The sequence below is a fragment of the Lysinibacillus sp. AR18-8 genome (genome assembly GCF_001705465.1).
Lineage (GTDB): Bacteria > Bacillota > Bacilli > Bacillales_A > Planococcaceae > Lysinibacillus > Lysinibacillus capsici.
Window position 1 is genome coordinate 151,121 of the sequence record NZ_MDGU01000008.1, and the last position, 114,838, is coordinate 265,958.

Annotated in this window: 132 protein-coding genes, 2 riboswitches and 1 other annotated feature (1 of these 135 only partly in view); of the genes, 26 read left to right on the top strand and 106 right to left on the bottom strand. The window is 37.4% G+C overall.

Features of this window, described 5'->3' with window-relative positions; genetic code table 11:
- Positions 1-78: 78 nt before the first annotated feature.
- Positions 79-966 (bottom strand): helix-turn-helix domain-containing protein, encoded by an 888-nt coding sequence (locus BFM98_RS07340; RefSeq protein ID WP_066036956.1) that lies wholly within the window; start codon positions 964-966, stop codon positions 79-81.
- Between the two features lie 154 nt (positions 967-1,120).
- On the opposite strand from BFM98_RS07340, the gene BFM98_RS07345 reads away from it, so the two are divergent.
- The 5 genes from BFM98_RS07345 to BFM98_RS07360 all read left to right on the top strand — a co-directional run bounded on the left by BFM98_RS07345 (position 1,121) and on the right by BFM98_RS07360 (position 3,261).
- Positions 1,121-1,321 (top strand): helix-turn-helix domain-containing protein, encoded by a 201-nt coding sequence (locus BFM98_RS07345; RefSeq protein ID WP_066036957.1) that lies wholly within the window; start codon positions 1,121-1,123, stop codon positions 1,319-1,321.
- Positions 1,322-1,338: 17 nt separating this feature from the next.
- A complete protein-coding gene (locus BFM98_RS07350; protein WP_066036958.1) occupies positions 1,339-1,533 on the top strand; it encodes a hypothetical protein in 195 nt (64 codons plus the stop codon).
- A 349-nt stretch (positions 1,534-1,882) separates the two neighbouring features.
- Positions 1,883-2,488, top strand: a complete 606-nt coding sequence (locus BFM98_RS07355; RefSeq protein ID WP_066036959.1) for a DUF3862 domain-containing protein — start codon at positions 1,883-1,885, stop codon at positions 2,486-2,488.
- A gap of 131 nt (positions 2,489-2,619) precedes the next feature.
- Positions 2,620-2,769, top strand: coding sequence for a hypothetical protein (locus BFM98_RS23870; RefSeq protein WP_175400725.1), 150 nt, complete (start codon positions 2,620-2,622; stop codon positions 2,767-2,769).
- A 252-nt stretch (positions 2,770-3,021) separates the two neighbouring features.
- Entirely contained in the window at positions 3,022-3,261 is a 240-nt protein-coding gene (locus tag BFM98_RS07360; protein ID WP_066036960.1) for a DNA-binding protein, read from the top strand.
- Between the two features lie 106 nt (positions 3,262-3,367).
- Here BFM98_RS07360 and BFM98_RS07365 read toward each other — a convergent pair whose 3' ends face one another.
- The 30 genes from BFM98_RS07365 to BFM98_RS07510 all read right to left on the bottom strand — a co-directional run bounded on the left by BFM98_RS07365 (position 3,368) and on the right by BFM98_RS07510 (position 24,699).
- Positions 3,368-3,847 (bottom strand): hypothetical protein, encoded by a 480-nt coding sequence (locus BFM98_RS07365; protein ID WP_066036961.1) that lies wholly within the window; start codon positions 3,845-3,847, stop codon positions 3,368-3,370.
- A 489-nt stretch (positions 3,848-4,336) separates the two neighbouring features.
- A complete protein-coding gene (locus BFM98_RS07370) occupies positions 4,337-5,023 on the bottom strand; it encodes a M15 family metallopeptidase (RefSeq protein ID WP_066036962.1) in 687 nt (228 codons plus the stop codon).
- Positions 5,020-5,277 (bottom strand): phage holin, encoded by a 258-nt coding sequence (locus BFM98_RS07375; RefSeq protein WP_066036963.1) that lies wholly within the window; start codon positions 5,275-5,277, stop codon positions 5,020-5,022. The genes BFM98_RS07370 and BFM98_RS07375 overlap by 4 nt, the downstream gene beginning before the upstream one ends.
- 1 nt (position 5,278) lies before the next feature.
- Complete coding sequence (locus BFM98_RS07380) at positions 5,279-5,479, bottom strand: hemolysin XhlA family protein (protein WP_066036964.1); 201 nt, start codon at positions 5,477-5,479, stop codon at positions 5,279-5,281.
- A 64-nt stretch (positions 5,480-5,543) separates the two neighbouring features.
- Positions 5,544-5,702 (bottom strand): XkdX family protein, encoded by a 159-nt coding sequence (locus BFM98_RS07385; RefSeq protein ID WP_373565030.1) that lies wholly within the window; start codon positions 5,700-5,702, stop codon positions 5,544-5,546.
- Complete coding sequence (locus BFM98_RS07390; protein WP_083225298.1) at positions 5,699-5,920, bottom strand: XkdW family protein; 222 nt, start codon at positions 5,918-5,920, stop codon at positions 5,699-5,701. The genes BFM98_RS07385 and BFM98_RS07390 overlap by 4 nt, the downstream gene beginning before the upstream one ends.
- The gene (locus BFM98_RS07395) at positions 5,920-7,248 is read right to left on the bottom strand and encodes an Ig-like domain-containing protein (protein ID WP_175400726.1); all 1,329 of its coding nucleotides are present in this window, start codon (positions 7,246-7,248) and stop codon (positions 5,920-5,922) included. The genes BFM98_RS07390 and BFM98_RS07395 overlap by 1 nt, the downstream gene beginning before the upstream one ends.
- A 1,232-nt stretch (positions 7,249-8,480) precedes the next feature.
- Positions 8,481-9,125 (bottom strand): hypothetical protein, encoded by a 645-nt coding sequence (locus BFM98_RS07400; protein ID WP_066036966.1) that lies wholly within the window; start codon positions 9,123-9,125, stop codon positions 8,481-8,483.
- Positions 9,122-9,424, bottom strand: coding sequence for a hypothetical protein (locus BFM98_RS07405; RefSeq protein ID WP_066036967.1), 303 nt, complete (start codon positions 9,422-9,424; stop codon positions 9,122-9,124). Before BFM98_RS07405 ends, BFM98_RS07400 begins: the two co-directional genes overlap by 4 nt.
- Positions 9,418-10,119 carry a phage tail protein I gene (locus BFM98_RS07410; protein ID WP_066036968.1) on the bottom strand — a complete coding sequence of 234 codons (702 nt, stop codon included), beginning with the start codon at positions 10,117-10,119 and terminating at the stop codon, positions 9,418-9,420. The genes BFM98_RS07405 and BFM98_RS07410 overlap by 7 nt, the downstream gene beginning before the upstream one ends.
- A complete protein-coding gene (locus BFM98_RS07415) occupies positions 10,112-11,230 on the bottom strand; it encodes a baseplate assembly protein (RefSeq protein WP_066036969.1) in 1,119 nt (372 codons plus the stop codon). Before BFM98_RS07415 ends, BFM98_RS07410 begins: the two co-directional genes overlap by 8 nt.
- The gene (locus BFM98_RS07420) at positions 11,227-11,553 is read right to left on the bottom strand and encodes a GPW/gp25 family protein (protein ID WP_083225300.1); all 327 of its coding nucleotides are present in this window, start codon (positions 11,551-11,553) and stop codon (positions 11,227-11,229) included. Before BFM98_RS07420 ends, BFM98_RS07415 begins: the two co-directional genes overlap by 4 nt.
- Positions 11,550-11,939, bottom strand: coding sequence for a phage tail protein (locus tag BFM98_RS07425; protein WP_066036970.1), 390 nt, complete (start codon positions 11,937-11,939; stop codon positions 11,550-11,552). Before BFM98_RS07425 ends, BFM98_RS07420 begins: the two co-directional genes overlap by 4 nt.
- A 4-nt stretch (positions 11,940-11,943) precedes the next feature.
- Positions 11,944-12,486: a phage baseplate assembly protein V gene (locus BFM98_RS07430; protein ID WP_083225302.1), complete on the bottom strand. Its 543-nt coding sequence runs from the start codon at positions 12,484-12,486 to the stop codon at positions 11,944-11,946.
- On the bottom strand, positions 12,486-13,496 hold the full coding sequence (locus BFM98_RS07435; RefSeq protein WP_083225304.1) for a phage late control D family protein: 1,011 nt from the start codon (positions 13,494-13,496) through the stop codon (positions 12,486-12,488). Before BFM98_RS07435 ends, BFM98_RS07430 begins: the two co-directional genes overlap by 1 nt.
- Before the next feature lie 4 nt (positions 13,497-13,500).
- The gene (locus tag BFM98_RS07440; RefSeq protein ID WP_066036971.1) at positions 13,501-13,707 is read right to left on the bottom strand and encodes a tail protein X; all 207 of its coding nucleotides are present in this window, start codon (positions 13,705-13,707) and stop codon (positions 13,501-13,503) included.
- The gene (locus BFM98_RS07445) at positions 13,700-16,150 is read right to left on the bottom strand and encodes a phage tail tape measure protein (RefSeq protein WP_066036972.1); all 2,451 of its coding nucleotides are present in this window, start codon (positions 16,148-16,150) and stop codon (positions 13,700-13,702) included. Before BFM98_RS07445 ends, BFM98_RS07440 begins: the two co-directional genes overlap by 8 nt.
- A gap of 166 nt (positions 16,151-16,316) precedes the next feature.
- Complete coding sequence (locus BFM98_RS07450) at positions 16,317-16,655, bottom strand: phage tail assembly protein (protein WP_083225306.1); 339 nt, start codon at positions 16,653-16,655, stop codon at positions 16,317-16,319.
- Between the two features lie 14 nt (positions 16,656-16,669).
- Complete coding sequence (locus BFM98_RS07455; protein WP_066036973.1) at positions 16,670-17,188, bottom strand: phage major tail tube protein; 519 nt, start codon at positions 17,186-17,188, stop codon at positions 16,670-16,672.
- Between the two features lie 11 nt (positions 17,189-17,199).
- Positions 17,200-18,621: a phage tail sheath family protein gene (locus BFM98_RS07460; protein ID WP_066036974.1), complete on the bottom strand. Its 1,422-nt coding sequence runs from the start codon at positions 18,619-18,621 to the stop codon at positions 17,200-17,202.
- A complete protein-coding gene (locus BFM98_RS07465) occupies positions 18,621-19,025 on the bottom strand; it encodes a hypothetical protein (RefSeq protein ID WP_066036975.1) in 405 nt (134 codons plus the stop codon). The genes BFM98_RS07460 and BFM98_RS07465 overlap by 1 nt, the downstream gene beginning before the upstream one ends.
- Positions 19,015-19,515 carry a hypothetical protein gene (locus BFM98_RS07470; protein ID WP_066036976.1) on the bottom strand — a complete coding sequence of 167 codons (501 nt, stop codon included), beginning with the start codon at positions 19,513-19,515 and terminating at the stop codon, positions 19,015-19,017. Before BFM98_RS07470 ends, BFM98_RS07465 begins: the two co-directional genes overlap by 11 nt.
- Entirely contained in the window at positions 19,516-20,082 is a 567-nt protein-coding gene (locus BFM98_RS07475; RefSeq protein ID WP_083225309.1) for a phage tail protein, read from the bottom strand.
- Positions 20,079-20,393, bottom strand: coding sequence for a hypothetical protein (locus tag BFM98_RS07480; RefSeq protein WP_066036977.1), 315 nt, complete (start codon positions 20,391-20,393; stop codon positions 20,079-20,081). Before BFM98_RS07480 ends, BFM98_RS07475 begins: the two co-directional genes overlap by 4 nt.
- A complete protein-coding gene (locus BFM98_RS07485; protein WP_066036978.1) occupies positions 20,386-20,586 on the bottom strand; it encodes a hypothetical protein in 201 nt (66 codons plus the stop codon). The genes BFM98_RS07480 and BFM98_RS07485 overlap by 8 nt, the downstream gene beginning before the upstream one ends.
- 13 nt (positions 20,587-20,599) lie before the next feature.
- Positions 20,600-20,926: a DUF2190 family protein gene (locus tag BFM98_RS07490; protein ID WP_066036979.1), complete on the bottom strand. Its 327-nt coding sequence runs from the start codon at positions 20,924-20,926 to the stop codon at positions 20,600-20,602.
- A gap of 18 nt (positions 20,927-20,944) precedes the next feature.
- The gene (locus BFM98_RS07495; RefSeq protein WP_066036980.1) at positions 20,945-22,402 is read right to left on the bottom strand and encodes a phage major capsid protein; all 1,458 of its coding nucleotides are present in this window, start codon (positions 22,400-22,402) and stop codon (positions 20,945-20,947) included.
- Positions 22,402-23,001: an HK97 family phage prohead protease gene (locus BFM98_RS07500; protein WP_139111226.1), complete on the bottom strand. Its 600-nt coding sequence runs from the start codon at positions 22,999-23,001 to the stop codon at positions 22,402-22,404. Before BFM98_RS07500 ends, BFM98_RS07495 begins: the two co-directional genes overlap by 1 nt.
- A complete protein-coding gene (locus BFM98_RS07505) occupies positions 22,973-24,475 on the bottom strand; it encodes a phage portal protein (RefSeq protein ID WP_066036981.1) in 1,503 nt (500 codons plus the stop codon). The genes BFM98_RS07500 and BFM98_RS07505 overlap by 29 nt, the downstream gene beginning before the upstream one ends.
- Before the next feature lie 8 nt (positions 24,476-24,483).
- On the bottom strand, positions 24,484-24,699 hold the full coding sequence (locus BFM98_RS07510; protein WP_066036982.1) for a peptidylprolyl isomerase: 216 nt from the start codon (positions 24,697-24,699) through the stop codon (positions 24,484-24,486).
- Positions 24,700-24,756: 57 nt separating this feature from the next.
- On the opposite strand from BFM98_RS07510, the gene BFM98_RS07515 reads away from it, so the two are divergent.
- A complete protein-coding gene (locus tag BFM98_RS07515; RefSeq protein ID WP_066036983.1) occupies positions 24,757-24,987 on the top strand; it encodes a hypothetical protein in 231 nt (76 codons plus the stop codon).
- 36 nt (positions 24,988-25,023) lie between these two features.
- Here BFM98_RS07515 and BFM98_RS07520 read toward each other — a convergent pair whose 3' ends face one another.
- The 30 genes from BFM98_RS07520 to BFM98_RS07660 all read right to left on the bottom strand — a co-directional run bounded on the left by BFM98_RS07520 (position 25,024) and on the right by BFM98_RS07660 (position 41,784).
- Entirely contained in the window at positions 25,024-26,853 is a 1,830-nt protein-coding gene (locus BFM98_RS07520) for a phage terminase large subunit family protein (protein ID WP_066036984.1), read from the bottom strand.
- Positions 26,837-27,349: a hypothetical protein gene (locus tag BFM98_RS07525; protein ID WP_066036985.1), complete on the bottom strand. Its 513-nt coding sequence runs from the start codon at positions 27,347-27,349 to the stop codon at positions 26,837-26,839. The genes BFM98_RS07520 and BFM98_RS07525 overlap by 17 nt, the downstream gene beginning before the upstream one ends.
- Before the next feature lie 146 nt (positions 27,350-27,495).
- Positions 27,496-27,720 carry a hypothetical protein gene (locus BFM98_RS07530; RefSeq protein ID WP_139111223.1) on the bottom strand — a complete coding sequence of 75 codons (225 nt, stop codon included), beginning with the start codon at positions 27,718-27,720 and terminating at the stop codon, positions 27,496-27,498.
- 68 nt (positions 27,721-27,788) lie between these two features.
- Positions 27,789-28,373: a hypothetical protein gene (locus BFM98_RS07535; protein WP_139111224.1), complete on the bottom strand. Its 585-nt coding sequence runs from the start codon at positions 28,371-28,373 to the stop codon at positions 27,789-27,791.
- 148 nt (positions 28,374-28,521) lie between these two features.
- A complete protein-coding gene (locus BFM98_RS07540) occupies positions 28,522-28,971 on the bottom strand; it encodes a protein-export chaperone SecB (RefSeq protein WP_066036988.1) in 450 nt (149 codons plus the stop codon).
- 18 nt (positions 28,972-28,989) lie between these two features.
- Positions 28,990-29,658, bottom strand: a complete 669-nt coding sequence (locus tag BFM98_RS07545) for a hypothetical protein (RefSeq protein ID WP_066036989.1) — start codon at positions 29,656-29,658, stop codon at positions 28,990-28,992.
- Between the two features lie 620 nt (positions 29,659-30,278).
- Positions 30,279-30,719: an ArpU family phage packaging/lysis transcriptional regulator gene (locus BFM98_RS07550; protein ID WP_241740670.1), complete on the bottom strand. Its 441-nt coding sequence runs from the start codon at positions 30,717-30,719 to the stop codon at positions 30,279-30,281.
- 57 nt (positions 30,720-30,776) lie between these two features.
- Entirely contained in the window at positions 30,777-31,220 is a 444-nt protein-coding gene (locus tag BFM98_RS07555) for a hypothetical protein (RefSeq protein WP_066036991.1), read from the bottom strand.
- A complete protein-coding gene (locus tag BFM98_RS07560; protein ID WP_066036992.1) occupies positions 31,213-31,791 on the bottom strand; it encodes a hypothetical protein in 579 nt (192 codons plus the stop codon). Before BFM98_RS07560 ends, BFM98_RS07555 begins: the two co-directional genes overlap by 8 nt.
- Positions 31,792-31,812: 21 nt before the next feature.
- On the bottom strand, positions 31,813-32,166 hold the full coding sequence (locus tag BFM98_RS07565; protein ID WP_066037063.1) for a DUF7448 domain-containing protein: 354 nt from the start codon (positions 32,164-32,166) through the stop codon (positions 31,813-31,815).
- A 32-nt stretch (positions 32,167-32,198) separates the two neighbouring features.
- Positions 32,199-32,372: a DNA strand exchange inhibitor protein gene (locus BFM98_RS07570; protein ID WP_254660002.1), complete on the bottom strand. Its 174-nt coding sequence runs from the start codon at positions 32,370-32,372 to the stop codon at positions 32,199-32,201.
- Between the two features lie 37 nt (positions 32,373-32,409).
- The gene (locus tag BFM98_RS07575) at positions 32,410-33,693 is read right to left on the bottom strand and encodes a replicative DNA helicase (RefSeq protein ID WP_066036994.1); all 1,284 of its coding nucleotides are present in this window, start codon (positions 33,691-33,693) and stop codon (positions 32,410-32,412) included.
- Positions 33,671-34,042, bottom strand: coding sequence for a hypothetical protein (locus BFM98_RS07580; protein ID WP_066036995.1), 372 nt, complete (start codon positions 34,040-34,042; stop codon positions 33,671-33,673). The genes BFM98_RS07575 and BFM98_RS07580 overlap by 23 nt, the downstream gene beginning before the upstream one ends.
- Positions 34,009-34,446 carry a replication protein gene (locus BFM98_RS07585; RefSeq protein ID WP_066036996.1) on the bottom strand — a complete coding sequence of 146 codons (438 nt, stop codon included), beginning with the start codon at positions 34,444-34,446 and terminating at the stop codon, positions 34,009-34,011. The genes BFM98_RS07580 and BFM98_RS07585 overlap by 34 nt, the downstream gene beginning before the upstream one ends.
- A 15-nt stretch (positions 34,447-34,461) precedes the next feature.
- A complete protein-coding gene (locus BFM98_RS07590) occupies positions 34,462-34,686 on the bottom strand; it encodes a hypothetical protein (RefSeq protein ID WP_066036997.1) in 225 nt (74 codons plus the stop codon).
- Positions 34,686-35,429, bottom strand: a complete 744-nt coding sequence (locus tag BFM98_RS07595; RefSeq protein ID WP_066036998.1) for an MBL fold metallo-hydrolase — start codon at positions 35,427-35,429, stop codon at positions 34,686-34,688. Before BFM98_RS07595 ends, BFM98_RS07590 begins: the two co-directional genes overlap by 1 nt.
- A 15-nt stretch (positions 35,430-35,444) precedes the next feature.
- Complete coding sequence (locus tag BFM98_RS07600) at positions 35,445-35,645, bottom strand: hypothetical protein (protein WP_066036999.1); 201 nt, start codon at positions 35,643-35,645, stop codon at positions 35,445-35,447.
- A gap of 141 nt (positions 35,646-35,786) precedes the next feature.
- The gene (locus tag BFM98_RS07605) at positions 35,787-36,665 is read right to left on the bottom strand and encodes a RecT family recombinase (protein ID WP_066037000.1); all 879 of its coding nucleotides are present in this window, start codon (positions 36,663-36,665) and stop codon (positions 35,787-35,789) included.
- Positions 36,665-36,862, bottom strand: a complete 198-nt coding sequence (locus BFM98_RS07610) for a hypothetical protein (protein ID WP_066037001.1) — start codon at positions 36,860-36,862, stop codon at positions 36,665-36,667. The genes BFM98_RS07605 and BFM98_RS07610 overlap by 1 nt, the downstream gene beginning before the upstream one ends.
- 20 nt (positions 36,863-36,882) lie before the next feature.
- Positions 36,883-37,218 (bottom strand): hypothetical protein, encoded by a 336-nt coding sequence (locus BFM98_RS07615; RefSeq protein WP_066037002.1) that lies wholly within the window; start codon positions 37,216-37,218, stop codon positions 36,883-36,885.
- Complete coding sequence (locus tag BFM98_RS07620) at positions 37,219-38,733, bottom strand: AAA family ATPase (protein ID WP_066037003.1); 1,515 nt, start codon at positions 38,731-38,733, stop codon at positions 37,219-37,221.
- A gap of 51 nt (positions 38,734-38,784) precedes the next feature.
- A complete protein-coding gene (locus tag BFM98_RS07625; protein ID WP_066037004.1) occupies positions 38,785-39,558 on the bottom strand; it encodes a hypothetical protein in 774 nt (257 codons plus the stop codon).
- A 143-nt stretch (positions 39,559-39,701) separates the two neighbouring features.
- The gene (locus BFM98_RS07630; protein ID WP_066037005.1) at positions 39,702-39,971 is read right to left on the bottom strand and encodes a transition state genes transcriptional regulator AbrB; all 270 of its coding nucleotides are present in this window, start codon (positions 39,969-39,971) and stop codon (positions 39,702-39,704) included.
- A 141-nt stretch (positions 39,972-40,112) separates the two neighbouring features.
- The gene (locus tag BFM98_RS07635; RefSeq protein WP_066037006.1) at positions 40,113-40,379 is read right to left on the bottom strand and encodes a hypothetical protein; all 267 of its coding nucleotides are present in this window, start codon (positions 40,377-40,379) and stop codon (positions 40,113-40,115) included.
- A gap of 16 nt (positions 40,380-40,395) precedes the next feature.
- Positions 40,396-40,602: an IDEAL domain-containing protein gene (locus BFM98_RS07640; protein WP_066037007.1), complete on the bottom strand. Its 207-nt coding sequence runs from the start codon at positions 40,600-40,602 to the stop codon at positions 40,396-40,398.
- Positions 40,603-40,613: 11 nt separating this feature from the next.
- Complete coding sequence (locus tag BFM98_RS07645; RefSeq protein ID WP_066037008.1) at positions 40,614-40,874, bottom strand: hypothetical protein; 261 nt, start codon at positions 40,872-40,874, stop codon at positions 40,614-40,616.
- Positions 40,871-41,029 (bottom strand): hypothetical protein, encoded by a 159-nt coding sequence (locus tag BFM98_RS23875; RefSeq protein WP_175400727.1) that lies wholly within the window; start codon positions 41,027-41,029, stop codon positions 40,871-40,873. Before BFM98_RS23875 ends, BFM98_RS07645 begins: the two co-directional genes overlap by 4 nt.
- Positions 41,030-41,260, bottom strand: coding sequence for a DUF6877 family protein (locus tag BFM98_RS07650; RefSeq protein ID WP_368664807.1), 231 nt, complete (start codon positions 41,258-41,260; stop codon positions 41,030-41,032).
- A complete protein-coding gene (locus BFM98_RS07655; protein ID WP_066037009.1) occupies positions 41,261-41,587 on the bottom strand; it encodes a DUF771 domain-containing protein in 327 nt (108 codons plus the stop codon). It lies immediately after the preceding gene.
- Between the two features lie 14 nt (positions 41,588-41,601).
- Positions 41,602-41,784: a helix-turn-helix domain-containing protein gene (locus tag BFM98_RS07660; RefSeq protein ID WP_066037010.1), complete on the bottom strand. Its 183-nt coding sequence runs from the start codon at positions 41,782-41,784 to the stop codon at positions 41,602-41,604.
- A gap of 381 nt (positions 41,785-42,165) precedes the next feature.
- On the opposite strand from BFM98_RS07660, the gene BFM98_RS07665 reads away from it, so the two are divergent.
- The 5 genes from BFM98_RS07665 (at position 42,166) to trpB (ending at position 46,306) form a co-directional block, all read left to right on the top strand.
- The gene (locus tag BFM98_RS07665) at positions 42,166-42,594 is read left to right on the top strand and encodes a helix-turn-helix domain-containing protein (protein WP_066037011.1); all 429 of its coding nucleotides are present in this window, start codon (positions 42,166-42,168) and stop codon (positions 42,592-42,594) included.
- A 14-nt stretch (positions 42,595-42,608) separates the two neighbouring features.
- On the top strand, positions 42,609-43,067 hold the full coding sequence (locus BFM98_RS07670) for an ImmA/IrrE family metallo-endopeptidase (protein WP_066037012.1): 459 nt from the start codon (positions 42,609-42,611) through the stop codon (positions 43,065-43,067).
- Positions 43,068-43,111: 44 nt separating this feature from the next.
- Positions 43,112-44,218 (top strand): tyrosine-type recombinase/integrase, encoded by a 1,107-nt coding sequence (locus tag BFM98_RS07675; protein ID WP_066037013.1) that lies wholly within the window; start codon positions 43,112-43,114, stop codon positions 44,216-44,218.
- Positions 44,219-44,282: 64 nt separating this feature from the next.
- A riboswitch (PreQ1 riboswitch) is annotated at positions 44,283-44,327 on the top strand.
- 6 nt (positions 44,328-44,333) lie between these two features.
- On the top strand, positions 44,334-44,816 hold the full coding sequence (locus BFM98_RS07680) for a QueT transporter family protein (RefSeq protein WP_048393417.1): 483 nt from the start codon (positions 44,334-44,336) through the stop codon (positions 44,814-44,816).
- Positions 44,817-44,884: 68 nt separating this feature from the next.
- Positions 44,885-45,084: a binding site (T-box leader), on the top strand.
- A gap of 58 nt (positions 45,085-45,142) precedes the next feature.
- Positions 45,143-46,306, top strand: a complete 1,164-nt coding sequence (trpB, locus tag BFM98_RS07685) for a tryptophan synthase subunit beta (protein WP_066037014.1) — start codon at positions 45,143-45,145, stop codon at positions 46,304-46,306.
- A gap of 43 nt (positions 46,307-46,349) precedes the next feature.
- Here trpB and BFM98_RS07690 read toward each other — a convergent pair whose 3' ends face one another.
- From BFM98_RS07690 to BFM98_RS07700, 3 genes are all read right to left on the bottom strand, one after another.
- Positions 46,350-47,969, bottom strand: coding sequence for a long-chain fatty acid--CoA ligase (locus BFM98_RS07690; RefSeq protein WP_066037065.1), 1,620 nt, complete (start codon positions 47,967-47,969; stop codon positions 46,350-46,352).
- A 188-nt stretch (positions 47,970-48,157) separates the two neighbouring features.
- Positions 48,158-49,111: an L-threonine 3-dehydrogenase gene (locus BFM98_RS07695; protein WP_004225462.1), complete on the bottom strand. Its 954-nt coding sequence runs from the start codon at positions 49,109-49,111 to the stop codon at positions 48,158-48,160.
- A gap of 351 nt (positions 49,112-49,462) precedes the next feature.
- Positions 49,463-51,133: a methyl-accepting chemotaxis protein gene (locus BFM98_RS07700; protein WP_066037015.1), complete on the bottom strand. Its 1,671-nt coding sequence runs from the start codon at positions 51,131-51,133 to the stop codon at positions 49,463-49,465.
- 234 nt (positions 51,134-51,367) lie between these two features.
- On the opposite strand from BFM98_RS07700, the gene BFM98_RS07705 reads away from it, so the two are divergent.
- Complete coding sequence (locus BFM98_RS07705) at positions 51,368-52,543, top strand: FtsW/RodA/SpoVE family cell cycle protein (RefSeq protein WP_254660008.1); 1,176 nt, start codon at positions 51,368-51,370, stop codon at positions 52,541-52,543.
- 57 nt (positions 52,544-52,600) lie between these two features.
- Here BFM98_RS07705 and BFM98_RS07710 read toward each other — a convergent pair whose 3' ends face one another.
- From BFM98_RS07710 to BFM98_RS07775, 14 genes are all read right to left on the bottom strand, one after another.
- Positions 52,601-53,572 (bottom strand): N-acetylglucosamine kinase, encoded by a 972-nt coding sequence (locus BFM98_RS07710; protein ID WP_254660004.1) that lies wholly within the window; start codon positions 53,570-53,572, stop codon positions 52,601-52,603.
- A gap of 21 nt (positions 53,573-53,593) precedes the next feature.
- A complete protein-coding gene (locus BFM98_RS07715) occupies positions 53,594-54,595 on the bottom strand; it encodes an asparaginase (RefSeq protein ID WP_066037018.1) in 1,002 nt (333 codons plus the stop codon).
- 18 nt (positions 54,596-54,613) lie between these two features.
- A complete protein-coding gene (locus BFM98_RS07720; protein ID WP_054549117.1) occupies positions 54,614-55,765 on the bottom strand; it encodes an ROK family transcriptional regulator in 1,152 nt (383 codons plus the stop codon).
- A 14-nt stretch (positions 55,766-55,779) separates the two neighbouring features.
- Complete coding sequence (locus tag BFM98_RS07725) at positions 55,780-56,661, bottom strand: sugar phosphate isomerase/epimerase family protein (protein ID WP_066037019.1); 882 nt, start codon at positions 56,659-56,661, stop codon at positions 55,780-55,782.
- A 1-nt stretch (position 56,662) separates the two neighbouring features.
- Positions 56,663-57,721 (bottom strand): Gfo/Idh/MocA family protein, encoded by a 1,059-nt coding sequence (locus BFM98_RS07730; protein ID WP_066037020.1) that lies wholly within the window; start codon positions 57,719-57,721, stop codon positions 56,663-56,665.
- A gap of 13 nt (positions 57,722-57,734) precedes the next feature.
- Positions 57,735-58,613, bottom strand: a complete 879-nt coding sequence (locus tag BFM98_RS07735; protein WP_066037021.1) for a sugar phosphate isomerase/epimerase family protein — start codon at positions 58,611-58,613, stop codon at positions 57,735-57,737.
- Between the two features lie 18 nt (positions 58,614-58,631).
- Complete coding sequence (locus BFM98_RS07740) at positions 58,632-59,597, bottom strand: ABC transporter ATP-binding protein (RefSeq protein WP_048393399.1); 966 nt, start codon at positions 59,595-59,597, stop codon at positions 58,632-58,634.
- Positions 59,590-60,582 (bottom strand): ABC transporter ATP-binding protein, encoded by a 993-nt coding sequence (locus BFM98_RS07745; RefSeq protein WP_066037022.1) that lies wholly within the window; start codon positions 60,580-60,582, stop codon positions 59,590-59,592. The genes BFM98_RS07740 and BFM98_RS07745 overlap by 8 nt, the downstream gene beginning before the upstream one ends.
- 11 nt (positions 60,583-60,593) lie before the next feature.
- The gene (locus BFM98_RS07750) at positions 60,594-61,490 is read right to left on the bottom strand and encodes an ABC transporter permease (RefSeq protein ID WP_066037023.1); all 897 of its coding nucleotides are present in this window, start codon (positions 61,488-61,490) and stop codon (positions 60,594-60,596) included.
- Between the two features lie 13 nt (positions 61,491-61,503).
- Positions 61,504-62,427, bottom strand: a complete 924-nt coding sequence (gene nikB, locus BFM98_RS07755) for a nickel ABC transporter permease (protein ID WP_054549113.1) — start codon at positions 62,425-62,427, stop codon at positions 61,504-61,506.
- A gap of 66 nt (positions 62,428-62,493) precedes the next feature.
- Complete coding sequence (locus BFM98_RS07760) at positions 62,494-64,077, bottom strand: glutathione ABC transporter substrate-binding protein (protein WP_066037024.1); 1,584 nt, start codon at positions 64,075-64,077, stop codon at positions 62,494-62,496.
- Positions 64,078-64,559: 482 nt separating this feature from the next.
- On the bottom strand, positions 64,560-65,912 hold the full coding sequence (locus BFM98_RS07765; RefSeq protein ID WP_066037025.1) for an aspartate aminotransferase family protein: 1,353 nt from the start codon (positions 65,910-65,912) through the stop codon (positions 64,560-64,562).
- Between the two features lie 24 nt (positions 65,913-65,936).
- Positions 65,937-67,466, bottom strand: coding sequence for a CoA-acylating methylmalonate-semialdehyde dehydrogenase (locus BFM98_RS07770; RefSeq protein WP_066037026.1), 1,530 nt, complete (start codon positions 67,464-67,466; stop codon positions 65,937-65,939).
- A gap of 23 nt (positions 67,467-67,489) precedes the next feature.
- Entirely contained in the window at positions 67,490-68,902 is a 1,413-nt protein-coding gene (locus tag BFM98_RS07775; RefSeq protein WP_048393384.1) for an amino acid permease, read from the bottom strand.
- Between the two features lie 233 nt (positions 68,903-69,135).
- On the opposite strand from BFM98_RS07775, the gene BFM98_RS07780 reads away from it, so the two are divergent.
- The gene (locus tag BFM98_RS07780) at positions 69,136-70,704 is read left to right on the top strand and encodes a PucR family transcriptional regulator (RefSeq protein ID WP_066037027.1); all 1,569 of its coding nucleotides are present in this window, start codon (positions 69,136-69,138) and stop codon (positions 70,702-70,704) included.
- A 52-nt stretch (positions 70,705-70,756) separates the two neighbouring features.
- On the opposite strand, the gene BFM98_RS07785 is transcribed toward BFM98_RS07780, so the two are convergent.
- Complete coding sequence (locus BFM98_RS07785; protein ID WP_048393380.1) at positions 70,757-71,551, bottom strand: carbon-nitrogen family hydrolase; 795 nt, start codon at positions 71,549-71,551, stop codon at positions 70,757-70,759.
- Positions 71,552-71,647: 96 nt separating this feature from the next.
- Between BFM98_RS07785 and BFM98_RS07795 the strand changes: the two genes are divergently transcribed.
- Positions 71,648-72,817: a pyridoxal phosphate-dependent aminotransferase gene (locus BFM98_RS07795; protein ID WP_066037028.1), complete on the top strand. Its 1,170-nt coding sequence runs from the start codon at positions 71,648-71,650 to the stop codon at positions 72,815-72,817.
- A 42-nt stretch (positions 72,818-72,859) separates the two neighbouring features.
- Here BFM98_RS07795 and BFM98_RS07800 read toward each other — a convergent pair whose 3' ends face one another.
- Positions 72,860-73,363, bottom strand: a complete 504-nt coding sequence (locus tag BFM98_RS07800; protein ID WP_048393374.1) for a PPC domain-containing DNA-binding protein — start codon at positions 73,361-73,363, stop codon at positions 72,860-72,862.
- Between the two features lie 122 nt (positions 73,364-73,485).
- Positions 73,486-73,589, top strand: a riboswitch (SAM riboswitch).
- A gap of 88 nt (positions 73,590-73,677) precedes the next feature.
- On the opposite strand from BFM98_RS07800, the gene BFM98_RS07805 reads away from it, so the two are divergent.
- The 6 genes from BFM98_RS07805 (at position 73,678) to BFM98_RS07830 (ending at position 79,466) form a co-directional block, all read left to right on the top strand.
- On the top strand, positions 73,678-74,508 hold the full coding sequence (locus BFM98_RS07805; protein ID WP_066037029.1) for a MetQ/NlpA family ABC transporter substrate-binding protein: 831 nt from the start codon (positions 73,678-73,680) through the stop codon (positions 74,506-74,508).
- Positions 74,509-74,615: 107 nt separating this feature from the next.
- On the top strand, positions 74,616-75,641 hold the full coding sequence (locus BFM98_RS07810) for a methionine ABC transporter ATP-binding protein (RefSeq protein WP_066037030.1): 1,026 nt from the start codon (positions 74,616-74,618) through the stop codon (positions 75,639-75,641).
- Complete coding sequence (locus tag BFM98_RS07815; protein WP_066037031.1) at positions 75,634-76,305, top strand: methionine ABC transporter permease; 672 nt, start codon at positions 75,634-75,636, stop codon at positions 76,303-76,305. The genes BFM98_RS07810 and BFM98_RS07815 overlap by 8 nt, the downstream gene beginning before the upstream one ends.
- Before the next feature lie 13 nt (positions 76,306-76,318).
- Positions 76,319-77,098 (top strand): enoyl-CoA hydratase/isomerase family protein, encoded by a 780-nt coding sequence (locus BFM98_RS07820; RefSeq protein WP_048393368.1) that lies wholly within the window; start codon positions 76,319-76,321, stop codon positions 77,096-77,098.
- Between the two features lie 14 nt (positions 77,099-77,112).
- Positions 77,113-78,273, top strand: coding sequence for an alpha-hydroxy acid oxidase (locus BFM98_RS07825; protein ID WP_066037032.1), 1,161 nt, complete (start codon positions 77,113-77,115; stop codon positions 78,271-78,273).
- On the top strand, positions 78,270-79,466 hold the full coding sequence (locus BFM98_RS07830; RefSeq protein ID WP_066037033.1) for a CaiB/BaiF CoA transferase family protein: 1,197 nt from the start codon (positions 78,270-78,272) through the stop codon (positions 79,464-79,466). The genes BFM98_RS07825 and BFM98_RS07830 overlap by 4 nt, the downstream gene beginning before the upstream one ends.
- 110 nt (positions 79,467-79,576) lie before the next feature.
- On the opposite strand, the gene BFM98_RS07835 is transcribed toward BFM98_RS07830, so the two are convergent.
- The 19 genes from BFM98_RS07835 to BFM98_RS07925 all read right to left on the bottom strand — a co-directional run bounded on the left by BFM98_RS07835 (position 79,577) and on the right by BFM98_RS07925 (position 98,883).
- Positions 79,577-80,776: a glycine C-acetyltransferase gene (locus BFM98_RS07835; protein WP_016992223.1), complete on the bottom strand. Its 1,200-nt coding sequence runs from the start codon at positions 80,774-80,776 to the stop codon at positions 79,577-79,579.
- 58 nt (positions 80,777-80,834) lie between these two features.
- Complete coding sequence (locus tag BFM98_RS07840; protein ID WP_048393360.1) at positions 80,835-81,911, bottom strand: nucleotide kinase; 1,077 nt, start codon at positions 81,909-81,911, stop codon at positions 80,835-80,837.
- A gap of 101 nt (positions 81,912-82,012) precedes the next feature.
- Positions 82,013-82,648, bottom strand: a complete 636-nt coding sequence (locus tag BFM98_RS07845; RefSeq protein WP_066037034.1) for a YczE/YyaS/YitT family protein — start codon at positions 82,646-82,648, stop codon at positions 82,013-82,015.
- A gap of 119 nt (positions 82,649-82,767) precedes the next feature.
- Positions 82,768-83,262 carry a Cys-tRNA(Pro) deacylase gene (gene ybaK, locus BFM98_RS07850; RefSeq protein WP_066037035.1) on the bottom strand — a complete coding sequence of 165 codons (495 nt, stop codon included), beginning with the start codon at positions 83,260-83,262 and terminating at the stop codon, positions 82,768-82,770.
- A gap of 24 nt (positions 83,263-83,286) precedes the next feature.
- The gene (locus BFM98_RS07855; protein WP_254660005.1) at positions 83,287-83,994 is read right to left on the bottom strand and encodes a hypothetical protein; all 708 of its coding nucleotides are present in this window, start codon (positions 83,992-83,994) and stop codon (positions 83,287-83,289) included.
- Between the two features lie 343 nt (positions 83,995-84,337).
- The gene (locus BFM98_RS07860) at positions 84,338-84,991 is read right to left on the bottom strand and encodes a VanZ family protein (RefSeq protein WP_066037036.1); all 654 of its coding nucleotides are present in this window, start codon (positions 84,989-84,991) and stop codon (positions 84,338-84,340) included.
- A gap of 45 nt (positions 84,992-85,036) precedes the next feature.
- Positions 85,037-86,575 carry an acyl-CoA carboxylase subunit beta gene (locus tag BFM98_RS07865; protein ID WP_004225528.1) on the bottom strand — a complete coding sequence of 513 codons (1,539 nt, stop codon included), beginning with the start codon at positions 86,573-86,575 and terminating at the stop codon, positions 85,037-85,039.
- A 53-nt stretch (positions 86,576-86,628) separates the two neighbouring features.
- The gene (locus BFM98_RS07870; protein WP_066037037.1) at positions 86,629-87,411 is read right to left on the bottom strand and encodes an enoyl-CoA hydratase; all 783 of its coding nucleotides are present in this window, start codon (positions 87,409-87,411) and stop codon (positions 86,629-86,631) included.
- Positions 87,408-88,325, bottom strand: a complete 918-nt coding sequence (locus BFM98_RS07875; RefSeq protein ID WP_066037038.1) for a hydroxymethylglutaryl-CoA lyase — start codon at positions 88,323-88,325, stop codon at positions 87,408-87,410. The genes BFM98_RS07870 and BFM98_RS07875 overlap by 4 nt, the downstream gene beginning before the upstream one ends.
- A 14-nt stretch (positions 88,326-88,339) precedes the next feature.
- The gene (locus tag BFM98_RS07880) at positions 88,340-88,552 is read right to left on the bottom strand and encodes an acetyl-CoA carboxylase biotin carboxyl carrier protein subunit (RefSeq protein ID WP_004225532.1); all 213 of its coding nucleotides are present in this window, start codon (positions 88,550-88,552) and stop codon (positions 88,340-88,342) included.
- 67 nt (positions 88,553-88,619) lie between these two features.
- Entirely contained in the window at positions 88,620-89,978 is a 1,359-nt protein-coding gene (locus tag BFM98_RS07885) for an acetyl-CoA carboxylase biotin carboxylase subunit (RefSeq protein ID WP_066037039.1), read from the bottom strand.
- Positions 89,979-89,993: 15 nt separating this feature from the next.
- Entirely contained in the window at positions 89,994-91,628 is a 1,635-nt protein-coding gene (locus BFM98_RS07890) for an AMP-binding protein (protein WP_066037040.1), read from the bottom strand.
- Between the two features lie 43 nt (positions 91,629-91,671).
- Positions 91,672-92,814 (bottom strand): acyl-CoA dehydrogenase, encoded by a 1,143-nt coding sequence (locus BFM98_RS07895; protein ID WP_036078132.1) that lies wholly within the window; start codon positions 92,812-92,814, stop codon positions 91,672-91,674.
- Positions 92,815-92,934: 120 nt separating this feature from the next.
- Entirely contained in the window at positions 92,935-93,552 is a 618-nt protein-coding gene (locus tag BFM98_RS07900) for a TetR/AcrR family transcriptional regulator (protein ID WP_036078131.1), read from the bottom strand.
- A 305-nt stretch (positions 93,553-93,857) separates the two neighbouring features.
- A complete protein-coding gene (locus tag BFM98_RS07905; protein ID WP_004225538.1) occupies positions 93,858-94,910 on the bottom strand; it encodes a YkvI family membrane protein in 1,053 nt (350 codons plus the stop codon).
- A 38-nt stretch (positions 94,911-94,948) separates the two neighbouring features.
- Positions 94,949-96,055, bottom strand: a complete 1,107-nt coding sequence (menC, locus tag BFM98_RS07910) for an o-succinylbenzoate synthase (RefSeq protein ID WP_066037041.1) — start codon at positions 96,053-96,055, stop codon at positions 94,949-94,951.
- 1 nt (position 96,056) lies between these two features.
- Positions 96,057-96,869, bottom strand: coding sequence for a GNAT family N-acetyltransferase (locus BFM98_RS07915; RefSeq protein ID WP_048393343.1), 813 nt, complete (start codon positions 96,867-96,869; stop codon positions 96,057-96,059).
- A gap of 23 nt (positions 96,870-96,892) precedes the next feature.
- Entirely contained in the window at positions 96,893-98,008 is a 1,116-nt protein-coding gene (locus BFM98_RS07920) for a M20 peptidase aminoacylase family protein (protein ID WP_066037042.1), read from the bottom strand.
- Between the two features lie 5 nt (positions 98,009-98,013).
- Positions 98,014-98,883, bottom strand: a complete 870-nt coding sequence (locus BFM98_RS07925; protein WP_004225544.1) for a MurR/RpiR family transcriptional regulator — start codon at positions 98,881-98,883, stop codon at positions 98,014-98,016.
- A gap of 234 nt (positions 98,884-99,117) precedes the next feature.
- On the opposite strand from BFM98_RS07925, the gene BFM98_RS07930 reads away from it, so the two are divergent.
- Positions 99,118-101,307, top strand: coding sequence for a DNA topoisomerase III (locus tag BFM98_RS07930; protein WP_066037043.1), 2,190 nt, complete (start codon positions 99,118-99,120; stop codon positions 101,305-101,307).
- 235 nt (positions 101,308-101,542) lie between these two features.
- On the opposite strand, the gene BFM98_RS07935 is transcribed toward BFM98_RS07930, so the two are convergent.
- The 5 genes from BFM98_RS07935 to BFM98_RS07955 all read right to left on the bottom strand — a co-directional run bounded on the left by BFM98_RS07935 (position 101,543) and on the right by BFM98_RS07955 (position 108,932).
- Complete coding sequence (locus BFM98_RS07935) at positions 101,543-102,613, bottom strand: glycosyltransferase family 2 protein (protein ID WP_066037044.1); 1,071 nt, start codon at positions 102,611-102,613, stop codon at positions 101,543-101,545.
- Positions 102,614-102,769: 156 nt separating this feature from the next.
- Positions 102,770-103,522 carry a hypothetical protein gene (locus BFM98_RS07940; protein WP_066037045.1) on the bottom strand — a complete coding sequence of 251 codons (753 nt, stop codon included), beginning with the start codon at positions 103,520-103,522 and terminating at the stop codon, positions 102,770-102,772.
- A gap of 1 nt (position 103,523) precedes the next feature.
- Positions 103,524-107,306, bottom strand: a complete 3,783-nt coding sequence (locus tag BFM98_RS07945) for a DEAD/DEAH box helicase (protein WP_066037046.1) — start codon at positions 107,304-107,306, stop codon at positions 103,524-103,526.
- 112 nt (positions 107,307-107,418) lie between these two features.
- Positions 107,419-107,973 carry an NADPH-dependent FMN reductase gene (locus BFM98_RS07950; RefSeq protein WP_026023374.1) on the bottom strand — a complete coding sequence of 185 codons (555 nt, stop codon included), beginning with the start codon at positions 107,971-107,973 and terminating at the stop codon, positions 107,419-107,421.
- A 128-nt stretch (positions 107,974-108,101) separates the two neighbouring features.
- On the bottom strand, positions 108,102-108,932 hold the full coding sequence (locus BFM98_RS07955; RefSeq protein ID WP_066037047.1) for an oxidoreductase: 831 nt from the start codon (positions 108,930-108,932) through the stop codon (positions 108,102-108,104).
- A gap of 317 nt (positions 108,933-109,249) precedes the next feature.
- Here BFM98_RS07955 and BFM98_RS07960 point away from each other — a divergent pair, with 317 nt between their 5' ends.
- The 5 genes from BFM98_RS07960 to BFM98_RS07980 all read left to right on the top strand — a co-directional run bounded on the left by BFM98_RS07960 (position 109,250) and on the right by BFM98_RS07980 (position 113,591).
- Positions 109,250-110,296, top strand: coding sequence for a PseG/SpsG family protein (locus BFM98_RS07960; protein WP_066037048.1), 1,047 nt, complete (start codon positions 109,250-109,252; stop codon positions 110,294-110,296).
- A gap of 192 nt (positions 110,297-110,488) precedes the next feature.
- Positions 110,489-110,674, top strand: coding sequence for an SE1832 family protein (locus BFM98_RS07965; RefSeq protein ID WP_004225556.1), 186 nt, complete (start codon positions 110,489-110,491; stop codon positions 110,672-110,674).
- A gap of 34 nt (positions 110,675-110,708) precedes the next feature.
- On the top strand, positions 110,709-112,280 hold the full coding sequence (locus tag BFM98_RS07970) for an ABC-F family ATP-binding cassette domain-containing protein (protein ID WP_048393326.1): 1,572 nt from the start codon (positions 110,709-110,711) through the stop codon (positions 112,278-112,280).
- Between the two features lie 436 nt (positions 112,281-112,716).
- A complete protein-coding gene (spx, locus tag BFM98_RS07975) occupies positions 112,717-113,121 on the top strand; it encodes a transcriptional regulator Spx (RefSeq protein ID WP_004225558.1) in 405 nt (134 codons plus the stop codon).
- 23 nt (positions 113,122-113,144) lie between these two features.
- The gene (locus tag BFM98_RS07980) at positions 113,145-113,591 is read left to right on the top strand and encodes a MarR family winged helix-turn-helix transcriptional regulator (RefSeq protein ID WP_009371643.1); all 447 of its coding nucleotides are present in this window, start codon (positions 113,145-113,147) and stop codon (positions 113,589-113,591) included.
- Positions 113,592-113,697: 106 nt separating this feature from the next.
- On the opposite strand, the gene BFM98_RS07985 is transcribed toward BFM98_RS07980, so the two are convergent.
- Positions 113,698-114,246: an RNA polymerase sigma factor gene (locus tag BFM98_RS07985; protein WP_036078118.1), complete on the bottom strand. Its 549-nt coding sequence runs from the start codon at positions 114,244-114,246 to the stop codon at positions 113,698-113,700.
- A 293-nt stretch (positions 114,247-114,539) separates the two neighbouring features.
- Positions 114,540-114,838: the 3' end of a LuxR C-terminal-related transcriptional regulator gene (locus tag BFM98_RS07990; RefSeq protein WP_066037049.1), read on the bottom strand. 832 nt of this gene lie beyond the right edge of the window; only the last 299 of its 1,131 coding nucleotides appear in the window; its start codon lies beyond the right edge, outside the window — the gene reads right to left on this strand; its stop codon occupies positions 114,540-114,542.

Consider the following 114,838-nt stretch of genomic DNA (forward strand, 5'->3'; position numbering starts at 1 on the left):
ATCTATTTAATGAGCTTGATCTCTTGAAAATTGATTAAAAAGTCCATGGCCAATTATGAGCTACAATTATTTCCCCTTTCACCATTCAAGCCAGTTTTCTAAATTTGGTCTACTACATATTTCTGAACGATTATCACGCTCATTCAGCCAGTTATAAAAAGGTACTGGACGCTCTCTATCTGCTGTTTCTTCTATCTTTGATGATTTACTAAGCTTCATGCTTGAACGCTCTACAGCCTTGTTATACGCTCCTGCAAACACAGCTCTTAATGTGCTTGTGACTGTTAAAATACCCTCTTTAATATCCATAGCAATTTTAAATAGCACGTTCTTAGCTTTTATAAATTCATCCACAGAATTTACTTGTGAAGCCATTACAACCTTGTGCAATTCATCTTTCAAATTGTCAGCTAATGGCAAGCTATTCATAAAGTCAAATAGCATCACCTGGTACTCATTCATGTATTCCTTATGAGCCTCTTTTTCAGCGTGAGCATTATTATATATTTCTTGTAAAGTGCTTGTTTTAAAAGATAAATGATTAAAAGATTTAGATGATTGGTTTTCAGATTGTTGCGCTTCAACCTTACTCTCACAAGGCTTTTCATCATTTTCACGCTCGGACATTGACGGTGAGACATTGTAAGGCAAAATAATGTAGATGCTTGCTCCTTGTCCACCTTTGCTTTTAACAGTCGTTTCTTTCTTGATGATTCCTAATGATTCCAATTTTGAAATTGCTCGATAAACTGTCTTGGTGCTGATCTCCAATGCTGCAGCAATAGTGACAGCTTTCAAATGGCAGGCTCCTGGATGCTCCAATGCATGACTAGCAAGCTTGAAAACGATGGCACGTTCTGATTCTGTTAAGTCGTAGTAATGAGCCGCAATGTGGTCCTCAACAGCTGTGTCCATGTCTGCTACTGATTCAAATGTTTTATATGTTGATAAGTATTCAAATGCCATCGTTTTCACCTCACTATCATAAAATATCGATATATCGTTATATAAATATTAATATCGACATATCGATATGTCAATATAATTGAATATAATATTTCTCAAATAGCGATATGGTGTTATAATGGGATTATGATTTTAACTGATAGGTGGTGGAAAAATGATTGAGGTAAAATTAAAGAAAATCATTGATGAACGTGGGATTTCTCAAAAGCAATTAGCTGAAATGACTTCTATTAGACCAAATGCAATTAGCGAAATTGTAAACAATCAACGTAGCACCATTAACCGCGAACAACTTGCAATAATATGTAAAGCCCTTGAAATAATTGATATGAACGAAATACTTGAACTGAAATAATCTGTGGGGTGATGGGGATGGAATTAAACGAGTTGGTAACAAAAATCTCGAATATACAAAAGAAGGCACTGAGAGATGCTCTTAAAGCGAAGTTAAATGAAGGTTATACAATTGATGAATTGTATGTATCCTTTGATACAAAGACGACTAGAAATAAAGATGGCATTAAAGCAGTCGTGACATATGAAATAAAAGAGAAAACAGATAACTAATCAAGGTTGTCTGTTTTTTGTATTTATATATTCTCTAAATACCTATAGGATGGTGATAACGTGGAGAAAAAACGATGCTATAATTGCAAAGCTATATATAGTGATTCAACTACGAAATGTCGATTATGCGGGAGTGAAAATTTCGTTAAAAAAATAAATGATCAAAGTAAAACTATTCAATGTTCACTATGTTGTTCACCCGTTCCAATTAAGAACGGGAAAGGTTATTGTGTTTATTGCGATGATGAAGTATACGATAACAGATAACTAACATTGGTTGTCTGTTTTTTTATATGTACATTTGTCTGCTTATTCCCTAAAATGGAAATAAAGAGGGAGGAATTTACAAATGAAAAAAATAGTATTTAGTGCAGCGTTAGTATTAAGTCTTGGACTAGCAGGTTGTGGAGAAACTACTACAAAGGATGAGTCAACAAAAGATGAAAAACCAGTTGCTGAAACTTCTACTGATTCTAAGCAAGAGACATCAGCACCAGCTACTAAAGAAGATGGCAAATTAACTGAGGAAAAGTTCAAACAAATTAAAGATGGCATGACGTATGAAGAAGTAGTAAAAATTGTTGGTGCTGAAGGTAAAATAATGTCTGAAACGGGATCAGCTGGTGAACCTCACCACACAGTTATGTATGAATTTGAAACTGATGGTGTCATGGCATCTTCTACTATGATGTTCCAAGGTGGCAAACTAATCAACAAATCTCAATTTGGTGTGGAGACATCAGATATTGAAATTACTCTTGAGCAATTTAACAAGTTAGAAAATGGCATGACTAAAGAACAGGTATTTGAGATTCTTGGTGGTGAAGGTGCGGTTGTATCTGAATCTGGTGATGTAGTTATGTATAGCTACAATGGTAAATCATTAGGTGGAAATGCATCTTTAATGTTCCAGGGCGGAAAATTGATGAACAAAACTCAATTAGGATTAGAATAAAAATAAAGCCACTCATTTGAGTGGTTTTTTATTGAAAATTTTTAGCATAATAGGGGAATAAATCAATAATATCTATTTACTTTATTAAATAGGTATAGTATAATAAAAGTATAGAAAGGAGGTGAACAAGAGTGGATGAATTTGAAAAAGTCCTTGCAACAGTAGCACTAGTCGCAACAGCTTTTAAAGCTTTCACATCAGGCTTGAAAGACATTTACGACATGGTGCAAGGGACAAAGAAAAAGCGACGCCCTCCCGCAAAGAAGAAACGTCGCAAATAAGCTATGAAGGAGGTTAGCGCCTCCTTCTCAATCAAATTATAACACATCCACTTTCATGTATGAAAAAAATGCTTAAAAGATTTGGTTATGCAAATGTTGCTTTAATATTAGCCAGCACAGTCATAATACTCACATACGTTGATTTTCAAAATCCTTCAACATTAGATTATGTATTAATTACACTGTATGGATTCACAATTTTAATTCACATCATAAGACTAATTCTATTTATGATAAAAGCGAGGTAGTTAAATGGAGTACAAATTTGAATCAACTGAGGAACTACTTGAATTCTTAAATGAAGAATTGTTATCTGCAGCTGAAGCAATTGAAATTTTAGATATATCCAAAGTACGTCTTGGAAAATTAGTTAAAGACGGAAAGTTAATAGCTGTTAAAGAGCAGCCTAAAATGTTTTTAAAAAGCATGATATTAGAGAAAAAAGAAGAACTTGAATTACTCAGAAAAAAGTACAGACCGTATGATGAATAAACAAAAAATGCCCAGGTACTCACTGTTAAAATGAGCGCCTGGGCTTTCCTAAAAACCAACGTTAAATTATAAACTATAAATTTATAATAGATATTATTTTTCTTAATTAACTAACAAAAAAAGTAGTTTCCCAGTCTCCAATCCAATTAATTTTGCTTGAATCAGAGAAAACTTTCAATAAAACTCTATAACGCCCAGGACCATAATTATTAAAATTTAAACTATGTACCTTAGATGTAAATGTTCCAGATTTCCCGGAATCAGGAGTTTGAGTCCATTCAGTACCATTATTTTTAAGAATGTTTACTTCATAATAGACTGTAGCACCTGTACCAGATCTTTCTGCGTTTACATAAATTCTTTCAGTATTATTAAATGTATCTTTACTAGTAGAAACCCGTGCTTTTATTCCCCCTTTAGTCTGCCAACCTGAACCTGAAACTGATGCTACAACTGGATTATTTAAAAATGTATTATTTACACCTGATTCATTTAAAACTGACGCATTTGCCTTTTCTGTTGGAAATAAACCAAGACTTGTTATTGATAATATAGCTGACATTGTAAGTACTTTAAATTTTTTCATAATTATTAAGCTCCTTTAATTAGCATTTAGCTCCATATATTTCCTACATTACTCATTAAATTTTTGTCGAAACTCTTTCTAAAAAACTGTAAACGATTATGTAGTAAAATCAATATTCTTTAATAATAATATTTTCACATTACTTGTTATAACAAATTTAATTTCCCTCGAGTCACATTAATCCTATCATTACCAATATACCCATTTCAATGGAAAAATTACGCCACTTTTTTGGCGCGATTAATGACTTAGTTTTGACGGTTTAATTATAGTTTTTAACAAATCACGCCAAATCACGCCAAATTAACCGCCATTTTTTGGCGTCTTTTTATTTAACAGATATAACTAAAGTAATGTTTTTTGAATTTCAAACTAAACTCTTGAAATATTTTATTAAGATTGTTTTTTCAACTTAAAAAATATTTATCAAAATGTAATTTTTATTTCTTTTTTAAAGCCTATTACCAATTAAGGTAACAGGCTTCGCTGTTAAGCACTACGTTGAGCAATGATAATCTTCAATCCTTCAAAATCACCACTTGTCATGCTTCCATTATCGAATTTCTCCAACCAAGATTTATCGACCAATTTTTTATCAACTGATTGTTTAATATAATCACGCACTGCATTTTCAGTTGTTGGATTTGTAAATTTCATAACATCATCATCCTTTTCTTTTGGTTTATCTTCAACAAATAGTTGTACTTTTAATTTGCTATTAGATGGAACAATTACTTGTCCTTCCAACTTGTATCCTTTTGGCATCTTCCATGATGTAGGAATCTCGAAATGTGGGGCATCATATTGTCCAGCAGGCCAATATCCACCCCATGTGATCCCTAACCGTTTGGCGATTACACCAACCTTCGACAATGTAGATTTATCATATAGATCGCGAGGTGGAGCTACGGCAATATCCCATGCTCTACGTGATGTGTGATTACTTAATAACGTCCAAGTAACTTTATATAATTTATTTCCTGCATCATCAAAAAGCCTTGTACGCCCTTGCTCATGTAAATAATTTTGCCGTGCTTGGCTGCGATAAGTCTCTGTTATAAAAATGTCCACAATTCCAGCTTTGTAACATTCCTGGAACAATAGGCGACATGCAGTTTGAGCAGCTGCAGTTAATTCGCTTAAATCTCTGCATGTTTGAGTTACGCTTGCACTCATTTATCATCATCCTTTCGGCTGTATCTCATCGCTTTCTCACTATCATTTAGCCCTGGTGTTGTTGGATCACTCACGACACCAAATAAAACTAATAAAGCAAGCACAGTGTTAAAAATATCTGTTACTTGCTCATTGTAAATCGTAGTATCAAAGCCAAATAAAGCCGCAATTTGTTGAATTAATAACAGTAACAATGAGAATGCTCCCACTAAAAATGGCTTATGATGTAAACGTACTTTCCAGTTAATTTTCATATTAAATCATTCCTCCTTTTATAATAAAGGTCAACATTGCTCCCACTAGTCCACCAATAACTAATCTTAAAATCCAAGTTGTATTATCTTTGATTCCACCAATATCTTCTCTAATTTCCCTGATATTTGATTCAGCTACGGCTAAGCGAGTTTTCACATCAGTCATATCATGTTCTAACTTCCCAATACGTTGTTCATCCATTAGTTCACCTCGGAAATCAATATAAAAGCCCTTCACAAGACTGTGAAAGGCATAATAAATAACGCTAAGCCTCTGCTTGCGTCTCGAAATCTTGCCCCGTAATTTCTTTGTATTGTTTAGGTGTAATTTCTCCAAAAGGATTAGCATCTGTTTTAACTGCTAATCGTAATTGTGCTGCAGTCACCCATTTATACATAAAAGCGATTTGCCAAAATTGCATCATGAAACACCCCCTTTCAATGCCATTACTTCTAGCTTTAACTGTGTAACTGTTTCACCAAGACTATTTATAAGAAGATCCTTTTGAATGCCCTTAATCTTCTCCTGGGCCAACTGTTCACCAAGTGACGATACTTGTTCATCTATTCTCAGTCCAGTTCCAACCTTTACAGGCTGACCCATAGAGCCATCAGATTCACGTTGTTTATATTCTAAAGCCATTATTCAACCGCCCCCGATATTAGATGGATTTTGTGATTTACCATTACATCTGACCGTGTTGTAGAGATTTTCAAAATGATGTTGTCTTTCGGCTCTGTCGTCTCAAAATAAAAAGTATCTTCAACGATGCCGTTTGTAGGCATAGGAGCCGTATTATTGGCCGTTAGCGTTTCATACTGCTCTTGCTCCCCTACTAACGTCATAGATAACTCAACTGTTAGATCCATGTCCTCGTCACGTTCAATGAACAATAAAACGCCCTTTGCGGATCCAGCAGGAGGTGTAATCTTGTACCTCGCCACAGCATGCAAAATAGGCGTTTTCACTTCATTTTTCTTTAGTTTTATTGTCTTGCTTGTCTTAGCGCCATAGTTATCAATTACTTCAATAACAATGGTATTTTCACCTACTACAAGTTCAGCGAGTGATACATCAAACTCCCAAGCGCCGCCTGGTCCGTTATAGATTTCTACAGGGTTGTTAGCATTTACTTTTTTGGTTACTTTAACATTCGCGTTTGCGTCTGGATCAGATGAAGTACCACTGATTTTAAATTTGTCTGTATCGACAACTCCTGAAGGGACAACAGCGTCAACAGATAGTAAAGGAGCTCGGTTAGGCACGACATAAAATGTACGTTCAATAGTAGCTGACTGGCCGTTTTCACTATCTACTGCCCAAACCTTCAACGTGTGGGCTACACCCTCCGCTAATGTGCCAGTGAGGACCATTTCACCATCAAACAGCTTGCCATCCTTGAATGTTAGCTGCTTGGATAGTGTTATTTGCGTTTGACTGGCATTAATTGCTAAGACTTTTCTTTGTTCACCGTTAATTTGATAGAAAACTGTTACTGATTGGTCTTTATCTGCATCGTAGGCATCGCCTGTGAGGTTTATTGTGTCGTTTTCATACAATGTCTGATTGTCAGAAGGTGATATTAGGGTAACCGATGGCGCTTTGTTGATACTTAATGTCCCTCTAAACATCGGACGAGGTGCATTAGAAGCCCCGCTGATGTTTTGTATATATAGTGTGGCGGGCGGGTTTTGCAATGTTACCGAAAACGTAGGGTCATAAACTACGAAAGGCACTGTTAGGTTGTCTATACTAGATGTGGCGACAAATTCACCTTGTGTCCAACTATCACCGCCGTTACTACTGTAAAAACTTGCAATGTCGTTATAACTATCACTTTGTATGATGGCGCTTGTAGACACCGCAACAACAAGTTTATTAGAGGCGTCTACCGAAATAGTTGCATCGTGGCTATGTTTACCACCTACGGAATTGGTTAGATATTTAATTCCGCCCCAAGTAACGCCCACGTTAACACTACGGCTGTATACCACGTTGTATGTCGAATTGCTAGCGCTGGTATAGACGCTACAAACGGCATGTAAAACCCCGTTTTTGTCTACTGCTAACGATAGTTTGCCTAGCGGTAAACTGTGAGCAAACACTTCGTAATTTACAGATGAACCATTACTGCTATTGATAACATGAGAATATATGGTATAAGTGCCAATTGACTGATTGTAATGTTGACTTAATGCAATCGGAACACCATTTCTTACTACCAGATCAACGTATGAGTAGTTAGTTGTACTTGCGTTCAACTGAGTTGTATTTGCAGCGCCGTCCCACGTACTACCGCCATTGGTACTCTTGGTATAACGTAAATTCCACGAGTTTGGATACGTCGTTGTTTTAGCTACCCACAGTAGGTGGATTGCACCGTTTAAAGGGTCTGTAGCAATAGACACCGAATTGACGCCCGTTTGCCCTGAAGGTGTAAGATTTATGACAGGCTGTACGGCGTTTTGGACGGTTGCGGCATCAAATTTCACGACCCCAGTCATGCCGCCACTAGTCGCCACAGCTGTATACACGTTTGTACCATGACTAGCTATCGCGAAGTGTGCTGTCCAGCCCCCGTTGTTATAGCATAGTTGTGACCACGTAGTCCCACCGTCTTTAGATACATACCAATAAACTGTTGATAGTGACTTATTCGCGGCAACCATAACAAGCCACCCGTTGCTTAGTCGTGTGACTTTTCTGCCGCCTGTGTTTTCGTATGTGATTGCGGACGTCGTTATCGTTCCAGGCTCACCAACCACTTCAGCGCCTCTAACGTACCAATAACCGTCTGTATGACGTCCGTTGGCGGGATATGTGCCATTCTCAGCCACGATGTTAGATTGCACTAGTGACCCTTTGTTGTAACTCGGTACTGACGTGACCTCACTCGCCTTTTTTTCTGCTATTGTTACATTATGTGATGCCCCTGATAAATTACCTTCGTTTTGCGCGTAGATAGTAAAACGTTGTAAAGTAGAACCATTTATTCTATAGGCTACATCACCTATATTAAGTGGTACGCTGTACCCTATCTGATTAGATACACCATAACTCCCGTTCTGGCTATAGAATGTATAGTTTCTATACAAATCCCAAAATGTCATTGGCGTCCAACCAGCTTCACTACTCCACGGACCTTGGGAATAAGTATAATTTGTTATCGTATTAAACTTATCGTAATAATGCTGTGCCATTCTTAAACCACCTCCACTAACTCAACGCTATATGTCTGCCAATCACCGACACCCATTTCAGCATTTGTTGTATCGATTACCACATTACTTCGAGCCACTTTTGCACCTTTTTTGTACGCATTTTTTAATGCTTGTACCTTGATAGTGTTTGTTCCTACCTCAGTGATCACAACGTCCTCTATATGTTCATCATCAAAAATAGTGACCTGTGTGAAAGCTGTGAATCCTTCTACACTGGCCACTTTAATAGTAGTTGTACCTATAGCAACTGCTTCAACAATATCTGTTAAAGTTTTGTCTAATTTAATTTTATTTGAGCTGCCATCAAGTGTATCTGCAAATGTTCCAGAATTGCCTGGCACTCGACCATCCAGCTCCATTTGGATCTGCATACGTCTAATAGTGGCTTTTAACTCTACAATGTAATCATGAGCAGAATATATTCCTTCATCCATGTGATTTAATCGTTTAGCATTTACACGTGTTCCAGTTTCTAAATACTCATATTCTGGTTGTCCAGTGAGTGGATTGTTGATAATCTGATTATTTTCATCCCGTTGAGGTATTAATTTGCCATCAGGACCTATTTTCCAAATACGATCTCGCCAGTGAATCAACTCGTATTTGTTAGAGACTACTAGACTCATACCTGCAACTCTCCTTTCAACGTGCCAGTGAGCGTAAAAATGATCATTACACCATCATCGCTTTGTTCTATTGATGTTTCATATCGATCTAATTCAATTCCTTGAGCATCAACTAATTTTGCATTGGTTACATGACCATGACCATCATCCAAATACACATAAGTTTTTACTGTGTCTCCTACAATCTCCTGCGAATGGAATGATTTGATCACATCTTGGCCGTCTATTGTCACAACAGCCTTTTTCATCATGTCTCTCCAAAATTCATATGTTCGGTCTAATAAAATACGTGTTACCATGTGTCTATCACCTCGCTAGCAAATATTTCACCACATATCGGCATGTAAACTGGATACGTGTAGTTTTTCGATTCAATTTCAATTGATTTTTTAGTGCCTGCACCTGGTACACCTTCACAATAAATCTCACCACAAACAGGCAAGTAAACTGGATAATGTGACTTGCTAGTTTCAATTTCGATATACTCATTTTTGGGCAACTTTACAGCCACAAAGTCGAGCCATGATCTTGTGTTTTTATATTCGTTTACTAGTTGCCTAAGTAAGAATAAAGTTTTACTTGTAATGTTTGTGGTAGTTACTTCAACTTTAAAGTGAAATGGTTCTCCTTCGTATTGAAACCATTCAATCACATCACCAGGCAAATTTAACGCTTCAAGGACCTGTTCGATTGCTGCAGGTGTTCCTTTGCGTCGGTGGGTATTGATAGCTGTTTGAATAAGATTGATTTTTTGTTGGCGTGTAGTAGCCAACGACAATCCTTCATTCCAGCCAATGTGTTTCTCCCACAACAAATGGTCTAACACTGCATCATCTAATTTATCTAAATGTAACGTGTAGTTAATTTTATAAGCCCAATCTCGCATTTGATCCAATGATGTCTGCAATGTTTTCGCTAAATTTTTAACCTTTTCATCTTGTAGTAGGTTATTGGGGATCTCACGTAAAAGCGTATTTTGTTTTAAGTCAATCATCCTCTAAGCCCCCAAATGTTACATTTTTGTTTTCCATAACAGCAACTTGGCCTTTATTAATAGCCATAAAAAAAGGTTTCCTTACCTCGACTCGCTTTGCTCCAGCCTTATAGCAATCGCTAATCAATTTTGATGGATTGATGTCTCGACCAATCTTTGATGATTGCCATTTCCCATACTCATCAATAGCTTTTTCAACATTTTGATGAATGAGTGTTTTATCTACCGCATTTGTTTCGATGTAATAAACAACATCTAAATCATAAGTGACTATTTCTGGAGCACTTACAGTAATAAAATCTGTTAGTGGCCGTACGTCCTTGGCATTCACTTTTTCATAAATTAATTGAATAATTTCTTCTGAAGGTAATTCTCCGTTTTTTAATAAAACGCTGATATTCACATAACCAGGTTGTGGAGAATCTACAAAAATGTCGCTAATCAATGGTGATGCCGATTTTGCATAATACTCATATGCTCCTGTCGGCCCTGCATTAGAGAGTTTTTCAGGTGCTAAATAAATACGATTTCGGTATGATTCCTCATCTTCTTCTAGTGATCCACCTGCTGAAACTGTAATATTTTCAACTTTGCTTATATATGGCAATGGCTTCACTAAGCTGTTGATTTCTCCAATAGCAAAACCATTACCTTCAGGACCTGTGATGGTGCACTTTAAATTAATATCAACAAATAAATCTGTCGTTTCAATAACAGCATCATGTGTAGAAACAAAAAAAATAGCCCCTTCATTAGAAGTAGCTAATAGTTCCCCTTTCTTTATGATTTTTGATGTTGAAAGAGGTAAAGACAAATGCATACGTAATGTGGTTGACGCTGCTGTTGCTTCTAAAACAGGTGTATCAAATTCAGCCCCTCTGTGCTTTAATATATCTCCACGCGCATAGTAAAGTAAATTTTGTTTGGCTGCGTCATTTATGGCCACGTTTTGTTTAGTAATCACAGATGCACAAGTTAAAAAAATGAGCCTCAATGGATCTGCTTGTGCAAGTTTCCTTCCTTCTTCTTGTTCATACATTTGAATGAATTCATTGGCCAGTTCTTCAGGGTTAGTTGTTAAAAAATTTATTTCAGGCAAAATAACCGTCACAATACCACCCCATTTCTAAGACTAAAAATTATTGTTGGATAGGCTTGGCCATCCACGTTTACATCTAGCTTTACTTCCTCTACAATCACACGCGGTTCATATGTTTCAACTGCTTCGAAAATTTCTGCAACAAACAACGGATGAAGGTTCGTTACTGACTTATCTACAAATGATTCAATTAGCCCAAAACTGCGAAAAAGAGGTACAGAAAATTTGGACGTACCAAGGATTGTATTTATATTTTGAAAGATTTCTTCCAATACACTATTAGGACGAAAGTTTATAACTGAAGGATTGTAAGTTAATGTATATTGTTGTGTCATACATATTCCTCCATCGTTATTGTAATACCAGCACTCAATATGTTGCCTTTGTTGTCGAAATAGTCCCATGATTGATCAACGCTTGGCAGATACCATTTATTAACGCCAACACGTTTATTTCCAATGATTAAAGTGTGTGCTTCTCCACTACGCACACACTTGATGAATTTATCTAATTCTTTGATAGGATTCACGCCATGAAAGGCAGAAAAGTGCATAGTGAAAGATACTTTTCCATTATCTACGCCTGTAAATTCAGACTTTGATTTTTGGCCATGTATATCATGCTTTGACCATCTTGCTGATTCACTACGCTTAAAACCATCAAATGTATTGACTTTCTTATCTGATACAGAAAAAATTACATTGCCCCATGTCCCAATCATCTAATCATCCTTTCGTTGGTGTACCAGTAGTACCTCCAGGAGATGGATGGACGTGATTCACTAGACTGACCCCACCAGCGATAATATCTTTAGTAACGTGTAGGTTTCCATCTAGGAACATATCACTCTCTGCCTTAATATTTATAGGTTGTTTTGCCACAATATTAATTTCACCAGTACAATCCATAACAAGTGTTTTAGTATCCAAATCGTATTTGAGTATGGTACCATCTTCAAACCAAATACCTATACAATCTTGTTCTCCGATTTCTTCAGGAGGCGTATCGACATCAGAATATACAGCACCAATAATAAATCCCGTGTCAGGCGCATTGGCTGCAAATAAAACTATAACCTGCTCCCCTACACTCGGCATCCAGTAGTGTTTCGTTTTCATTGTCCTGAAAGGTATTACACTTAATTCATCTGATACAGCATCATCACAATCCTCAAAATGTACTCTTGCTGTTGCCTTTGCACGATTGATTGATGAAACAATGCCGTATTTAACAGCTTCAAATGAAGTTGATTGCATTGACTTTGACATTAATAACTTAGCACCCCCCTTAAATTAATATCTGTTGTATAACCGCCTGTTACATTGTGTCCAGCAGACTCTATAATATATTTACCACTAAAAGCACCAAACTTTTTTAGTTCGATAGTTAGCCCTTGTACTAATCTCTCGTCACCTAACAATGTAATTTTCCCCGTTTTAGAACGCTTATTTTTATTGCGTGCTTCTGCTTGTGCCCATCGTTTAGCCTCATCTAAATTTTTAGCCTTTTTATTAACCTTGAGGGTAGGTCCACTTTTCACACCTGGTACATTATAGGTGTATTTTATGGTTTTCTTTTTTGTAGCATCAGAATAAGAAATCTCCACTTTGGCATACTGTTCTTCAGCTGCAGTTTCTTTAAAATCGTATGATTTAATATCATCCTCACCTCGGGTAATTGTTCGGACGGCTGATTTCTTTTCATATTCCAACTCGTCATAAACAATAAGCTGATCATTTGTTACCTTGATGGATAAACCCTCTTTCTTGGTGATCTCTTTAGCAAAGGCCAAGTCAGTTTTTTTTGATTGTTCAACACGTTTATATTTGTGGTTAGGAGCATCAAAAAATAATTTAAGCCCTGCTGATTTTGCCACATCTGTTAAAATCGTCTTTAAATCTGTATTTTCCCATGCTTTCGTTTTCTCAGTGTCTTTACCACCTTCATCGAAAGGTGTTGAAACAGCTTTAATTGAGACTTTATCTGGTGGTCCCTTAAAACTTACATCGTCAATATAAAAAGTGCCGCATTTTAACTGCGACACTTCTTTTTCTTTACGCCAATTTTCAAGACGGATTGTAGCATGTATCTTATCACCTTTACCTGGTAACCATGGATCCTGCCATTTCTTTTCACGATCTTGCAAATCTAATTGGATTTCATCACTTTTCCCTTCATTATCATTGTACTGAAATGAAGTTAAATCAGGCGCTAAGTCTGCTGTTATGTTTTTCCCATTGTAAGAAATAACGACAATTGCTTGTCTTGTATTAGTCACTATATCACCTCATCCATGGCGGTTTATTAGCGATTTCTTTAATCGTGTCAATTTCAGGCAATATTAACTCAATACCAGCTGAAAATACAACTGTTTGAATGTGTTTTGGGTTGGCATTCATTACTTGGTCCATCACCATTTCTGTGCCGTAATGTTTATAACAAATTACATCCCACTCATCACCTGAAATTGTCTTATACAGCTTACCCAAACGACAATCTCCTTTCATTTCGTTGTATTTCCGCAATACGAGCTTCTAAATCGTCTTTATCAGCATCCGCATGTTGTTTAACACTATCTAAATCCTCTGGTCTTTGTACACTGTACTGTGGCGAATAATGAATAACAATACTTCCACCATTACCACTAGAGTCAGCTACTTGTTGAGGATTAATAATTGATGCATCGGGTGCCACTTGTTTTTGTAAATCTGCAAGCATTCCATCATTGTTTAACATGCCAAGTGCTTGGCCAGTTTGTAGCCATAAGTCTCTGCTTCGTTGACTATTATTCCAAGGGATTACAGACTCTGTGTCACCGCCCTCACCAATCCATGCTAACGTTGGATTACCAACGATACCACCTTCAGCAAAGCCAGGGAGCTCCCCTAAAAACTTACTAGCTGCGCTTTTCAAAGGTTTAGGTACTAAATCACCTATCGCGCCTAAAACAGCCCCACCCATGGATTTAATACCGTTGATCAATCCATTGATAATTGCTATCCCAACATCATACAGATTAATTCCTTGGAAGAATGAAATTATGTTGTTCATGATTGTTGAAGCTGTTGAAAGAATAGCATTCCAGGCACCATCCCAATCACCTTGTAATAGCGCCATCGCTGTCTGTATCACACCGTTTACAATAGCCAAAGCATTTTGTATTACCATCTGTATATATGGGAACACATATTGAACTACAGTTAAAATACCTTGAATAGCTGGTACTACTACATTAGTGAAAATCATTGCGATTCCTTGTATCAGCGTAGCTATTACTGGAACTGCTGTTTGAATTACAGAAACAATAATCGGAAATACAGATTGAATAATGGTTGATAAGACGGGAATTGCTGCAGTTGCGATTGACATTATAGCTCCACCTAAAGAAGAAAATGCCTCCATAATTACTGGAAGGTAGCTCATGACAGTTGAACCTATTGCAGATACACCATTTATGAATGTCTCTTTTAACAGGGCTAGCAATGGAGATATGGCGTTTCTAAATGTTTCCGACTTCTGATAAGCAAAATATAATCCAGTGCCCAATGCGGCTAATCCTGCAACGATAAGCACAACAGGATTGGCTAGCATGGCTGCATTAAATGCACGCATTCCACTGGATACAGCTGCAAGCATTCCTTTAAATCCTCCACCTGCAAAAGTAGAGGCCAACATAGCTGTACGATGTGCCGCCATTAAAGCTGTGCTTGCTTTTTGAATGGTGTTATATATCTTTTGGTAGGTAACGATAGCAGATAACCCGACCTTGTAAGCCGCAAATGCGCCCACTAAACCCAATACAACAGGTCCAATAACCGAGAGCACCATTTTGAGCCTTGATACAGCATTAGGTAACCTATCCTTTAAATATTGAGCAAATATATTGAGATATGGAAGAACTGCATCTCCTATTGGATAAACCAAATCCATAAATAAAATACGGCCTATCCCTCGGATGGCCGCATTAAATGAACTAAACTGTATTTGGTTTACTGTCTCCATTGCTCCTTCAAAGCCCTCCATGGCATCGGTTGATCCTAACATCGCATACATAGCTGTAGACTCTAAATCTTCCCACTTCGTTCCGAATAATGCCACAGCTAATTGGTTGGCTGTAACCTGGTCATCCATGCCTTGGAGCTCTTTTGTCACAGCGCTTGCAACATCTGCTACAGATGCCTCCCCACGGTTAAAACTTTCCCACAAATCAAATGTTGATTTACTCATAGCAGAAAAGGTTTCATCTGTTGATTTTGAGCCGTCTTTAACCCTGATTTGGAACTCTTTCATTACATCGTTTACATAATCTAAATTGTAAACACCTGCCTTGGCCCCTCTTTCCATGATTCCAAAGTATTCGTCAGCACTATAGCCCATTTCTCCAAACAACGGTGCATATTCGGCCACGTTATCTAACATTTCATCAGAAAAATTAAGACCTCTTTGCGCTCCTGCTGCAAAAAGGTCCATTGCGGTTGCTGAATTAACACCAAAGCTACTCATCATATTGTTAGCAGCCCTGGTCACTTCATTTATATCCTCGTCAAAAGTTTTGGCAAATGATAAAGCCTCACCAGTAAATTGCTCTAAATCCGCATCACTTAATTCATGCATGTTCTGCTTAACCTTAGCGAGTGCATCCGTAACTTCTTCAAAGGAATCTCCATAGTTATTGCGAAATAAATTCTCTGCAGTCCCTTTTAAATCCTCGAAATCATCACCAATTAAGCCTGTTTGAGCTGATAAAGTGGCCAATTCTTGACTCATATCAGCTACTTGTGAAATGGCATTAGTAAGAGCAGCTGCACCACCAAGAGCAGCTGCGGCACCACCTAACGCTTTCATCATTCCACCAGCATCATTAAAAGTGTTGGTAAAGCTACTCGTTAGTTCTGCTCCAAGTCTAAAAGCAATATCAAATACTTTAGACACTAACTTTCACCTCGCTTCTTTGGCTTTTGTGCATCGATCCGTTTAAATGTGTTGTACCAACCAAATAACCTACGTATAGATAGCTTTAAATAAAAATCGACTGGTGTTCTGCTTTGTAATGCACAATAAGTACACATCAAACGAATGCTTTCAGCTGGTTCCTTGGCTATTTGCCACCTAATAAAAAAAGCGATGTTCGTGTTGTAATCTTTGCGTAATCAGGTGCTGATAGTTTACGAATTAGATCAACATGAACTCTCGCTGCTTTTGATGCCACAATAGCTAGAAAAGGCTTAGACATTTCTTTTACCATAACCATTGAATTTTGTGGTGCTTCAGCATTAAATTGAGCCTCGGCTTTTTCAATATCCTCTCCAGTTAGACTTTCAAAATCTAAATTAATTTGATTTATTGTTTGATCTTCAAATACAATTGGTCGTTTTAAAGTAATCTGCGTCTCTAAGGCTTGGTTGTCCACCATTTCAACATTTGTTTTATCATTCATTGTTCATTTTCCTCCTATAATCCAATGTTTTTTCGTACTTGTTCTAAAACGTCTTTTCCGTTTATTACACAAATGAAATTAAATTTATCAATTTCAATCACTGTTTTTCCATCAATCATAATTTTGATGTAATGTACCTCAAACTCATTGGCTGTTTCTGTAGAAGCACCGATAGCAAGTTTCCCAGGATTAAGATTTATAGGTACACAACGTGTTTTAATAACAACTGATTGATTTACATATTCACCTTTACCTGCATCAAATAATTGTTGGTTTGCACGTAAATCTATCGAATGGGCTTTAGGTTCTGCAAGCGCAATGGCATCCTTTGTAATTGTTCGCCAGTTAATTTTTAAAGTTTGAGATCCGTAATGTCCCACAACAGGCGCATTCACTTCACCTGCAATGCCAGCACCTTTCATTGTTTCAGTAAGTGCCTCAAAAGACGGTAGCTCAACCTCGCCTGCACCCAGGTAATCCGTTACATTCTTCCAAACTGAGTATTGAGTTACTAATTGATCTTGTATATTCATTTAGTTTCCTCCTAACTAAAAAGCGCACTGAAATAACCAGGATCAAATTCAAATAATCCTTTTATTTCGCGCGCTGGTGTTCCTGGTGTGAGATACAAGTGGAAAGCATAAGAGCCATCCATTAGATCGGTTGTAGCGTTTTCTTCTTCTGCAAACTCAATTCGACCACCCAAGATTAATTGGCGTGCCTTTTTGCTGTTAAGATCAATGTTTTTACTATCAACAATATTTTCAATTAGTTTTGGATTTCCTGGCTTGTCTACATTATTCCAAAACGAAAGAATAAATTGATTTTGCTCATAAATAAACACACGACGTACTGAAATAAAGGCATCCTTTGGATCAGTATTTGTTGGATAAGCAGATGTCCGATGACCCCAAGCACGCCAACCTCCAGTCCAGTTAAGTGCTGTGACGATACCTTGGCCATTTAGATAGTTTGCTTGTTCCAAGCTAAGTAAAATTTCTGTACCATCTTCTAGTACAGCTGCATCCATTTGTAAGTTTTTATTTGAAAACTCTTCACATGGATAACCTTCGTTGCTTGCATCAACTAGGTTTGCTAAACTAGCTGCTTGTGTTGACATATGATACTGTTTTCCACCAAGAGATATTTTTGGCCAAAACACTAGTAAATCTTCGTTATCTAAATTATTTTGATTTTTTACCATTGGGGCTTGTGTGTAATCTTTTACTTCAGTTGTTGAGAGGTCTGCAAATGCAGTAGCACCAAACAAACCGTTAATATTACTTACTTTGGCTTTCATAACAGCAGCTACAGCAGGATCTGTTGAATATTTAGGAGCAATAAGTATTCCTGGTACTTCGCGGAACCTTGGAAATACTTCGTTTGTTAATTCAAGTCCTTTTAGATTTCCTTCTTGTGATACACCGCCAATAATATCTGCGTTAGTGACCAGTGAAGGATCTAACTTTTTGTATTCCACTTTGATTTCGTTAGCGGCTGAAGTAAAAATGTGCAAATGGCCATTATCGTCAAATTCCACCTCATAATCTTCATACGTAGTGGCATCATCAACACTTTTAACGACAATAGTAGATTTAAGTACCCCATCTTCTTTAAGTACAGCTTCATTTTTAATTACAGGTAATTGTTTAGTTCCTGGAACAGAATGCTTTTCAGGATCTAAAACATTAATCATTACCAATGGAGCTACAGCAAAAAGCGCGAAATGCGAACTAATTGACTCACAAATTGTATATTTATCAAAATCATCAAGATAACCCATTTTCTTTACACATTCTGAATACGTATAGCCAAACATTGGTTTATTCACCAAAGATGCAGGATCTTCTGTCAAATGGATTGGAGCAGTACCTACAATAACAGTTAATCCAGCAGTTGATTTTACAGGTGGCTTAATAGATGTTGGTAACTCATGTGTATAGACCCCGTGTTGATAGCCAGCCATTAGTTAGCCCCCTTCCTTGGTACTGAATAGAATTCTCGTATTGCATTATAATAACGATTTTCTAAAGTACCTTTTACTTTAGTCCGACTTTCTACCTCTGCCATTTCTAAAATCGGCACGAATAATTTTTCTATTTCAGGGCATTTCTCAATAAAACTATTAATATGTGGTGTAAAAGTTGTTTCAACCACCGTGTATGTTGGCAAGCCTAGTACATTAGGGCCAACATAGATTTTTTGTGTAATACTTGTTGCTGGAATAACATTTTCCTTAGAAATAATTGCTGATTTATCTTGCTCTACAACGCCTCCATCTGAATGCGTTGGAAGGGCACTTTCTATCGTTTCTCTTACTACTTCAGGAGAAACAGGCTCTACTTGGTTTTTAATACGTTCATTGGCCATTTATAAACCCTCCTTGTGTTAATGACCTACTTTCAAAGGTCAGTTGTACGCCACCATAATAAAAGGGATGGCGTTCTTCTTCACTTCCATCCAGTGCCCAACTTAATGGATACTTGAATAGATACTTATTCTCTAAAATAGGATTGCGATTGAAGTCATTCCAAATGGCTTGAATACAAGCCATTACATCATCATATCCCTCTCCCTCCAAACCCTCATTTTTCACACCAATTAAAATATTCAACACATTTTCCTCTAAACTTTCATTACTCTCTTTTTGTCCTTGATCGATTTTAACCAAACAAAAAGGATACACTTCATCATGTGTATCCTCATCTGAGTAATTAAATTTGTCACTTGTTCTTTCAGGAATCTTATGACGAAAAATCTTAAATGGTGTTTGATTGTTATAGGAAGTTTTCAAAGGGAAATCTTTTAATATTTCAGCTAGTCTATCAACTAAAGCATTTTGTATGTTAGCAACTGTCATTTAACTCGCTCCTAATTGCCCTAAAATTCGATTGATTTCATGATTCAAACGTGTTTCATACGTAATCCATGATTGTTCATTAATTTTTCGTACCGTTTCCTCATTTCCAATCATTTGAGGTATTGAAGGACCAAAAAGTCTTGCAATCGGTAACCTTTTATTCGTTTCACGTTTAAATAGTTTAATACCATGTAAATTAGCTACAAATGCTCCTAAAACTTGTTTCATCCCATTCTTTTTAACAGCAATTTTTAACTGGCTTTTTCGTTTGGGATTGACTGTTTTAGGTGATACTTTAAATCGGTCTAACGGTACAGCCTTACCACTAGATCTTACTTCTGCTGATAAAACAGATTTACTTGCCTTTGTAATTTTTAATGTTGCTTTAATATCTGCAGGTTTAAGATGATATTTTGATCGTGTTTCTTTCGTAATATTGCTGGCGGTATTGGTGGATGCTCGATTTAATGAATTGGCTATCGCATTGGGAGCTCGATTAGCAAATTGACCAAGTCTCTGTTCAACATCCCTTAAAGCAGCTGCATCGACTTGAATCAACATACTCATTCTGTGTACCTCATTAGTCCAATTGTTAGCATTCCTAAATTATTACGGACAACTTTTATTCGATATTCTTTCCCCTCAAATTCCATTATCCTTTCAGGCTGCGGAATACCTCTAAAATAAGAGGACTCCACATGAAAAACTACATCACATGAAGCCAACTTCTTATCAGTATTAAATTGGACCATTTCATCACTATCACGAACAATTTTCATTGCATTTTTATTGATGATGACCGTTTCTGCAAACTCATTTTCATTTAAAAAAACATTATTTACATCTTGTAATAAGAAATCTTTAAAAGTCTTATTCATGATCATCATCTGCTTTTCTCACGCGGCGACCTTTTGGTTGTTCATCCTTACTATCTACTGCATTTGCTACTTTTGCAGAACCACCCTCGATTAATTTAGTAGCAAAGGCATCATCTGCTGAAAAAACTTCACCTGGCGGAATCATTCGTCCAGCGAACCATACATGAGTGATTGACTCTAAAATAATGGCCATATCATTACCTCCACTAATCGATTTTTACTCGGGCAATAGTTCCAGCTTGTGATTTTGGCTCAATAATCCAACCTGCAGGTGTAGCATCTGTTTCGGTAGCCTGTACCTTGCCATCTTTAAAATAAACAGTTTGGCCAATCGTAAATGCTTCTGTAGTAAGGGCAGGTAAATCATACACACCCATTACATTGATAGCTCCTTTTGTACCCACAGGAATTGCAGTAGCCGCAACACCAATGCGGTTGGATAAGGAGATAACTTCGCCTGCTACAATGTCCGCACTAGTGTTATTAATAAAATCAATTGTTTCGCCACGTTGTACATATTTTGCTTGCGCCATTTTGTCTTAACCCCTTCCTTATTTACCGTTGTTTTTAACTACTGTTTGATAATCTACAACTGTTACACCATAATCCATATAAATGTCCCATAGGAAACCTAGTTGGCCAGCTGGTGCTTGTTTCATGACAATCGTCGGCATATCTTTCCCATTTAGGAAATCAACTTGAATTGGTGAACGTAAAATATCTGATGTTACATACCATTCTAATTCGCCATTTACACTTGCATCATCAAGCTCTGCATCTGAAACGATTGTAAATTGATTATAGAATGGGTTTGGAATATTAGGATTCGCTTGTGATGGATCCACAGTTGAACCAATTAATTGACCTGCCTTTGTTTCAAGTGAAGTTGGTACTAACATGAATCGTGCAGGAATATTTAACTTCACATCGCCACCTGCAGCCGTTTGTTTTCTTAATAGCTGACGTGCTTGTGATAATGTATCAACTGATGGGGCTCCGCCTGTGGCCATAACATTTTTATGATCCGCATGGAAGAGTGTCTTACCATCCCAAATAGCTGGATTTTTAGCTAGAGTTTGATATACCAAACGGTTAATACCAAGTCGTGCTGATTGAGCATATAGGGCTGGTCTAGTTTCAATGAAACTTACATCATCATTAATAAATGCTTGACGTGACATGGAGAATTGACGGCCATAAGTTAATAATTGACGTGTTGGACCTTCAACACCATTAGGATCATCATGTTTCAATTCACCATTCTCTGACACTAACAATAGTTCCCCTGCAGTACCAACTTGATATGTTTTAGTAGGACGGAAATCAGTTAATGTTCCACGACGTGTCCAATGTTGGTATGTTGTAGCTGCGTCTGTATATGCTTGTTGGAAAACATTACGAGCAGTTTGATCGATGATGTTTGTAAATAGAGATGTTGGCGTTAAATGTTGGCGTAAAAGTTCATCATCACTTAATCGATAAGCGTTATTTACACCTTCGATAATGAGTGATTCCTTTGCTAATTCACGTAATGATAAATTACGTAATTCTCCAGCGCCATCATTCGGCTTTTCAACGTTCATTCCAACACGTAAAGCTAGTCCATCTGCAGCTGCATCACGGAATTTATCACGCTCATCTTTTCCCATTTGAATACCTGAAGGTTGTGGCGCGCGATCTTTAATTTGCTTTTCCAGAATGAATTGACGCACCTGATCAATTGTATGGCCATCTTTAATATAATCTTCAGCATTTAAACCAAAGTCTCGACAAAGAGATGTGATTTCAAGTGCACGTTGGCGTTCGGCCGCAAGTGCACGCTCTGAGTTATCTACTGGTGTTGGTGCTGGTGTTGGCTCATTTGGATCACCTTGTGCACGGAGAGCATCAATTTTACTTTGTAATTCATCAAATTCTCGCTTTTCTTCAACTGATAATGCACGATTTCCCTCTGCTTTTGCAGCATCAACAATCGCCTTTTGACGTGCTAACATTTGTAATAAATTCATTATTTTATCCCTCCAAATAGGTTTTCATTAAGTAAAATTTGGCGTTCATAATACGAATAGTCGCCTTTTTCTTGTATTTCTTGCTCAAATTCATCTTCCATATCTCGGCCTACTCCTACTGATGCATCAGCTGGCACAGAAACGATACTAATTTCATATGGCTGCCATTTCAAAGCAACGCTACACGGTCCCACGTGGCGACCATTTGCAGAAGTTTTACCAGGTGCCACTTCTTCCCATGATTCAACTTGATAACCGACTGATACAGCTTTAAGAGTTTGAGATTTTACTTTTTGATAAATCACATCTGATTCATCATCTTCATCAAAGGTAACTTGCGCATAAGCTCGATTATCCTTTGTCCACGCTTTATCGATACGGCCAATTACTTTGTCACGATTATGGTTATATAAAAGAACACCAATTTCATTTAATCGACTTAAATCAATTGCGCCTGGTTCATGTGAGAGAATTTCAGGACCAAACCAACGTTGATATGGTTCTTCTGATGAAAAAGACAGCTCAAATGTCCGTTTATCGTCATCTAATGAGCGAATATCAAAGGATAAATCACGATTCATCTTCTGGTTTTTCGTCATCTGTTTCCTCAATGAGTTTGTCGATTTCTTCGGATTTTGTTGCGGATTCACTATTTATCACCCCCTTTTCTTTCATATATTCGATTTCACGTGCACGCTGATCAATGATTTCACGCCAATCGTTCCCCGTATTCCCTGCAATCTCTGCAAGAGTAGTTTGATTTGTTTCCAGCGCTATTTTATTTGCATTTGCTTCTTTAAGAGGATCAATCCATTTCATACCTGGTGCAATCCATTCATGCTGTAGGTAGTTCTCTTTTTTAGTATGAAAGTCTTTAATACTGATCTTCCCAGCCAAAACAGCTGATTCAATGAAAGCCTCATAGACAGGGATAAAAAAATGATCGATTAAATATTGTTGCTGCATTAAATACGTTTTTTGGTCCTCTAATAGCCCTTGGCGAGCTGATGAATAGTTGACTTGTGACATATCACGTGCTGCAACTTCATAGGAAATGCCTTGAGCCGAACCTGAAAGGCGCTGTTGTAAACGAATAAATTCGGCTGAGTTAGCGGCCTGTGCTGGAGGCTGAACAACATGAACATCGTCCCCTGGATTCAATTCCATCATCATACCTGGACTAAGCATTTTTCCTGCATATCCAGTCCGTTTATCAGGTTGGCCAGTTCCTCGTCCAAGACCTCCACCATTATTAGGCGTTATTCGCTTTATTAAAACCGCTAACAATGCTGCAACACGTTCTTTTACAGATACAGCTTCCATAAATTGATTCATGTCGCGTACACGTGGGAGCGTAGACGATAATTCGCTCATTTCCCGTAACTGACTAGGACGTTTTTTCTTGAATAAAAAAAGCACATCTTTAGCGTCAATTCGCTCAGATGTACCGATATAGTTTCCATATGCATCATATTTTTTTAGATAATAGGCAACTGGCCGATTATAGGCATTGTATTCAATACCGTTCACAATCTTTTTTGTCGTAGTTGTAGGAATCATTGTATCTAAATCATCTACCTCATAGATTTGTAATGATAAAGGTACAACACCATCATCAATATATCTCAAAACTACAATAATCCCACCGTCTACCTTTTGGCGTCGCACAAGCATTTGACATATTTCTGAAAAACTCTGTTGTTGTGTGACATCACAATTTTTAGGACGGCACCACAATTTGAATAATGATTCTATAGCTGTATTCAAATCTTCATTTTCAGTTTTCGCTTGCAACTTAAAGCCTCCACCAACGACATTTCGTTCAAATGCCAAGACAACACTTTCTAAAATGTCACTATTTCGTTCTAAATCACGGCTTCTCGCACGAATTGTATCGCGATACATTCCATCAGTAGATTCAGCTTTTGCATTTACAGCTCGCCACCCTGCGTTTAAATGATCATCCCCAGCTGCGTCATATGAACGCATGTCATTAACGGCTTTTCGATAACCCAAACGTTTATATGCAGATTCAGGAGATAACCAAGCAATTGTTCTATCTAACCAATTCATTAACACACCTACCTTCGATCAAATATAGCGACAGATGTGTTGACCAGGCCAAAACCATCAGATTTTTCAGCCTCTAACTGCCCTTGTAATTCCTTTTGTCGCTGATAAAGCAAGGATAAATCAGCACGCTTCAACCGTCTTGAACCGATTTGATATTCCTGACCACCTATTTCAATGGCTGCAATAGCATTGTTTACTTGTTGCAATTGTTCTAAAATACTCATAGCCTCTCAACTCCTTCCCAAAATTTGTTATAATCACTTTGAAAGTGAGGTGATTATATGAATTTAATCAATATCTTAAAAAATATCCCTGCCAAACCTTTTGCTAAATACGGTTCTATTATTTCGTTTGGTGATATTATTGAAACTTGCAAAATATATGGCCAGGATAATCATCAACTTATTGAGGCATACCTTAAAAATCTTGAAAATGAGAATTATTTAAAAGTTATATATTCAGATGACTTTGGCTATGAAGATTTAATTGTTGGTGTTAAAATTACTAGTTAAAATATAGACTTTGCCTCTGTTACCTCAGGGGCATTTTTAAAACTCATCTAACCATTTTTTATTACCACCCAGCCAATCATTATTAAATTCCTCAGCAACCTCATTAACATTCGCTTCAGGTGGTGTTTCTTCTTGCAATAAATGCAACGTCCTAACGCCTAAAACATCCGCCATTGCAAAATCATAGACCTCACAATCAAGGTAGTGGTTATCTGCATGGGAAGTTTTCTTTACCCATATAGAAACGGTTCGGCCACTACGTTTTTCATTAACTTTATGTTCTGCAGTAACTTGTTCCGCATAGTCATCATCAATGCCTTTATAAACCATCCATGATCCAGTACCGTTTTTCTTTTTCATACGTGATGCAATCATGTCTTTATATTTACCACCATCAATAAGAATTAATTGCATACCATGCGCTGATGATGTTGTTCGATTGACCATACTAATGCGGAAGTGATGAAGTCCATCACCAACACCTTTGATTGGGATAGCCCATTCACTATTTCGTGCACAGAAATCATACACCTCATCGGTTTGGTCCCCTGAATCAATTCCAGCTGCATTTACTATCATTCTTTCGCCATTCTCTTTATAAAATTCTGCATTCATGATGTTTTCAATATCAGTGAAACTTGGCACTTGGCCCTTCGCAACTAATTGAGAAGTCATATATTTTCCCCAAGCTCGAATTGTATAGTATAAACTTGTTTCCTGGACATCGACACCTGCAGTTAATAGTTCGGCCCATTCTGGGACCGTAAATTCAGGAATATCAGTTTGTCTTTCCTTAACCATATCTGCATTAGTTTTCAATTTGGTATCTTCCCATACTTCAGCTAGCCAAGAATTCGTGAAGTTTTGAAAGGATTCTGGATCGTTCTTTGTTGTTAAAAATTCTTTAGCTATTTCACCAAATGTAACAAAGGGAGAATATAAAGTATTCATCCAGTAACAAACTTTTCGTGGATATTGTGTACGCTGCTGAACAACTTGCCATTTACCTTGCTTAATCATCTGCATTTTATGCTGGTCTGTAATCACACAGCCGCATTCTTGGCATACATAATTAGCAAACTCAGCGCGATCCACTTCACTCATGCTTTCTTCTTTTGGCCATCTTATTTGTTGGAATTTCAACTCAATAAATTCGTTACAATGGACACATGGAACAAAGTAATGTTTAATCACGTCTGATGTTTCTTTTGCTTTATTTATATGGCCAGTTCTAACAGTTGGTGTTGAAGTAATGAATAATTTACTATTCGGAAAGGTTTTTGTACGTTCACGCGCTAATTTAATTGGATCTGCTTCTTTTTTAGATGCCCCTGGATATTTATCGACTTCATCTAGTAACAAGTAACGTATGGCTTTTGAAGATAAAGATGATGGTGAATTTGCACCAGTCAAAGAAAGATACATCCCATCAAACTGTAATTCGGAACGGTTTGATTCATTTTTCTTGAATCGTTTGTTCAATTCTTGTGACAACTGAAACATTGGCTGTATACGGTTTTCTGAAATAGACTCAGCTAAATCATCTGTTGGATAAACAACCATTGCAGGGTTTGGATCCTGCATCACAACATATCCAATGACATTCAACAAGACTTCCGTTCCACCCACTTGAGTAGGCTTTACGAATACAATTTCTTCTGTATCTGGGTTGTTAAATTCATCCATGATTTCAACTAAATAAGGCGTCATTTCGTTTCGCCATGGACCTGGTATCGCACTTGTTTTCACATCCAGCTTGCGATACTTTTCAGCCCATTCACTTACTGTTAAATTTTCTGGAGCCTTCAAAAACTGTAGCGCTTTTTTTATGAACTCAGGAAGTTTGTGTTTATTTCTTTTTGGCATTGTACACACCATCCACACTCATCTGATTCAACGCATCTTTCACAAGCTCTGTCATTTGATGCTCCACTCGTCTAACTTCCAGTGGTTCCAAATATCCAGTAACAAATCCCATCAATTTACGTGGCAACATTAAAGCTGATTTTTTGAAAATTAAAAAGAAGCGAGTCAATTCTGCTTCCACAATTTCTTTCTCGATATACTTCCCTTCAGCAATTTCATTTTTCATTTTAGTTAATTCAGCTTGTGCCTGCTTGAAGGCAATTTCAGCTTCTAATTTCATTTGCTGAAGGTTTGCGGATTTACTCACTTCGGAATCGGCATTGTATATTTCACCGCGCCATTTCAGGACGTGTTGCAAATTCCACCAACCCCTAGCATGCTGCGTCAACCCTTGTCTTTTCCAATCTGTTAGCGTTCTATCACTTACTTCAAGTAGTTCACAAAGACGTTTTGTTGATACTAAAACCTGATTGTTCTCTTCCTTAAATCCATCCATTTTGCACACCTCCAATTCCGAAGTTCCGAAGTAAAATTTTTAAAATAAAAACAGGCAAGCCGCGGGCGTCGCTAGCCCCGCATAACCCCTCCCTCCTGGAAAGGACCCAAAGCCTTGGTATCACTGGGTTTATGATGGTTCATGTGTTACTCCTTGTGATTATCATTACCCTTCATGAACTCTCTAGCCTTCTTAATAGGAATGTCCATAAGAATGTGCAGCCGTTTAGATATAACTGTGAGCTCATTAACAGCTTTCTTTTTCTCTCCAATAGAAACAACTGCATGAACAATACCAGCAATCAACAACATTACAATGAGTGCACGTATGATTAAGTCCAATGCTAGTGTCATGTATACAATCATGGTCATGATCTTCTCACCACCTTTTAAGGCATAATAAAAAGCCCACATCATTTTGATGTAGACTTTAGCATACTTCAAACACATTTTTTTAATTTCTGCTTTTGTTTTAGAATTGCTCTCATGCTATTTATACCAAATGGCTTAAATGTAGGTCCAAGATCATAATTATCTAATTGTAATAAAATAGCACTTTCAGGTTTTGGACTAACGAAAAATATCTCATGGGAGAATCCTCTTTTTCTTAATTCTTCTTTAAGATATTTCATATAATTTACTTCTTTACATCCAATTGTTTTAGGTTCCACTTTACATTCAAAAAATTGTCCGTGATTACCATCCCAGTATCCAAAATCCACTGTAAGTCTATTATCACATTCATCCTTTTCACGTTGGGAACATAAATATTTTAATTGAATTTCGGTGTCATCTTCTCTAATGTTTACACTAGCACCCCAACCAAAATTTTCGAATTTTAAATTTTCATGTCCCTCAAAGCATCCTATAATAATAGCTTCAACTATTGCTCCTCTTAAACTATCGATTTCATCTTTAGAGGTACAACTCAAAAAAGCTTCTTTAGTTAATTTAACAATATTATATGTCCCTGTTGAATATATTTTTGTAAAATTATTTTCCCAAACTTGCAAATCATTCACCATAGTCGCGATTTTCCATCTTTTCGAAAACCTGAGTACAGATAGGTAATCAGAAAGATACTCTCTGTCTACCTTAAAATGATCAGACAATAATTTTACAGATTTGATTATATGTCCGGGTGTTGAATAATCCTTCCTAATAAAAAAGATTCTATTCATTATAGGAGTTAACTCTTTCAACACTATTAGCTTCTAAAGTATCTAGAACATCTATTGTAGGAATTGTAAACACCGGAATATTCATTTTGGACATTAAGCTACTAATACATTCACGTACGTATGGAAGCAATAACGGAACAACTTGATCATGTGCATATCTTTCAAACTCTTCCTCTGAAATTGTTTCATCTAACTTGTAACATGTACCTTTATACTCAATTTCGAAATTAAAAAAGTCATTTTCAAGACTAAGATATGTTATTAATTTTACTTCAGCAATATCTTCAGAAAGTAGGTTTGTTTCTCTTTCAAATCTCAAATTAACAGAAGCTCTACCCTCCATGTTTTTAACGTCATTCTTATAACACCTGATAGCAACTAGATCCGCCTCTTTGAATTGTACCGAATTCTTAATTATCTTGTAGTAATCTAAAATAGTCATGACTATCCTCCTAATTGATTATAGAAAAAAAGAACCCTCAAATGAATATGAAGGTTCTTTCTTAGCCTTTAAGTCTAATATGTCTGTTCTAAAACCATGAAAATCAGACCAATTATTATACTCAAGACTAGGCTTAAAAACTTCCTCGTCTTTAGTATAATATCCAGTTATTGGTTTAGCAACTCTATTATTTACTTCTATTGTTGCTAATATCTCATCATTGTGTACATAAGAGATATTAATTTTATTAATTTTGTAATTCCAATCTAGATTGATTTTAGTTTCGGTTACATTTTCTATTAGATAAGTTGGTACTTCTTCAGTAATAGAAATAAGCGATGCCACTAAATCATCGGGATATTCCATATCCAACTCATCAGAAAGAATGTACATTTCATAATCCATCTTTGCAATGGCTTTTTCACAATCTTTATACTGTTTTTTTATTAAATCTTTTAAGAATAGGGATCCTTTATCTAAAAACCATTCCCTAAATCCTTCTTGGTCAGCCTTAATTTTTTTATTTTTAATAATTACACAAAATTCATTAAAGTCTGTTCCGATGTCGTCTAATGAAAAGTACTCTTTTACGGCCGTGACATAGAGTTGTGACAGTTCATTTATTTTCTCATGAATTTGTCCATTACCATGGTGATTATTACCACCTAACCATGCTCTAATATCCATAACCAACTCCCCCATATTCCTGTTATTCCTTATTATACTACACAACTTACAATTTTTATGCAATCAGAATCGATTAATTGCCAACTATTTTTTACCATTATATTCACAAGGCTCATTTATTATATCGGGAATTTTCATCAATCATGAAGGATAAAGTTCGAGTGTTTAGTTAGTAAAAAATGAAAATAAGAAATAAATCTTTACGAAGTGCAATATTATGTATTTCGATTATTGAAAGACCTTTTAAAATTACACCAAGTAGGGAGACTTTTAAATTTTCTTTAAAATACAAAATCTATAACTAGCAAAATGTATTTGCTAGTTAGTTTTCTTTATTGTTTTCTTTATTGTTTTCTTTAGAGATTTTGCATATATAGAAGAAACTCGTTTCACTAGACGCTAATTAGCGACATTACTAGACGCTAATCCGCGACATAAGTAGACGCTAATTAGCGACATAAAAGGTGACGCTAATCCGCGACAGTCAACACTATGGAAATGAAAAAGGAATCAACTAAGGTCTCCCTTAATCAATTCCCGATGATATTAATTTAACATGTATAAAACCAAATGCTTTAAAAGGCTTTTTAAATATTTTAAAATTCTTTTTCAATTTTTTTCTATATTGTACGTGCAATGTTTAAGTCTAAAGCTAATTTGTAAAAGGCTTTCCAACGAATTTTATCGTAAGTAGGCGGCGAAATTGGTGGTTGAAATTTAAAACAATAGACTTTCATATCTGTTAAGTATTCGGCATCATCAGCCATGTATCTTGTTTCAATCAAGAATCTTTCCATTGGTGGTAGCCTTTTTACAGCACGTTCTATACGCTCACAATATTTACGTCTTGCACTCTTTTCATCAACGTTGTAAATGGCCACTGAGCCTGTTTGGTCACTTGTTAAATTGCCTTTCCCTCCACCAATGTCATTAATATGTGATGTTGTAGCTGCTTCTTTTTCTTCAAAAGTTAAATGTTTAAAAATGCGGTATTTTTCTAATTCTCGCTCGACAGCTGCTTGCGTTGCTTTTCTATCTAATTCAGGCAATTCAAAATCCAAAACAGATTTCCCCCTTCTACAAGAAAGATACCCTGGCATCTACCAGGGCAATTAGTATCAATCTAGTAAATCATCTTTGTTTTCTGTCTCATTGACATCTTTAATGCTCATTTGATCAGTTGGTACCGACACACTTCCATCTCCATCAACCTGATATTCAATACCCTCATGCTGTTCCTCAAATTCTTCAATGCTCATTTGGCTTTGTTCAAGTGAAATCTTCACATTAAAGCCTGCTTTTGGATAAAGTTTGATAGTCTTTTCCTCACTATCGCCTTTGGCTTCAAATTTCAACACGACTTTCTTGCTATCGCGCTGAATTGATTTCATCTCTGCAGATAATTTAACATCACCCAGTTCAAGTATTACAATGCTGCCTGCCATACCAATTAATTCAGATTTATATTGAACATCATCACCCAAGATATGAAACTCTAAAACTTCTTTTTTATCATCCTTTTGTATCTTTTTAAAAAGGACATTTAATTCAACTTTAGCCATTCTTCACACTCTCCATTTCAATTGTTTTGTTTCCTAATATCGATTTAACTACCTCTGCTTGATAGACAGGACAACCAATAAAATCAGGTCTATTAAACTGGTACATGATTCTTGCAATTTGAGCTAAAATATATGCATCTACAACATTGTCGCTTTTATGTGAGAAGCCAAAATGATCTTTTACAGCTTTCATAACGACTTTTTTCTTCTCTGGACCAGTAAGGCGCTTTTTATTCCCTACTTCGCCTGTGAAGCCTGTTACACCTACAAATTTTTTAACAGCATTAGGTGCCACTTCATAGTATTTAAAGCCTCGTCTAGTTAGAGACATTCGCATACCCCAACCAATTCCGCCAAGCTGGATGCCCTGCTGTGTTGCAAAACCAAATCCCTCAATTGTAATGATGTCTCCCTTTCGCATATGGGCCATAACCTCGTCAATAAGGGTAATCATTCGATAAGGATCTTTATCACCTATGCCTGTTAATTCTTTGGCTCTAAGTACCTGGCCATTTTCATCAAGTGCAACAAATCCTGTTTTAGTAGATGGATCTATACCTATGAATCTCATAACGATCCTCCAAATCCTTTATTAATTAACTTTGCGAAAATTTACTGATTCAGAATAATATCCGTTCGATTCACCAACCCAACATAAAGTCACATAGCCTTTAATAGTAGCGAACTTATAAAATGTCCAAGTTGCACTTTCGTAATTGTCGCTTTCAGGAGGACTTTCTATTACTTCATCAGCCATTAATAAAGGATTACCAATTAAATCTTCTAAATCCCCGATAGTTTCTTCTAACCAAACACTTTCACAACAATCTTGTTCATGATACATCTTGAATTTATCTCCTTCGGCTGTTAGGAAATATAGTTCATCATTGCCATCCTGCTCTATTGAGATAAGTGTTTTGTTTAATAACATTTCTATCGATGCCATTTCTTTGCCCCCTTCCTTTTGCACATTTTCTTTCAAAAACGATGCCTTTCACGCATTAATTTGATTTCATCATTAATTTTCAATAACAAAGCTTGTTCACTTGTCTTATCATTTTCAGTGATGCCATCACGCTTTAAATATTCCTGTAGCGCATGCTTTATCGTTTGCAAATTTTTATATGATAACTTAGGAAATGAACCACCCAATTTCATTCCTCCTGTTCAGCTCTAAACAAATAGTTTTCTACTGTTTATCCAGTTCAATAAACTTTTGTTTCCACCCCATAAACAGCAACTTAAATTCATTTATTCCTATATCTCGTCCTTTTGCAAAAAACTGTTGAATGACCTTACCTTGTGGCATTTTGTCAGCTGGATCATGCCATAAAAATTCAACAACATCTGCATCTTGTTCAATGGATGATGATTCTTTTAAGTGTGATAGCTGCGGCTTTTTAACATTGTCACTTTCCCTGGTCATCTGCGATAACATCATGAAGCAACAATTCATATCACGCGCTATTTGCTTGGCAGTAGTCGTTACATTTCCAATAGCTTGCGCCCTAGTCTCATTTTTACGTTGGGGAATCTTCATAATCTGCAGATAATCCACAGCAATCATGGCAATTTGCCCATATCGCTTTTTAAAACGCCTTGCTGTAGCCCTTACTTCCTCGATTGTTACACCTGATGAATCCTGGACAAAGATTGGTAACTTTTCTAACTCTTTATAAGCAAACTCAATGACTCCTAATTCATCAGGCTTTAAGTCCTTATTTTTTATGCGGCCGTATTGAATGCCTGTTGAATTTGAAATCATCCGATCAAACAATTGGTACTTGTCCATTTCTTGTGACCAAATTAATACTGGACCACTCTTGGCCACACCCATAATTCTTTGGAGAAGCATTGCTGTTTTACCAACACTAGGACGTCCAGCACTAACGAACAACCAACCTCTCCAAAGACCATGCGCCCATTTGTCATAGTGTTTGAATCCAGTAGGTATAAATTCAGCTCGTTTCAAAAGATGTGCAAAATATCCATGACGTGACTCTTTTAAACTTTGCATCTTGCCATCATCTTCGGGCCTTACTTCTGAGGCTAGTTTTTCGATTTCAGCAAAATAATCATCGTCAGTCTCAAAATCTTCATGTACTAGGTTCATAATTTTTTGCCCTATATCTGTTCCTCGTCTTCGAATAGCCCTTGATCGAACAATATTGGCATATGACACGACATTTGCAGCAGTAGGACAGGAAACGGCTAATTCCGCTAAATAAGAAATGCTTACCTCGTCCATTTTGTTATGCTGCATGTACAGCTCAGTAACAGTAGTAATATCGATAGGCTGATTTTTATTATCTAGCCATTTCATTACTCTATAAATCTGTTGGTGACGCGCGCTAATGAAGTCCCTTGATTCAAGAAAAACAATGTCATCAATCACACTTGGTTCAAGAAAGATTGCGCCTAGCACCGATTTTTCCGCATCAAGTTCGTAATCAGTTGCTCCAATCAAAGTCATTTGGATCATTCCCATCTTGTAACCAACGTTGGAACTCTATTTCTTTATCTCTCGGATCATATTGAGGTTTTTGTTTTGGTTGAGCAGGCTTTTTATCAGCATTCATTTTTATAGCTAATTCCATAAATTTATCTCTAAGTTTTTTTGCTGATAAAACGTTGGTGCGCCAAAAAGAATCTTGTGTAACCCAATCCATGACTTGTTTTGCCAAGTGCTTATCAACTTGATCTATTTCAATTAACTTTCGCATATCATCAGCCCAAGATTGCATATTGGACTTTTTAATTAAATGAGATATGCCAGCTTCATTTGCAACTACAGAAACTTTTTCATGAAAGTAGACGGCCATTTTGTAATAAGTATTTTCTTCATCATATTTATTTTTTTAACTGGTTTAGTTTGATCAGGGATTTCAGGTTCTACTTCTTTAGATGGCAGCTGTTCATCCCACTCTTTATAATCTTTATTAAACCCCATGATTCTCGCTCCTTTTGAACCAATCCCTGTAATCTTAATTATGTTTCTATCAATCAACGTTGCTAGTTCTCTATTAACTTGGGTTCTATTGGCATTAATCGCTTTTGTTAAAAAGCTTGTGGACATTTCATTGGTCTTTCTCTGAAAACCATACGTATATCTCCAAATGGCCAAGACCAGACGGAATTGTGTGCCATTGAGATTAGTCTTCATGATATGATCGAAGATTTCATTGGCAATCCGTGTATGCCCATTTTTGAGTTGTGGACTTGCCATGATCACTCACCCTATTCATGCTTTCAATTGGCTGCTCATGTATTCAATGAGTTCCTTTGAAAATTCCTCAATATCTTTGCGACTACTACCTGTGTATGGTCTGTTTAACCAATCATCAATGCGATCCGCAACTGATCCAGTAACACTTTTAGATTGAATGGACTCTAATTGCTTTTTTAGCTCTATGTTTTCAATTTGTAATCTCAACATAGCAGTTAAAATTAATTCATAAGGATGCATTAAATGACCTCCAATTTGTAGTGATTGCCTGCTTGGTATCCCTTTTTTAATAACTCCCTTTTAACGGTCATTTCCGCAAGCGTAGGGAGGTTGTTCTTGCTACTTAAATGTGTTAGGTATATTCGTTCCCCTTTTCCCACTACAAGCTCTCTGAGGGCTTTTGCCGTTTGTTCATTTGATAAGTGGCCTACGTGACTCAAAATCCTCGCTTTAACGCTGTTAGGGTAATCAGAAACTTCAACCATTCGTGGCTCATGGTTGGCTTCGATGATGTAAATGTCACTATGCCTCATGGCATTCAACATGCTTTTATCAACCAGGCCAGTATCTAAGCAAATAGATACTTTAAAATTATCTAAATTCCATACAACGTAACCCCTCGGATCGATTGCATCGTGATGAACATTAAAATGGCTTACTATAAACTGGCCACAACCGAAAATACCACCAACGCCAATCGGCCTAATTAATTCATCTTCAACGGTAGTGATGTTTTTCCATTCACGTTCGCCAGCATACACAGGGATTTTGTATTTGTTGGCCAATGGTAGCCCTTTAATATGATCGCTATGTGCATGTGTAACAAAGATACCTTTAACGCTATTTGGCGTTATACCTACTTCCAGTAGCCGTTTTTCTATTTTCGTTTTAGCAATGCCTGCATCGATCAGAATGGTAGTTTCATTGGTTGTTAAAGCAATACAATTGCCACTTGAACCACTTGCTAAGATGTCAACTTTCATGCAATACCTCCTAATCTATTTTTTTATAAAAAAATCTTTGTATGAATCTCCATCAGAATCAGGATACATTGTGAACTGTACACTTTGGTTATTGTCATTTAACACGCCGAATACCCATCGTTTACCAATGGATGTCACTATGTACTCAGCATCTTTAGTGAGTCCTAATGAAGCATTACTTGTATGTGCAATCAATACATCACCCTTGTCCAGCACGTTTTTTCAACTCCTTATGGCACCGTGAGCATATTTCACGCCCACGGTACAAGTTGTATTCATTTTCATTCATTTCTCGCCCACACAGCTTACAATCCTTATTCCTCTCATAAACTATTATTTGTGGTAGTTTCATAGTTTTTACTCTAGTAAATCGGCATCGTTTGACTGTGAAGCTAGCATTTCGATATTCATATTTAGTAGCTCAATTAAGCCAACTAGTTCAGATTCCGTAGCTGTTGTAGGATCAATGCCTGGTGCATTTTTATCCAGGTATTCTTGCATAGCCTTTTTCGTTGTAATACCAAGTTGTTTAAACTTTGCTTTGACTTCCTTGAGTAATTCTTCTGAGCGAGTTAATACAGGCTGTTCAATAGGGGCCTCTATCTGCTCCTGGGTAGGTGTAATATCCCTGCGTGTTTGCGTAGCAGGTTGAGGTACATCATTTTGGGAAATCGTTACATCCTCAAATGACAATCCGTATTGCTTTTTCAATGCTCGTTGCTGAACATGCTTGCCGAACATGTCACTTGTCCACTTGTTCCAGTTGTCTTTATTTTGGCCTGTAAACATATGAGAGACTTCCTCGATGTCCATAATTACTGTTACAGGTGGATACCCTTCTCGGTAAGCAACTGAATAGGCACCAATAATCTTTCCACGTGGGAAGCCGATTTCGTGTTGAATTACTTCCATTTGCTTAGTTTCTTTATTCATAGCGATTTTAAATTCATCGTTTTCATGTACCATTTGTGTATCAGGTGGGATAAAGCCCTCTTGTTCACGCGCTTTTGAAAGATAGGCCTCAGCTGCAAATTGAATACGTGCTTGATTGCCATACTTGATGAAGAAAATTTCATTTTTGAATGGATCTAATCCATAGGATGCTGCCTTGTGAGCGAATAATAGAAATTCTTGATCACTTGCTGTAGGTGCAATCGAACTGCGAATGACCTCTAATACTGCAGGGGCGAAAGCCTCTGTAATTTCAGGTGTTAAAGTTGGTAAGTTTCTGTTCATTAATAGCGTACCTCCGTAAATTTATTAAGGCCGTTTTTGACCTGTTTTTTCATACTTTCATAAGCTTTGTCGTAAAGTGCGTCAACATCTTGCCCTGGCTCTACTGAAATGGTTACTGCAGCATCTACTTTCACATTTTCAAAGTTTCCTAGATTTTTGGTATATGTGTAGCCGACTGTGATTTCTTTAGCGTTCATTCAAATGGCCTCCCCTTTTATCAATCTTCACTCACTCGCAATTGATTACTTGTTATACTACTGCCGCCAAAACATAAATTTCCGCCATCACAAATTAATAGCAATTCATCCGTAGTAAGATTAGGTCCATTTTTAATGATGTTGTACTTCGAGTGTGCATAACCTGGCTCTCTACCAATGACAACATCATATTTTTCCAGATCGACATCAGGAGTGAACCTAAGATCATGTCTGTAAATCTTGTACTTTTTCATTAGTTCATCATGAATTTCACGATTTATTTTTCCCTTTTCTCTTTCATTGGCTGTAAATGCCCAACCGTTATATATTTGCTTCTCAACTTGATATACACTCATTTATTTATCCTCACTTTCGATTGTTAGATCTTGTCCAGCAACGACACGGCTTATTATTAGTTGTCCATTCGGTTCCTTGAACTTAGTGATGGTTTCTGAATTATCTACAAAGCAAGGTACAACAAGATCACTTTGTTCTGACAACACATCACGAATTTCAAGCCCTGCTCTTGTTTGTTCACTAAACGAAAGCTTCATGTAGTCTTTGCCATCCATTTGAACAATGAAAGTTGGTTTGTTTTCGCCAGTTGTTTTCACTTCTTCAAACAGTTTTATTGATAAATTTTCGAACAAGTCTTGAACCTTTTTGACTTGTAATTCTGCTTCTTTTGCTTTGAAATCCTTGATAGCATCCAGGATAAAAATGGACTCATTAAGTGATTCAAGCGTTTCTTTTTCATTCGCTTCTGCAGCAATAACCTGTTCCTCTAAGTACTTATACTCCCTATGCTTAGAAATCTCGTATTCTATTGGATTAATCTTTTCTTGAAGTAAACGCGCTTTTTCCAATTGCTCTGATACATCTACATATTCAAGTGTTTTAAGTTCTTCCTCCAACGCCTTTCGTGAATCTACAGCCTGTTGGAACTTTAACTTAACTTGTTGGATACGTTGTTCCTTTTCTGCCTCTACCGCATTGATAGCATCATCTTGTAATGTTTGATTACAAACGCGACAAGTATCTTGTATTTGTTCATCTTTGAGCTGATTAAATTGGTCTTTAATGTCGTCACGCACTTGTGACAAAACGTTAATTTGGTTGTTTAGAATATTGATCCTACCATTCACCGTTTGAGCTTTATCCGTCACTTCTTCTATAGCGTTTCGTTCCTTAACAAGCTGTTTCAATTCCACATTTAGCGAGTCTAATGGTACTGTTGGAGCATTTTGTTCTAGCTGCTCTCTTAACGTCTTGGCGCGGCTCTGAGCAGCTATATACTGCTTATCAAGCTTGGTTTTATTGGATCGATGGATTTTATCTAAATCCTCTAAAGAATGCTTTTTAACTAATGTGGCCAACTTGTCCGATTGTGGCTTAGGCAATTCATTTAATACTTCTTTATTTGCAGGTGCAGTCGTATATTTTAAAATCATTTGACGCTGCTTTTCCCAATGCAATGTGAAGAAATAACTTGGATTAAACAGCGATAAAAATAAATCTTTATCAAATAGCTTTTCCACTACCTCGTTAAATTCAGTTGCTTTGGAAGGTACCTCATTTACATAGAACTTATTACGACCTTTTGCAATTTCACGGCCAAGTAGCAGCTCCCCATCTTCAAGACTTAATAACAATGTCACAAGCGTATTCTCTGCTTGATACGTTACTGGTGAAGGATCAAGTTTGCTCCCCACCAGGTCAGTACCGTATAATAAGAATGTAATTGCTTCACCAATGGAGCTTTTACCTTTTGCATTATCTGCGAGGATCTTAGTCATGTCGCCAAACTTAACTACAAGATCCTTGTGGCTTTTGAAATTCTGCAAGGTTAATTGATTGAATTTAATTTCCACATTTTTTACCTCATTTCGTGTTATAATGACTTACACAAGTTTTATTTTTGCTCACTGATTGCCCTCAGTGAGCTTTTTATTTTCAGCAAGTAATTTGCCATCAAACGTCCAATACTGATGAATTTCCTCCCCTTTAGCACCGACTGTTACAGTAAGGACAACTTGTACAACCTCTACCTTACTCGGTGTATTAACCACCACTGGCACCTTCCTTTCGTACCCAGCGAACCTTTTATTATTAAATTGTTCATGGGCTACTTTAGCTTTTACACTTGTCTTTGTAAGATCTGCTTGAATTTTTATGGCGCCACTTTGACGCATTTTATTAATCTTTGCTGTAACTGAACTTACTGATCGATTAAGAAAATTTGCAAGTACATCCACATTATTAGTAAAGCCATTTTCATCAAATTCAATGTTACTAATCAGATATTCTTCTTCATGAGCTTTCCAATATCGATGTTTATGAGAATCAATCGTTCCTTTTCCTCTTAAACGACTTAACAAGCTTTCTATTGCTTTTCTGCTTTTTCCCAATGAATCGGCTATTTCTTGTACTGTGCTGCCATTATTCAACATAAATTCAATGCGTTTTATGGCATGCTCTGAATATGGTCTGTTATTAAAATCTATTGATTTATCACGCTCAATTGGTGGCAATATGCCTTCTTTCCTAAGCCTTAGCACTTGATTATTTACAGCGCCTGTACTGCGTTTTAAATACTTTGCCATCTGCTTTACATTGACCACAATGTTAGTAGAATCGAGCAATGCCTTTTCAGATATATATTTGATTTCTCTGGGCGTCCAATGTTTATGGCCCACTTAGGTTCACCCCTTCGACATCACAATTGTGCCAAGCTGCCATTCGGCAACAAATTCATGAAACTCCCAACCTTTATTGGCCAGGTCGTGTTTTACGAAATAATCGCCCAGGACTTCTAAAAGACAATCATTCATTTTTTCACCTACTTCAACTCAATTTCAGTGATTAATTTTTTAGCTTCTTCGGGGCTTAAAATGAGCTTTCCACCTAGCAGAACTAAATTATCATTTGATACTTCACCAGTAACCGCACATGCCATGTTAGGCTTGTACTTCTTTAAAATAACCTTGTCTTCATCGATAAAAATTTCTACTGCATCCTTTACATCAATGCCTAATGTGCGGCGTAATTCAATCGGAATTACTAAACGCCCCAATTCATCCACCTTACGAACCATGCCTGTTGATTTCATTAACAATTCACTCCTTCTTCTATGTTGATTTCAAAGATTGTTAAAACTTGCTTTAGAACACTAATTTCTATGCGGTAATAATCAACCTCATTGTGGTGTTCTTCAACGTCTTGTTTATCCCAATCTTTCATTTGGTTTTTATCAACTTTTTTTAAGTTCATTAAATTTTTGAATAGAGAACTTAAACCACTCTAAAAGCTGTTCTTGTGCCATCCCCTCAACTGCGTAGCCGTTGTATAAGGCACGAATGAGAATGTCTAAATCTAATCCTTTTAAAGCTTTATTTACATCCATATCCCAGCCGTTTGGATTTCTGACATGTGCATCAATAATTGCTTTATTGCTGAAATTTCGAGTAACATAATCTAATGCATCAGCGACATTTTGACTAACCTTTACCTTGTCCATTAAAGGCACCCCTTTTTCAATTTGTTAATTGCATGAACAGCTCACGATCATTGTTAGCTAAAGCCATATCGATCAGATGTTGGCGGTTCATTTCTTCGATTTCATTTACAAGATTGATTGTTGCTGGCTTTAAGATAATGCCATCTTCCTTAATCAAATGTCCTTCATTTACAGCCATTTCAATAGCTTTAGCTGCGGCTGCTCTAAGTAAGTCCTCAAACAACTGAATCACCCCTACCATTTAATAGTTAGACCTAAACCTGATAAATGTTTGCTAGTTGTATAGCCATTCTCTTTTAATGCCTGTTGGAAAATGGCAACGATCTGCTTATTGGTTTTGTGGTAATACGTATACTCACAAAGACCTTTCTCAGCTTGATTTTCAATGCCTTTAACTAGGTTTTTGAAATCATCACTTTGCAATGCGTCAGCCTTTAATTTGTCAAAGTTGCTGGCACTTACTTTTTTCATCTCAGCTGCAGGTTGTAGCTTCATCCCTTTTCACCTTCCTTGTATACTGCATTGTCATTGGTTTGAGCCTTTGACACGTTTTTCTGTGCCTCTATTTGGGCATTCCGTGCATCCTCAATGTCTCGCCAGTAATCCGTTTCACGGTCATAAACATCAGCATGAGTGTTGCCTATACGCAATCAATCACCACCTTTCATTGCCGCATAAACTTTCTGAGCATAGGCTACTTGCTGCCAAATGTATGGATCTGTTTCTTTGCCACCGCTGGCAAGCCAGTCACCTATGCGACCTTTAACATCTAATAGGACAGCTATAGGTAACTTGCTAGCAACCGTACTCAATAAATACACTGGCGAAATATTCATCAATGTTTCACCTACTAACTCCACTGGAACAGGTTTAATGTTCATTTAGTCACCCTTTCTAAAAATTAAATAAAAATTATCATCTAGAAACTTAGCCATTTTACTAGCATGGAAAGACCAATTTTTGCCCCTTCCTTCGGGATAGTAGACAAATCCACCATTATTAACATCTAAGATTTTTTTGAACTTAGTTGGGTAAAGAATGTTGTCTTTTATCCAACGCCACTCTTTTCCTACTCGTTTTTCTAAATCTTTCATAGTCCAATACTGTCCACTTAATTTTTCTTGCTGTAATTGCTCGTATTCAACTTTCTCAACAAGTACAAGATGATCAGGTACGTTTACAGTTAAATTAACTTGTAATTGTTGCAATTCAATCACCTGCCCTAAATGTCTAATATTTTACGGATGTGTTTAATGTGTTCCTGCGCTTTCGGCCCAGATTTATTACCACGAATAATGTCTGATAGATAAGCATTTGAAATCCCTACCATTTTAGCTAATTCCTTTTGCCTCATTTTTCGTTTAAATAATTCTGATCTTACTAATGCTCCTAAATCTTCTTTCATCCTTTAACCTCCTAAAATCCAACTGACGTTGCTACCGTCATATAAGCTATAAGTTACGACTATACCGTCATTGGCTCGGTATCACAGCTCTTTACTTTTTTGGAAATTTCTAAGCTAAATTATTAGCCGATTGTATTGACACAAAGTATCCAGTAGTATACTATTTAGACATAGCTAAATAAGACTTCTGAAAAGCCTGTAAACATTACATTTGTTCCGTTCCCCAACGTCAAAATGTGTTTAAATAGGTCGTATTTTTTGTGCTTTTTTTAGCTAATAACTTAGCTTATGTGAACATAATAATACAGTTGGATACTAATTTCAACTATTAATTATCCAATTGTATAATTTATTTTTCTCTAAGCAGTCGGAAAGGTTGATATTATGTTATTCGAAAGGGTAAAAGAATTATCTGACCAACGTGGAGAGAATCTAAAAGTAGTTGCTCAAAAGCTTGGATTTAGCGAAAATGCTTTTTATAAATGGAAAACTCAAAGTCCAAAATCTGAAACGTTAGAGAAAGTTGCAGATTACTTTGATGTTAGTACAGATTATTTACTTGGGCGTACTGATAAAAAACATTACTATGATCTAACTGAAAAAGATGAACAAGATATACAAAAAGAACTTCAAAAAATGATTGACGGATTTTCTCAAAGTGGTCATGCAGCATTTGATGGTAGAACACTGGATGAATTAAGCGAGGAAGAATTAGAAGATAGAGAATTGTTAATATCCAGCTTAGAAAACTCATTGCGACTAGCTAAAAGGGTAGCAAAACAGAAATTCACCCCTAAAAAGTATCGTTAATAGGAGTGTTGCTTGTGTCGTCAATTAAGTCATTAGTAAATCAGTTAGTAAAAAATTATGGCACAAATGATCCATTTGAAATTGCCAGATATATGAACATTCTTATTGTATTTGAACCGTTAGGCAACGCACTAGGGTATTACAGTAAACATTTTAGAGTACCCATAATTCATATAAACCAGGATGCAGATAGAAAATCTCAAATCTTTATCGCTGCACACGAATTAGGTCATGCTGTCCAACATCCCGACACAAATACTTCTTTTTTGAAACTACATACCCTCTTTTCTACTGATAAGTTGGAGATAGAGGCAAATACATTTGCTGTCGAGTTATTGTTGCCTGACGAACTATTTTTGGATCAAGACAATTATTCATGTTTTACCATCTATGATGCAATTAAAGACAAAGGTATTCCAGAAGGACTACTTACTTTAAAAAACATAGATGGTAAAAAAATTACCCTAAAATAGAACGTACATTCCCAATTTGTAGTATTTATGAAAGGAGGATCACCATGGCTAGTTTTCAGAAAAGAGGAAAGACTTGGCAGTATACTGTTAGTAGAATGGTTAACGGTGAATCTAGGCCAATTCGAAAAGGCGGTTTCGCCACAAAAAAAGAAGCCCAAGTAGCAGCTGCAGAGATAGAAGCAAAGTTGAACAAAGGGCTTAACCCTATTATTAAAATAGAACCGATAGACTCCTATTTTAAAAGATGGGTAGATTTATACAAGTCTGATAATGCTAAGGCTACACAAGTTCATTATGAAAACACATTTAAGGTTATCCAAAAGTACTTTGGTTCAACACCTATTCAACATATTAAAAAGAGTGATTATCAGGCCTTTTTAAACAAGTATGGTAAAACTAAAGCTAAAGAAACGGTTAAGAAAATAAACGCTCATATAAGGGCTTGTGTACGTGAAGCTGTAGATGAAGGGATCATTCAAACTGATTTTACTAGAAGGGCAACTCTCACTGGAAAAGATTCAAAGAAGCAAATTGATAAGCATATTAATTACTTAGAAAGTAAACGCCTTTCTAAAGCTCTATGCGATGTTTTAGAAGCTGAACATAGACAAGTGTACTATATTATTCTTTTAGCCCTTAAATCGGGAATGCGATTTGCTGAAATTATAGCATTGCAAAGAAAAGACTTTGATTTTAAAAACAATACTATCAGCATAAACAAGACTTGGGGCTATACTTCATCGTTTGAAGATGGTGAAAAAAAGACCAAAACGGAAACGTCTAATCGTGTTATTAAAATGGATAAAGTGATTATGGATATGTTTCAAAAATATTTCAATGATACCCCTGAAAATATACACAAACTAGTATTCTATAATCCTGAATCGAAATATAAAGTTTTTAGCAACACAGGCGTAAACAAAGCATTAAAAAAGCTACTAAACGAATTAGGTATTGATGAAATTTCAATTCATGGTTTACGCCATACACATGCAAGTATTTTATTTTACAAAGGTATTTCTGTTCAATATATTTCAGAACGGCTTGGACATGCGGATGTCGATACAACTATTCGTATTTACACACATTTGATTAAAGAGCTTCGAGAAGAAGATGAAAAAAATACAATGAATGTACTAGCTGCTCTATAGTTTTACACTTATTTTACTCAAAGGTATTTACAAACACCTGTGAATACTGATATTATTGCACTTGCTCTACGTGGTTCGAGACCATCCCACGAAAAAAAACTAAGGAGAAATGAATATGAAGATAAAATTTTTAGCAGCAAGTGGTATCATTGCAGCTCTATATATAGCTGTAACCATGCTTGTTGCCCCATTTGGTTTTACAGAGGTACAGTTCCGAGTATCTGAGATGTTTAACCATTTAGTGGCCTTTAATCCACGCTTTGCCGTAGGGATTATTATTGGTGTATTGATCTCTAATCTCTTTTCACCACTTGGCATTTACGATTTAGTTTTTGGTGTAGGTCATTCAATGATTACACTTGGCCTGTTTATTTTAATCTGTAAATTTGTCAAAAATATTTGGGCACGTTTAATTATTAATACATTGCTCTTTACATGTACTATGTTTATCATTGCCTTTGAGCTGAACTTGGCTTTAGAGTTGCCATTTTTCTGGACTTGGCTAACAGTCGCGGCGGGTGAATTTGTTGTATTAGCTGTAGGTGCACCGATTATGTATGTATTAAACAAACGCCTTCACTTTAAAAATTTGATTTAACTGACGGATCTTTTTAGATTCGTCTTTTTTCTTGACACTATTCTGAAAATACTCTACAATTCTTTCTAATAAATGCAAGGAAGAAGAGTAGTAGCAAGCATTGTTACTTTTAGAGAGCTGGTGGTTGGTGCAAACCAGTAGTACAGACTTGTGAATGGACTTCAGAGCAGCCTTATCAAATGTAAGGCCGTTTCGCTCCCCGTTACCGGAGCAGGAAAGCGCGCAAAAATTGCGAATGAAGGTGGCACCACGGTTACTCGTCCTTTTTATGAGGGATTGGAGTGGCTTTTTTTTTGGAAAAATTAGCATAGAGGAGTCGAGTTAAGATGAGTACAGTAGTAGAAAAAAAGGGATATTTCGGTGAATTTGGTGGAAGCTTTGTTCCAAAGGAGCTTCAAAATGTTTTAAATAGACTAGATGAGAATTTTCAAAAGTATAAAGAGGATGATGATTTTAAGCAAGAATTAGATTACTATTTCCGTGAATATGTCGGTCGTAAATCCCCTCTTTATTTTGCAGAGAATTTAACAAAGCAATTAGGTGGCGCAAAAATCTATTTAAAACGTGAAGACCTTAACCACACAGGCTCCCATAAAATCAATAATGTATTAGGACAAATTTTACTAGCTAAACGTATGGGAGCAAATCGCGTGATTGCCGAAACAGGGGCAGGTCAACATGGTGTAGCAACAGCTACAGCGTGTGCCATGTTTGGAATGGATTGCACGATTTATATGGGCTTGGAAGATACAAAACGTCAGGCATTGAACGTATTTCGCATGGAACTTCTCGGAGCGAAAGTTGTAGCTGTCGATAAAGGGCAAGGACGCTTAAAGGATGCAGTAGATGTGGCATTCGCTGACTTAGTAGAAAACTATGAAACAACCTTCTATTTATTAGGCTCAGCAGTTGGACCACACCCCTTCCCATCAATGGTTAAACATTTTCAATCAGTGATTAGCCGCGAAAGTCGTGAACAGATTTTAGAAAAGGAAGGAAAGCTGCCGACAGCTGTTCTTGCCTGTGTAGGAGGCGGTAGTAATGCCATTGGGGCATTTGCTGATTATATTGCAGATGAAGATGTTCGTCTTATTGGAATAGAGCCAGACAAAGCTGCTACCTTAAACGAAGGAACACCAGGAGAGCTACACGGCTTCAAATGTTTAGTACTTCAGGACGCAGAAGGTAACCCACTCCCTACCTATTCAATAGCAGCTGGTTTAGATTATCCAGGTGCGGGGCCTGAGCATAGCCATTTGAAAACAATCGGTCGTGCTGAGTATGTGACCGTGACAAATGAAGAAGTTTTAGATGCCTTCCAAGTACTTTCTAAGGTTGAAGGTATTATTCCTGCCCTTGAAAGCTCACATGCAGTCGCACATGCTCTAAAATTAGCACCAACTTTATCATCTGAGGAAAGCATTATTATTAATATTTCTGGTCGTGGCGATAAAGACGTTGAACAAGTCTTCCTCATGCTAACTAAATAACTCAAAAAAGAGCGACTTCCATTTACGGAAATCGCTCTTTTACCTATACCAATGATTTAGGATAAATTTCTGCTACATTATCTCGCAGCTTCGCTTTCAGGAATTTTCCGACAGATGTCTTTGGAATTTCTTCTAGAAAGACAACTGCATCTGGTACCCACCATTTGGCAAATTGATTTTCTAAAAAAGCAAGAAGCTCTGGTTCAGTTACTGATTGTCCCTCTTTCAATACAACACAAGCTAATGGACGCTCCTGCCATTTAGCATGGGGCATGGCAATGACAGCCGCTTCTAAAACGGCATCATGAGTCATCAGCGCATTTTCCAAATCAACAGAGGAAATCCATTCCCCACCTGATTTAATAAGATCTTTCGTACGGTCAGTAATTTTAATAAAACCATCTGCTGTTCGTACAGCAATATCACCAGTATATAACCAACCATCTCGATAGGCATCTGCTGTTCGCTCATCACGATAGTATTCGTTGGAAATCCATGGGCCTTTTAAACGTAATTCCCCCATTGTTTCGCCATCCCAAGGTACCTCCCCCGCCTCATTAATAATACTAGATTCGATACCTGCCATTGTCATCCCTTGCATCGCTCGAGCTTCAATACGTTTTTCAATCGGCCAATCTTCCATCCATGACATATAATTAGACAATGCCACGATTGGTGTAGTTTCCGTCATGCCATAGACAACAATATAAGGAATTCCATATTTTTCTTCAAATGTCCGAATGAGTCGAGTTGGTGAAGCCGATCCACCACAGCATATCGCTCTTAAAGAACTAATATCTCGTTCTTTCTTTTCCTGCTCCTGTAAGGCACCTATCCAAATGGTTGGAACACCAGCAGTTAATGTAACCTTTTCTTGTTCGATTAAATCCATTATTAATGCTGAAGTAAATTGCGGACCTGGTAGAACTTGTGTAGCACCCACATTGACACTAGCAAAAGGCAAGCCCCATGCATTTGCATGAAACATGGGTACAATCGGCATCACGACATCTCTTTCCGCAATTCCCATAGAGTCAGACATACTCAGCATGATACTGTGTAGTACTAAACCCCGATGGGAATAGACAACCCCCTTTGGATTCCCTGTTGTGGCGCTTGTATAGCACATACCGGCAGGTGCTTCTTCATCAATATCCTCTGGAAATTGAAATTCTTCATCAGCAGTAGCTAATATGTCCTCATAGGATAAAACATTTTGTAATGTAGTCTTTGGCAAAGCTGGTTCATCCGTCATAATGATATAATGTTTCACTGTCTCAAGTTTTGGCGCAATATTTTCAATAATCGGTAATAAATCTACATCGACCATTAAAATCTCATCTTCTGCATGATTAATAATATAGATCAAATGCTCTTCTGATAAACGAATATTTACCATGTGTAAGATTGCCCCTGAGCAAGGCACAGCAAAATAAGCTTCTAAATGTCGATGCTGATTCCACGCAAAGGAGCCGACTTTTGTTCCTCTTGTCATCCCAAGCTTCGTAAGGGCATCTGCTAAACGACGCGTTCTTTTTGCCCACTGCCCATATGTTAAACGATGTATTTTGTGTGGGCTTGTCCGTGAAATAATTGATTTTCTTGCAAAATAGCTCTCTGCTCGTTTAAAAAAACTAGTTAAAACTAATGGTGCTTGCATCATAAAACCCATCATCCCTTCATTTGTGAATTTCCCCTTGTGAAAATATCATAGAAACAATTTAACAGAATACTATTAATATTCTGAATATTATTATATTTTAATTTCATAATTTAATCTATATATTCCAATAATTTTCTTTTATATATAAAAAAACGGATGAAGTCTAGTCTTCACCCGTTGCCTACCAATTATGAAATTGCTTTTTTATGCAGTTTAATTTTCAATTTTTCTAACATATCTACCGTCATTTTAGCTAAATCATATTCTGCTTTGAAGCCCCATTCTTTTTGAGCCGCTTCAATATTTAAAGAGTTTGGCCAGCTATCTGCAATGGCTTGACGAACAGGATCTACCTGATAGCTCATTGTGAAATTTGGTAAGTGTTTCTTGATTTCAGCCGCGATTTGCGAAGGTTCGAAGCTCATGGCTGTAATATTAAAAGCATTGCGATGAACAAGTTTACTACCGTCTGCTTCCATTAAATCTACAATAGCTTGTAAGGCATCTGGCATGTACATCATATCCATAAATGTACCTTCCTGAATATACGATGTATATTTGCCTTGTTCGATGGCTTCATAAAAAATTTCTACTGCATAATCTGTTGTACCACCACCAGGAGGTGTTACATAAGAAATTAGCCCTGGGAAGCGTACTCCACGTGTATCAACACCAAAACGATTGAAGTAATAATCGCATAATAACTCACCCGCTACCTTATTTACCCCATACATAGTTGTTGGTCTTTGCAAAGTATCCTGTGGTGTATCTTCCTTTGGTGTAGACGGACCAAACGCACCAATCGAGCTTGGCGTGAAAAATTGCATATTTAACTCACGTGAAACTTCTAACGCATTCATTAATCCACCCATATTTAAATTCCAAGCTAACAATGGATTTCTCTCTGCTGTAGCTGATAATAATGCTGCTAAATGCATCATCGTATCTGCACCGAAGTCCTTTGCTAAATCATGCATTCTTTGTCCATCTGTCACGTCCAATATTTCAAATGGGCCCTTAGTATGTTCAAGCTTTCTAATGTCTGTAGCAAGTATATTGTCCTCTCCATAAATACCACGAAGTTTTTCTACTAGCTCAGAACCAATTTGACCAAGTGCTCCAGTAACAATAATCTTTTTCATTTCCCAAAACCTCCACATGTGAACAATTGTACTTTCTGAAAGTACAAAAATACATTAATAAACATTGATTTAATAACACTTTCAATGAAATTCATTATAATGTGTTCGTTTTGAAAATACAACAATTATATTAATAATATTCCATACAAAGAACATACAATCCCTTATTCACAGTATATGAGAACATGAAAAATATTGTGCTACAAAAATATACAAAACACATTTGTACATCTCAAAAACACAAATTATTTACACTTTCATAAGCTAGTTTTGTAACCATGCAAAAAAAAGAATCTTCTTTGCTATTTTTGCAAATAAGACCCTTTTTGAATATTATTCTTTAATATTAAATTATATCGAAAAACGTTTGACAGCTATTTGCAAAACTTTTGATACTTTGCGCAATTCCTTAATATAATTATGGAACTGTTGCTGAGCTGTTAATTGATCAGCTGTTAACGTAGCAACATGCTTAGTAGACACGGCATTCGTATCGGATAAGGCTGTCAGCATACCCGCATCTTCACTTACCTTCTTCGTGTGATTGGCAATCTCTTGAACCGTAGTAGATACTTCCATAATATATGGCTTAATAGTATGTACTTTTTCTAAAATTTGATCAAAACTTGACGCAGTTTGTCCTGTAACAGCTACACCTTTTTCAGTCGCTACTAAAACCCCTTCCATCATTTGTACCGCATAACTCGAATCTAAATGGATGTTCTGTACAATGGATGTAATCGTTTGTGTTGATTGAACAGTTTGCTCTGCAAGCTTACGAACCTCATTAGCCACTACTGCAAAGCCTTTACCATGCTCTCCTGCTCTAGCGGCTTCAATTGAAGCGTTTAAAGCCAGTAAATTAGTTTGCGCTGTTATTCTTTCTATTACTTCAATCATTTGATCAATCGATGCAGCCCGCTCTACTAAATTAAAGATAGCTGTATTAGATTTTTCAACCGCCTGCTTAATAGCTTGCATTTGTGTTAAATTAGCCTGTACAATTTCAGTTCCGCTTTCTGCATCTCTGGCCGTTTTTTGTGCAAAACTTTCTACAACCTGAACCTTTTCTAAAATAACCTGTACATCATTTAAAACCTCCTCTAAGGAAGCAGTATTCGAAGCTAATTTACTAGAAGAAGCAGACGTTGACTCTGAAATAGATTGTACATCCTTCGCTATTTTTAATGTCGTTGTTGATGATTGCTCAGAGGATTTCTGCAATTTCCCTGTCATTTCTTCTACTTCATAAGCACTGTCTGTGACAGTATGGAGTAGTCGTTTCACCTCTGTTACCATTTGATTGTATGACAGAACTACTTCACCAAGCTCATCATGAGCTACATAACTTGCACTGGCAGTGAAATCACCTTGTTCTGCTCGTTTTAATAATGACTTTAGTTGACGGGTTGGCACATTGACTGCCTTCGTTGCAATAAAGCCGATAAGGATAACTAGCAAGACAACCGCTAAGCATACGCCACCTAGTAACCAGTAGCCAAATTGTACATCTTTTTGATAAGCCTGCTGTTGGTCTTTTGCTCGTTGAACCAAATAATTTTGCGTGTCTTCTAATAATGCATGACTCTCCTGACTAATTGGTAAAAATGTTTGCACATAAAACTGATCTAGCTCACCATGGTTCAATTGCTTAAAGTTCTCAATGGCTTCTTCCTGCTTCTTAAGCAATGACTTATACTTCTTAATTTGATGACTCATCTTCTTGTCAATTTCTTGGCTATTTAGATGATCTAAAGGCTGCGCCATGTTTTGTAAAATGGCTGTCATTTCTTTATCGTCACCCTTCGAATCTACTATAAAATCTAATCGACGCTGTGATTCTTCTAGCTCATTTAGCCATCCAATTGGGACAAGTCCCTGTGTGTAACTCTCACTTGCATGCCACGACATTTTCCTTAAATAATCTACACTGAATACACCTAGCAATACATTCGATAATACACAAACAATCATGAGTACAAGTAACTTGTCCTTCACCTTAATGAAACGGAAAAAATGCATGATCCTTGGCTCCTCCTCCAACTCTTACCAATAATGATAGTATAGAGATATAAAGCCAGTGTTATATTTTTGTAAATTTTAATCGAAATATTAAGAATTTATACCCATCATTTAGTTTTATTTAGGTAATTTAACTCGCTAAATTAGCCAGATTATTGCTTCTTATTCATACTATTTTTAGAAAAACATTCGCAACCTTCCATACATTGTAAGCGTTCATACTAGAGAATGGAGGTGTTACATTTGACGCAATTCAAGAAGTTAGATTGGAGTTTAGTAATAAGTCTTCTTTTACTCGGCGCTATTAGTTGCCTTTTTGTCCATTCTAGTAGTGTAAATTTTGAACAGTATTCAAGCTCCTTTATTATCAAACAGTTTTTATTTTATGTCATCGGATTAACCATCATGCTTGGAATATCCTTGCTTGATATTGAACAGTTGAAGAAGATTGGATGGCCATTTTACTTCCTAATAGTTGCTTTAACGGCTGGTCTTATTGTTGCTCCTGAAAGCATTGCTCGAACGATCAATCAGGCAAAATCATGGTATCAAATCCCGTTTTTAGGTTCTCTCCAACCCTCGGAATTTTTAAAGTTTGCTTTTTTAATAGTTGTGAGTAAGGTCATTATTGCTCATCAAGAGAAAAATGTCCGCCCCTCCTATCTAGCAGATTTTTGGTTACTTATAAAAATCGGGCTAATTGTCCTTCCTCCTACGCTACTCGTTTATAGACAACCCGATACAGGTATGGTCATGTTGTATATGGCAATGATTTTACCGATGATTTTCTTTTCAGGTATTCATAGAAAGCTTCTTGTCGTATTTACGGCTGTTCCTCTAGTTATCATCAGTACGCTGGTAGTGCTCTATGTCAGATTTAATGAATTTTTTACAGAGAAGGTTTTAGGTGCTCTATCAGGACATCAGATTTCTAGAATTTATGGATGGCTTCAGCCTTATGAATATACAGATTCTTCTTTTCAAGTACGCCAAGGCTTTATGGCTATCGGGTCAGGAGAATTTGTGGGCAAGGGCTATCTACATAACAATGTCTATGTACCAGAAAAACATACCGATTTTATATTCTCTGCTATTGCAGAAGAGCTAGGTTTTATTGGAGGAGCATTTGTAATCGCGCTACTTTTTTTTGTTATCTATCGTATTGTCGTTATTACGGTAGTAGCGCGAGACCCCTTTATGACTTTAATGGGGGCAGGTATTTCAAGCTTACTAGCCTTTCAAATTACTCAAAATATCGGCATGACCATTGGGCTTTTACCTGTCACAGGTGTCACCCTACCCTTTTTAAGCTATGGCGGAAGTTCGTTATTATCCAATTTTATGCTTATCGGAATCGTCATGATCATTCATAATTCATATAAGGGGTATATGTTTAAAGTAGGAGACTGACAAAATGCAAGTAGAGACATGTATATGCTATTCTCTACTTGCTAAGTTAAGGGGGGATTAATTCGTTAAAAACTTCTTCATACTTGCATTATATTGATCGATAAATAGCTTTGCCTCATTATATGGTAATCTTAAAGCAGCTAAAGCGGCACCACCTACCGGTAAGCTATAAGCACCCACGAAGTCATACTGATTACTATTCTTTTTATCAATAGCGATTAATTTTTTAGTAAATAGCTCCAATTCATTAAAAACGCCACCAGCTAGCACTACTTTGACTTGCTTATCTGCAAACGGGTTTTTTTTGTAACAAGCGTCTATACTTTGATAAAAAACATGGCACACTTGATCAATAATTGTATTGGCTTCTCCATCACCACGTTTAGCGCATTCAATTGCAACCTTACTTAAAGGTGATATGGTATCCCGCGGATGTCCTTCGCCATATACCACTTCAATTATCTGCGGAACGGATTGTAATCGAAAATATTCTAATACCGCTGCTGTTAGAAGCGTTTCAGGACCTCTTTTGTCGAATGCTTTAAATACCGCTTTTAATGTGCGAATGCCAATATCATAGCCACTGCCCTCATCATCAAAAATATAACCCCATCCTGCTGTACGCTCAATTCTTCCAGATGCATCTATACTGAGTGTAATCGCACCCGTACCAGAAATTTGTACAATGCCTGGCTGCCCCAAGGTTCCCGCATACAGCGCGTTCATTCCATCATTCGATAGTGATAGTTGACAGTCTTTCGGTAAAAGCGAGGTTAATAATGCATAGGTAATTTTCTCATTATTATTTTCTGTTACACCAGACAGGCCAGCATGGCACTTTGTAATGTGTTGAAATTCGTGAGGCTGTTGTCTTTTTAAATTATTTATTAATTCTGTTATCGTCTCTGTAAAATGCTCGAAGCTCATGGATGTGGGATTACTTTTGCCTGTTTCTGCTAGCGCCATAATTTGCCCATGACATGTTGAGATTGTTGCAATCGTTTTCGTTCCACCGCCATCTATTGCCAAAACATGCAAGTGCCTTCACCTCTATACAATTTTAATTGTAGATACAATTTCTCCTACCTCTACCCCTGCATCATTACGCACAAATGCAGGAGACAATGCTTTAATACGCTCAATTGTTTCTTGATTTGTATACTGCATTTGTTCCAATACAGAAGCAATTACATTGGGCCACGGACTTTCGGAGCCATTCATAATTTTCAAGGCAAAACTTACTCCTTCATTTCTTAGAGCAAAACAGTATACACCCTGTGCTCCGCCCTTCGCCACAATATTAGAATCCTTTAATAATGCTGTACAAATAAAGTTTTGTGCTGCAATGATATGATTCTCTTGATTCATTACTGCTGTAAGCTTTATTACTGCTTCACGAATTAGTTCATCATCAATCAATTCTGGTCGTGCTAACTTTAAATAGGCAATGGCCATGTTTTTTAGCGGAATTGCAAAGACAGGTGCACCACAGCCATCAATCCCTGTACGAATTCTCTCTATCTCATATTCACTTAAATAGGCAATATATTTTTTTATCATCTGTTGCAGTGGATGTTCTGGATGACAATATTGCTTGACATCATAGCCATTTGCTAAACATGCAGTTAAAAATCCTAAATGCTTGCCCGCGCAATTATGAAAGAGTTTCCTCTTTTCAAATCCCTGTTGAATATACTGTGTTTTAGGTTCCTCATTTAGTGGAAAGGATGCTGCACAAATTAAATCACTTTCATTAATAGGGAGTTTTTCCAGCAAAGAGACTAATGCCTCTTGATGATAAATTTCACCTCTTTGCGAAGCCAGAAATAATGCACTTTCATTTGAAGTAATTCCGTATTTTTCTATAAAATCAGTCATAAAAATGGGAATGGCTTGAAATGGTTTTGCTGCAGAACGAAAATACACAGGCTCATAGTCTTGACCTACAGAGACGAATTCTTCCTTCGTTAGATTCACAGCACTCATTTGTCCATAATGCACATTTTCCATTAATCCTGAACGATACTCCTTTAAAAATTCTGAGTAAGCCACGAATCAACCAACCTTTCTTTAAACAGACAGCAACTGCTTTTGTGCTTGTAATGCCGCTCCTTTAACAACCCCTTCTTTTAATTGATTGGAAAACTGCAAATCAAAGTAGGGTTGTAATTCCTTCCATATATACTGTTTACACTTTTCACTAAGTAGTTTTTGAAATGTCACATTGTGCTCAATAATTTCTCCACTGACGATGACAGCCTCTGGTTCGTATAAACAAACTAGATTATTGATGGCTATAGCTAGAAAAGTAGCTACATCTTGTTGAATATCGATTGCCCATTGCTCACCTTGATCAACACACTGCAAAATCTCTTCTATTGATTGAATATTAAGATTTTTAGGTGTTCTTTTTAACAGCGTAACTTCAGAAACATACATCGATAAGCATCCTCTTTTACCACAGTGACACATTTCACCAAAGGGATTAATCGTTATATGACTTATTTCTCCAGCTTTATTTTGAATGCCACGATACACTTCTCCATTTAATAATATGGATGCTCCTATTCCCGTTCCAATTCCGACTAAAATACAATTTGAATACTGTGGCGTATAGATATCACCAATTTCAGCAATGATTTGCATTTTTAATTCATTATCTACGATGACTTCACAACCAAAAACACCATTTAAATCTTCTCTTATATGGCAGTTTTCCCACTTCAATTGCTCAGAGGAAACGATAATTCCTTCCTCGTTATTGATTACTCCTGGAATTCCTATCCCAATGCCTAGTAATTTATCCTGAGCAATCTGATATTCTGTCATGATATTTTCTATAGATCGTTTAAGTAGATATATAGCTTCTTCGTATTGATGCTTGATGCTACATTTGACTTCCTGAAAGGCAATAAGCTTCCCTAAGAAATCTAGTATACCTATTCGAATAGTAAAGCAGTCAATTTCTATCCCAATCGTATATAAAGCATCTTCTCGCATATGAATTAACGTAGGACGTCTACCAATGGCTGTTTCTTCCGATACCCCTTCAAGAATAAAGCCTTCCGCTTCTAGCTCCTGCACAATACGAGTAATGGTCGTAGGGCTCATTTTTGTATATTTTGATAATTGAATTCTTGAAATTGGCGCCATCTGCCTTATTGCGTCAAGCACAATATATTTATTTTGTCTTCGCATTTGTACTTGATCTTGCTTTTTCAAATTAGATTCAACCCCTATTTAAACTTTTCTATGAATTGTACAGCTTCTTTGATGTCTTTTTCGGGATTTGATCTCACTTCTCGTTCAATAGTTAAATAGCCATTGTATCCGATTTCTTGTAAAGCTGAAAAATAAAGCTCGAAATTGACATCTCCATGACCTAATGGAAGTTCTCTGAAAAACTCTCCATTTTCCACCATTTCTTCTATTTTATCATGAGATGTTCCAGAATCGTATCCTAAGTACCCGTACACATCTTTAGGATTCGTTGACTGCAGTTGAATACCATCCTTTACATGTGTATGTACAATATATTTCTTTAATAGTTTGACTCCAGCTACAGGATCATCTTTTGTTACCATCACCATATTGGCTGGATCAAAATTAACCGATACACCGTTCGTTGATAGCTTATCTAAAAACCCTTTTAATGTTTTACTCGTTTCTGGCCCTGTTTCAATCGCAAAATAAGCATCTAATGATGTAGCATATTGTCCTAATTCTTCACAAGCTTCCAGCATTGTTTGATAGATTGGGTCATTTTCATCTTCAGGAATAATACCGATATGGGTTGTAACAATGGATGTTCCTAGGTCCTTGGCTAATTGCAGTATTTCTTTCGATTTCTTGATTTTCCAGGCATTTTCTGCTTTATCTTGGAAGCCATGTCCTCCTAAATCTCCACATAAGGCGGAGATTTCTAGACCTAACCCTAAAATATACGCCTTCAATTCTGTTCTTTGTTCAGCATTTAGGTTATCGGGGTCCAACTCACCTGAAACGGCATACATTTGTACCCCCTGTGCCCCAACTTCTTTCGCCTTTAACAAACCTTCACGAATAGGTAAACGAAAGCTGTCTACTATCACACCGATTTTATTATCCAATTTCACCATTTTAATAAACAACCTCCTTTCCTTCAGTTGCAGAAATATAAATACCTTCTAAGATTTTCATAATTTCTACCCCATCCTCCAAAGGTGCAACTGAATCATAATGATGAAGGCAACAATCAACAAATGAATTAATTTCATTTTGAAAGGCAGTTGCAAAATCAAAAGTTAGATCGTTAATTTGAGGATGAATATTTAAAATCGTATTATGCTCTTCACTTACAATTTTTAATTCAGGCTCTAGCTCTGCTCCACCATTCGTGCCATATAGCTTAATACTTATTTCATCTTTTAAAGCATGTAGTGTATAGGAAACGTCTACCATTAGCGATGCTCCATTCTCAAATGTAATGAGGGCATTTGCTAAGTCTTCTACTGTGTTTTTCGTTGCATCATAGTCTGCAGCCTTATAGAAGGATAAATTTTCTATATGATTTCGATTTCCTAATTGATTGTAAGTATGACCTGTTATACGTTTCACCTTTGGTCTACCCATTAAGTACCAGCATATATCAATTACATGTACCCCTAGATCAATTAAAGGTCCGCCGCCAGACTTATCAATTTCGGCAAACCAGCCTCCTGGATTCCCTAATCTTCTTAGGCAGGAAGCTTTGGCATAATAAATATCGCCCAATTTGTTATCGTCGATGAAGCTTTTCAGTACTTTGGTATTTGTTGCAAATCGTCTTACATAGCCCACTTGAAATACTTTCTGATGCTTTTCTGCAACCTTTTGGATATTTAGAGCCTCTGCATAAGTCATAGATAGCGGCTTTTCTATTAGAACATGTAAGTCATTTTCCAAAGCAAAAATCGCCAATTCTGCATGCGTATTATTCCATGTACAAATACTGACAGCATCCACATTTTTATCTGCGAATAGCTCTTCTTTTGAAGAAAAAACATGTGTTGCTCCAAATTGGGCTGCTTTTGCTTTGCCTCGTTCAATGGAAGCATCATACACGCCATATAATTCAACGTATGGATTATTCGTATAGGAACCTAAGTGAAAATCTGAAATAGAACCTGTGCCAATGACACAAACTTTTAATTTATCCATGTGCTTTCCCCCTTTAGAGCTTGCATTCATTCCATAAACGACGTACATTATCCATCCCTATTTTTGAACCAACTTGGCAATCTTCCATCCCTTCAAACTCAATAGTAAGATAACCATCATATCCACTGCCTTTTACGAGTTTAATAATTTCTCGAATATTTATATCACCATGCCCGACTATAGCACCTCTGATGTAGTTGTTATGAACTGTACGGAACCACTCGCCCTCACCTGGATTTTCATAATAAGGACGAATATAAAAATCTTTGAAATGCACTGTAGCAGCATAAGGAATGTTTTTCATAACACCAATGAGAGGCTCTTCATCAATACATAAAAAATTACCGATATCTAAAGTTGTTTTAAAGTTGTCTCTGTTTACCGCATGAATTAATTGTTGTACACGATCACTTGTTTGAACATTAAAGCCATGATTTTCAATCGTTGTCGTAATATTAAATTGTTTCGCGTAATCTGCAATTAACTGACAGCCTCTAACCATTTCTTCCAAATGCTCGTTGTAATAATGAATGGATGTTTGCTCCTTTGGTAAGGTAAAGAGAGTAACGTCATGGCGCATAATGTGAATACCCATATGATGTACTACATCAATATGTTTCTTTAAACGTTCAACTTCTTGTAAAAAAGCTTCCTCAGTATCCTGAATAAAGTTAGCTGGTAACGAATAGGCGGATAACTCTAATCCTAGCTCTGCTGCTTTATCTTTAATTTCAGTTGCAAGTTCATAGTTATCTACAACCGTAAATTCATAGGGCACTAATTCTACATGCTGACCACCGTTGTCTGCTACCCATTGTAAAACATCTAGAACATCCATCTCTCCCTGTCTCATTTTTTTAACCATGCTGTATGTGCTTAACCCTATTTTCATTTATAAACATCCTCTCCATTAGTTAACAAAGTGACATGCAACACTTTGCTCTTCGTTAATTTTCCTCATTTCTGGTATAGCTTGCTTACATATATCTGATGCAAAGGGGCACCTTGTGTGGAAGGTACAACCACTCGGCGGATTTTTAGGATTTGGAATATCACCAGTTAAAACGATCTTCTTTTTTCGTAATGTTGGGTCTGCAATCGGTACGGAAGCAATGAGCGCTTGTGTATAGGGATGCTTTGGTTCATTAAATATGGTTTCTTTACGCCCAATTTCTACAATGGATCCTAAATACATAACCCCAATATAATGGCTAATATGTTCTACAACACTTAAATCGTGAGAAATAAAGAGATAAGATATTTTATATTCTTGCTGCAATTGCTTTAATAGATTCAATATTTGTGATTGTATAGATACATCCAACGCAGACACAGGCTCATCAGCAATAATTAATTTTGGCTTTGTTATTAAAGCACGGGCAATACCCAAACGCTGTCTTTGTCCACCACTGAACTCATGTGCATAGCGATCAGCATGTTCAGCATTTAATCCAACGACTTCCAGCATTTCAAGCACTAGTTTTTCACGCTCTACTTTCGAAAGTTTTGTATGAATTTCTAAAGGCTCTCCAACAAGCTCCTTGACCTTCATTCTTGGATTCAATGAGGCATATGGGTCTTGAAAAATCATTTGAACAGTTTGCCTTAAGTGCCTTAATTCAGATGGCTTTGCAGTAGCTACTTCTTTCCCATCCACAACGATACTTCCATTCGTTGGTGCTATTAATCTAGTAATTAATCTGCCCGTAGTAGATTTCCCACAACCACTTTCCCCAACTAAACTAAATGTCGTACCTTCTTCTATTTCAAAGGAGACATCTATAACTGCGTTAACATATTGCTTTTTTTGAAATAACCCTCCGGCTATTTGAAAGCTCTTTTTTAAATTCTCCACTTTTAATATACTGTTAGGCATTTACTTCCACATCCTTTTTCACATATAGCCAGCAGCTACATTGGCGTGTAGCCGAAATTTTTACTGTCGGTGGACTCTCCTGATGGCATATAGACATCGCTTGATTACAACGTGGAGCAAATTTACAACCATTCGGCATATTTTGTGGGGATGGTACTTGACCATTGATAGAATCTAATACTTCTTTGTTATCACCAATTTTCGGTACAGATGCAATTAAACCTTTTGTATAGGGATGCTTGGGGCTAGCAAATAATTCAAAGACATCCGCTTCCTCTACAACCTGCCCTGCATACATGACCACTACCCTATCGCACATTTCCGCCACAACACCTAAATCATGTGTAATTAATAAAATAGCTGTCTCATTTTCTTCCTTTAGCTTTTTCATTAGCTCTAAAATTTGAGCTTGTATCGTGACATCAAGCGCAGTGGTTGGTTCGTCAGCAATAAGTAAATTAGGGTGGCAGGCCATAGCCATTGCAATCATTACCCGTTGGCGCATTCCTCCTGAGAGCTGATGTGGATATTCATAAATGATTTCCTCGGCTCTTCCTATGCCCACGCTTTTTAACATTTGGATTGCATGATGCTTACTTTCGTTTTTCGGCAGCTTCAAATGCATCTCAATTGCTTCCATTAACTGCTTGCCTATTTTTAAGACAGGATTTAAAGAAGTCATGGGCTCTTGAAAAATCATGGCCATTTGCTTGCCACGAATCTTCTGAATTTCTGATTCGGACATTTTCGTCAAATCATGTCCATTAAAATGTATAGAGCCATTGACGATTTTGCCTGTAGTACCGTGAAATAATTGCATGATGGATAACGATGTTAAGCTTTTTCCACTGCCCGATTCTCCCACTAAGCCTACTATCTCTCCTTTACGGATGGAAAAATTGACACCTCTTAAAATTTTGATTTCCTTATTATCACGTGTAAAGGACGTTTCTAAGTCAATTACTCGCAATACATGTTCTGGCATAGGCATTCTCCTTAATTATTTTTTATTTTTGGATCTAACACATCTCGTAATCCATCACCTATTAAGTTAAATGCTAGTACGGTTAAAAATATGGCAATACCTGGCATGATGACTACATGCGAAGATGTCCCTAAATAGTCGCGCCCACTACTTAGCATTACTCCCCACTCAGGCATTTCAGGGCTTGCACCTAAGCCTAAAAAACTTAAACCAGAAGCTGCTAAAATGGCTGTCCCTATACGCATTGTGACAAAAATGATTAACTCACTAATTGTTTCAGGGAAAATATGTTTCCACAGCACTCTAACATGCGATGCTCCCATAGATTGTGCTGCTTCTACATAGACATTCTCCTTCGCATTCAATGTAGCACCTCTGACTAAACGAGCAAAAGATGGCACACTAAAGATCATCACAGCAATGATGACATTATTAATACCAGGGCCCAATAAGGCTACAATGGCAATCGCTAATAATAAATCAGGGAATGAAAACAACACATCACAGCTACGCATGATGATTTTGTCAACCCACCCACCGAAGTAACCGCTAATTAAACCTAAAATAGTTCCTAGTATTAAGCCTAAAAATACGGCACTGAAACTCACCATTAAGGATATTTTTGCGCCTACTATTAAACGACTAAAAATATCTCGACCATACTCGTCCGTTCCTGCCAAATGACTTGCACTTGGTCCCTCTAATAAAGCATTATAATTCGGTTCAAAAGGATCGTAAGGTGCGATATAAGGGCCAATAATAGCGATTAAAATTAACAATCCTATAAAGATACTTGCTACCAAAGCAGCCTTTTGTTTTTTAAAAGACTTCCAAAATTCTTTAAGAGGAGAGTATTTTCTTTGTGTATTTTGCACTTGGCTATTTTGCACAGTAGTTGGTGAAGTCATTTTGTTCCCTCCCTTAAGAATTTAATTGGATTTTTGGATTTAACACGGTATAAAGCACATCAACGATTAAATTGACTAAAATAAATTCAAATGCAAATAACAGCAGTGCAGACTGAATGACGGGATAATCTCGAAAGGCAATCGAATCAATTAAAAGTCGTCCCATTCCTGGAAAACTAAAGACTGTCTCCACTACCACCGATCCTCCTAAGAGAAATCCGAATTGCAGACCTGCTACTGTTACCACAGAAATCAAGGAATTTCTTAAAGCATGGGTCACAATAACGGAGTGTTCTTTCAATCCTTTTGCTCTCCCTGTTCTTATAAAATCTGCTTGTAACGTTTCAAGCATGGAAGAACGAGTAAATCGGGCAATCATTGACATAATGCCAGCCCCTAAAGTCAAGGAGGGCAAAATATAACTTGAAAAGCCATCTAATCCACCTGTCGGAAATAGCCCTAGCTGCACTGAAAATAATTGAATTAATAATAAGCCCAACCAAAATCCTGGAATTGAGATGCCAGAAACAGCCGTTACCATACCAAAATAATCAGGCCATTTGTTTTTATTGATGGCAGAAAGAACACCAATCACCAAACCCATTAATGTAGCCCAAAACATGGAAAGGAAAGTAAGATGAAGAGAAGGCATAAACCTTGTTTTAAACATATCTATGACAGGTAGTCCTGTTGTTAAAGATGTTCCAAGCTCACCCGTCACAAGATTTTTCATATAATCCATGTATTGTTTAAGAATGGGTTTATCTAAACCTAACTCATGGCGTACATTTTCAACATCTTCTAGCGTGGCATCCTTACCAGCTACTAATCTTGCAGGGTCACCTGGTATGAAATGAATAAATAAGAATGTTAATATAGAAATGACAATTAATATCGGTATCATTTCAACAGTTCTTCTTGCTATATACTTCCACATGTGGCCTTCCTCCTTTCTATTTTTATGGAAAAGGAATTGACGAGCATCAATTCCTTTTACTGTTCATTACTCCACTTTGGCATTCTTCACATCAAGCCCACCTGTAGGGTTTACTAGCACACCGCTCACATTTGAACGTACACCATATACAACTTCATCTACCCCTAAGAAAATCCAAGGTGTATCTTGATAAACGATTTCCTGTAATTTTTCATATAATTCAGCTTGGCGATCTACATCTGAAATGGAGTTAGCTTCATCCATTAATTGATCTGCCTCCGTGTTATGATAGTAAGCTGTATTTGCACCATTCGGTGGAAATGATACGCTATGGAAAAGAGGCTTTGTTGCATTCGTTATATCCGAAGCATATGCTGACCAACTCACATACCACATTTGTAATTTCGCATCATCTGGTGTTTGTGCTCCATAGATTTCGTCTGATAAAGTTCCTTCTTCCATCGATTTAATTTCTACTTTTACACCGATTTGACCTAACTGTTGTTGAATAAACTGCATACCCTTCATCGTATCCGAGTTTGTGTTCCCCCAGATTTCAATATCGAAGCCATCTGGATAGCCTGCCTCAGCCAATAATTCTTTTGCCTTTTCAATATTGTGTTCATACATTTTTTGCTGCTTATAATAAACGGTTTTGGAAGGAATAATAGAGTCTAATGGTAAACCAAGCCCTGCATTCACCACTTTTAAATAAGCATCCTTGTCCACGGCGTAGTTAAAGGCTTGTCGAACTTTAATATCATCCAAAGGTTTTTTATAGGTATTTAATGAAACGTAATGTGCAATTGTAGAAGGAACCTTATTTACCTCTACATCTTTACTATTAGAAAGCTCATCAATATTTTGTGCTGGCACTGGATAGATAACCTGAGCATCGCCCGCTTTTAGCATCGCTACGCGCGAGCCGTTTTCTGGCACTGGTTTATAGGTGATTTTAGCAACACGTTCTCCACCATCCCAATAGCCATCAAAGTTTTCAATTGTTAAATGGTCTCCTTGTACCCATTCAACAAATTTATATGGTCCTGTACCAACAGGTTTTTTAGGTATGTCTGCTGAATTTTCTTTAATCATTTTTGGACTAATCATTTTGGCAACTCCGAAACGTGTAATCATTGGTCCATATGGTTCTTTTAAAGTAACTTTAATTTCATAGTCGCCTAGGATTTCAACAGCGCTGATTAAGCTAAAACCACGAGAATATAAACGTAAGCTTTCATCATTCATGATTCGTTCAATGTTGACCTTTACAGCTTCAGCATTAAACTGCTCCCCGTCATGAAAAGTAACTCCTTCTTTAAGTTTGAATGTATAGACTAGCGCGTCTTCACTAATTGAATAGTCATCTGCTAGAACCTTAATAATTTGACCATCTGCATTAAAGCCTAACAATCCTTCTAGCATTGTCTCCTGTACAGAACTCGAATTCGTATCCCCTGTGTTATGTGGATCCATTGAAATAAAGTTTTCATTTACAGCGATAACAAGTTCATTTTTTGAACTAGCTGTACCTGAATCTGTAGTAGACTTGTCCCCAGTATTTGATGCGTTAGAATTGTCTTTCTCTGCGCATGCTGCTAAAAGCAACGTACATAGAATTACAAAAACCAATTTTTTAACATAATTCATCTCATCTACTCCCTTTGTAAAAATCTATAAGAATATTTCTTAAAACTTAAATTAAGAAATATAATTACCAAAAAATATTTATTTTCTCCACTGATGAAAATAAGTAGGCAAAAAATAAACTATATTTTCTTACGATTAGACAATTCAATTCAGGAAAAATTGCTCCCTCAACTATCACAATTGCTTTTAATCAGAAAGTATAGTTCAAAATACAAGGTGTATTTATTCCACTGCTGAAAATAAATGAGTAAAAAAATATTCCCTCTCAGGACATTTTTATTATCAGAAAATTAATTATTTTTTAACAACTATAAACTATGAAATCTATTATTTCCACTATTTTTTAAATAAATTTCAGAATTTTATAATTATTTTTATAGAACTATAATAATTATCCCTAGAATTTTTGTTGCCTCAAAGGCCAATAATAAAAGTTCTAAAAGCCCTTATTACATGGCTTTTAGAACCTACATGAATAGTTGCTATAGCGTATTTATACTATTCACAACCACATTTAGTATGCGGTCAAGATCTTCTTGTGCAATATTAAGTGGTGGTGATAACGTTAAGACATTATTAAACCCTGCTACAGTAGCTCCATTTTTCCCAATGATGACCCCTTGCCCTTTACATGCTGCAATGACAGCATTCACTTTCTCCACAGGTAAAGGTTCTTTCGAAACTTTATCTACCACTAATTCAATTCCAATCAATAAGCCTTTGCCTCGTACATCTCCTACATTTGGGTGAGGCTGTAATTCTTGTTGCAGTGTTTTTAGTGTTGCTGCACCAATTTCCTTGGAACGGTCAAATAAAGCCTCTTGCTCAAGAATCTCAATATTTTTTAATGCGACTGCACATGCCACCGGTGAGCCACCGAATGTATTTACATGGCGGAAATAGCCGTATGCATCTGATCCAGTAAACGCCTCATATATTTCACGCTTTACCGCTGTAGCTGATAATGGTAAATAGGCACTTGTAATTCCTTTGGCCATTGTAATAATATCAGGCTTTACACCATAATTCATAAATCCAAATGGCTTCCCTGTACGACCAAAGCCACAAATAACCTCATCCACAATCATTAAAGCGCCGTGTTTTTTGCATACTTCTTCAATACCTTTTAAATAGTTTTCTGGAGGCATAATGACACCCCCACCTGTAATAATAGGCTCTAAGATCATTGCTGCAATTGTATCGCTCAGCTCCCATGTCATCGTTTTGTCTACGGCCTTTACACTCGCTAAATCTAATGGCGCAATAGTCTCACTTTCATGCTCACGATATTGATCAGGTGGTGCAACATGGATAAAGCCAGGTGATAGAGGCTCATATTTATATTTACGCTCCGCCTGCCCTGTTGCCGCTAATGCACCGAAGGAATTCCCATGATAAGCACGGTAGCGAGAGACGATTTTATAGCGCGAGCTTTGTCCTTTTTGCTGATGGTATTGTCGAGCTATTTTAAAAGCTGTTTCATTCGCTTCTGAACCACTGTTAGAGAAGAAAATAACATAATCTCCACCAAGCATTTCATTAAGTTTTTCGGCTAGTTCCACGGCTGGTAAATGTCCCTGAGATAAAGGTGCATAAGCATTTTTCATCATTTGTTCATGGGCTGCATCCGCTAATTCTTTACGACCATAGCCAACATTGACACACCATAGCCCAGCCATCGCATCAATATATTCCACACCATCTGTATCAGTAATTCTTGCACCATCAGATTTCTCTACTACATACGTGGCTTGTGGATTATAGGGTTTCATCGAATGCCATACATATTGCTCATCCTTTGCTAATACATCACTTTTAAGATTGATCTGCGTCATCGCCAAACACCCCTCATTATTATTTTAGTTTTTCGCATCGTTATTACTTGGGAACGCAAAGGAGCTTGCTGTATCCTCTGTCTCATCGGGCCAACGTTCAGAAATCGTTTTTGCCTTTGTAAAGAACCTCGCCTGATCTGGACCAAACATATGCCCTTCACCAAACTTAGAGCGTTTCCACCCACCAAAGTTATGATAGCCAACTGGGATTGGGATTGGCACATTTACCCCTACCATACCCACCTCTATTTCTTCTTGGAATTTACGCGCTGCCGCACCACTGCTTGTAAACATTGTGACACCATTGCCAAGCTCATGATCATTTATTAAATCAATAGCCTCTTGTAGTGAATCAACCCCTACTACAATACGTGCTGGACCAAAGACCTCCTCTTTGAAAATCGTCATTTCTGGTGTGACATGATTAAGTAATGTAGGACCAAGATAAAAACCATTTGACGATTCACATACTTTTGGATTTCTTCCGTCGATGACAAGATTCGCTCCTTCACTGACTGCCCCATCGATATAACGTATAATCGTTTCCTTTGATTGTTTAGTGATAACAGGACCAAAATCGACGTCTTGCTCTGTATAAGGCCCTACCTTTAGTTCGGAAATTTTATTTTTCAATATTTCCGTAAATCGTTGCTCCGTATCCTTCCCTACAACGAGTGCACCAGAAATAGCCATGCAACGCTGAGATGCTGCGCCATATGCTGCTCCTAAAAAGGCATTTGCTGTCTGTTCTAAATTGGCATCAGGCATAACAATCATAAAGTTCTTTCCACCACCAAATGCAGCGACTCGTTTATTGTGCTTTGTCCCAGTTTGATAGATATATTCAGCAACAGGCGTTGAGCCAACAAATGAAATTGCTTGAATCTCTTTATTTTCTAATAGTTCATCGACTGCCTCTTTATCTCCATTAACCACTGTCCAAATACCGTCTGGTAGACCTGCCTCTTTCCATAATTGGCACAAATATAATGCTGAAATAGGTACACGTTCAGATGGCTTTAGAATAACTGCATTTCCTACCGCAACAGCCATACTTGTAATAGCCAGTGGTACCATAACAGGGAAATTAAATGGTGCAATGGTTGCTACTACACCAAGAGGCGATTTGGCAGAAAAAGCATTAATATTTCCACCTACATTGACGGAATACTCTCCTTTTAGCAATTGGGGGGCACTGATCGCCATATCCACAGATTCAATACCACGAACAATTTCACCTTTCGCATCTTCCTTAGTTTTTCCACTTTCTTGGCAAATCACATTGATAAGTTCTTCCTGTCTTTCTACTAACAGCTGACGGAAACGATGTAGCACTTCTACCCGCTTCCCAATTGATGTTTTTTTCCATGCTGAAAAGGCTTCCTTAGCTAACTGAATAGCATGCTTTACCTCGGCTCTTGAAGCAAGGGGTACTCTTGCAATAACCTCACCTGTTGACGGATTATATACTTCAGAGAATCTGTTACTTGTACCTGCTACCTCTTCTCCTTTGATAAAATGTGTTAGCGTTTTCATTTCTTGTTGAACTGTCATAATTGACCACTCCTTTTTTCGTCTTATTGTTCAAAATCAAACTTGTCTTTTGTGAAAAGGGAACTTGATTCATCGGCTTGTTTGATCACCTTTTTCTTTTGAGTCAGCATATAGAAAATCATCACAATGGCCACAATAACGCATGTAAATAAAATTTGTGAGCGCATAGACTCTATAAAGAACATCGCAATGAGTAATGCTGTTGTTGCTACTATTGTTAAATATGTTAAATATGGAAATAGCCACATTTTCACCTTTAATAGCTCTGGATTTTCTTGCTCAATCTTCCGTCGCATTCTTAACTGTGAAAAGGCAATGATTAAATAAAGAATCAACGTAATAGCACTACAAGAACTTAATAAAAACATAAATACTTTATCTGGCGACACATAGTTCATAATGACCGCAATATATGAGAAAAATGTTGCGGCAAGTATGGCATTAACAGGTGCACCATTTTTATTTAATTTTAAAAATGCCTTTGGTGCTTCTCCTTTTTCCGCTAAAGAAAATACCATTCTTGATGTAGCATATAGTGCTGAATTTAGGCATGATAATACAGCAGTTAAAACAACAAAATTCATAATTTGTGCGGCTGCAGGAATACCAATATAATCAAGTACCGCTACATAAGGACTTGTTAAAATATCTGAGGAATGCCAAGGCAATAGCGTCACTACAACTGCAATAGAGCCTACATAGAAAATTAAAATACGCCAAGTAATAGAATTGGTAGCTTTTGTGACAGCGGCTAACGGTTCATCCGATTCACCAGCAGCAATCGCAACGATTTCTGTCCCCATAAATGAAAAAATAACTATAACGACACCCATTAGAACAGCGCCAAAACCATTTGGTAAAAAACCACCCTGTTCAACTAAATTGGTCATACCAACAGCATTAAAGTTTGGAGCAATACCAAAGATAATAAAAGCACCAAGACCTAGAAAAACGACTATACTTGCAACCTTAATAAGAGAGAACCAATACTCAAACTCACCAAAAGCTTTGACAGAAAGAACATTTGTTAATGTAAGTGCTACAGTTAATAACAGACTTAAAAGCCATAAAGGAATCCCATCGTACCAATATTGAATAATGGCAGCTGCTGCTGTTGCCTCTAAAGCAATGGCAATCACCCAGAAAAACCAGTACAACCATCCAATCATAAAACCTGCCCACGGACCAATGGCTTCATGTGCATAGTGAGCAAACGATCCACTCGTTGGATTGACTGCCGCCATCTCACCTAGCATACGCATAACTAATACAACGATAATTCCTGCAAATATATACGATAAAATTGCCCCTGGACCAGCTAGGTTAATGACCGAGCCACTCCCCATAAATAGTCCAGCACCGATTACACCGGCAATCGCAATCATCGTCATATGCCGCTTCTTTAATCCTCTTTGTAAATGCGTTTGTTGCCCCATATCTGTCACCTCTTTTAGTAGATTGCTTGATCGCTTACAAAAATCTTACATCTTTCATAACGTTGAAGTAATAGACAAACTGTAAAATTCTATACTTTTGTTTTATACATAATGTAAAATAGACTAAATATTCTTAAAATAATTTTTAAACGATTTTATGAGTAAATTTTTAGCACCAAGCAGAAATTATTGAATTCCAACCACAGACACGCATGTCAAAAGGAGGGGCAAAAATGAGCCCATTTCAACTAAAAGTACTAGACGTTTTACAGAATAAATATTTTCAAAATGCAGAGGTAGTTGCAGGTCATGAGGGATTAACAAGGAGCGTTAAATGGGCACATGTACTAGAAATCATACATGTTGATAATTTTTTAGTTGGTGAAGAGTTAGTATTAACTACAGGGCTTAGTCTCCAACATAGTATTGAGGACTTTGTATCCTTTATAGAAGCCATCATTCAAAAAAATTGTGCAGCACTTTGTATTGAATATGGCACCTCTATTCAAGCAGTACCTGAAGCGATTTTAACACTTGCCAACCGCCACCAGTTTCCTATTATTGTTTTTCATGAAGCAGTTCCTTTTGTTCGTATTACACAGGATTTACATAGTCAAATTATCAATCAGCAATATCTATTGATTTCTTCACTAGAAGCTTACTCACAAACATTGAACAAAAATGCAGTATTGGGACAAAACACGGACGATATTTTACAAAATATGTATAATGAATTGAAAATACAAATTATGTTTTCCATTAAGGGAAGAGAACCTGTCTTTTTCCCGAATATGGCTCATAAAAAGCGGCAGCAATTCCTAACATTGAATACATCGTCTCAGCAATTTAAACATGAGCCTATTTTTCTATTTGATCAACATTATGCCGATTTATCAATTTATCGAGAAGATGGGCTTTTCTCCGAATTTGAATTATTAATATTAGATCGCACGGCAACAGCGTTGGCACAGCTTTTAATGCGAGAGTTCTATATTGAGGAAAAAAAGAATATTGAGGATGCTTCGATTTTAGCTGATTGGATTGATCAAAAACTATCTAAGGAGGAAATCTATAAATTTATCGTTACACATTATACTAACTATACACAATCCAGTGGCACTGTCTTTATTTTGGCTTCTCCTAATACGTTGACAAAGGCACAGGAGGATGTAGTCTATAGTAAGCTTTATTATCGTAATCTCTTTGAGCAACATGGCTTTATTCCATTTTTATTTGAAAGAAAAAGCTATGTTATTTTTATTTTACTGCATACAAAAGATAGTAAAGCCATTCGTGATATGCTAAACAACATGTTTTCCTCTTTGGTCAAAACTGAATTTTATAAAAAGCAGCAGGCACAAGGTTATCAGATAGCTATTGGGAAGGTTGTTTGTGATGTAGATGAAATTCCTAAAAGCTATCAAACTGCACTAGAAACCTTATATATTTGTCGAAAAGTACAAACGTCCTCGTTCTTTTACGATGATCTGCATTTATATCATTTAATCTATAAATTACAAATGCAGGTGGATTTACAGGAAGTGATTTATGACTATTTACAGCCCGTTATTGAATACGATGAAAAATATAATAGTAAGCTTCTCGAAACATTGCAGGTGTATTTACAAACAAATGGCTCTAAACAGCAAACAGCGAATCAATTGTTTATTGTTCGTCAAACACTCTATCACCGCTTAAAAAAGCTTGAAAGTTTACTTGGTAAAAATTTTATGAACGGGCATAACCGCATTACACTTGAATTTATGCTACTAGCCAATTCATTAATCGAGGATAAGAGCTAGAAAAAAGTTGGCACGCTTAAAAGGTTAACTCCCCTCCTAAGCGTGCCCTTTATTACCCTTTCACAACTACATCGTGATACAATCCAGGTCTACGATCATCGTAAACAGGAATTCTTCCACGTACTTCATCGACAATAGAAAAGTCTACATCGATCACTGCTACTTCCTCGTCCTCAGCACCTACCCATAATACTTCTCCCCAAGGCTGAATAATCATAGACTGCCCATTAAAATTTTCTACCTTTTTCGAAATACGATTAACTGCAATGACAAAGCATTGATTTTCAATTGCACGAGCCTGTAGCAACGTTTTCCAATGGTCAATCCTTGGAGTTGGCCACTGCGCTGGTACAAATAATACCTTTGCTCCTTGTAATGCATGTGCACGTAACCATTCTGGGAAGCGAATATCATAGCAAATGACACCAGCAGCTTCAATATCATCTAAAGCAAAACGATTCATTTCATCCCCTGCTTCCAAGTAAAGATGCTCGTCCATTAAACGGAAAAGATGTGCCTTGCTATATTCCCCAACAAGTTCTCCATTACGATCAAAGGTATACATCGTATTATAAAATTTATCGCCTTTCTTTGTTGAAACAGAGCCCCCTACAATATGTACATCAAGTTCCTTAGCAAGTTTAGCCAAAAAGGCCTTTGTCCGCTCACCATTGATATCTGCTAGCTCAGGCAGTTTCTCTAAAGCATAGCCTGTATTCCACATTTCAGGTAACACTATGATTTCTGCCCCATTTTTTGCAGCTTCACGAATCTTATCCTCGGCACGTTCAAAATTTTCTTCAACTTTGCCAAAGCCAACATTTAATTGAATACAACCGATTTTCATCTCTATTCCTCCTCTAGACAATTAACAGAAAAAGTAATACTATTTGCTTCATATTCTTCAATAATAATTATTATATTCTGAAAAAGGTGATCATGCATGGAATTCTCTAAAAAACTACAGCAACTACCCACTCAATTTTTTGCAGCACTCGTTCAAAAAGTAAACTTGGCTCTAGAAGAAGGGCGTGATGTCATTAACCTTGGGCAAGGAAATCCCGATCAGCCAACGCCTATTCACATCATTCAAACATTACAGGAAGCAGCTGAAAATCCTCAAAACCACAAATATTCACCATTTAGAGGTCTCGCTGAATTACGCCAAGCTGCTGCGGACTTTTATCAACGTGAATATCAGGTAGAACTAAATCCAGATACAGAGGTAGCGATTCTTGGTGGAACAAAAATTGGTCTAGTTGAGCTACCTTTAGCTGTGTTAAACCCTGGTGACACGATGCTCTTACCAGATCCTGGCTATCCAGATTACCTATCAGGTGTTGTACTAGGAGATGTCAATTTTGAAGTAATGCCCCTTTTTGCTGAAAATGATTTCTTACCTGATTATCATGCATTACCTGATGAAGTGAAAGAAAAAGCAAAGCTTCTTTACTTAAATTACCCGAACAACCCTACAGGTGGTACAGCATCACTTGCGTTTTTTGAAGAGACCGTTCGCTTTGCGAAGGAGCACAATATTATCGTATCACATGATTTTGCTTATGGGGCAATAGGATTTGACGGTAATAAACCAGTTAGCTTCCTTCAAGCAAAGGGTGCAAAAGAAGTAGGAGTTGAAATGTATACATTATCGAAAACCTATAATATGGCTGGCTGGCGTATAGGCTTCGCTGTAGGGAATGCCGAGATTATTGCTGCTATTAATCTAATCCAGGATCATCTGTTTTGTAGTCAATTCCCTGCCATTCAACAAGCCGCAGCAGTAGCACTGACGGCTTCCCAACAATGTGCGGATGAACTACGAGCTACTTATGAGCGTCGCCGCAATGTACTCATTGAAGAAGCTCGAAGAATTGGCTGGCATGTTACGGCTCCAAAAGGCTCCTTCTTCGCATGGCTCCCTGTACCATTAGGCTATACAAGTGAACAGTTTGCTGATCTTTTGCTCGAAAAAGCTGATATCGCTGTAGCAGCAGGTAATGGCTTCGGTCAATATGGTGAAGGCTATGTTCGCGTAGGATTGCTGGTTAGTGAGGAGCGCTTACGTGAAGCAATCCATAGAATCGAGCAATTACAATTGTTTAAAAGATAATGACGCCATATCCTGTAGCTATCCCTAGCTACAGGATTATTACTATTTTTCAATTTTCCTTGGTTGCCCTAAACCATTTTCTAATGGATAAAATTGAACATGACCTGTTTCATCATCCCATTTTCGAATATGTTGAATCCCTTGTACCTCTGCCAACACGATGTCAGCAGTAATAACAGGGTTGCCCCCTTTTATTAAATGCCCACCTGATACAACACCCCATTGATCGCTCATAGAACCATGGAAATGTGTCTCATATCCACCATCTCGCTTACACACCACACCTGAACCTTGAATAAATTCTAATGGTCCCTCTTTTTCAATCACATCACTAAAACGAACTTGAATTTGAACTGTTGCATCTGGCACTAAATAAACAAAGCTACTTTTTTGAAAGCTGCCAATACAGCTTACAATTGTTGCTGACTCTATACTATTCTCTTCGCAAAGCGCTTCAATTCCTTCAATGATATCTGTTCCCGTTAGAAAACGAGCACTAATAACCTTACCAAATGAACCTATACCATAATTAACTCTTACAGACATTGTTATCCCTCTTTTGCGTCGAAATATTATAATTATATAAAAAATTTAAAAATTATTTATTGACTTACTATACCCTATAAATTATATTAGTTCTATCGGAATTACAAAAAAATATTATAAATCTCTTATCAAGAGTAGCTGAGGGACTGGCCCTATGAAGCTCGGCAACCTCCTTTTATAGGAAGGTGCTAAATCCTGCAAACGATCTTCGTTTGATAGATAAGAGAGGACATCTTTTCATGAGCCTCTCTTAATTTGTAAGAGAGTTTTTTTATTTTCAAAAAACCGATAAAAACAATCTTGGAGGTATTTTCATGAAAAAGAAAAATAAATTTTTAGTAGGTTTAGCAAGTTTAACATTAGTAGCAGCTTTAGCAGGCTGTGGCTCTAAAGAAGATAGTAAAAGCCAAGCTGAAGGAATTGATGAAAAGAAAATCGTTGTAGGCGTCACTTCTGGTCCACACGAACAAATTGCAGAAGTAGCCGCTAAAGTAGCAAAAGAAAATGGGCTAGAAGTTGAACTAAAATCATTTTCTGACTATGTTTTACCTAATACATCCTTAGCTGAAGGTGATCTTGATGCGAACAGCTATCAACACGAGCCTTTCCTAGATACATTTAATAAAGACCATGATACAGATTTAGTACCAGTGGGCAAGACGATTTTAAATCCAATGGGTATCTACTCAGAAAAATATAAATCCTTTGATGACATTCCTGAAGGTGCAACGTTTGGCCTACCAAACGACCCAACGAATGGAGCGCGTGCCCTCTTTGTTTTACAGGAAGCTGGCTATATTAAGTTAAAAGAGGGTGCAGACTTAACAGCCTCAATCCGTGATGTAGAAGAAAACAAAAAGAATTTAAAATTCATTGAATTAGAGGCGGCTCAAATTCCTAAACAACTTAGTGAGGTAGATGTAGCAGCTATTAATACAAACTTTGCACTAGAAGCTGGCATTAACCCTAAAGATGACTCTATTTTATTGGAATCTACTGATTCTCCATACGTGAACTATATTGTTGTACGTGCTGAAAATGAAAATGACCCAACAATTAAAAAGTTCGTTGAGGCTTACCAATCTGACGAAGTGCGTCAATTCATCGAAGAGGAATTCAAAGGTTCTGTAATCCCTAGCTGGTAATATGTTCAGAAAGCTTCTATAAAGCCGAAGAATCTGCTGAAATTCCCCAATGGGAAGACGAGCAGATTCTTGCTTTTTAGAAGCTTGAGAAAGGAGCAAACAATTGCATGATTCAATTACAAAATATCTCAAAAGAATTTAAGTCGAAAAAAGGCATCATAAAAGCTGTGGATGGCATCAATCTTCACGTAAAAAAGGGACAAATTCATGGTGTAATCGGCTATAGTGGTGCTGGTAAAAGTACACTCATTCGTTGCGTTAATCTACTAGAACGTCCTACAGCAGGAAAAGTAGTGATAGACAATGTAGACATTACGACCCTTTCTCTTCACGAATTACGTCAAACACGCCAAAAAATCGGGATGATCTTCCAGCACTTTAATCTCTTAAAAACAGCAACAGTTTACAATAATATTGCAGTTCCCTTAAAGCTACTAGGCTATAAAGAGGCGGAAGTAAAAAACCGAGTAGCTAAGTATGCTGAAATTGTCGGTTTAACAGATAAACTAGATAGTTACCCAAATCAACTTTCAGGTGGTCAAAAACAGCGTGTGGCTATTGCACGTGCCTTAGCACAGGAACCAGAGATTTTACTTAGTGACGAAGCAACAAGTGCACTTGATCCTGAGACAACGGAAGCCATTCTTGAATTGTTGTTAAAAATTAATCGTGAATTAGGCATTACGATTCTGCTCATCACACATGAAATGAATGTAATTCAAAAAATTTGCGATGAGGTTTCTGTTCTAGAATCAGGGAAAGTTGTGGAATTTGGCACAGCGATTGAACTTTTTGCGAAACCGAAGCACCCTACAACGCGAAAGTTTTTGAATACAATTTCACAACGTAATTTATCCCCTTCTCTTATTGAGCAATTAAATGTTTCAGGAAGTGTAATCCGTTTAACATTCCTTGGTGAAAGTACTGGTAAGCCATTATTAGCAGAAGTCACTAAGGTATATGATGTGCAACCAAATATTTTAACAGCTAATATTATTGAATTAAAAAACGGTATTGTCGGCAATATTGTGGTGCATTTACATGGCGAAACGCAGATTGTCCAAAAGGCGTTAACGTATTTTTCAGAAAATGGCGTGGCAGTGGAAGAATTAGGAGGTGCGTTCAATGAGTAGTATCCAAAGCTTCTTTACAGACTGGTCAGGTGTTATTGGCAAAGCAATTATCGAAACATTTCAAATGGTCGGAATTTCATTATTTTTCTCCATTCTGATTGGCATTCCATTAGGGTTATTAATCGTTTTAACACGACCAGGACAATCCTTTGAAAATAAATTTTTCTATCAGTTTTTTAATCTATTTATCAATATTGTTCGCTCTGTTCCATTTATCATTTTGTTATTCTTCATCTTACCTTTTACCAAGTTAATTGTAGGTACAACAATTGGTGTTAAAGGTGTAATCGTTCCACTAGTTGTTTACACAGCTCCTTATATTGCACGGCTGATGGAATCTGCGCTTTTAGAAGTGGATTCCGGAGTAGTAGAAGCCTACACAGCCATGGGTATTAAACGTCGCCATATCATTTGGCATGTCCTATTACGTGAAGCGCGACCATCTATTATTTTAGGCTTAACAATTGCCACAATAGGATTAATTGGTGCAACAGCAATGGCAGGAATGGTTGGTGCTGGCGGTTTAGGTGACCTTGCCTATCGTTATGGTCATTTGCGCTATGAGGTTGATGTGATGTATGCAACTGTCTTTATCTTAATCATCCTTGTGCAGAGCATTCAATCCATTGGTAACCGCTTCGCCGCGAAGTTGAAAAAAGATTAAGAGGAGAATGAAGATGACAAACGAAATTTATGTAGAGAAAAATGGCTATATTGCAACGTTAGTATTAAACCGCCCGGATAAACGGAATTCTTTATCAAGGGCAATGTTTCAAGCCATAGTAGACCAACTAGAGCTGCTCCGTATAGATTCTTCCATCAAACTTTTAATTGTTCGCGGTGTCAATGAAGTAGCCTTTTCTTCCGGTGCAGATATTAGCGAGTTTTTAGATGTTCGTTATGCTACAGACAATGCTAAAGCCTATAATGAATTGGCTCTAAAGGCGATCGATGCTCTCTATAAATTTCCACACCCGACAATTGCTATGATTCAGGGCTTAGCAATTGGTGGTGGCTTAGAGTTAGCAAATGCTTGTGATTTTAGAATAGCAACGCCTAAGAGTAAGCTAGGCATTACCGCTGCAAACATAGGTATTGTCTATAATTTAGAAAGCACGAAACGTCTCATCAATATTGTTGGTGTCGCTAAGGCAAAGGAAATTTTGTACACAGCTACTATTTTTACAGCTGAAGAAGGAAAAAATATTGGTTTAATCACGGCCCTACACGAACCAGAGGAAATTGATGAGGCGACATTGCAATTCGCTGAACATTTATTAAGTAAATCATCCATTGCAAACGCAGGCATCAAAAAAATTATCCAAGCAATTGTTGATGGTGAAATTGAAGAAAACGATGAGCTGGCACAGTTAGTTTTGGATTCATTTAGTTCAGACGATTATAACGAAGGTATTCAAGCCTTTTTAAATAAAAGAAAGCCTATTTTCAATAAATAAGTGAGGTAGTAACGATGACAAACATAACTGATGGCGATCTACTCTTAAAAAATATAACTGCACAAGCCCCCTTCCCCATTTGCTTTGCAGATTTAGAAAAGGCCGTAGCGGAAAAAATCGAAGCTGGCCCTTTTGGCTACATCCGTTCAGGTGCTGGCGGTGAACAAACACTGCGCAATAATCGTGCAGCTTTTGAGAAGTATTCCATTGTTCCCCGATTTTTAAATGATGTGTCAAACGTTGATACATCGGTTCATTTGTTTGGTAAAACATATCCAACTCCTTTGCTTTTTGCTCCTGTGGGCATGAACGGAATGGTTCACGATGAAGGTGAGCTTGCCGTTGCACGTGCCGCCCAGTTTTTAAATATCCCTTATATACAAAGCACTGTGTCCACTTTTGCTCTTGAAGAAGTTGCTCAAGCTGCGCCTTCTGCAACAAAATGGTTTCAATTATATTGGTCTACTAATGAAGAAATTGCTTTTAGCATGGCTGCACGTGCGGAGGAAGCTGGATTTGAAGCGATCGTTTTAACTGTCGACACCGTAATGCTAGGCTGGCGTGAAGAAGATGTACGCAATCAATTTTCACCATTGAAGCTAGGCTATGCAAGAGGAAATTATATGAATGATCCCGTTTTTACAGCCACTTTACCTGATGATTCATTCGAGTCCTACGTACAAGGTGTCTTGCAAAATGTCTTCCACCCAACACTTAATTGGGAACATGTTCGAGAGCTAAAAAAACGCACCAACCTTCCTATATTATTGAAGGGAATTTTACATCCTGAAGATGCAAAACATGCTATCGACAATGGTATTGATGGCATTATTGTATCAAACCATGGTGGCCGTCAATTAGATGGTGTGATTGGTTCACTTGATGCCCTTCCTGCTATTGTGAAAGTTGTGAATGGACAAATTCCTATTATATTAGATAGTGGTGTATATCGTGGCATGGATGCCTTAAAAGCACTTGCTTTAGGTGCGAATGCCGTTGCAATTGGACGTCCTTTCGTCTATGGACTAGCCCTTGAGGGACAACAAGGTGTCAAAAAGGTGATGACCAATCTTTATGATGAATTAAAGGTTTCTATCGCATTAGCCGGTGCTACCTCTGTCAAAGGATTACGCAACATCACATTAGTCAAACAGGATGGGACTGAGGGTAAATGAAACAAGCATTACAAGGATTAAAGGTTATCGATTTATCACAAGTCTTAGCAGGTCCCTATTGCACCATGGTATTAGCAGATATGGGTGCAGAAGTTATCAAAATTGAAAAATATCCAAATGGAGACGATACCCGTACAATGGGTCCATTCGTTAATGAAGAAAGTCATATGTATATGATGGTTAATCGTAATAAAAAAGGTGTCTGCATCAATTTAAAAACGACTGATGGACTGACTTTATTTAAAGAATTGATTCAATCTGTTGATGTACTTGTGGAAAATTATCGACCAGGTGTCACGAAAAAGCTTGGTATTGATTATGACACATTAAAAGCCATCAATCCTGGCCTAATTTACTGCTCTATTTCTGGTTATGGTCAAACAGGTCCTTATAGTCAAAAGGGTGGCTATGATATTATGGCTCAGGGTCTGAGTGGCTTAATGCATATGACAGGTGAAGCAGATGGACGACCTGTAAAAGTTGGCTTTGCGGTGAATGATATTGCTGCTGCACAAACAGCCTTACAATCGATTTTAATGGCCTATATTTATAAGCTTCGTAGTGGTGAAGGTCAATATATTGATGTGTCCTTAGTGGAGTCAGGTCTTGCGTGGACTGTTTGGGAGGCCGCTGCTTACTTCGGAAAGGGTGAGTTACCTGAGCGAACAGGAACCGCCCATCGTGTGTCTGCGCCCTATCAAGGTTTCAAAACACAGGATGACTATATTCTAGTAGGTGCTGGCAATCAAAAGCTATGGGAGATTTTTGCGGCAAAGGTTGTCAATCGACCTGATTGGTTAGACAATCCTCTCTTTGCTACCAACTATTCACGTGCCCAACATGTGAGGGAGCTGGAAGCAGAAATTGAAAGCGAGCTAATTAAGCATAAGGCTAACTACTGGCTCGAACTATTAGATAAGCATGGTGTACCATCTAGTCCAATCTATTCTTATGACCAAACATTGAATGACCCTCATATACTAGAGCGTGGTATGGTACTGTCCTATGAGCATCCGACTGCTGGACCAATGAGAACATTGGGCTTCCCAGCTAAGTTTTCACAAACACCTGGACAGCTAACAAGTGCAGCACCCACTTTAGGACAACATAATGAAGAAATTTTACAGGCATTAAATATTTCTGATCAAGCTATTCAACAGCTCAAGGCAGGCAAAATAATTGGGTCAAAATAAAGAATTTGTCTATTTTTAGATCGCTATCAATTAGATTTAAGCTTCTATCGGTCACTTTTTCTTTTCTATCATGCAAAAAAGGCTTCCCCATTCATGAGGAAGCCTTTTTCTTATTGAATAACGCCTAATTCACGACCAACCTTCTCGTAAATCGCAATTGCATCATCAAGCATTTCTTTTGTATGTGCCGCTGTTGGCATATTCCGAACGCGACCTGTACCTTTTGGAACTGTTGGGAAGACAATTGATTTTGCATAAACGCCTTCTTCAAATAAACGTTTTGAAAATTCCTGTGTTAACTTTTCATCCCCAATGATGCATGGTGTAATTGGTGTCTCAGACGCACCAATATTAAAGCCAAGCTTCTCAAGCCCCGCTTTTAAATAATTACCATTATCCCACAGCTTATCGTGTAGCTCTGTTGAATCAATCAGCATTTGCACGGCTGCTGTAATAGCGGCTACATCACCTGGTGGTAATGCTGTTGAGAATAGGAATGGGCGTGAGCGAACTTTTAGCCAATCAATTAAATTTTTCTTACCTGCTACATAGCCACCTACTACACCAATGGCTTTTGATAATGTACCAATTTGGAAATCAATTTCTTTTTCTAATCCAAAATGCTTCACAGTTCCTTTTCCTTTACCTGTTACACCCGAACCATGTGCATCATCCACATACGTGATTAAATCAAACTCTTTAGCTATTTCCACAATTTCAGGTAATTTAGCAATATCACCATCCATTGAGAAGACACCATCTGTAATAACCATGATTTTATTGTATAAACCTGATTCCTTTGCTGCCTTTGCCTTTGCACGTAAATCCTCCATATCAGAGTGATTAAACGCGATGATTTTTGCCTTTGATAAGCGACATCCATCAATAATAGAGGCATGGTTTAATTGATCAGATAGAATGGCATCATTTTTATCCATTACAGCCGAAATAGCTGCCATATTACAATTAAATCCAGATTGATAAGAAATAGCCGCTTCTGTTCCTTTAAATTCAGCAAGCTTTTCTTCTAATTTTACGTGCAAGTCAAGTGTCCCGTTGATTGTGCGAACAGCACCTGCTCCAACACCGTATTTATCAATTGTCTCTTTGGCAATACGCTTTAATTCTTCATTTGTTGCTAAACCAAGATAGTTGTTAGAGGATAAGTTAACAAGATTTTTGCCACGGACCTGAATAATTGGGCCATTTGCTCCCTCTACTGGATCGATTTCATTGTATAAGCCTTGTTCATGTAAGGCTTGTAGGTTTTCATCTAAAAATGCATTCAATACTTTTGACAAGCGTATCATCCTTTCCTAGGAAAACTGTTCTCGCTCCTAGTTTAGCACATGCAAGCCATTAGCTACATTACTTTGTTAATCTTTCGAATAGTGGCGCTGTTTTTTCGCGCCATAAAGAAGCCGATAGACAATTATCTAATAAACGACGAACGGTATATTCAGCTTCTGCATATCGTTTGGAATGGCCCATCGCATCCTGTATAGCTTCTTTGTATTGTGCTCGCACTGCCTCGATCGCAGTTTCTGCTTCCTCTGACAGCGCACAATGTTGACCAATATCAAATATCTTATCCCCTAACCTACCATCCTCTGGATCAAAGATATGAGGCTCTGTGCTATCAAAAATACAGAAATTAAGCTCTGGGATAATGACCATATCTACAGATTCCGCATCTAAGCCACACCAAACAATTTGTGCATCAAGCCCTCTTGCATTTGCTTCATCGGCTAAGCTTTTCATTAGTGAAGATTTGCCTGTACCTGGCTTACCTTTAATCATGAAGCGAGTCGTGATACTTTTGGTGATACTATCCACTGTATTTTCCGCACCTCTAGGAGTTAGCGTTCCCAGTAAACGATGTGTCCGCATACCTGTTTTATTCAGAATAATAGATTGGAACACTTCCGACTTTAAATTTTCCACCTGTTCATTTAATGCCTGCCAGTTCATACAGCTTTGTGTGATAACCTCCCAGTCATCATGTAGCTTGATTGCTTGATCCAGTTTCGCTATGCATTTTTCACGCCATGTTGCACGCTCTTGCATCGCCTCTGCAAGCTGTTCTCCAACCTTTTTAAGCTGTATGTCTTCTAAGCATTCATAGAAAGACATGACACGATGCTTTGTACCGAGTAAAGTTGGCTCGATATTCCACTCAGATGCCCATACAAAAAGTCTGTTACAGCCTTTTATATAAACGGCCTCAACAACCTCCTCTAATAAAGCATGCTTAAACCACTCGACAGCAAAGCCCTGTTTCACATAGAAGTATCCTAGTTCTTTTAACAGTTCTGAACCTTTAAATGTGGCAGGCCCTTGCAAAAAATAAACGAGAGACGCCTCTTCCATCATTTCTTTATATAAATGCTTCACACCTTGGCCAGTCAATGCGTGTCCAAAATAATACGTTACATTTCCGTTCAAATGTCGTTCCTCCTTTAGCTTATGCCCTGCATTATATGAAAGAACGCTAAAAATAATGAGAAGCTACTTCTATCCTTTATAGATCTAAGTAGCTTCTTGGTTTAATAGAATGGCTTCATGCCCTCCATATTTCCAATACATTTCATCAATATTTTACGACAATACGGTAATGAATATTGCACAATATAGCCTGAAGTTAAGGCAATCAATACCGTCCCTACTCCAACTGGTCCTCCTAGAAGCCAGCCAATAATGGTTACAAGTACTTCAATTCCCATTCTTGCTGTTTTAATAGATCCACCAAACTTTTCGACAAGTATCATCATTAAGGTATCCCTTGGTCCTGCGCCCATATTCGGTGCAATATACATTCCACAGCCAAAGCTCAAAACAAATAAGCCAATAATAAAATATGTAATTTGTAAGCCATATACATCCGTTGAGGGCAACATCCAATTAAATACATCAATAAAAGAGCCAATTAACAGCATATTGAGCCAAGTACCTAACTTTGGCCATTGACGCAATACGATGGATGTTGAAGCAACTATAAAGAGTCCTGTTACAATAGACCATGTGCCAATACTTAACCCAAAATTTTGAAATAGACCTACATGTAAAACATCCCATGGGCTTGTGCCAACGATTTTTCCCTTTATCGACATCGTGATTCCAAGTGACATCACCATTAAGCCACCAATAAAAAAGGTCCAACGCCACCCCATTATTCTACGCATTCCTTATCCTTCTCTCTATGAATAATATTGCTATTACTGTATCATACTTTCAACCAAAATTAAGCTATAGTGCTTAAACTAAACTGTTTATCTTACCACATAAAAAACTACCCATTCTCTCAATCATGGGTAGTTGTAATTGAGGCAAGTTGTGCCTTTGTTATATTCTTCAAATCTTCTATTTGTACATGAATTTGCATACCAATTTTCCCAGCACTAACGATTATACTACCTTGTTCTTGAGCAGATACATCGATGACCGTTGGATATAACTTCTTCATCCCTACTGGTGAACATCCACCACGAACATAACCAGTATGGCTAAGTAGATCTTTTACCGCTAACATTTCAATTTTCTTTTCCCCAACTACCTTCGCGGCTGCTTTTAAGTCCAGCTCTTCAGCTACTGGAATAACAAATACAAATAACCTTTGTGCACTTGCTTTTGCTACTAATGTTTTAAATACCCGAGCAACAGGCTGTCCTATTTTCTCAGCTACAGAAACACCATCAACTTGACCGTCCCCTGTTTCATATTCCATTACGTCAAAATGAATTTTTTGTTGTTCTAATAAACGAATCGCATTCGTTTTCGCATGCTTTGCCTTTGCCATGTCAACAATCTCCTATCTACAGCATCAGGCTATCAAAGAGAACATAGAATCCTTGTCTGGACGATAGCCATTTTTCGTCATTTGAACGTGAGCCGCATATCTTTCCGATGCCTGTTTAAATGCTCTTAACTTGAATGCAGTCTCATAGTTCTTACCGAAAATTGTATCTGCAAATGGGTCCAATTTCAATTCCTTCGAGTAACGTTCAGGAACCTTCACTTCAATGATGTCACGTACAAAAGATGGTTCGCTTTCATTTGTGGCAACCTCGTCAACATTTGAATTATTTAACATATGCTGTATTTGAGCATCAACGCTTTGCGCCACACGTAAATCTTGAGGAGAAGGCTCTGCTGATGACAATGCTGCATTACGTACCTGCTCTAAAATGTGCAGTGTGTCACTTAGTTCTGAATCGGATATATTCGAGGGATCAGCGTTATCATTCATTCCTACTTTATAGGTTTGCTCATGGGCCCGTACATTCTTTTCTGTTTGCTGTAAATCTTCCATAATGGCTTTCTGCTGAGGAGTTACTTCTTTTGACTCTTCTTGCTGCTGATCATACAAATCTTGGTCAGTACGTCCTAATAATAAATTTTCAAGTTCAATCAATAATGGGTTTTTCTTTGGCTGAAAATACATCGCATTTTTTCTATAGGCATCTCCTGCCTCTTTACGCTGAAGTATTTTTTTACGATTATGCTGGGATGAAATTCTTTCTTGTTCCATTAAATTTGATATTTTCATAGTTTTCACCTCGCCCTTCTATCTACATATGCTAATAAGTTAATAGATATGAACATTCTTCCTAACACTCTATCTATACCATTTTAATAGTTTCTGTACACTCATTATCGGAATTTTCACTATTAAATTCAAGCACTAATTACTACTAACCTCCTAAAGAGATACTAATTATTTTTTTAAATAGGTATAAAGAATCTCATACAACTAATATTTTCATATTCATTTATTAGCTTCATACCCTTTTCAATAAAATTTATTACCATATACACTATACAAATGGTGTTAATCAACGTAAAAAAACAGCCCTTCATACTGGACTGTTTTCTTATTTTTTGGGTCTAATCAATATACCTTTATAGGCTAAGTAACCAAGCCATGCACCAATTGTATTCAAAATTAAATCATCAATATCCGCAGAACCAACGGTAAAAATAAATTGAATGGTTTCAACAGCAAGACTAGAAATAAAGCCTAAACAAATAATAACCCACGCTTTTCGGAATTTCTTCGATAGCAATGGCAGTAAAAAGCCCATGGGAGTAAAAATTAATAAGTTGCCAAGTAAGTTAACGATTATAATTTCCCAATTAAAATATTGAGAGTAGTTTATATAACGGAGAATCGTTTCGAAGGGAATAAAATTAGTAGTTAATCGCCAGCTACTATAATCAAACAATCCTAAGTCACCTATAGAATAATCTCCCCTTAATAAAATGACGACTACATCTACTAAGCGATCAATAACCAATTTATAAAAAGCCATAAATGAATAGATACTAAATAAAATCCAACCTGCGATCTTTAGCGGCAAATGATATGTATCAATGACATCCCGATATGGTAATGGGAGCTTGGCATTATTTTGAACATCCGCTATGTTGTTTTTAGACAAGCTTAACACCCACTTCCCTTTTATTCCTTCCCATATTTTAATATGCTCAACTATAGCTTGCAAGTAGCTGAAAAAATTATCATCCAAAAAGGCTGTCTCCTACCAGCAGAGACAGCCTTTTAATAAGTATGTTTAAACTGGGTTTACCCCATGCTTACGTTGTGAGAATAATAAGTATTTTGACATATAAAGTTCTAAGCGATTTTCTAGTACCTTACGCAGCTCATTAGGCTCAATCACATCATCAATGATAAGCTCTGAAGCTAAGCGATACACATCAATTTCCTCTTGATATTCTTTACGTTTCTCGGCAATGAAGCTTGCTTGCTCTTCTTTTGGAAGTTCTGCAATTTTATTGGCATAGACGGCATTGACAGCAGCTTCTGGTCCCATTACGGCAATTTGTGCATTTGATAAGGCAATACAGCAGTCTGGTTCAAACGCAGGGCCAGCCATTGCATATAATCCTGCACCATACGCTTTACGCACAATGACCGTTAGCTTAGGAACAGTTGCCTCACTCATGGCAAAAATCATTTTAGCACCATGACGAATGATTCCTGCTTTTTCTACCTGAGTACCAATCATAAAGCCTGGAACGTCTGCTAGGAATAACAGTGGGATATTGAATGCATCACAAAGTGAAATAAATTTCGCCGCTTTATCAGCAGAATCGTGGAATAGCACGCCTCCCTTAACACGTGGTTGGTTAGCGATGATCCCAACGGATTGTCCATTAATTCGTGCAAGGCCTGTAATTAATTCTGGTGCAAATAATTTCTTAACCTCACAAAACGAATCTTCATCAATAATACGATCAATTAGCTTATACATATCAAATGGTACATTTTGATTTTGAGGAATTAATTCTTCAATAGATTTATCAAATGAAGCTGGTGGTTTAGGAGCCTCTACCTTGCTACGCTCTGCATAGTTATTCGGGAAATATCCTAAATATTTGCGCGCATAAGTAATAGCCTCCTGTTCGGATTTAACAAGCACATCTCCACAACCAGAAACGGAACAGTGCATTTTTGCGCCACCCATTGTTTCTAAATCTACTTTTTCACCGATAACCATTTCGGCCATTCGAGGAGATCCTAAATACATAGAAGCATTCCCTTCTACCATCACCACAATATCGCAAAATGCAGGAATATAGGCGCCACCCGCTGCGGAAGGACCAAATAATAAGCAAATTTGCGGAACTTTTCCTGACAGTTTGACTTGATTGTAGAAAATGCGTCCTGCACCTCGGCGTCCCGGGAACATTTCAAGCTGATCTGTAATACGCGCACCCGCAGAATCCACTAAATAAAGTAATGGACAATTCAACTTTTCAGCGGTTTCTTGAATGCGAATCATTTTTTCAACCGTGCGTTTTCCCCAAGAACCAGCTTTAATCGTTGAATCGTTCGCTAGCACACAAACTGTGCGACCATGGATTTTACCAATACCAGTGATAACGCCATCTGCTGGTAAATCCCCTGCTAAACAGTTCGCATAGAGCCCATCCTCTGATTGAAGACCATCATCAAGTAATAGTTCAAGACGCTCACGTACAAATAGCTTGCCTTGTTGTGCATTTTTGTCATGATATTTTGGTAATCCACCTGCTAAAATTTTATCTTTCATTGTAGGTGGTGTATTTTCTGTCGAGATATTGCTCATGTTTATTTCCTCCCTTTGCCCAATCGATTACACCAAAATTATTTCTTGGCGTTTTATTTCCCTGAATATTGTGGCGCTCGTTTCTCTTGGAAGGCAAGTAAGCCCTCTAATCGGTCTTCTGTTGGGATCAGTGCACTATATGCAAGTGATTCAATTTTTAACCCGGTAGCTAAATCTACCTCAACACCTTGATTGATCGCAACTTTGGCTTGCACTAGAGAGAGTGGTGCATTTTTTGCCATTTCCAGTGCAAGCTGTTGTGCCTTATCTAATACCTCATGTCCTTCATAAACATACTCGATAATGCCATACTTTTCAGCTTCTTTAGCACTGAGCCTACGTGCTGTATAAATTAATTCCTTTGCTTTACCAAGACCAATTAGACGTGGAAGTCGCTGTGTTCCCCCAGCTCCTGGAATAATACCGAGTGATGTTTCTGTTAAGCCAAGCTTTACATGTGTAGCCGCAATTCGTAAATCACAAGCTAGTGCCAACTCCAAGCCTCCACCAAAGGCAACACCATTTAGGACAGCAATGACAGGCTGTGCAAGCGTTTCAACTTTTGCCACAGTGGCACCAATCAGTTGCACGATCTGCTTCACTTGTCGATCAGACATTCCTTTACGTTCCTTTAAATCAGCACCTGCACAAAATGCCTTTTCGCCTGCACCTGTTAGAAGGACTACACGCACTGCTGGATCACCATTGATTTGATCAAGTGTGTCAGACAGCTCATGCAGTAATTGAACCGACATAGCGTTAGCAGCTTCTGGTCTTGAAAGAGTAATAAGTCCAATACTACCCTCTAGTAATTCAAATCGAACGAGTTGTGTCATCCTTGATTTGCACTCCTTTCATTGCGGACAATAGCCATTTGCTTTGATGCAACCGCTTTGCCTAACTTCTCTTCAATAAAGAGTGCTGCCTCTAGCACCTTTTGTCGATCTACGCCTGTTTCAATGCCCATCTCATCGAATAAATACAATAAATCTTCTGTGGCTACATTACCTGAGGCACCTTTCGCATATGGGCAGCCCCCTAGCCCACCAAGCGCACTATCAAAATTGGTAATACCCATCTCTAAGGACTTCATAATATTGGCTAATGCTGTCCCACGTGTATCATGAAAATGCATGGCAAATTTTTCAGCAGGATACCTTTTTAGCAATTCCTCTAAAAGAAACTCAACCTGCGTCGGTACACCAACACCAATTGTGTCACCAAGCGATATTTCAGTCACACCCATCTCCAATAATTTTTCCGTTACTCGTAATACCTTGTCAGGGTGTATATACCCCTCATAGGGACAACCAATAACCGTTGAGATATAACCTCGAACATGTTTTTTTGCAGCCTGAGCTCCTATTACAACTTCCTCTAATATGGGAAATGTATCTTCTATGGTTTTATTAATATTACTTTGGTTATGGCTTTCACTAGCAGACATAAAAATACTTACTTCATCTACTTCAGCCTGTAATGCGCGTTCTAAGCCCCTCATATTGGGTACAAGTGCCGCATAGGTAATATCCTTATGTCTTTTAATGGCTTGCAGAACCTCGACTGCATCTGCCAATTGAGGAATCCATTTGGGATGCACAAAAGATGTCACTTCAATATAATTTAATCCTGTTTGACCTAATAAATTTACTAATTGTACTTTATCAGCTGTTGAAATATGCGTTTTTTCATTTTGTAAGCCATCACGGGGACCAACTTCTTTGATTGTGACTTGCTTAGGTAGCTGCATAAACAAGCCTCCTCTTATTCAATTTCTAAAATATCGTCATCAACGTTAATAAAGTCCCCCTCATTGGCAATGATTTTCGTCACTACGCCATCCTCTTCTGCTGCAATTGGAATTTCCATTTTCATCGATTCTAAAATAGCTACATCTTGACCTGCTGTCACTTTCTCGCCCTCTGTTACGACGATTTTCCATACTGTTCCTGCCATGCTTGCTTTTACTGTTGCCATAAACATTCACTCCTATTTTTTTATCATGTATTCGTCCCTCTATAGAAGCACGAATACATGATAATTGTTATTTTGTTTCTGCTAATTGCGGTAAATAATATTGCTCTACAAATTTTGTTGTCGTATAGCCTTTTAAAAATTGCTCATGTGTGACGGTTTTTAACAGCATCGGGATATTCGTTTGAATCCCCTCCACTTTATACGCCTTTAGCGCTTGTGCTAATCTTTCACAGGCAATTTCTCTTGTTTCCCCCCACACCACCAATTTGCTAATCATTGGATCATAGAATGGTGTTACCACTGAACCAGACTCTACACCACACTCATGTCGAATTCCTTCACCTGTCGGTAATTCAAGAGTCGTAATGGTACCTGGAGACGGGAAAAACGTCGAAGGATTTTCAGCGTATATGCGCACTTCAATCGCGTGCCCTTCTTTAGTAATACTTTCTCTAGTAAACGTAAGAGGTTGTTTTGCCGCAATTTTTAATTGCTCTTCTACTAAATCAAGCTTCGTAATTTCCTCCGTAACGGGATGCTCTACCTGTAGTCTTGTATTCATTTCTAAAAAATAAAAGTTTTGATCTTTATCAACCAAGTATTCGATTGTTCCAGCATTGACATAACCAATATGCTTCGCCGCCTTAACTGACGCTTCTAGCATTTTTTCTCTTGTCTCTTGTGAGATAAACGGTGATGGTGCTTCTTCTACTACTTTTTGATTTCTTCGTTGAATAGAGCATTCTCGTTCAAATAATGGAACTACATTACCTTGATGATCAGCAATAATTTGCACTTCGACATGGTGAGGGTTAGCAATGAATCGCTCCATATACATCGTGCCATCACCAAAGAATGATTGTGCACGCTTTTGATTGCCCTCAAAAGCTTTGGCTAGTTCCTCAGCATTTTCAACTAGCTGCATACCGATACCGCCACCGCCTGCCGATGCCTTTAACATAATCGGATAGCCTATACGCTCCGCTATGGCAGTAGCTTCTTCTACATCCTTCACTGGCGCTTCTACACCCTCTACAATCGGTACACTAGCAGCTTTCATTGTTTTACGAGCCTCTAATTTACTGCCCATTGAAGCGATCACATCAGCACTTGGCCCGATAAACACTAAACCTGCCTCTGTACAACGTTTCGCAAAATTTGCATTCTCTGATAGTAAACCATAGCCAGGATGAATAGCCTCTGCGCCACTTTCTAGTGCAATTTCAAGAATGCGGTCGATGTTTAAATAGCTCTGTGCAACAGGCGACTTCCCTACACAGAAAGCCTCATCTGCATCTTTCACATGTAAGCTTTCAGCATCTGCCTCTGAATAGATAGCAACCGTATGAATATTTAGGCGCTTGCATGTTCTGATCACACGTCTAGCAATCTCCCCACGATTTGCAATTAATACCTTGTTGAACATATCCACTGCCCCTCCTTACTTTACGGTCATAACGAAATCTTCTCGTAATTTATATTTTTGAACTTTTCCAGATGCAGTCATTGGGTAGTTATCAATAAAGAAAATATGTCGTGGAATTTTATGTCTTGAAATTTTATCCCGACAATAATCTCGGATTTCTTCCGATGTGGCCTGCTCTCCTTCTTTTAAAACAATCCAAGCTGCCGCCTCCTCGCCATAAACAGGATCAGGGACACCTGCAACCTGAACATCTGAAATTTTCGGATGTGTATAAAGGAACTCCTCAATTTCACGAGGATATAGGTTTTCGCCACCACGGATAATCATATCCTTTAAACGACCTGTTACACGGACATAACCTGCTTCATCCATCGTTGCTAAATCACCTGTATGCAACCAACCATCCTCGTCAATCGCCAGATCTGTTTCCTCCTGGTTTTTATAATAGCCCTTCATCACATGATAGCCCCTCGTACATAGCTCTCCCTGTTCATTTGTCGGAGCTTCCTGGGTAGTTCCAGGAACAACAATCTTTACTTCTAGGTTAGGTAAAGCGCGGCCAACCGTCTCCACCTTTAACACTAGCGGGTCATCCGTTCTTGTCTGTGTAATAACAGGTGATGATTCTGTTTGACCGTAGCATATTGTTATATCTTTCATGCCCATCTTCTCAATGACTGCTTTCATAACCTCAATTGGACAGTTTGATCCTGCCATGACTCCTGTACGTAAAGTTGAAAGATCGAAAGATGCAAAATTCGATAAATTCAGTTCACTAATGAACATCGTTGGCACGCCATGTAATGCAGTGCATTTCTCTTGTTGAACGGTTCTAAGTACCTCTTCAGGTGAGAACTCCTGTACTGGTACCATTGTTCCACCACTTGTTGTAATGGCTAATGTTCCTATGACACAACCAAAGCAATGGAAGAATGGGACTGGGATACATAGGCGATCCTCTGCCGTTAAACGCATACATTCTGCAATGTTAACAGCATTATTGACTAAGTTAAAATGCGTTAGCATGACTCCCTTAGGAAAGCCTGTTGTACCAGAAGTATATTGAATATTAATGACATCATCATAATGAAGAGACTGCTCTCTCTGATCTAACTGTTCCTCGGTTACTTGCTCGGCAGCAGTTAAAACGTCTGACCAATTAAGTACGCCGGGGTATTTGGTTTCACCGATTAAAATAACATTTTTTAATAAAGGTAGTCGCTTTGATTGCAAATTACCTGGTTCACAATGTTCAAGCTCTGGACATAACTCTTGCAGTGTATTGATAAAAGAATGGTCTCGATAATTTTCAATTAAAAAAATCGTTTTAGCATCAGATTGCTTCAATAAATACTCCAACTCACTCGCACGGTAATTCGTATTTACCGTTACAATTGGAGCACCCATCTTCCCTGTACCAAATTGAAGCTGTACCCACTCAGGAACATTCGTCGTCCATACTGCGATATGGTCTCCCTTTTCAATTCCTAGAGCCATTAAACCTCTCGCTACGTATCGTGCTTGACGATTTAGCTGTTCATAAGTCATGCGTAAATTTCTGTCAGCATAGACTAATGCTTCATTCTGCGGGTACTTTTTTGATTGTTCATCTAGCAATTGACCAATTGTTTGATACACAAGTTCTGCCATGAAGATCCCCCTTATTTATGCTATTTAACTTAACTGATGATGATTAACAGCCAATTAGACGAGAAATAACAAGACGTTGAATTTCAGATGTTCCTTCACCGATTTCCATTAATTTAATGTCACGTAAATGACGTTCTACATCATATTCTTTCATATATCCAGAACCACCATGAATTTGGATTGCTTGATTACATGTACGGAAGCCCATTTCAGAAGCAAATAGTTTAGCCATCGCAGCTTCTTTGCCAAATGGCTTCTTTTGATCTTTTAACCATGCCGCTTTATGTACTAGCGTACGAGCAAGCTCTATTTCCATCGCCATATCCGCTAATTTAAATTGGATCGCTTGTAGCTTCGAAATAGGTGCACCAAATTGCTCACGTTCCTTCGCGAATTTTAGTGCCTTTTCATAAGCAGCCTGGGCAATTCCAACAGAAAGAGCAGCGATGGAAATACGACCACCATCCAATGTATTTAAAAACTGGCTAAAGCCACGTTTTTCATCCCCTAATAGATTTGTTCTTGGGACACGGACATTTTCTAACACAATTTCACATGTATTGGAGCCACGTACACCCATTTTGTCATAATTACAGTTGATTGTTACGCCTGGTGTGTTTGTTGGCACAATAATAGAAGAAATAATCTTTTTACCATCCTCACGTTTACCTGTTACCGCCGTTACAATAATTTGTCGAGCATATCCTGCATTAGTGATCCAGCATTTCTCTCCATTAATAATGTAGTCATCACCATCAATAACAGCTGTAGTACGTGTGCCCCCTGCATCTGAACCTGCATTTGGCTCTGTTAAACCGAATGATCCTAATGTCTCACCCTTAGCTAATGGAACTAGCCACTCTTGCTTTTGCTCCTCTGTGCCGAAGTTGTAAATTGGTGAGGCTCCTAAGCTAACAGCAGCTGCATAGCTTAACCCTGTGCCCCCACATGCTCGACCAATCTCCTCTACAGCTAAAGCGTAGGACACCGTATCACCACCTGATCCACCATATTCCTCAGGAAACGGGATACCCAATAAGCCTAGTTCTGCCATTTTCTTAAAGCTCTCTATTCTCATTGTTGATGTCTCATCAACCTCACGAGCATACGGTTTAATCTCCTTCTCAGCAAAATCACGCACCATGTCTCGAATCATTTCTTGCTCTTTTGTTAATTCAAAATTCATCCCTAATCCCCCTATTTTTGAATTTGCCATAGTAGATGTAGCTCAAGAACAATTGCTTACAGTGAAATACCGACTAGTCGGTTTGTAAAAACAAATAATAAAACCAGTGTTTCCTACTGGCTACCCCTTTATTATAAATTGCTTCGCTTCTCCCATGGCTTGCTCTGTCACAATTGCCCGTAATACCATATCGGTAAAAACATCTGTGATTTGCTCCATCGTTAATGGTCCTGATTGCTTAAACCATTTGTACGTCCAGTTAATCATCCCGACAATTGCCATTGTTACAATTGTACAAGGTAATTCGGTACGAAAAACCTTTGCTTCCTGACCCTCTGCTATCACTCTTTGTAAAATATCACGATAGTGATCTCGCTTTTTATGGATGATGTCACTATATTCATCTGAGAGTGAACGACTTTCTTCATAAAAAATCGTAATATGTGCTTGATACATATCAAATACTTGTGTCAGTGTTTGCAGCATGGCACACAAACGTGTGATAGGTGTATCGAATTTGTCATATGCAGCTTGCGATTGTTGAATGACATATGAAATAAAGACATCATGAATTTCATACAACAGTTCATCTTTTGATTTAAAATTATGATAAAATCCACCCTTTGATGCCCCAATATATTCCACAATACGATCCACGGTTACATTGTGATAACCATCTTGTTGAAACAATTCAACTGAAGCGTCTACAATTCTTTGTTTTAACGTTTTCTTTACCATAGGCCCTATCATCCTTCATCTAGCTCTATACTTCATCACTCCTTATAATCAGGAAAAACCCCTCAACCCTTAGAGTATTCTATTTTTTCCTAATTATAAAAATACTATGACAATACAAATATAACATTCTCAAAAATTGGTGTCTAGCACCGAATAGCTTTTTTCTATAGTTTCGAGCATAATTTTTACTTAAAACAGCATGGATAGATTTCGCAAACACAAATTAACTGTATGATATATATCTTGCTTTCATCACAAAAAAACAAAAAAATTTCCCTTACGTTCACAAAAGGGAAATTTTTACTTTATAAAGTTTTTGGTAGTTTACGTAGCCACGAAATAATAACAGCAACAATCAAGGCGAAACCTAAGTAGCCCATTGTTGAATAGACTTTACCAACTAATGTAGTAAATCCTACTAGGCTTGCAGCAAAACCTATTAATCCTATAACTACAATAGCTACTTTAAAATATTGATGGTCTGGCGCAATAAATCGAACTGTAAATGAATAGAACATCCCTACCGCAGTATTGTACATCATGCCTAATAAAGCAATAGACATTAAGACACCTACTATAGGGTGAATTTGTTTTGCTAATTCTAATGTTGGCATTGCTACTCCATCAATAACATTTATTTTAGCAAACATGGCTATATTGATTAATACAATTAAGATACCAAGCATTAAACCGCCAAGTAGTCCACCTCTGCCAGCAACTTTGCGGTCCTTTACTGTTCCACCCATTACAATTAACATTGCTGCACCAGCAGCGATATTATAGGAAACATAAAGTAACGCTCCCATTAACCAATTAGATGCTGCAGATGATTGTGCTTTCGCTAAAGTATTTTGCTCTGCAATGGATATATCCATCGTAAAGATAGAATAAATCAAAATAATAAAAATGATACCCATTAAATAAGGGGTAACCAATGCTATTAAATTAATAATATTATTAACATTTAATAGTAAGGTTAGTATAGTTATAACAACCATAAAAATACTACCAACTACTGGATTGATGCCAAACATCTGATGAAATGTTGAGCCTGATCCAGCAAACATGACAACAGCAACGCCAAATAAGAAAAACGTGATAACGATATCTAAAATAATGCCAACATATCGCCCTCCTATATGATAGATCACCTCTTTATGTGATGTTGTTTGTAAATCTGTTCCTAATTGAGCTAAACTCATTCCTAAAAATGCGAAGGCAAGGGTAGCAACAATGGCACCTACCATACTGTACAAACCAAAGCTAGTAAAGTACTGCATTATTTCCTGACCCGATGCAAACCCTGCTCCAACAATTAAGCCTACAAATGCTCCACCTATCTGCCAACTTTTTTTCATAGCCCACCTACTATTCTAATATAAGAAATTAAGTCTATTTATTGATATGTTTTCTGTGCGACTGTGAAGGAATTAACCGTTTCCCTATTTATTTCATAACCAATTCCTACTTGTTGTGGTACTTCAATATAACCATCTTTTACAACTACTTCTGGTTCGATAATATCCTTTTCCCAATATCGATTAGAGCCAGCAGTATCTCCCGGTAATATAAAATTTGACAACGTTGTTAAGGCTACATTGTGCGCACGACCAATACCAGATTCTAACATGCCGCCACACCATACTGGGATGTTATGTGTCTCACAATAATCATGTATTTTTTTTGCTTCTGTTAGGCCACCAACACGACCAATTTTTATGTTTATAATTTTGGTGCTCCCTAGTTCTATAGCCTTTCGTGCATCTTCTAACGAATGGATACTTTCGTCCAAACAAATTGGTGTTTCCATTAATTTTTGTAATGAAGCATGGTCGATAATGTCATCTGAAGCCAATGGTTGCTCAATCATTGTTAAGTTAAATGCATCAAGTTGTTTCAATGTTTCAGTATCCTCTAGACGATAGGCTGAATTGGCATCAGCCATAAAGGCTACATCAGGAAATGTTTCCCTTAATGTACGCATAACCTCTATATCCCAGCCCGGTTTTATTTTGATTTTCATGCGCTTATAGCCTTCCTTTACATAGCCGTTAACTAATGTTACTAACTCCTCGATCGAATTTTGTATGCCGATACTAATACCTACTTCAATTTTATCCTTTTTACCACCAAGTGCTGTTGCTAGGGATTGGCCAGTTTGCTGTGCATATATATCCCAAATAGCTCCTTCTATCGTCGATTTCGCCATATTATTTTTGCGAATCGGCTCAAATAATTGACTCACTTCATCGGGGTGATGAATCTCTTTATTTAAAATAAGAGGAATGAGGAAGTCTTCAAGCATATGCCAGTTTGTTTGAAGTGTTTCTTCATTGTACCAAGGTGAATGAAAGGCAACTGATTCTCCCCAACCAATTAAGCCTGTCTCATCTTTTGCCTCCAGGACTAAAAAGTCCCTCTCATCAAACGTGCCAAAGCTTGTTGTAAACGGTGTTTTTAATTTCATCTTCAATTGTCGTATTGTGATTTCTGTAATTTTCATATTAAAATGCTCCTTCCAAATTTAAAGCTGCTTTTTTCACTAAAACATATTCGTTATAGCATTCTCGTTGTTGCAGTGAAATTGCTGCATACCCTGCTGAAAATAGTTGCTTTAGTATAGTTCTTGTTTTGAAACGCCAATCCAATGCTAAGCTAGGATTTTGTGCTTTTAAGGCTTGAAAGTCCTTAGGAACAGGTAGCGTATACAACTCTTCTACAAATTCAAAATTTTCAGTCATTTTTAAACATAATAAGCCCTGCTTTGTAAGTTCACAGCTTGCCACTGGTTTTGCATCCGCTACTTCTATTGTAATGTCGTTCACCACATAATCTGAAGTTAAATGCCAGCTCACCTCAAATCGATCAGAGGGTAGCCCTTTATTGAAACCATCCTGCATTTCACCGTAGCAATTTTCTATATAGGTATAGCAAATACCCTTTAATTTAGATAAATTAAGATAAGCATTTCGGGTTTCAAGAGGGTCAAATGTCCATACCATTAAGTCATAGCCACGTTCAATAGCAATAGCTCGCTGTTCGTACTTTAACTTTTCTCCTATGCCTAGTGATCGATATTTTTCATCAATCCCTAGCATATGAGAGCATAGATAGCTTTTTCCTTCTCGAAAACCCGCAAAACCATAACTAAATCCGACTAATTTATCTTCTTGATAGGCACCTACAACGATGCCCCCATTTTTCACTGCTGTCAGCGTTTGATGGAGAGGAATAGCAGACATTCCCCATACATTCAACTCTAATTGCTGAACCTGCTCAAGTTGTTCTATTGTTTTGATTTCTCTTATCTCTATCATAGCTATCTCTTCTTTCTATATCTTTATAATGCTCTCAAAATAGCCCTTGTAATAATATTTACTCCTACTAACAGCCGGTCTTGATTAAAGGTCATTTGCGGATGATGTAAGCCAGGAGTAACCCCACAGCCTAATCCAAGCATTGTAGCTTTAAGCTTCGGACGTTCATAGGTATAAAAATGAAAATCCTCCCCTCCTGGTGTAACAACTGATGGAGCGCAAGCCTTTTCCCCAACTACATCAATAATAGCTGCCTTCATATGTTGTAAGGCTTCATCATTCACCAATGCTGCCACTATATGAGCATCTACCTGTAAGGTAATCTTGGCACCATACATCGCTTCAACAGAGGCTTTTACACGCTCCACCCCCTCTGTGATTACCTGCATCACTTCATTTGTTTGGGCCCTTGCATCAATGCTAAAGGTTGCTTTACCAGGAATAATATTTGTAGAGGTGCCTCCCGCATTAAACTGTGTCATTTTGACAGAGGCAGAGATAGTTGGATCAGTCCAAATTTTTTGAAGACCTTCGACAATAGCTGCTCCAACCTCAATTGCATTAACGCCAAGTTCTGGTCGTGAGCCATGTGCCTCTTCCCCAATAATGGTCCCTGTAAAAAGCTTTGCTGCTCCGTGGTATAACGCTGGCGCATATGACCCATCCTGTAATTCCTTTAATGGGCGAACATGAACACCAAATAAATAATCTAAATCATCTATAATACCTTTTTCGACAAATGCGCGTGCTCCTTGGGCCTTTTCCTCAGCAGGCTGAAATAGTATGCGTACAGCACCTGACAGTAAATGCTCCATGTCCTTTAACAGCAATGCAGTTCCAATAGCCATCGTCATATGACCATCATGTCCACAAGAATGGTTAGCTTGAAAGACACCATTAACCTCCTGCCAAAGTGCATCTATATCAGTGCGGAACCCTACTCTAGGTGTTCCCTCCCCTATATCAACATAAAGTCCTGTCATATCTTCAAAAAGGTATGGCTCCATTTGGGCCTCTCTTAATAAATTTGCTATATATTGAGTTGTATTGTGCTCTTGCCAACTAACTTCTGGATGTTCATGTAAATGTTTAAAAATATCTGTAAGAAGTGGCTGTAACTCTTGTAAAATTTGGTTCATATTAGTCAACTCCATCGGTTTGCTAAAAAGCTATTTTGAAAATCGTCATATTTTACGCGCTGATTTTCATAATAGTCATGATCTTGAGCAGTCATTCCTGCTATTAGTGTATTTAAAAATGCTATGAGTGCTGGCATAGCATCAATTGTTGAAACTTCTTGTTGTTGTTCATTCACAAAGGTGATAGTTGCATATTGAGTAATAGGTGCAATTTGAGAATCGGTTATGCCAATAATCTCACATTTTTTTTCTTGTAATTCGGCTGCAAATTGGATCGGCTCTTTAAAGTAACGGTGGAATGATAAAATAATTACTACACTATTTTCATCAATCTCTTGAATAGCACGTATGACCTCACTTGTTTCAAAATTTAATAAAACAACATTCGGTCGCAAAAGATTTAATGTAAAATGAAGCCACTGTGCAGCTAAATGGGAAGAGCCATTCCCTGCAATATATATTTTTTTCTTCTCATGGAGCAATACTGAAGCTCGATTAAAGTCTTCCTCGTTAATGTTTTTAGCCATATTTAAAATGCGAGATGCATCCTTTTCCATCGTCTTTACATAAAAACGTGGATTTTCAAAAAGAGCTTGCTTCGATTGCAAATAATTCTGCAAACTACTTGCATTCCCTTCATTAAATAAATGCATGGTTACCTGACGTTGCAATTGTGCATAACCAGATAAGCCTAATGCGTAACAAAAACGGATAACTGTCGTTTCACTTACTCCGGCCTTTTCCCCTACATATGAAGCAGAGTGGATTCCTACTGTCTGTAAATTTTTTAATATGAATGTAGCTACCTTTTGTTGACTTTTAGACAACTCTTGATATTTCTCTTGAATCATTTGCTGAATTGTTTGATCTCTCATAAAAGAAGCTCATCCTTTTTTTATTTATACTATGAAGCCATTACTTCATTTTCATGTACACTAGACTAACATAATAATTTTCAGAATTCAATATTTTTTCTGAAATTTATACTTTCTTAACTGTTACCTGCCTAAATCATCCTCCGACATTTAATAAATTCGCTTCAGTTAAACTGCGAACCCACTCAACCTATGCTATATTTAAAACCATGGAACTATGAAAGGGTGTTAACAATGGCAAAGAGCTTAGTAATTGCTGAAAAACCTTCTGTAGCACGTGATATTGCACGTGTGCTGAAGTGTAATAAAAAAGGAAATGGCTTCCTTGAAGGAGATAAATATATTGTGACTTGGGCGCTTGGACATCTTGTAACACTGGCTGACCCAGAAAGCTATGATGTGAAATATAAAACATGGAATCTTGAAGATCTCCCCATGTTACCTGAACGCTTAAAATTAACGGTTATAAAGCAAACTGGAAAGCAATTTAATGCGGTCAAAAGTCAGCTTACACGTAATGATGTTAATGAAATCATCATTGCTACAGATGCTGGACGTGAAGGTGAATTAGTAGCACGCTGGATACTTGATAAAGTGAAAATTAAAAAGCCTTTGAAACGCTTATGGATTTCCTCTGTTACAGATAAGGCAATAAAAGATGGGTTTGCCAATCTAAAGCCAGGCAATGCATATGATAATCTCTATGCCTCTGCTGTAGCTCGCTCAGAGGCAGATTGGTATATCGGGCTTAATGCTACTCGTGCTTTAACTACCCGCTTTAACGCACAGTTGAATTGCGGACGTGTACAAACACCAACAGTAGCAATAATTGCTGCACGTGAAGATGAAATTAAAAACTTTAAGGCACAAACTTATTATGGTATTGAAGCGCAAACAACTGATAACTTAAAGCTCACATGGCAAGACCAAAATGGTAATAGTCGTAGCTTTGATAAAGATAAAATCGATACACTGGTGAAAAAAATAGGAAATAGCAATGCCATCGTTGCGGACATTGAAAAGAAACCTAAAAAATCATTTGCACCTGGACTTTATGATTTAACTGAATTGCAGCGAGATGCCAATAAAATCTTCGGCTACTCAGCGAAAGAAACATTGAATATCATGCAAAAACTCTATGAGCAACATAAAGTGTTAACTTATCCACGTACGGATTCTCGCTTTATTTCACAGGATATCATTGCCACACTACCAGAACGCTTAAAGGCCTGTGGTATTGGTGAATATCGCTCCATCGCCAATAAACTGCTTACTAAACCAATCAAGCCAACAAAGGCCTTTGTCGACGATAGTAAAGTATCAGATCATCATGCAATTATTCCAACAGAGGGCTATGTAAATTATTCAGCTTTCACAGATAAGGAACGTAAAATTTATGATCTTGTTGTAAAGCGTTTCCTAGCTGTTCTACTCCCTGCTTTTGAATATGAACAACTAACACTGCGTGCAAAAATTGGCGATGAAAGCTTTATTGCTCGTGGAAAAACGATTTTATCATCTGGCTGGAAGGAAGTTTATGAGCATCGCTTTGATGATGAGGACACAACAGATGACGTAAAGGAACAAATACTACCACGCATTGATAAGGGCGATATATTAAAAGTAAAGCTTATTGCCCAAACTTCTGGTCAAACAAAGCCACCTGCTCGATTTAATGAAGCTACTCTTTTATCAGCCATGGAAAACCCAACAAAATATATGGCAACGAATGATAAAAAATTAGCCGATACATTAAAATCTACGGGCGGTCTTGGCACAGTCGCTACACGTGCAGATATTATTGAAAAGCTTTTCAATTCCTTCTTAATAGAAAAGCGTGGTGGCAAAGATATTTATATTACCTCTAAAGGTCGTCAACTACTCGACCTAGTGCCAGAGGAATTAAAATCCCCTGCCCTGACAGCAGATTGGGAGCAAAAGCTTGAACTTATTGCAAAGGGCAAGCTAAAAAAAGGTGTATTTATTAGCGAGATGAAAAATTACACAAAGGAAATTGTTACAGAGATTAAGGGTAGTGACAAAAAGTATAAGCATGATAATATCTCTACCAAATCATGTCCTGATTGCGGTAAACCAATGCTTGAAGTGAATGGCAAGAAAGGAAAAATGCTTGTCTGCCAAGATCGCGAATGTGGTCATCGGAAAAATGTCTCACGTACCACAAATGCACGTTGTCCACAATGTCATAAAAAATTAGAGCTTCGCGGAGAAGGTGATGGTCAAATTTTCGTTTGTAAATGTGGCTATCGCGAAAAATTATCAGCCTTTGAAGCAAGACGTAAAAAAGAAGGCGGAGGCAAGGTCGACAAGCGCTCCGTACAAAAGTACTTAAAGCAGCAAAACAACGAGGAGCCTGTGAACAATGCACTTGCTGAAGCATTGAAGGGGTTAAAGTTCGATTAATTAAAAGGGCAAATTCACTCTATATGTGAATTTGCTCTTTTATTATGCATACTCACCCCATCTAAACATATCTTGAATTGACTGAATATTCTATATCGAGGGAGGTTTTTAATGGAAGCAAAAAATTTTAGGCCACGTAATGTAATTTTTATGACGGTTGTTGTAGGTGTCTCTGTGTTAATTGGCCAAGCTATTTATGTCTTGTTTATTTATGTACCTTTTCCATAAGAAAGATTTATATCTTTAATTGACTAAGTAAATATTTCCCATTATTGATTATTTCCTGATGATTCGGTTTCCATTTTTGTGCCTCTAGATTATGCTGATAGGCATTTTCAAATAACCGTAACTCCCTGTATAAAAGGCTTAATTGTAGATGAGGAATCCATGTTGAATAAGCACGCTTTTGGATAGTCATTGTATCGGCAGGAGCTTGTTGCAAGGCTTGAGAGTACCAGTAAATAGCCTCTTTATGTTTTAATTGCTCCATAAAAAATTGGCCCATTCGGCAACATGCTTCTGGCTTTGGTCGATCATATAAGAAAGATTGCAAAACAGCTTGCTGTGCTTGTTGATCATCATGTAAACGTCGATAGCATTCCCCTACATGTAAACAAGCCTCAATGCGATTATCTATAGTGCCTAAGTTGCTATCCAAAAATAGATTGTATTGATTAATAGCTTCTAGGTAACGGTGATGTAATTTTAGTTCATTCGCATAATGAAATGTCTCAATTGCTGAAAGAGAATGTCCATTCTTTATTAATCCCTCATAAATACGTATATTGCGATGAATATCTTTCGTTAACGGTAAATGTGTGACAGCGATATCACTATGATAGAGCTGCCCTGACACCCTTAAATTCTCATGAACAGCACCCTCCCATTGAAAATGATTCGCCCTTTTTACTAGACGAAACTTTCGTTCACTACACTCCACTTCCCCATCACAATCAAGCGTCAAATAATAATCCATTGTTACAGCATCAATAGAAGGAAATAACGATTGCTTTAGTTGGCTGAACTTGTGCTGATTTTCCTTTGTCATAACATCATCAGCATCAAGCCATAAAATATAGTCTTTTGTTGCCTGCTGAAAGGAAAAATTTCGTGCTTTGGCAAAATGATCACACCAGGAAAATTCATAAATTCGAGAGGTGAAATTTTGGACAATCTCTTTTGTACGATCAGTTGAACCAGTATCAATAATATTAATCTCATCCACGAGGTGCTGAACCGAATCTAAGCATCTTTCAATCGTACATTGTGCATTTCTAACAATCATACATAAACTAATCGTTAACATCTGTCCCCTCCTTAACAATGGTTTAATTTATGCTAATGCAGTATTTTATCGAAAAAATTTTTCGATTATCACCTAACTCTGTAAATTTATAATGTAAAACAAAAAAAACGAACGCGATTTACGTTCGTTTTTTCTAGCAATTGAAATCCTATTGAATCAAGATAAATATTGCTCACGCCATGTTAATTGTTCTTCGTCTGTAAGCTGTTGCTCTAAATGATGATCCCATTGATTGAGTAATGTATTCCATACTCGTACAAATACTATATCCTGTTCCTTATCATAAAGGACAAACTCTAAACATGGGCTATCATTAATTTGTTGAGCTTCTGTTTGAACAATTTTTGCAATGACTTTCTGAGAGCTACCTTCCTCTTCTTCATCCGCTTCCTGTAAAGCTGCAATCACCATGGACTCCTCAAATTGTTCCTGTTGTTCTGCCTCTTTGTCAATATAACGATAGAGCTCTGGCAATTCATCATATTCATCATTACTCGTATCGATAGTGAGAAACGATTGATGGCAAGGACTAAAGTAAAGCGTGGAGGTTTCTTCCTCTAGTTCTTCTTCAAAAATACCTCGTTCTAGCTGCCTCTGTCCTTTTTCAGTTAGCCTATAGAAATTATCTTCATTCCTCACAAGGTTTACTCGAATCATTAAAGAAACCAAGTCTTCAATAAATAATGGGTCTACAAGCAATAGCTCGCTCAATTCCTGTGCGTTGCTAAAATCCGCCTCTTGAATACTAAGCAGAAGCATTGTCATTAAGACATCCATTGTTGAACGACGAACAGGCTCATAGGTCACATCAACTGTTCGAATGGGAATACACCATTCAGCCGTTTTGACAATCTTAATATTACGATTCTGCTGAAGCTCACGCATTAGTCGTTGTTGTAATTTTGACAATCTATATCACCAATCCTTCATGATTACGTAAGCCATCGTAGGATTTTACTGTTTTTAATAAATTCGCATACATCTCTCTTGTCTCTTGATGTTTTGCACGTTTTGCAAACATTTCTGCACTTCCAACAAGCAGTAGTAACTCACGGGCACGAGATAGCGCGACATTTAATCGACGATAATCTCTGGCAAAGCCAATATCCCCGCCTTTAGGTGTATTACGAACCATGCTCACTAAAATGACATCCATTTCCATCCCTTGGAATTTATCAACAGTCCCTGTTCTAAATTGCAGATGTGGTAGCTGTAATTCTTGCTGAAGAAGGCGATTAATTTTCTTTACCTGCTCACCGTAGAAACTGATGACACCAACGCTTTTTTGAGCATCCTGCGGCATACGCCCTGCTTCTTTTGCTGCCTTCACCGCTTCATTGAGATCTAGTAAAATACGTCTAATTGTAAGCAATTCTCCTTCATTAAAACGACTCGTTCCCCCTTTTACTTGCTCCTCTAAATAAGGTTTTTCTGTTGGAATATCAATCCACAGTAAATGGTCATCACGTTTTATAAACTGCCCTTCTAAGCCATGATCTCTTGCTGCATCCGAATCTGGTAAGCCACATTGCAAGCCATTTTCTTCTTCCGCATAAAATGGTGTGATACTTTGCATGATTTTCTCATGCATGCGGTATTGCAATGCTAGCATTTGCTTATGTGTTGGTGGCAAATTATTAAATAAACGCTCAAATAATGATTCACGCAACAGATTTTTTAATTCCTGTGCGCCTTCAAAGTTTGGATTTTCTTCTAGCATTGTCTTTAATGTTTCCTCCAGCGTATCATCCCCAAGTAATGGTGGTAGCTGATGATGATCACCTACTAAAATAACTTTCTTCCCCTTTAGCATTGGTAAGAGCAATTCTGGTGGTGTTGCCTTTGAAACTTCATCAATAATAACCACATCAAAGGTCGGATAATTTTCCATAAACTCCTTACTGGCAGAAGCTACGCATGTTGTACCAATAACGTTCGCATGACGCACATACAATTTTCGAATTTCATCTAAATCATACTCTGTTGCGTTTTGTAATTTTTCACGCCATTGTTCTTGTAGTTTTTTGTGAAGAGGTAGCTGTTTTTCCTGACGTTGGAATGCTTCGATTGCTTGCTTTGCAGTTTGAATAGCTTCCTTCACCTCTTCAGCCGTTCGTTCTGGCATAGATTGTAAAAGCTTTGTATAGGTAGCTAGTTGCTTTTCTTTCTTCAATCCAGCTATATTAATATCTTTTATTTGTTCTTCTATCTGCGTTAGCTGCTGTTCTACTTCCTGCAAGTTTGTTTGGACAGTCTGTAAAGAGGCTTGTTTAGGAACGAGTTGTACTTTAGCCTGTTCCACTGCCTCAAGCTGCTGCTTTGCTTGTAGAAGAGACTCTCTAGCTTGTGAGGCAAGAATTTTTAAATATTCTACAGATTCTTCTGGTTCTTCAGTAATCTGAAAGGCGTTTGCTAATTGTTGTAACCGCTCAGTATGCTGTATAAATGGTTGGAGCTGCCGCTGGTAACTTTGCACATCAAAGCTAGTTATTGCACACTCCTGGTGAATTAAAGTTACTAGATTTTTACGAAAAGTTTCGTATTCCTGATCTTTATGCTCTTGCTGTTGCTTTAGTGCTATTCCCTTTTGCCAAACAAAATCACGACGCATATATAGCCCGAGCAAATAACTTTCAATAACATCACTTGCTGGTGCTTGACCATCTTGAAAAGCCGTGTTTAATTGTACGAATACACCAGTAAGGTTTTGCAAAGAAAACGATTGTACTGGTTGTAGTCTACTTTTAGCAAGGGCACGCTCCTTGACTTCATGCGTAACCAAAGCCTCTAGCTTCACAATTGCTTTTTGTAAACGAGCATTAATCGTTGACCATGCCTCTAAATCTTTCGCATCCTCTAAATGCTGCAAGCGACCTATTTGTTGCGAAAGTACATGAGAAGGGCGAATTTGATAATGTTGTAAAAAACGCTGAATAAGCTCAAATGAGGTTAAGGTGTATATATATTTTTGCGCTTCCTTCATGATTACTAGACGATTACTTTCGATTTCATATTTCTGCTGTATCTCTTCAAATTGCTGTGTTAACTGGTGCTTTTGTTCTTGTAGTTCTTTATATTGAGCAGCAGCCTCTAGATGTTTCACTTTTTCAGTAGTTTCTTGAATCGTACCCTGTAGTTGCTCGACTGAAGGGTAATCAGCAAGTGTCTGTTCAAGCTGCTGTACAATTGGCTCAATTTGTGCGAGCTGTTTTTCATAATGCTCTTTTTGAGTCTCACATGTTTGTTGCTCTGTTTTAGCAGCCTTCAATTCTTTTTTTAATGTTTGAATCTCTTGCTGTAAAATGGGTTCTTCAATAGCTGCCTGCTCTTTTGCAGCAATTTCCTGTGTTAATTGCTCTAGCCATTGCTCTAATTTCTCTAGCTCATCTTTTGCTTTTACAAGGTTTGCTTCTAGCTCTTGCTGACGTTCTGGAAATATTGTAATTGCTTCTTCAATCGCAGCAAGTGTCTGCTCACGCCACTGAAGCGCAACATTTTCCTCTATAAATTTTTTACCCTCTTCCTCAATACTTTCCGTTCTACCATAGCGTAAAATTCGAATTTCTTGATTGGACAGTAAGCGTCCTAATGCATTATCTACAGCTAAATTAGACTGTGAGGCAACAAGTGTTTTTAAGCCTGCTTTAACATTTTGCTGACAAATCTCTGAAATGACAGTTGTTTTCCCCGTACCAGGTGGACCCTGAATGACATACAAATCCTCAACAGATAGTGCACCTAAAACGGCTCGTCGTTGATATTCATTTAAATTATTATGAAACTCAATATCTTCGCGTAGCTTGGATGCGCGAACTGTAGGACGCCGCTCAAACAGTATTGTTTCTAAATTAGGGTTTACTGCCTCACCCTTTTCTAGCTTTGTAAAACCATTACGTAGTCGTCGAATTTGGCTTAATGTTGCAAAATTACTAAAGCTCGCTTGTTTTGAACGAAGATTCAGTTGGTCCTTGCGAGCCAAATCCTGTATAAAAGGCTTTACATCAATTTCTACCGTTTGCTTTCCTGCATTAGCCTTTATAACCTGTCCTATCTCGCCTCGAATTCCTTGAATGCTAACACTTAACCCCTCTAGCTTTTTCCATTCTTTACTCTTTATGTAGGGACATACAATGGTTAAGCGTGTAAAGTCTTCATTGAAATAGCTTTGCTTAAATTCTGTATGAATATCATCAATGGTTGCATCTCGTTCTTGTATTTTTAAATAGCCTTCCCAGCTGGCTATACGTTTTTTTACATACTCTGTACGTTCTTCTGCAATCGGTAGCTGTCTTATTTTGGTGTGCAGCTCAAGTGGAATACCTGCTCCATTATTAGGCTTCGTCACAAATTGTAATGCGGCTGCTAAGCGACGATTTGTGTTAATAGGTCCACGCATATGGACAAATCGAATATTGGTTGCCAGCAATCCTTCCACCTTTAGCACACAATCCATAATAACTGTTTTCTCAGTAAGAATATCGCTTAATTTTTCATTGTCCTCCGCATTAAAGTAGATGGATAAAAAGGTTTCACCAACTGTTTTTGCTTTTCGTTTTTCAATATAGACAGTAAAAGATCTTTGTAACGCAAAAAAGGCATGCTCGTTTGCTGAGCATTCCTCTACCGCTTCCTTCGCCTTATTGGTCAAAATAAGATTACAGCGTTGTTTTTCTAGTAAAGCGATGTCCTGCATGAGCAGCCCTCCTTCCTGAGTCACTAAAGTTTTATTTTATCACATACTAAAACAATACTTACAAAGAAAAATCCCCTGCACAGTGATTTCTTACCACCGTACAAGGGCTATCTTAATGTTGGTCAATTGTTTCTTTGGGCAAGTTCTTGCTCATTTCACAGTATTGAACAAATACACGAGCTAATTCACGTAAACGACTATGAACGTCTGCATCTACAATATTATTATTTGCATCGAAATGTGATGTATGTGTATACACATAGTTTGGCGTAACAAGCGCTCGGAAGTAGTCTAAAATAGGTTTTAGCTGATTTTCGACTACAAGGTGATGCTGATATGTGCCTCCATTTGCAACAATGGATACGGGCTTATAGCGCATTGTTTTAGGGTGTAAGAAGTCAAAGGCATTTTTCAAAACGCCTGGAATAGACGCTTGGAAAATAGGCGTTGCAATAATGTAAGCGTCTGCCTCCTCAAATTGTTGAATCATTTTTTTCATATCATCATTTAATGGAGAACCATCCACAATTTGATGCTTATATTGACTAAAATGCATCATTTCTAACTCGAAACTAGCATCTAATTCTTTAATATATTGCTCTACTTGCTCTAAAATAGCACCAGTTTTACGACCAAACATCGTGCCATCTACGAGTAAAATTTTCATCTTTACTTTGCCTCCACATTCATCTTCTACAATAATATTGTAACAAATGAAAAGTGGCTCGGAAAGGATTGTCATGACAATTGATATAAATTCAGTCTTTAGACGGAACGACAAATTTAATCCCTAAATTAATTATCCTGATCACGTTGTCGGAAATGGACTTCCTTATCAATGACCGTTTCCTCAAGCTTATATTTATCTCGATTAATGACAACCTCACGATTAACTTTCTCGCCTTCATTCAGCTTATCCCAATTAAATAATATCTCTCTTGAAATGTCCTCTTCTGGTACTTCCGGATACTCTAATGTTGCTAACTCATCTGATGGATAAATAGTGACTGGCTGTTGTTTACCATATAGGGCAATGATAATCATAGCCTTTGCCACTTGTGTGGCTTCAATTGCTCTAGAACGTTTTAAAGGTCCAATTAATAAAGGCTGTGCAAGCTTTAATAATTTTTCTCCTGCCTTTTCTCCTAATCGAAATTCATCACGGTTCCCTACTAAGAGTGATGGGCGAATAATGGAAAGCCTTTGTAAGCCTAGTTCCTCTAAATCACGCTCAAGTTTGCCTTTAACTTGATTATAGTAAAATGGAGAATTTTCATTAGCTCCCATTGCAGTAATCACAAGAAAATGAGGGATTCCCCGTTTTTTTGCTAAAGAGGCAATTGCTAACGGGTATTCAAAATCTACCTTTTCAAACATTTCACGAGAGCCTGCCTTTTTAATGGTTGTACCTAAGCAACAATACAATTCATGAGCAAATCCTATATCGTTTTCTTCTATTCTATCAAAATCACGAATTTTCACTTCTAACTTTGGATGCGTATAAGTTAGCTTTCTTCGTGCAATAACTGTTACTGAAATATACTCATCATTTTCACATAATTGTTCAACTAGAGCGGAGCCGGTTAAACCAGTCGCCCCTACAACAATCGCTGCACGCATACTCATTTTTTCTCCCGTCCTTCTACTTATTGATAGTATATCAATTACGCTTATCTTGACACATCGGATTTTAAAAAACATCCCATCATCTCCATTTGTAGAGGGATTTTTCGAACCAAGATAAAGACCTTCCAATTGTTATGTATATTCCTACAATTCGCCTTTCTATATATATCGACCATTTTTTTGATGATTAAAACTGATTAAAGATAGCTATTCTAGAAGATTCCGCTAGAGACATTCATGATCAAATCCTAAATTTTACACATACTTGCTCTTTCTTCGCCATAATTTAAAGAGACAGAGGAAAGGATGGGATACATTTGCAAAACGAAACACACGCAATTGAACCAAAAAAAACGATTGTTTTCATTATTGAAAGCTGTATTGATAAAGGGCTGTATCCTTTTGAACGGGTTTCAACATTAGCTAAACTACTTTCGAATGAGAAGGTTTTTATCTTTGTAAAGACTCCTTCAAATGACGGAATCCAAATTTTAATGAATGAAGGAGTTACTCCTATTCTATTTGATCACTTTAACGAATTACCTAAGCAAATCAAAGGACTTCAACCTGATTTAATTGTTAGAGATGGGCGAAATTCTGAAGGCTGGCAAGTAGAGGAATTACGACCTTTCTGCAAAACAATTATTCATTTTGATGATTTTGGTGAAGGTGGCCAAGCCTGTGATTGTGTATTACTAGCACTCTATCAAGAAGTGAAAGATTATTTACCATCGCATTATATTGGTGGAAGCTTTGTTTTTGCTCTTCCAGATGCCTATCAACATTTCGATAATATACCTGATAGTAAAACACCTGAAAATCCGCCTCATATCGTTGTCGCTTTTGAGGATGGGGACGAGCATAATTTAACGTATCGAACACTTCGACACCTAACTCAACTACAAATACCACTACAAATTACAGTTATGATTGACGACAGCTATCGCCATGCAACGGATGACTTGCAAATGATGGTACTTAGTCGTCGAAATACTGCCATTCTTCGAGATAAAAATGCACTCCTCAAACTACTACCTAAAGCAGATGTCATTATTTGTAATGCTAACTATACACCTTATAAAATTGCCTCTTATGGTGTACCATGCATTACACTTGCACAAACTGAAGCTGAGCTTTTACATGCTTTTCCTCGTGAGCATAATGGCTTTATCCATCTAGGACTTGGTCGTAAAATGAAGCAATCACAAATCCAAAATGCTGTCATGGAATTTCTTTTACACGAAGCTCGCAGTGAACGAGCAGTGAGAAAACAGCGACAACTCAATCTTGCTGGTAATAATGAAACACTTCAAGCTTTACTCTTAGATTTTGCTTACGATCGTCATAATATCGCTTCTACTTAGTGCTACTTCGAAGATGATTATGATACAATATATAAGAATTTTTCACTCCAACAGCTCTTACAGTAGTTGGGACATAAATAAATTCAACAAGTACCCGATTGATTTTAAAGAATAAGCGGTGGGGGATTCTTAAAACCTCCATCGCTTTTACACGCATTCACTATAAAAATATTCTCAAAAGGAGTAGTCTTCATGCCAACAAAAAGTGATATTGAATACCAAATTAGAGAGTTAAAAATGGACTATATGAATTTACAAGGTGATATAGAAAAGTTGGAGTCTACTGGACACAACGATCAGGTAGCTAAGGCAGAGCAACGTCTTGCGAATATGGAAGCTCAATTAGCAGAACTTAACAAGCAGCTTGCAGAACTATAAAATGTAAACAAGAAAGATAGTTGGAGGAACAGATATGGCAATATTAACAGTAGATAATTTAGGTCATTCTTTCGGTGATCGTACACTCTTTAAAGATGTATCGTTTCGCTTAGTGGAAGGTGATCATATTGGACTTGTAGGGGCTAATGGTGTCGGTAAGTCTACATTAATGGGCATCATTACAGGACAAACGATCCACGATACAGGAAAAGTTGAGTGGCTGCCTGGTACACACTATGGTTATCTAGACCAGCATACCGTACTAACGGCTGGTAGAACAATGCGTGAAGTGTTACGCGATGCCTTTTTACCATTATATAAAAAAGAAGAAGAACTGAATGAAATTACGGGCAAGATGGCAGACGCAACGCCTGAAGAATTAGAAGTACTTTTAGAACAAATGGCAGAAGTGCAGGATGCATTAGATGCAGGAGATTTTTATTCATTAGATATGAAAATTGAAGAGGTGGCACGTGGACTTGGCTTGGATGCCATTGGCTTAGAACGTGATGTAGCTGCTCTTTCTGGTGGACAACGCACAAAAGTACTACTCGCTAAGCTTTTATTAGAAAAGCCAAAAGTACTTTTATTAGATGAGCCGACGAACTATCTTGATGAGGAACATATTACTTGGTTGAAAATTTATTTAAAGAACTATCCATATGCTTTCCTTCTAATCTCACATGATACAGAATTTATGAACGAAACAGTGGATGTCATCTTCCAATTGGAATTTTCTAAATTAACTCGTTATACTGCAACATACGAAAAATTCCTTGAACTTGCTGAAATCAATAAACGTCAGCATATTGAAGCCTATGAAAAGCAACAGGAGTTCATCAAGAAGCAAGAAGATTTTATAGCCAAAAACAAGGCTCGTTACTCCACTACTGGTCGTGCAAAATCACGCGCTAAGCAACTTGATCGTTTAGAGCGAATTGATCGCCCAGAAACAGCTGTAAAACCAGAATTCGGTTTTAAAGAAGCCCGTTCGTCTAGCCGCTATGTTGTAGAGGCTGAGAACTTAGTGATTGGTTACGATAAAGACAAGCCATTACTTCCTCCACTTTCTTTTGCGATTGAACGAGGAGAAAAAATTGCTTTAGTCGGTATGAATGGTGTTGGTAAATCCACATTATTAAAAACAATGTTAGGTAAAATTAATGCGCTTGGTGGGAAAGTAGTCCGTGGTGACTACCTATATCCTTCCTATTTTGAACAGGAAGTAAAAGCTGAGAAAATCACGCCAATTGATGATGTTTGGAATGCATTCCCTTCTATGGAACAAGCCCAAGTACGTGCAGCTTTAGCAAGAGCTGGCCTAAAAACTGACCATATTACACGTCCGCTTAATTCTTTATCTGGTGGCGAGCAAGCTAAAGTGCGTTTATGTAAATTAATGATGGAGGAAGCTAACTGGCTTCTCTTCGATGAACCGACAAACCATTTAGATGTAGATGCAAAAAATGAATTAAAACGTGCCATGAAAGAATTTAAAGGTACCATTGTGCTAGTAAGTCACGAACCTGATTTCTATGAAGGACTCGTAACAAAAGTCTGGAATGTTCAAGATTGGTTTACTTCTGGACAACAAGGCCAAGACTAATTATTTCAAGGGCAGCTCCAACATGTTATGGGGCTGCTCTTTTAAATTTTTTAACTTCTATGTATAAATAGCCTCATTTAAACATACTATAATCAGTGGACTAACAATTTTACCCCTACTTCCAACTAACTCTCTCCTACGAGACAACTTAGAATTCTAGTAGTTCCTATTAATTCAACATGGATTTTATAGCTTAAAAAGACATTTTCTATAGAGTTAACATAACTTACATCATTGTAAGCTGAATAAACGAAACTTTTTACGCTTATCTTCGTATATTTTAATATAACTGAAAAAATAATAATTCGATTGAGAAATTTTTTCAATTAACTATTGATTTATATATAGCTTACTAGTAAGATATATATATAAACTATTAACTTACTAATAAGCTATTTGTAAAATATAATCTAAAAAAGAAAGCGAGGAATGAAGAATGACAGTTACAATTTACTCACAAGCGAGCTGTTCTTCATCCAGAAAAGCACTTAAATGGTTAAAAGATCACAACATAGAATATAAAGAAAAACGTATTACATCTCATCCACTTACACTTGCAGAATTCAAAGAAATTCTAAGTATGACTGAAGATGGCACAGATGAAATCATTGCAACAAACTCAAATGACTTTAAAAACTTAAATATCGACATCGACCAACTTTCTATTCAAGAGCTATTTGCTATCATTCAGGCACACCCAAGAATGTTGCGTAGCCCTATTATAATAGATGAAAAACGTATTCAAGTTGGTTACAATGAGATGGACATCCGTCGTTTTATCCCACGTAAAGTACGTGCTTACGAATTAAATGCGATGACAAGATTGGCACAAGAAAGTTAAAACAGTTTTGGAGATGACCTTCTATGGACCAAGAAAAACAAAAAGCCATTACCTCGTTGTTTGAAGTCGTTTCATCTATTGAGCGTAAGTGGGCAAACGAGTGGAATAATCATAATGTACTCGGCTTTTCAAAATCCCATATTTTAATTTTAGACTACTTATCGCAGGAGGGCCCAAAACGCCCTTCTGCTATTGCTGAGCGGTTAAAAGTAACTACTGGTGGTGTCACTGTTTTAACAACCAAGCTGATAAATGGTGGCTTTATTGAAAAAACACAGCATGCCACAGACCGCCGTGCTTCTCAACTAGTCATTACGGCTGACGGTGAAAACATATTAAAAGAATCTCGTCAACAAGTGAGCGAAATCATTAATAATATGTTTGGTATGCTAACAGCGGAGGAACTGCAAACCTTACGAACTATTTTCTCTAAATGTTTATTGGATGTGGAGACAAATCGACCAGATTAAAGCACAATAAAAAGATGCATTTGCAACTGTTTGCGAATGCATCTTTTTTGATTAGTCGACCAAATACTTCCGTCTAAGTACTGTGATGTGCGACCAATCTGCTTTATTACGCTGGTAGCACAGATTCCACAATAGCTGTATCTGACATGAGCATTTCTTTTAATCGAGCCTTTGCACGGAATAAACGAGATTTCACAGTACCAATGGAAACTTTCATAATTGTAGAGATTTCTGCAAGTGAGTATTGGTCTATGTAGAAATACCATAAAGTCTTTCTATAAATAGCATCTAATTGCTCCATTTTATCCTGGACTAGTTTTGTTACAATGTCCTTTTCAATTTTTTCTTCTGTAGAAATATCGTTATTGGGAACCAAATCTAGAATCGGCACGTCTAATGTTTCAGGTTGGTTCATCATATATTTGCTACGTCGTACTTTTTTACGATAGCGATCTCTAAATGTATTCATTGTAATAGTTGTCAGCCAAGCTTTAATATGCTCTACTTCGGCCACGCTATCTTCATAGCGTACAACCTTAACCCAAACTTCTTGCATTAAATCTTCAGCTTCTATATTATTGCGAGTTAGTTTTAAACATAAATGATATATATAACGATTGTATTCCTCGTATACGCCTTCTAATTTTTCATTCATTGTGTATGCCTCCGCTTCTTGTTCTTGCTTCTATACACATTCTCGCAAAATAATGTATTACACTCTATCGCATTGGCTTTCAATTTCATTACAATCGTGTAAGCTTAATCGCTTTCACTTGTAATATTCGTAAAAATTGTTTTACTACTATACTGCTTTCCCTCCAAAAAAGCTTTTGATGACAATAGTTACCTATTAATTAAACTATATTTTTAATAGTATTTATTGTCAGAATATTAATTAGCATTTGAAGAAACAAAAAATGCACTCCTAATAGAAGTGCATTGGGTGTTTTAGCTTAACAGTCCTAGACGAAAGGCTGAGGCAACGACCTGTGTTCGATTCTTTGCTTTGAGCTTTGTCATAAGACTGCTTACATAATCCCTGACAGTATGCTCACTTAAAAATAATAAACCAGCAATTTTTTTATTATCATATCCTTCGGCAAGCAGGCCAAGTATCATCGATTCCCTTTCAGTTAAATGAAGCACTGTATTCTTTTCTACCTTCTCGCCCTTACGTGATAAAAATAAACCTAAACGCTTCCCTACTTCCTCAAGGAGTGTTAATTCTTCCTTTGTACAATCAAACT

Excerpts from the sequence above, each read along its gene's own strand:
- BFM98_RS07340 (WP_066036956.1), bottom strand. The coding sequence starts at position 966 with ATGGCATTTGAATACTTATCAACATATAAAACATTTGAATCAGTAGCA.
- BFM98_RS07345 (WP_066036957.1), top strand. The coding sequence starts at position 1,121 with ATGATTGAGGTAAAATTAAAGAAAATCATTGATGAACGTGGGATTTCT.
- BFM98_RS07350 (WP_066036958.1), top strand. The coding sequence starts at position 1,339 with ATGGAATTAAACGAGTTGGTAACAAAAATCTCGAATATACAAAAGAAG.
- BFM98_RS07355 (WP_066036959.1), top strand. The coding sequence starts at position 1,883 with ATGAAAAAAATAGTATTTAGTGCAGCGTTAGTATTAAGTCTTGGACTA.
- BFM98_RS07360 (WP_066036960.1), top strand. The coding sequence starts at position 3,022 with ATGGAGTACAAATTTGAATCAACTGAGGAACTACTTGAATTCTTAAAT.
- BFM98_RS07365 (WP_066036961.1), bottom strand. The coding sequence starts at position 3,847 with ATGAAAAAATTTAAAGTACTTACAATGTCAGCTATATTATCAATAACA.
- BFM98_RS07370 (WP_066036962.1), bottom strand. The coding sequence starts at position 5,023 with ATGAGTGCAAGCGTAACTCAAACATGCAGAGATTTAAGCGAATTAACT.
- BFM98_RS07375 (WP_066036963.1), bottom strand. The coding sequence starts at position 5,277 with ATGAAAATTAACTGGAAAGTACGTTTACATCATAAGCCATTTTTAGTG.
- BFM98_RS07380 (WP_066036964.1), bottom strand. The coding sequence starts at position 5,479 with ATGGATGAACAACGTATTGGGAAGTTAGAACATGATATGACTGATGTG.
- BFM98_RS07385 (WP_373565030.1), bottom strand. The coding sequence starts at position 5,702 with ATGATGCAATTTTGGCAAATCGCTTTTATGTATAAATGGGTGACTGCA.
- BFM98_RS07390 (WP_083225298.1), bottom strand. The coding sequence starts at position 5,920 with ATGGCTTTAGAATATAAACAACGTGAATCTGATGGCTCTATGGGTCAG.
- BFM98_RS07400 (WP_066036966.1), bottom strand. The coding sequence starts at position 9,125 with ATGAGTCTAGTAGTCTCTAACAAATACGAGTTGATTCACTGGCGAGAT.
- BFM98_RS07405 (WP_066036967.1), bottom strand. The coding sequence starts at position 9,424 with ATGGTAACACGTATTTTATTAGACCGAACATATGAATTTTGGAGAGAC.
- BFM98_RS07410 (WP_066036968.1), bottom strand. The coding sequence starts at position 10,119 with ATGATTGACTTAAAACAAAATACGCTTTTACGTGAGATCCCCAATAAC.
- BFM98_RS07420 (WP_083225300.1), bottom strand. The coding sequence starts at position 11,553 with ATGACACAACAATATACATTAACTTACAATCCTTCAGTTATAAACTTT.
- BFM98_RS07425 (WP_066036970.1), bottom strand. The coding sequence starts at position 11,939 with ATGATTGGGACATGGGGCAATGTAATTTTTTCTGTATCAGATAAGAAA.
- BFM98_RS07430 (WP_083225302.1), bottom strand. The coding sequence starts at position 12,486 with ATGTCAAAGTCAATGCAATCAACTTCATTTGAAGCTGTTAAATACGGC.
- BFM98_RS07450 (WP_083225306.1), bottom strand. The coding sequence starts at position 16,655 with ATGAATGATAAAACAAATGTTGAAATGGTGGACAACCAAGCCTTAGAG.
- BFM98_RS07455 (WP_066036973.1), bottom strand. The coding sequence starts at position 17,188 with ATGAATATACAAGATCAATTAGTAACTCAATACTCAGTTTGGAAGAAT.
- BFM98_RS07460 (WP_066036974.1), bottom strand. The coding sequence starts at position 18,621 with ATGGCTGGCTATCAACACGGGGTCTATACACATGAGTTACCAACATCT.
- BFM98_RS07465 (WP_066036975.1), bottom strand. The coding sequence starts at position 19,025 with ATGGCCAATGAACGTATTAAAAACCAAGTAGAGCCTGTTTCTCCTGAA.
- BFM98_RS07470 (WP_066036976.1), bottom strand. The coding sequence starts at position 19,515 with ATGACAGTTGCTAACATACAAAATGCTTTAGTTGATAGACTAGCTGAA.
- BFM98_RS07475 (WP_083225309.1), bottom strand. The coding sequence starts at position 20,082 with ATGAGTATGTTGATTCAAGTCGATGCAGCTGCTTTAAGGGATGTTGAA.
- BFM98_RS07480 (WP_066036977.1), bottom strand. The coding sequence starts at position 20,393 with ATGAATAAGACTTTTAAAGATTTCTTATTACAAGATGTAAATAATGTT.
- BFM98_RS07485 (WP_066036978.1), bottom strand. The coding sequence starts at position 20,586 with ATGGCCATTATTTTAGAGTCAATCACTCATGTATGGTTCGCTGGACGA.
- BFM98_RS07490 (WP_066036979.1), bottom strand. The coding sequence starts at position 20,926 with ATGGCGCAAGCAAAATATGTACAACGTGGCGAAACAATTGATTTTATT.
- BFM98_RS07495 (WP_066036980.1), bottom strand. The coding sequence starts at position 22,402 with ATGAATTTATTACAAATGTTAGCACGTCAAAAGGCGATTGTTGATGCT.
- BFM98_RS07500 (WP_139111226.1), bottom strand. The coding sequence starts at position 23,001 with ATGACGAAAAACCAGAAGATGAATCGTGATTTATCCTTTGATATTCGC.
- BFM98_RS07505 (WP_066036981.1), bottom strand. The coding sequence starts at position 24,475 with ATGAATTGGTTAGATAGAACAATTGCTTGGTTATCTCCTGAATCTGCA.
- BFM98_RS07510 (WP_066036982.1), bottom strand. The coding sequence starts at position 24,699 with ATGAGTATTTTAGAACAATTGCAACAAGTAAACAATGCTATTGCAGCC.
- BFM98_RS07515 (WP_066036983.1), top strand. The coding sequence starts at position 24,757 with ATGAATTTAATCAATATCTTAAAAAATATCCCTGCCAAACCTTTTGCT.
- BFM98_RS07520 (WP_066036984.1), bottom strand. The coding sequence starts at position 26,853 with ATGCCAAAAAGAAATAAACACAAACTTCCTGAGTTCATAAAAAAAGCG.
- BFM98_RS07525 (WP_066036985.1), bottom strand. The coding sequence starts at position 27,349 with ATGGATGGATTTAAGGAAGAGAACAATCAGGTTTTAGTATCAACAAAA.
- BFM98_RS07530 (WP_139111223.1), bottom strand. The coding sequence starts at position 27,720 with ATGACCATGATTGTATACATGACACTAGCATTGGACTTAATCATACGT.
- BFM98_RS07535 (WP_139111224.1), bottom strand. The coding sequence starts at position 28,373 with ATGGTGAATGATTTGCAAGTTTGGGAAAATAATTTTACAAAAATATAT.
- BFM98_RS07540 (WP_066036988.1), bottom strand. The coding sequence starts at position 28,971 with ATGACTATTTTAGATTACTACAAGATAATTAAGAATTCGGTACAATTC.
- BFM98_RS07545 (WP_066036989.1), bottom strand. The coding sequence starts at position 29,658 with ATGGATATTAGAGCATGGTTAGGTGGTAATAATCACCATGGTAATGGA.
- BFM98_RS07555 (WP_066036991.1), bottom strand. The coding sequence starts at position 31,220 with ATGGCTAAAGTTGAATTAAATGTCCTTTTTAAAAAGATACAAAAGGAT.
- BFM98_RS07560 (WP_066036992.1), bottom strand. The coding sequence starts at position 31,791 with ATGAGATTCATAGGTATAGATCCATCTACTAAAACAGGATTTGTTGCA.
- BFM98_RS07565 (WP_066037063.1), bottom strand. The coding sequence starts at position 32,166 with ATGGCATCGATAGAAATGTTATTAAACAAAACACTTATCTCAATAGAG.
- BFM98_RS07575 (WP_066036994.1), bottom strand. The coding sequence starts at position 33,693 with ATGACTTTGATTGGAGCAACTGATTACGAACTTGATGCGGAAAAATCG.
- BFM98_RS07580 (WP_066036995.1), bottom strand. The coding sequence starts at position 34,042 with ATGGCCGTCTACTTTCATGAAAAAGTTTCTGTAGTTGCAAATGAAGCT.
- BFM98_RS07585 (WP_066036996.1), bottom strand. The coding sequence starts at position 34,446 with ATGGCAAGTCCACAACTCAAAAATGGGCATACACGGATTGCCAATGAA.
- BFM98_RS07590 (WP_066036997.1), bottom strand. The coding sequence starts at position 34,686 with ATGCATCCTTATGAATTAATTTTAACTGCTATGTTGAGATTACAAATT.
- BFM98_RS07595 (WP_066036998.1), bottom strand. The coding sequence starts at position 35,429 with ATGAAAGTTGACATCTTAGCAAGTGGTTCAAGTGGCAATTGTATTGCT.
- BFM98_RS07605 (WP_066037000.1), bottom strand. The coding sequence starts at position 36,665 with ATGAACAGAAACTTACCAACTTTAACACCTGAAATTACAGAGGCTTTC.
- BFM98_RS07610 (WP_066037001.1), bottom strand. The coding sequence starts at position 36,862 with ATGAACGCTAAAGAAATCACAGTCGGCTACACATATACCAAAAATCTA.
- BFM98_RS07615 (WP_066037002.1), bottom strand. The coding sequence starts at position 37,218 with ATGAGTGTATATCAAGTTGAGAAGCAAATATATAACGGTTGGGCATTT.
- BFM98_RS07630 (WP_066037005.1), bottom strand. The coding sequence starts at position 39,971 with ATGAAATCAACAGGCATGGTTCGTAAGGTGGATGAATTGGGGCGTTTA.
- BFM98_RS07635 (WP_066037006.1), bottom strand. The coding sequence starts at position 40,379 with ATGGACAAGGTAAAGGTTAGTCAAAATGTCGCTGATGCATTAGATTAT.
- BFM98_RS07645 (WP_066037008.1), bottom strand. The coding sequence starts at position 40,874 with ATGAAGCTACAACCTGCAGCTGAGATGAAAAAAGTAAGTGCCAGCAAC.
- BFM98_RS07650 (WP_368664807.1), bottom strand. The coding sequence starts at position 41,260 with ATGAACATTAAACCTGTTCCAGTGGAGTTAGTAGGTGAAACATTGATG.
- BFM98_RS07660 (WP_066037010.1), bottom strand. The coding sequence starts at position 41,784 with ATGAAAGAAGATTTAGGAGCATTAGTAAGATCAGAATTATTTAAACGA.
- BFM98_RS07675 (WP_066037013.1), top strand. The coding sequence starts at position 43,112 with ATGGCTAGTTTTCAGAAAAGAGGAAAGACTTGGCAGTATACTGTTAGT.
- BFM98_RS07680 (WP_048393417.1), top strand. The coding sequence starts at position 44,334 with ATGAAGATAAAATTTTTAGCAGCAAGTGGTATCATTGCAGCTCTATAT.
- trpB (WP_066037014.1), top strand. The coding sequence starts at position 45,143 with ATGAGTACAGTAGTAGAAAAAAAGGGATATTTCGGTGAATTTGGTGGA.
- BFM98_RS07690 (WP_066037065.1), bottom strand. The coding sequence starts at position 47,969 with ATGATGCAAGCACCATTAGTTTTAACTAGTTTTTTTAAACGAGCAGAG.
- BFM98_RS07695 (WP_004225462.1), bottom strand. The coding sequence starts at position 49,111 with ATGAAAAAGATTATTGTTACTGGAGCACTTGGTCAAATTGGTTCTGAG.
- BFM98_RS07700 (WP_066037015.1), bottom strand. The coding sequence starts at position 51,133 with ATGCATTTTTTCCGTTTCATTAAGGTGAAGGACAAGTTACTTGTACTC.
- BFM98_RS07725 (WP_066037019.1), bottom strand. The coding sequence starts at position 56,661 with ATGGTGAAATTGGATAATAAAATCGGTGTGATAGTAGACAGCTTTCGT.
- BFM98_RS07730 (WP_066037020.1), bottom strand. The coding sequence starts at position 57,721 with ATGGATAAATTAAAAGTTTGTGTCATTGGCACAGGTTCTATTTCAGAT.
- BFM98_RS07735 (WP_066037021.1), bottom strand. The coding sequence starts at position 58,613 with ATGAAAATAGGGTTAAGCACATACAGCATGGTTAAAAAAATGAGACAG.
- BFM98_RS07740 (WP_048393399.1), bottom strand. The coding sequence starts at position 59,597 with ATGCCTAACAGTATATTAAAAGTGGAGAATTTAAAAAAGAGCTTTCAA.
- BFM98_RS07745 (WP_066037022.1), bottom strand. The coding sequence starts at position 60,582 with ATGCCAGAACATGTATTGCGAGTAATTGACTTAGAAACGTCCTTTACA.
- BFM98_RS07750 (WP_066037023.1), bottom strand. The coding sequence starts at position 61,490 with ATGACTTCACCAACTACTGTGCAAAATAGCCAAGTGCAAAATACACAA.
- nikB (WP_054549113.1), bottom strand. The coding sequence starts at position 62,427 with ATGTGGAAGTATATAGCAAGAAGAACTGTTGAAATGATACCGATATTA.
- BFM98_RS07760 (WP_066037024.1), bottom strand. The coding sequence starts at position 64,077 with ATGAATTATGTTAAAAAATTGGTTTTTGTAATTCTATGTACGTTGCTT.
- BFM98_RS07765 (WP_066037025.1), bottom strand. The coding sequence starts at position 65,912 with ATGACGCAGATCAATCTTAAAAGTGATGTATTAGCAAAGGATGAGCAA.
- BFM98_RS07770 (WP_066037026.1), bottom strand. The coding sequence starts at position 67,466 with ATGACAGTTCAACAAGAAATGAAAACGCTAACACATTTTATCAAAGGA.
- BFM98_RS07775 (WP_048393384.1), bottom strand. The coding sequence starts at position 68,902 with ATGGGGCAACAAACGCATTTACAAAGAGGATTAAAGAAGCGGCATATG.
- BFM98_RS07780 (WP_066037027.1), top strand. The coding sequence starts at position 69,136 with ATGAGCCCATTTCAACTAAAAGTACTAGACGTTTTACAGAATAAATAT.
- BFM98_RS07785 (WP_048393380.1), bottom strand. The coding sequence starts at position 71,551 with ATGAAAATCGGTTGTATTCAATTAAATGTTGGCTTTGGCAAAGTTGAA.
- BFM98_RS07795 (WP_066037028.1), top strand. The coding sequence starts at position 71,648 with ATGGAATTCTCTAAAAAACTACAGCAACTACCCACTCAATTTTTTGCA.
- BFM98_RS07800 (WP_048393374.1), bottom strand. The coding sequence starts at position 73,363 with ATGTCTGTAAGAGTTAATTATGGTATAGGTTCATTTGGTAAGGTTATT.
- BFM98_RS07805 (WP_066037029.1), top strand. The coding sequence starts at position 73,678 with ATGAAAAAGAAAAATAAATTTTTAGTAGGTTTAGCAAGTTTAACATTA.
- BFM98_RS07810 (WP_066037030.1), top strand. The coding sequence starts at position 74,616 with ATGATTCAATTACAAAATATCTCAAAAGAATTTAAGTCGAAAAAAGGC.
- BFM98_RS07815 (WP_066037031.1), top strand. The coding sequence starts at position 75,634 with ATGAGTAGTATCCAAAGCTTCTTTACAGACTGGTCAGGTGTTATTGGC.
- BFM98_RS07820 (WP_048393368.1), top strand. The coding sequence starts at position 76,319 with ATGACAAACGAAATTTATGTAGAGAAAAATGGCTATATTGCAACGTTA.
- BFM98_RS07825 (WP_066037032.1), top strand. The coding sequence starts at position 77,113 with ATGACAAACATAACTGATGGCGATCTACTCTTAAAAAATATAACTGCA.
- BFM98_RS07830 (WP_066037033.1), top strand. The coding sequence starts at position 78,270 with ATGAAACAAGCATTACAAGGATTAAAGGTTATCGATTTATCACAAGTC.
- BFM98_RS07835 (WP_016992223.1), bottom strand. The coding sequence starts at position 80,776 with ATGATACGCTTGTCAAAAGTATTGAATGCATTTTTAGATGAAAACCTA.
- BFM98_RS07845 (WP_066037034.1), bottom strand. The coding sequence starts at position 82,648 with ATGCGTAGAATAATGGGGTGGCGTTGGACCTTTTTTATTGGTGGCTTA.
- ybaK (WP_066037035.1), bottom strand. The coding sequence starts at position 83,262 with ATGGCAAAGGCAAAGCATGCGAAAACGAATGCGATTCGTTTATTAGAA.
- BFM98_RS07855 (WP_254660005.1), bottom strand. The coding sequence starts at position 83,994 with ATGGAACAAGAAAGAATTTCATCCCAGCATAATCGTAAAAAAATACTT.
- BFM98_RS07865 (WP_004225528.1), bottom strand. The coding sequence starts at position 86,575 with ATGAGCAATATCTCGACAGAAAATACACCACCTACAATGAAAGATAAA.
- BFM98_RS07870 (WP_066037037.1), bottom strand. The coding sequence starts at position 87,411 with ATGACACAACTCGTTCGATTTGAATTACTAGAGGGTAGTATTGGACTT.
- BFM98_RS07875 (WP_066037038.1), bottom strand. The coding sequence starts at position 88,325 with ATGCAGCTACCTAAGCAAGTCACAATCAAAGAAGTTGGTCCCCGTGAT.
- BFM98_RS07880 (WP_004225532.1), bottom strand. The coding sequence starts at position 88,552 with ATGGCAACAGTAAAAGCAAGCATGGCAGGAACAGTATGGAAAATCGTC.
- BFM98_RS07885 (WP_066037039.1), bottom strand. The coding sequence starts at position 89,978 with ATGTTCAACAAGGTATTAATTGCAAATCGTGGGGAGATTGCTAGACGT.
- BFM98_RS07890 (WP_066037040.1), bottom strand. The coding sequence starts at position 91,628 with ATGGCAGAACTTGTGTATCAAACAATTGGTCAATTGCTAGATGAACAA.
- BFM98_RS07895 (WP_036078132.1), bottom strand. The coding sequence starts at position 92,814 with ATGAATTTTGAATTAACAAAAGAGCAAGAAATGATTCGAGACATGGTG.
- BFM98_RS07900 (WP_036078131.1), bottom strand. The coding sequence starts at position 93,552 with ATGGTAAAGAAAACGTTAAAACAAAGAATTGTAGACGCTTCAGTTGAA.
- BFM98_RS07905 (WP_004225538.1), bottom strand. The coding sequence starts at position 94,910 with ATGAAAAAAAGTTGGCAGATAGGTGGAGCATTTGTAGGCTTAATTGTT.
- menC (WP_066037041.1), bottom strand. The coding sequence starts at position 96,055 with ATGAAAATTACAGAAATCACAATACGACAATTGAAGATGAAATTAAAA.
- BFM98_RS07915 (WP_048393343.1), bottom strand. The coding sequence starts at position 96,869 with ATGATAGAGATAAGAGAAATCAAAACAATAGAACAACTTGAGCAGGTT.
- BFM98_RS07920 (WP_066037042.1), bottom strand. The coding sequence starts at position 98,008 with ATGAACCAAATTTTACAAGAGTTACAGCCACTTCTTACAGATATTTTT.
- BFM98_RS07925 (WP_004225544.1), bottom strand. The coding sequence starts at position 98,883 with ATGAGAGATCAAACAATTCAGCAAATGATTCAAGAGAAATATCAAGAG.
- BFM98_RS07930 (WP_066037043.1), top strand. The coding sequence starts at position 99,118 with ATGGCAAAGAGCTTAGTAATTGCTGAAAAACCTTCTGTAGCACGTGAT.
- BFM98_RS07935 (WP_066037044.1), bottom strand. The coding sequence starts at position 102,613 with ATGTTAACGATTAGTTTATGTATGATTGTTAGAAATGCACAATGTACG.
- BFM98_RS07945 (WP_066037046.1), bottom strand. The coding sequence starts at position 107,306 with ATGCAGGACATCGCTTTACTAGAAAAACAACGCTGTAATCTTATTTTG.
- BFM98_RS07950 (WP_026023374.1), bottom strand. The coding sequence starts at position 107,973 with ATGAAAATTTTACTCGTAGATGGCACGATGTTTGGTCGTAAAACTGGT.
- BFM98_RS07955 (WP_066037047.1), bottom strand. The coding sequence starts at position 108,932 with ATGAGTATGCGTGCAGCGATTGTTGTAGGGGCGACTGGTTTAACCGGC.
- BFM98_RS07965 (WP_004225556.1), top strand. The coding sequence starts at position 110,489 with ATGCCAACAAAAAGTGATATTGAATACCAAATTAGAGAGTTAAAAATG.
- BFM98_RS07970 (WP_048393326.1), top strand. The coding sequence starts at position 110,709 with ATGGCAATATTAACAGTAGATAATTTAGGTCATTCTTTCGGTGATCGT.
- spx (WP_004225558.1), top strand. The coding sequence starts at position 112,717 with ATGACAGTTACAATTTACTCACAAGCGAGCTGTTCTTCATCCAGAAAA.
- BFM98_RS07980 (WP_009371643.1), top strand. The coding sequence starts at position 113,145 with ATGGACCAAGAAAAACAAAAAGCCATTACCTCGTTGTTTGAAGTCGTT.
- BFM98_RS07985 (WP_036078118.1), bottom strand. The coding sequence starts at position 114,246 with ATGAATGAAAAATTAGAAGGCGTATACGAGGAATACAATCGTTATATA.